The sequence below is a fragment of the Allocatelliglobosispora scoriae genome, assembly GCF_014204945.1.
Lineage (GTDB): Bacteria > Actinomycetota > Actinomycetes > Mycobacteriales > Micromonosporaceae > Allocatelliglobosispora > Allocatelliglobosispora scoriae.
The window spans coordinates 1-115,343 of sequence record NZ_JACHMN010000003.1; the positions used below are offsets into that span (position 1 = coordinate 1).

Below are 115,343 nucleotides of genomic sequence, written 5' to 3' on the forward strand. Positions count from 1 at the left end.
CCGGGAGGCAATGAGCGGCGTAGCTACCTACTCGCCCTGACCTTCCCTCAGTCGGACGTTATGCCCAAATGCATGCGCAGGTCTGAGATCTTGGCTCAGCGTGGCGCTCAGGGCATTTCAGGAGGAAGGAATATCAGATGACTACTCGAACCCGCTTGGTGGTGCCGCTGCGGTGGCGCCATTCGGCCCCGGCGCTACCTGACGATTCCCGAGCTGTGCGAGGACCTCGACATCACACGATCCACGTACTACGACTGGCGCCGCACCGGGAAAGCGCCGCGCAGCCGGCGGCTGCCGAACGGATCGATCCGGATCGACCGCGATGTGTATGAGGCGTGGCTCGACACCCTGATCGAAGAGGACAATTAGATGGACACGACCTATGACGTTCGGCTCTACGCCTGGACATCTACCAGGGCAAGCGTGTAACTACCTATTGGGTCGTGTGGCGCGTTGCGGGTCGCCGCTGGAAGGAGCCGTTCAGGGACGAGCCGATGGCAACCCGCTTCCTCGCCGACCTCACGTCGGCGGTCAGCCGAGGCGAGGCGTTCGATGTGGAGACAGGCCGCCCGGTCTCCATGGCACGCAAGGCCGTGTCTTCGGTGACCTGGTATTCGGCGGCATGCACGTATGCCGACTCGAAGTGGCAGCGGTCGGCGGCGACGACCAGGCGCACACGTGCAGAGGCGCTGTCGGCGCTGACCCTGGCGATGCTCGCCGACAGCCGGGGCCGGCCCGATGAGGCGATGCTGAGGCACACGCTTCAGCGATACGCGTTCAATCCCAGCAGGCGGCACCACCCCGACCGGCCCCCTGAGGTCGCTGCCGCTCTGGCGTGGCTAGAGACACACACGCGGAAGGTGTCAGCGCTGGCCAAGCCTGATGTGTTGCGCTCGGTCCTGGACAGCCTGACGGTTCGGCTCGACGGCACGCCACGCGCGTCAAGCGTCGTCAGCAGATGGCGGAAGATCCTCAACGCATTCTTGGAGAACGCCGTGGAGCGCAAGCTGTTGCCAACCAACCCGCTGCCCGCGCTGAAGTGGAGCGTCCCGAAGACCTCACACACGGTTGACCGTCGATCGGTGGCGAACCCGCTGCAAGCTCGGACGCTGCTGGTTGGCGTCAGCCAGATTCAGCGGAGCGGGCCACGCCTGGTGGCGTTCTTCGCGTGCCTCTACTTCGCGGCACTACGGCCGGAGGAGGCCGCCAATCTGGCCAAGCACCATCTATCCCTACCGGCGGAGGGCTGGGGCGAATTGCACCTCTCGGGGGCCGCGCCTCATGCAGGCAAAGACTGGACCGATACCGGTACTCACCGGGAGCGGCGGCAGCTCAAACAGCGGGCCGTCGGCGAGAGCCGCACGGTTCCGTGCCCCCCGGAGCTGACCGCCTACCTGCACTGGCACATCGAGCAGTTCGGCACAGCACCCGACGGCCGACTGTTCCGGGGCGAGCGTAACGAGGACGAGCTGCCGAAAGGCACCGTGAACCGGTACTGGCGCCTTGCCCGCAAGGCGGTGCTGGCACCTGACGCGTACGCCTCGCCCTTAGCAGCGACGCCGTACGACTTACGGCACGCTGCCGTGTCGACGCAGCTCAACGCGGGCGTACCAGCTACCGAGGTAGCAGAGGCCGCTGGCCACTCCGTGGAGGTGCTGCTGAAGATCTATGCGAAGTGCCTCGACGGTGGGGCCGCCAGCCGGCGCCGCCTGATGGACGGTGTTTACGGGGCCCCGAAAACTTCGGAACGTATTCGGAACAGCTTTCCGGGAATCGTCGCTTTCAACCCGTGACAGTCGGACACATGTACTAAGGCCCTGACCGCGTTCGCGCTGGTCAGGGCCTTAGTTTTTGCAGGTCATTGAGAGATTCCGGATGGTGCCCCCGGCAGGATTCGAACCTGCGCCCCCGCCTCCGGAGGGCGGTGCTCTATCCCCTGAGCTACGGGGGCTCAGCGACCACGAAAGATTAGCAGAGCGTCACCCCGGGCACGAACGGGATACCCCCATCCGCTGCAAGATCGCGCACTATGCCGGAAACATGCCCTACCCGCGACCTGCGTAGGGCATGTTTCCCGGAAGCAACGCGACCATGCGGCAAGCACGAGCACCTCGACCGTGCGGCGAGCACGGGCACAGCGCGATCACGCCGCGCCGACATCCTTCAGCAGCTGCTGGATCACCGTGATCTCGCGCTGCTGCCCGGCCTTCATCGTGCCGGCCAGCCACGTCACCTCGGGGTCCGTCGAGCGCGACTGGATCCCCTCGACCATGTGGATCCCGCCGAGGTGGTGCTTCTGGATCATTTTCAGGAAGAGCACGTCGACGTCACGACCGGTGGCGGCCCGCAGCTTGTCCATCTCGGCCTGCGAGGCCATCCCGGGCATCAGCCCGTCCTTCATCGCCGAGGTGCCCTCGGGCATCCAGGACATCGGCGGCTGCTCCCCGGTCGGAAGCAGCCCCCACTCGCGCAGCCAGGCGGCCATCATGCCGACCTGCCCCTGCTGGGTCAGGGCGATGTCCTCGCCGAGCGTCCGCACATCCGGGTTGGTCGCGTGCTTCGCCGCGATCATCCCCATCTCCACGGCCTGCGCGTGGTGGGTCGACATGTCCCGGGCGAATCCGGCCTCCGGAGAGGAGTCCGAGGGCGTCGACACGGTGGCCACGGGAGTCACGTCGGGCGAGCTGGCGCGGCCGATGGCGTACCCACCCATGAGCACGATGATGAGACCGAGCGCGAGCCCCACGATGATCAACCACCGGGGAGCTCGCGCCCGTTCTTGAACTGATGTCACTAGTTGCCCAGGTTCCTCGGGGTCGTGCCGGTCACGTTGACGCCGCCGGAGCAGACCGCGCCGGCCTCCTGCGTGGCGTTGAGGCGCAGCGCGCGGATGAACGGGTCGATCCGCGGGTCGTTGGCGTTGTCGACCTTGAGCTGGTAGCCCCAGGCCTGCAGCGTGATCGGCTTGTCCAGGCCCTCGTAGGGGCTCATCATCGTGAACTCGCGGCCCTTGACCCGGTCTTCCAGCAGCTTCTTCTGGTCGGCGGGGAGCGACGGGTTGTAGGTGATCCAGACCGCGCCGTGCTCGAGGCTGTGCACCGCGTGCTCGTTGGCGATGGGCGCGTCGTAGACGTTGCCCATGCAGTTCTGCCAGGTCGGGTTGTGGTCGCCGCCCACGGGCGGGGTGGTCTGGAAGGTCAGCACACCCTGCTTGTGGGTGGCGGTGAGCCAGGCCGGCTTCTGGGCGACGTAGTTCACGATGCCCTCGATCTTGGCGGCGCGCTCGGCGAACGGGGTCTTGTTCTCCTCCGCCTCGAGCTTCGCCTCGGCCTCCTGCTTCGCCTTGGCGTCCGAGGTGGCGTTCATGTCCTTAATGATATAGAACGCACCGACTCCGACGATGGCGAGTGCGAGGACGACCACACCGATGACCATGCCGAGCGGGCCCATGCCGGAGCCCTGGTTGACCTTCATGGATGGGGCCGGCTTCTTGCCCTTACCGCCGCCGGCCGGCTTGCCGGCGCCGGGCTTACCCGCGCCTGCCTTGCCCTCACCGGGCTTGGCGGTCGCGGTACGTCCGGTGGTGACGACGTTCGGACGGCGCTCCTGGCCGTCGGAGGAGCTCAAGCTCATGGGGTGCCTCGGGGTGTCGAAGGGGCGTGCACATGGGCGCGAGGGAGCGCGCCCGTGTCAAGGCCGACATTCTAGCGCGATTAGCATGGAGCAGTGACTCCCGAAAATCTCGCCGATCTCGTTCTCGCCGCAGCCCGCACCGTTTTCGACGTGCGCGGCCTCGACCACTCGGTCCTGCCCGAGGCGACGACGGTCGAGCGACCCCGCAATCCGGAGCATGGTGACTACGCGTCGAATATCGCGATGCAGGTCGCGAAGCGGGCGGGCGTCAACCCCCGTGAGCTGGCCCAGGCCATCGCCGACCAGCTCAGCGCCGCCGACGGCGTCGCGGCCGTCGAGGTCGCCGGTCCGGGCTTCCTCAATGTCCGTCTCGACGCGGGCACCGCGGGGCGTCTGGCCGAGTCGGTGGTCCTGGCATCCGGTGGGTACGGGCACAGCAAGGCCCTCGCCGGCGAGCGCCTCAACCTGGAGTTCGTCTCGGCGAACCCGACCGGCCCGATCCACCTCGGCGGCGTGCGCTGGGCCGCCGTCGGCGACGCGCTGGCGAGGCTGCTGCGCGCGACCGGTGCCGAGGTGACGACGGAGTACTACTTCAACGACGCCGGCGCCCAGATCGACCGGTTCGCGATGTCGCTGCTCGCCTCCGCGAAGGGTGAACCCACTCCCGAGGACGGCTACGGAGGCGAGTACATCTCCGACATCGCCTCGACCGTGGTGGCGAAGCGCCCCGACGTGCTCGACGCCCCGGATCCGCAGGAGGTCTTCCGGGTCGAGGGCATCGAGCTGATGTTCGCCCAGATCAAGGAGTCGCTCGCCGAGTTCGGCACCCACTTCGACGTCTTCTTCAACGAGAAGGACCTGCATGACCGGGGCGAGCTCCAGCACGCCCTGACGAAGCTGCGTGAGCAGGGCCACACGTTCGAGGCCGACGGTGCCACCTGGCTGCGGACGACCGACTTCGGCGACGACAAGGACCGGGTGATCGTCCGCAGCAACGGCGTCTTCACCTACTTCGCCGCCGACTGCGCCTACTACCTGGACAAGCGGGAGCGGGGCTTCGACCGGGTGATCATCATGCTCGGTGCCGACCACCACGGGTATGTCGGCCGCATGCGGGCCATGTCGGCCTGCTTCGGCGACGACCCGGACCGCAACCTGGAGATCCTGATCGGCCAGATGGTCAACCTGGTCCGCGACGGCGCCCCGGTACGCATGTCGAAGCGGGCCGGCACGGTTGTGTCGATGGAGGACCTGGTCGAGGCGATCGGCATCGACGCCTCCCGGTACGCCCTGGCCCGCTACAGCAGCGACTCCCCGATCGACATCGATGTCGAGCTGTGGACTCGGGCGACCAGGGAGAACCCGGTCTACTACGTGCAGTATGTAGCCGCCCGCACCGCCGGCGTCTCCCGCAACGCCGCCGATGTCGGCCTCACCCGCGACACGTTCCCCTTCGACCCGGCGCTGCTCGATCACCCGATGGAGCTGGAGCTGCTCAAGGCGCTCGCCGGGTTCCCGGCCGTGGTGCGGTCGGCGGCCGAGCGGCGCGAACCCCACAAGATCTCGCACTACCTGGAGGAGGTGGTCGCGCAGGCGTTCCACCGCTTCTATGACAGCTGCCGGGTCCTGCCCATGGGCGACGAGGAGATCTCGGCGCTGCACGTGGCTCGACTCTGGCTCAACGACGCCACCCGCCAGGTCATCGTCAACGGCCTGACCCTGCTCGGCGTCTCCGCCCCGGAGAGGATGTAAGTTGCGCGCTCACGAAGCTGGTGCACTGCACGGCGACATCGGCCACACCGGCCCGCACTGGCTGCGCGAACCCGCAGACGTCAACGCCCTGATGGAACCGCTGTGGCCCGCCACGGTGCACCGCAGCGACGACGGTGCCCTGCGGGTCGGCGGGATCTCCGTGACCGCTTTGGCGGAAGAGTTCGGCACCCCGGCGTACGTGCTGGATGAGGAGGATTTCCGCGCGCGCTGCCGGACCTTCCTCGCGGCCTTCGGCGCGGTCGGCGCCGATGTCTATTACGCCGGTAAGGCGTTCCTCTGCAAGGCCGTGGTGCGCATCCTCATCGAGGAGGGGCTGCACCTCGATGTCTGCTCCGGTGGCGAGCTGGCGACGGCGCTGGCGGCGGGCATGGACCCGGCCCGGATCGGCCTGCACGGCAACAACAAGTCGCTCGCCGAGCTGACCCGGGCCGTGGACGCGGGCGTCGGCCGCATCATCGTCGACTCCCACGACGAGATCGACCGGCTCACCGAACTCGCCCGCGAGCGGGGTGTCCGGCCGCGGGTCATGGTGCGGGTCACCGTCGGGGTCGAGGCGCACACGCACGAGTTCATCGCCACCGCTCACGAGGACCAGAAGTTCGGCTTCTCGCTCGCGGGCGGGGAGGCGTTCCGGGCGGCGAGCCGCATCCTCGCCGACGACGTGCTGGAGCTGCGCGGCCTGCACACCCACATCGGCTCGCAGATCTTCGACACGACCGGCTTCGAGGTGAGCGCGCGGCGCATCCTCAGCCTGCACGGTCGGATCCGCAACGAGCTCGGCGTCGCGCTGCCCGAGCTCGATCTGGGCGGCGGCTTCGGCATCGCCTACACCTCCCAGGACGACCCCGCGCACCCCGACGACCTCGCCGGGCCGATGTCGAAGATCGTCCAGGACGAGTGCGCCGCGCTGAGCGTCGCCGTGCCGCACCTCTCGGTGGAGCCGGGCCGGGCGATCGCGGGTCCCGCCGCCTTCACCCTCTACGAGGTCGGCACGGTGAAGGAGCTCGTCGGGCTGCGTACCTATGTGAGCGTGGACGGCGGGATGAGCGACAACATCCGCACCGCGCTCTACGACGCGTCCTACTCCGCGACCGTGGCGTCACGTGCGTCACAGGCAGGTCCGATACTTGCCCGCGTGGTGGGAAAACATTGTGAGTCCGGGGACGTGGTGGTGAAGGATGAATTCCTGCCTGCCGACATTCGGCCCGGAGATCTTCTTGCGGTGCCGGGGACCGGTGCCTACTGCAGGAGCATGGCGAGCAACTACAACCACGTCCCGCGGCCACCAGTGATCGCGGTACGTGACGGCCAGGCTCGGGTGATCGTCAAGCGGGAGACCGAGGACGATCTGCTCGCCCTGGACGTGGGCTGAATGGGGACGTTGGAGATGGCTGATCCGGTCAAGGTGGCGCTGCTGGGATGCGGTTCCGTCGGTGCCGAAGTGGTGCGGTTGCTGCATGAGCAGTCGTCCGATCTGACGGCCCGGATCGGAGCGCCGATCGAGCTGGTCGGCATCGCGGTCCGGCGGGCCGGGCGCGACCGGGGCACGCTCCCCGTCGACCCGTCGATCTTCACGACGGACGCGCTCGGGCTGGTCAAGCGCGATGATGTCGATGTCGTGATCGAGGTGGTCGGCGGCATCGAGCCCGCCCGGACCTGGCTCGTCGAGGCGCTGCGCGCGGGCAAGAGCGTCGTCACCGCCAACAAGGCGCTGCTCGCCGAGGACGGCGCCTCGCTGCACGACGCGGCGGTCGAGGGCGGCGCCGACCTCTACTACGAGGCGGCCGTGGCGGGCGCGATCCCGCTGCTCCGCCCGCTGCGCGAGTCCCTGCACGGCGACAAGATCACCCGAGTGACGGGGATCGTCAACGGCACCACCAACTTCATCCTCTCCGCCATGGACGCCAAGGGCTCCGGCTTCAGCGAGGCGCTGGAGGAGGCGACGGCCCTCGGTTATGCCGAGGCCGACCCGACCGCCGACGTGGAGGGCTTCGACGCCGCGGCCAAGGCGGCGATCCTGGCGTCGCTCGCCTTCCATACGCGGGTGGGCGCGGAGAACGTCTATCGCGAGGGCATCACCGAGGTGAGCGCCGCCGACGTGGCGTCGGCCAAGGCGATGGGCTGCACGATCAAGCTGCTCTGCATCGCCACCCGCACCGTGGACGGCGGCATCAGCGTCCGGGTGCACCCGGCGATGATCCCGAGGACCCACCCGCTGGCCGGGGTCAACGACGCGTTCAACGCGGTCTTCGTCGAGGCCGAAGCGGCTGGTCAGCTCATGTTCTACGGCCGCGGCGCCGGTGGTGCCCCGACCGCGAGCGCCGTCCTCGGTGACCTGGTCGCCGTGGCCCGCAACCGCCTCTCCGGCAGCCGTGCAGCCTCCGAGTCCTCCTACGCCAGCCTGCCGTGCCGGCCGATGGGGGAGGTGCGCACCCGCTACCACATCTCGCTCGACGTGGCCGATCGCGCCGGTGTGCTCGCCGCCGTCGCCGGGGTCTTCGCCAAGCACGATGTCTCGATCGCGACCGTCAACCAGTCGGGTCGGGGCGACAAGGCGCTGCTCGTCATCGTCACCCACTCGGCACCTGACGCCGCACTGGCGCAAACGGTGTCCGATCTGCGGAGCCTCGATTTCGTCAAGTCCATCACCAGCGTCCTGCGGGTCGAGGGGGAGTAACCGGCCGGCGGGTGGCCGCCCGGTCACTGGCCGAGATCGCCGCAACTCTTCAAGAGTTGGTCCTTCGGGCGGCCCCGCCATCGTCGGCGCGTCGGCCGTCCCGGAAGATGGAACCGCGTTGTTCTTCCGGTCCTGGCAGGGCAAGGTAGCCGGTGACCCTGCGTAAGGAGGCCCAGTATGTGGCGTGGATTGATCGAGGCATACCGGGATCGGCTGCCGGTCTCCGCCAGCACGCCGGTCGTCACGCTGCATGAGGGCAACACGCCGCTCGTGCCCGCGCCGGTGCTCTCGGCGCGCACGGGCTGCGATGTCTACCTCAAGGTCGAGGGCGCCAACCCGACCGGTTCCTTCAAGGACCGGGGCATGACGATGGCCGTCTCCAAGGCGGTCGAGCACGGTGCCAAGGCGATCATCTGCGCCTCGACGGGCAACACGAGTGCGAGTGCGGCTGCCTACGCGGCCCGCGCCGGGATCACCTGTGCGGTGCTCGTACCCCAGGGAAAGATCGCCCTTGGCAAGCTCGGCCAGGCGCTCGTGCACGGCGCCAAGCTGCTCCAGGTCAACGGCAACTTCGACGACTGCCTGGGGCTCGCCAGCAAGCTCTCGATCGACTTCCCGGTCGCCCTGGTCAACTCGGTCAACCCCGACCGGCTGGAGGGGCAGAAGACCGCCGCCTTCGAGATCGTCGAGGCGCTCGGCGACGCACCCGACATCCACTGCCTGCCGGTGGGCAACGCGGGCAACATCACGGCCTACTGGATGGGTTACCGCGAGGACCACGAGGCGGGCAACTCCACGAAGCGGCCGCGCATGTTCGGCTTCCAGGCCGCCGGTGCCGCGCCCTTGGTGGGCGGGCAGGTCGTCACGGCGCCGTCGACGATCGCGACCGCGATCCGGATCGGCAACCCGGCGAGTTGGACGCAGGCGATCGACGCCCGCGACGCCTCCGGCGGCCTCATCGACTCGGTCACCGACCGGCAGATCCTCGCCGCCTATAAGCTCCTCGCCCGCGAGGTCGGCGTCTTCGTCGAGCTCGGCAGCGCGGCGAGCGTCGCCGGGCTGCTGCAGTCCGCGGAGCAGGGCCTGCTGCCCGCCGGGTCGCAGATCGTCTGCACGGTCACCGGCCACGGCCTCAAGGACCCGGAGTGGGCGATCTCCACCGCGCCCGTGCCGACCACGATCGAGCTCGATGTCATGACCGCTGCCCGCGCGCTGGATCTGGCCTGATTATTAACAGGGTGTAAAGTCCGCTGAGTGCTTGCGGTCCTTACCCGGAACGGCGATTTCCGGCGCCTCTTCTTCGCTCAGCTCATCACCTTCGGCGCCGACTGGTTCCTGATGGTGCCGCTGCTGGTGCTGCTCGCCAAGCTCACCGGCGGCGGCCTCTGGGGTGGGCTGGTGCTCGCCATCGACACCGGTGTGCTGGCGCTGCTGATGCCCTATGCCGGTGCGATCGCCGACCGGGTCGACCGCAAGAAAATCATGATCTTCGGCAATCTCGCGGCCGTCGTGGCGGTCTCCAGCCTCTTCCTGGTACGCGGGTCCGCCGCCGGGCCGATCGCCGTGGTGGCTGTCGGGGCGATCGCGGTCGCGAAGGCCTTCTTCACCCCGGCCGCGAGCTCCGCCCTGCCCAACCTCGTCAAGCCCGAGGAGCTCTCCGGCGCGATGGCGGTCGCCGGGTCGGCGTGGGGCACGATGACCGTTGTCGGCTCGTCGTTGGGCGGGGTTCTGACGAGCATCTTCTCGCCGTACGCCTGCTTCGCCGTCATCGCCGTCAGCCTCCTCGGCTCGGCGGCGCTGACGTGGGGGATCCGCCAGCCCACGCAGGCGTTCTCGGGTGCGCCGGTCACCGGTCGGGGCAGCGCGTGGTCGGCGGTTCGGGAAGGGCTCGCCTATGTGAAGGCCCGGCCCCGGCTGCTGAGCCTGGTCACGGTGAAGTCGGCGGTGGGCGTCGGCAACGGGCTGCTCGTCGTCTTCCCGCTCTTCGTCCTCTCCTTCGGTTATGACGCGGAGGCGGTCGCCCTGCTCTTCCTCGCTCGCGGCCTCGGTGCGCTGGTCGGGCCGTTCCTGATGCGGGTGGTGCTGAAACGGCCCGAGTGGCTGCTGTCGGGGCTGAGCATCTCGATGGCGAGCTACGGCCTCGCCTACCTCGGTGTGGCGGTCGCGCACTGGTTCCCGCTCGCGCTGGTCCTGGTCTTCGTCGCGCACGTCGCGGGCGGTGGCAACTGGATGATGAGCGCTTACGCCATCCAGCGGATCGTCCCCGACGAGCTGCGCGGCCGGGTGGGTGCGACGGACTTCATGGTCGCGATGATCGCGGTCACCAGCTCACAGCTGGTGGTGAGCCTCCTGGTCGACTCCATCGACCCCCGGGCGATCATCGCCGGCTGCGCCCTGACAACCCTCACCTACGCCGTCGGCTGGCGCCTGGTCACCCGCCGGGTAGAGCGCAACACTCCGCTCCCACAGCCGTCGTAACCCCCACAAATTCGCGTTGATCAAGGGAAGACTCACCATGTCGGGGGTCCGATATGCGGCGAGTGTTCCCTTGATCAACGCGAATTTCAGGCGGGGTCCTCGGCGGCGGAGCCGTCGGTGGCGGGGAGGCGGCCGGATTGGCGCAGGGCCAGGCGGAGCGCGTACTCGATCTGCGCGTTGACGCTGCGCAGATCGTCGGCGGCCCACCGGGTCAGGGCGGCGTGGACCGCGGGGTCCAGCCGGACCAGTACGCTCTTGCGCTCGGCCATGGTGTCCTCAGTAGAGAGTGCCGGCGTTGATCACCGGCTGGGTGGCCCGGTCGGAGCAGAGCACGACGAGCAGATTCGACACCATCTGCGCCTTGCGCTCCTCGTCGAGCTCGACCAGTCCCTGCTCGCGCAGCCGGTCGAGCGCCGTGCCGACCATGCTGACGGCGCCCTCCACGATAATGAAGCGGGCGGAGACGATCGCCGCCGCCTGCTGCCTCGCCAGCATCGCCTGAGCGATCTCGGAGGCGTAGGCGAGGTGCGTGATCCGGGCGTCGACGATCTCGACCCCGGCGAGCTCGACCCGCTCGGCGAGCTCGCGGATCAGCTCGCCGCTGACGAGCTCGCCCTGGCGCAGGCTGGCCCGGCCGGTGTCGTGCGCCTCATAGGGGTAGCTCGTGGCGAGGTGGCGCACCGATGACTCGGCCTGGACCTGCACGAAGTTGACGTGGTTGTCGACGGCGAAGGCGGCCTTGGCGGTGTCGGTGACCTGCCAGACGATGACCGCGGCGATCTCGACGGGGTTGCCGTCGGCGTCGGAGACCTTGAGCCGCTCGGTCTCGAAGTTGCGCACCCGCAGCGTGAGGCGCTGCTTGGTGGTGAGGGGCCAGGTCCAGTGCAGACCCGGCGTGCGGATCGTGCCGACGTAATGGCCGAAGAGCTGGATGACCCGGGCGTCACCCGGGTTGACGATGGTCAGCCCGGTGATGACCAGGATGAAGACCGCCGATAACCCGAGCAGCACCCCGACGACCAGTCCGTCCGCCGGGTCGCCGTCGGCCGCCAGGACCGCGAGCCCGCCACCGATGGCGAGCAGGCCCAGCAGCACCATCAGAAAGCCCGACACATGGAACGCGCGACGCTCCATCTCGCCTCCTCATATCAAAGTGATATCACTAAGATATCGGCGAGGTGCGGGGCGGTCAACGGGGTGTCGGTCAGGCGACGGGCGGCGGGGGCGGCGGAGGCGTCAGGGCCGCATCGGCCGGCCGTCGGACCAGCGACGAGGCGATGATGAGACCCAGGCCGACCGTGTGGACCACCGCGGTGACCATGCTGACGAGCATGAACTGCTGCACCCGCCAGTCGCTCGATCCCGTCGACCACAACCCGGCGGTCATGTTGATCACAATGGACCCGATGAGGTCGAGCGCGATCACCGCCATGCCGCCGATGAGCAGGCGCATCGCGAGAGGGCCGAGCCGGTGGCGGGCGTTGATCGCCCAGACGGTGCCGGTGATGAGGACGGCGAGGTTGAGCACGAGGCCGACGATGGTGGTCAGAACGCTGACGAGGGTGATGCTCACGGCGAGGGCTCCCGAGGGGTGGACGTGGGCTACACCGTAGCGGGGCGGTGCGACACCCGCGTACCTATCATGATCGGGTGACGATCTCGTTGAAGGACGGTCCGGTGACCGTCCGCTCGCCGGCGACCAGTGCCAACCTGGGTCCCGGCTTCGACTCCCTCGGCCTCGCGCTCGGCTTCCACGACGAGGTCACGGCCCAGTTGTTGGACGGTGCCACCGTGGTCGATGTGACCGGTGAGGGCGCCGGTGAGCTTGCGACGGACGAGTCCCACCTGATCGTCACGGCCATGCGGGCCACCTTCGCCGAGCTCGACGTGAAGGCGCCCGGCATCCAGCTCGCCTGTCGCAATCGGATCCCGCAGGCCCGGGGGATGGGCTCCAGCTCGGCCGCGATCGTGGCCGGGGTGAAGCTCGCCAACGCGCTCGCCGGTGCGCCGCTTGACGTCGCGGACGAGCTCGTCATCGCCGGGCGGCTGGAGGGGCACCCGGACAATGTGGCTCCCTGCCTACTCGGGGGGTTCACCATCGCCTGGCTGGACGGGGAGCACCTCTCGCATGCGGTGAGCCGCACCGTGGCGGACGGGGTGGTGGCGACTGTCCTCGTACCCGGCGAGCGGGGTTTGACCTCCGTGGCGCGCGCGGCGCTGCCCGCGAGCGTGCCCCACGCGGACGCCTCGTTCAACGCGGCACGAGCCGCACTGCTGGTCCACGCCATCACCGAGGCACCGGAGCTGCTCCTCACGGCGACGGAGGACCGGCTGCACCAGAACTATCGGGCGCCGGGAATGCCCGCCACGGCAGCGCTCGTGGCGGCCCTGCGCGACCTGGGCGTCGCCGCCGTGGTCTCGGGGGCCGGGCCGAGCGTGCTGGCGCTCTCGCCGATTCCGGCAAACTACGAGACACCGGCCGGTTGGCTGCGACACAATCTGACGGTGGATTGCTCAGGAGCGGCGATTATCGAGTAGTCTGGACACGCCGAGCGGGGACCCTATTGCCGCTGGTCTCACGAGTTAGCTAGGCTCTGCATCTAGCACAGCCACGCAGCGGCGCTGACTGGCAGCAATTTCTCCAGCAACAGGCCATGCATTCAGCGAAGGATCGCAATCCAACGGCTCTCGGCGGGAAGGTCATTGCCCCGCCCGGCGGCCGACCTGGAAGATCGTCGCTTGGCTATGCAACCAACTCCCGTTAAGGCTCAATTCGGCAGAGCTGAGCTCGAAGCGGGTGTACCCGAGGCCGCCCGGCCCACCCACGGCGCCCACGCGGGCCGTTGACCATTTCGGCGACGCGCGCAGACGCATCCGGGCAGTCCGGTCTTAACGAGGGAAGGAATCCATTGAGCGACACCACCGACATCTCGTCGGATGTCTCTAACGTCGCTGACGACGCCTCGGCCGGAACAGGCCGCAGGAAGCGCTCGGGCAGCGGACTATCGGCGATGCTGCTCCCGGAGCTGCAGAGCCTCGCTGGTTCGCTCGGCATCTCCGGCACTGCCCGGATGCGCAAGGGCGAGCTGATCGCAGCGATCGTCGAGCATCAGAGCGGTGGTGCGCCGCGGCCCCGTGCCGAGGTGGCAGCCGCCACTTCCGGCGGCCGTGAAGAGGTTCGTGCCGAGGTCCGGGAGGTCGCCCCGCCGGCGGCCGCTCCGGAGAGCACCCCCGAGCGCAAGGCGGCACCGGAGACCCCGGCCGCCACCGAGCGCCCGGCCCCCACGGATCGGCCGTTCGAAGGCGATCGGCAACCGGCCCGTGAGGAAGAGGACACGACGAACGACCGTCCCACCACCACGCGCAGGGCGACTCGGGCGGGTGGACCCCCCGAGCCTCGCGGCGACGGTGACGGCCACTCTCGTGAGTCGCGTCGTGAGCGCCGCGAGCGCTCAGGTGACCGGCCCGAGCGCACCGGGGACCGCCCCGAGCGTGGCGAGCGCACCGGGGACCGCGCCGAGCGGGCTCCGGCCGAGCGCGGCCAGGACCGCAACACGGCCGACCGTGGTGGCGAGCGCACCGACCGGGGCAGCAGTGCACCGGCGGGCGATGGCGACTTCGACGACGACGACAGCCGTCGCGGGCGGCGCAGCCGCTTCCGCGACCGCCGCCGGGGCCGCAACGAGCGCGAGGGTGGCGAAACCACGTCCTCCTCGCCCCGCGAGCCGCAGGTGACCGAGGACGAGGTGCTCATCCCCGTCGCCGGTATCGTCGACGTGCTGGAGAACTACGCCTTCGTCCGCACCAGCGGATATCTCTCCGGCCCCAACGACGTCTATGTCGCGATGTCCCAGGTCAAGAAGTACGGCCTGCGTCGCGGTGACGCCATCACCGGTGCCGTGCGGACCGCCCGCGAGGGCGGCGACGGCCGGCGGGACAAGTACAACCCGCTGGTCCGGCTCGACACGGTCAACGGCATGGAGCTGGACGAGGCGCGCCGGCGCCCCGAGTTCTACAAGCTGACCCCGCTCTACCCGCAGGACCGCCTGCGGTTGGAGACGGAGCCCAACATCCTGACGACCCGTGTCATCGACCTGGTGATGCCGATCGGCAAGGGCCAGCGTGCGCTGATCGTCTCCCCGCCCAAGGCGGGTAAGACCATGGTGCTGCAGGCGATCGCCAACGCGATCACCACCAACAACCCCGAGTGCCACCTGATGGTCGTGCTCGTGGACGAGCGGCCCGAAGAGGTCACCGACATGCAGCGCTCGGTCAAGGGTGAGGTCATCGCCTCCACCTTCGACCGGCCGCCGATGGACCACACCACCGTCGCGGAGCTGGCGATCGAGCGGGCCAAGCGCCTGGTGGAGCTGGGCCACGACGTGGTCGTCCTGCTCGACTCGATCACCCGCCTGGGCCGTGCCTACAACCTGGCGGCACCCGCCAGCGGCCGGATCCTGTCCGGCGGCATCGACTCGACGGCGCTCTACCCGCCGAAGCGGTTCCTCGGCGCGGCGCGCAACATCGAAAACGGTGGCTCGCTGACGATCATCGCCACGGCGCTGGTCGAGACCGGCTCGATGATGGACACGGTCATCTTCGAAGAGTTCAAGGGCACGGGTAACGCCGAGCTCAAGCTCGACCGGAAGATCGCCGACAAGCGCATCTTCCCGGCGATCGATGTGGACCCCTCGGGTACGCGTAAGGAAGAGATCCTGCTCGCCCCGGAGGAGCTGGCCATCGTGCACAAGCTCCGCAAGGTGCTCCACTCGCTGGAGTCTCAGGCGGCGCTCGACCTCCTCCTCGGCAAGCTCAAGGAGACCCGCACCAACATCGAGTTCCTGATGCAGATCGCGAAGACCACGCCGAACGACTGACGTTCACACACCAGGGGCGCACCGTTCACGGTGCGCCCCTGCTGCGTATATTTCGCGTTGATCAAGGGAAGACTCGCCGCAAATGGGGCACCCGAGATGGTGAGTCTTCCCTTGATCAACGCGAAATATCGGGCCTTACCGCGGCTAGAAGTTGCCCTCGGCCACCTGGAAGACCGTCAGGCCTAGGTCGCGCCAGGCGCGGACGACCTGGTTGCGGTCGTCGAAGACGGCGACCACCTGGTAGTGGTCGCGGATGCGCTCGTTGAAGAACTCCGTCTTGACGATCGAGTCCTTGCGGGTGTCGCCGGTGGCCCGCATGTGCAGCGCCTCGTAAGGCACGCCCACGTGCTCGGCCAGCCACTTCTCGGTCACCGCGCGGCTGTCGTCGGTGCGCCCGGAGCAGTAGATGACGACGTGCCCGGCGGCGTGCATCGCCCGGACGGCGGTGATGACCGGGGTGTTGGGCAGGTCGACGTGGGCCCGGTGCGCGTCGTAGGGGCTCCGGTCGCCGATGATCGCGACCGTACCGTCGAGGTCCACCATGATCGCCGACGGCTTCGTGGGGTCTGGCGTGTAGACCGCGACCGCCTGCGGCTCCATCAGCGTCAGCGGCCCGCGCTTGCCCGCGAGGTAGCGCTGGTGCATCCCCCGGATCACCGCTTCGCCGACCGGTTCCGGCCGCCCGGCGTCGCGCTCCACGCACACCTCGACGGGTACGCCGGTGAAGTCCTCCACCACCACGCCCGCCCCCGCCGAGGCGGCGAGTTCGGCGAGCTCGCGGACGACCCGGGCCCGCAGGTTGGTGTCGTCGCAGATCACGTCGGTCCCGGCACGCAGGAGCGCCTCGATGGCGGCCCGGGATGCCCGGGTCACCTGTACCTCAGCCGTCCCCGTCCCGACCCGGCCCCCGTGCAGCATGAGCCGCAGCTCGTCCCGGTTGACCCGGACGGCACCGGGCTGCGCCTTCGCCCAGGTGGTCTTCCCGGACCCCGGGAGTCCCCGGGTGATCGTCAACGTGCTCACGCGCGTGCCTTCCGTCGTGTCCGTGGTGCTCAAGGGACTTCCTTAACACCAACTCTTCAAGAGTTGCGCCGATCTAGGCCTGCCGCGCCTTGATCGTCGCAACTCTTGAAGAGTTGGTGTTATTCGGTGTAGACGCGGCCCGCCGGGGTCCAGTCCGGCGCGGGCCTGATCTGCTGCCACAGGTAGGGCTCGTAGCTGCGTCCGTCCAGCCGCAGGAAGAGCGATCCGCGCTGCTCGTGCTTGCCGACCGCGAGCGCGAACTCCTTGCGTCCCCACCCCTCGGGCAGGCCCGTCACGACCGCCTCGTAGGCCGCCTCGATCTCGACGACCCGCGCGGCGACCTCCTCCCGCAGCGCTGCCGCCACCTCGGCCACCCAGGTGTGGAACTCGTCGGGCAGCTCCTCGATCAGCGAGTCCAGGGGCTCACCGGCGGCGAGCAGCTCCCAGACGACCCGGGCGTTGAGGCCCGTGACGATCCGGTGCATCGCGACGTAGTCCGCGTACTTGATCTTCACTCGCTGATCGGAGTCCGGGAACCAGACGACGAGACCCTCCCTGCCCTGGCGTGGCGGTGCCGCCAGCGCCTCGGCGAAGGTCGCGTAGGCGAAGGTCTCGACGCGGGGGCCGGGCCAGTCGGTGACCGCCGACGCGTCGAGCGAGCGGCCCGTGGCGAGCTCCACCGCGCCGAGCAGCATCAGGTCGTCCATGCCGCCGTAGTCGAGCACGATCCGGTTCGCCGGATAGATGATCTCCACCAGGACCGTGTGGCCGGGCGGGGGCGCCCAGGTGGCGTACCGGCGGCGAAGTAGATCTGTGGCGTGCCGGGCCTGGTCGGAGGCGAAGGAGCCGCGGGTGGCGACCGCGAGGCCCTCGGTCGTGGCGTAGATGATCCCCAGCGAGCCGTCGGCCTTGTCGGTGACCCGCACCGGCGCGCTCAGCTCGGCCACCGGAGCGCCGGGCTCGGAGTGGTTGAAGAACTTCGCGTACGGGCGCGCGAGCACCCGACCCGTCGCCGTCTCCGCGATGAGGCCCCGGCAGCTCAGCGTGATCTCGTCCCAGACCTTCTCGTACTGAGCCTTCTCGGTGTAGTTGTAGATGGTCAGCGGGAGCGTCGGGTGCACCTGGGTACGCACATAGCCGTTCGCGACGTGCGAGGCGAGGCGCGCTGGGTCGAAGAGATCGGTGAGCGTGATCACAGGAGGGGCCAATCGCGGGAATTCTGGAAGGGTCCGCCAGGTTATCCCGCATGCCAGCCTGACTGCAGCTCGATAACGGCGGCATGGCAGACTGGTTAATCGGCTCTGGTACCGGTTCACGCCAGCACAGGACCACGGCGACCCGGCGACCACTAATCGAGAGGACCGAGGCTATGAAGTCCGGAATTCACCCGCAGTATGACGTGACGACCGTCACGTGCTCCTGTGGCAACACCTTCACGACCCGCAGCACGGCCAAGAACGGCCAGATCCACGCCGAGTCGTGCAGCGAGTGCCACCCCTTCTACACGGGCAAGCAGCGTGTCATGGACACCGCCGGCCGCGTGGCGAAGTTCCAGGCGAAGTACGCCAAGGTCGGCAAGAAGTAGCTTGCTTTCCCGCGCCCGTCGCCCCCGTCCAGGGGCGGCGGGCGCGGTCTTTTTGCGCCGGCACGAGGAGTGAGGGAGCGTAGCGACCGAGCCCCGCAGGGCGCGCCAGATCATGTCCAGCTTTCGTCCTCAATAGGGAAGTAGCCATCATGGGCTCGAATGACCGCCTCGCGGCGCTGCTCGCCGAGTACGACGAGCTGGAGAAGACCCTCGCCGACCCCGCCATCCACGCCGACCAGAACGCCGCCCGTCGCGTGGGCCGCCGGTTCGCCGAGCTGACCCCGATCCACAAGACCGCCACCGAGCTCGCCCAGGCCCGCGCGGACCTGATCGCGGCGAAGGAGCTGGTCGAGCTCGACCCGGACTTCGCCGTCGAGGCCGACGCGATCGAGGCACGCATGCCCGAGCTCGAGGAGAACCTCGCCGAGCTGCTGATGCCGCGCGACCCCAACGACGCCAAGGACGTGATCCTGGAGATCAAGGCCGGTGAGGGCGGCGAGGAGTCGGCGCTCTTCGCCGGCGATCTGCTCCGGATGTACATGCGTTACGCCGAGCGCCGCGGCTGGGTCATCGAGCTGCTCGACTCGCAGGAGTCGGACCTCGGCGGCTACAAGGACGTGGCGATCGCGGTCAAGACCAAGGGCGTCCCCGAGGGCGGTTTCGGGATCTGGTCCCGGCTGAAGTGGGAGGGCGGCGTGCACCGCGTGCAGCGGGTGCCCGTCACCGAGTCGCAGGGGCGCATCCACACCAGCGCCGCCGGCGTCATCGTCACGCCGGAGGCCGAGGAGACCGAGATCGAGATCGACATGAGCGATCTGCGGATCGACGTCTATCGGTCGCAGGGCGCGGGCGGCCAGTCCGTCAACACGACCGACTCCGCCGTGCGCATCACGCACATCCCGACCGGCACGGTCGTGACCTGCCAGAACGAGCGGTCCCAGCTCCAGAACAAGGACCGCGCGATGCGCATGCTCCGGGCAAAACTCGCCCAGTACGCCGAGGAGCAGGCCGCTGCCGCCGCCTCCGACGCCCGCAAGGCCCAGATCCGCACGGTGGACCGGTCCGAGCGCATCCGCACCTACAACTACCCGCAGAACCGGATCACCGATCACCGGATCGGCTACACGGCGTACAACCTGGATCTGGCGCTCGGCGGGGACATGGACGGGGTCTTCGACGCGCTCACCGCCGCCGATCGCGCCGCCCGCCTCACCGGCGAGACCGAGCTCACCCGTCAGTAATAGATAGACGGGCGTCATATTTGAGTACTGGCCGTTAGGTTGATCCATCTGCCGGCTCCCGGTGGCTAACCTCCCCTGGCCGGGCGATCACTCGTCCGGCGTTTTGCCGGGGGGAGGCAGACGGTGGATCGGTCATTTTCGCTGTTCAACAACGTCTTGGTTCGGAAAGGTCGACCGGGGCGGAGGCGGAGATGGATCTCTGCCTCGCTCGCCGTGGTGCTCGTCGCCGGACTGTCCATCGTGGAGATGGCGCTGCCGCAGCTCGCTGCTCCGGCCTTCGCCGCCGATCCGGTGCCGCCGCCCGCGGCGGTGAACCCGGCCGACTTCCTCCTGCCGGTCACCACCGCCGGACCGACCGAGGTCACCGGCAACATCAACGTGACCACGGTCTGGGGACCGCTGGGCTCGCCCTACATCATCCGCAGCAGGATCTATGTCAATGCCAGGCTGACGATGCTGCCCGGGACCGTCGTGAAGCTCGCCGGCAACGGCAGCGGCATCACGATCATGGAGGACAGCCAGCTGCTGGTGCTCGGCTCGCGCAGCGCGCGGGTGGTGATCACCTCGCTGAAGGACGACACCGTCATGGGCGACACCAACGGCGACGGTTCGAGCACCTCGCCGTCGCCCGGTGACTGGATGAGCCTGGACATCAACGGCGTCAGTGGTGCCATCGGTTCCGGAACCGACACGGTGCTGACCCCGCCCTCGGTCATCGACCGGGCGGACATCCGCTACGGCGGTTACAACTCCGGGGCCGGATACGGCCAGATCGTTCTCGACAAGCGCCCGCACTTCGTGCTGACCAACTCCTCGCTGACCGACTCGTCGACCTTCGGCCTCTACTCACTTGCCGCGACAGCCTCCAGCGCCATCACGTCCAACGGTGGCGGTTTCTTCGGCGTCTACGGCAACACCTTCGCCCGCAACGGCGGCAACATCATGACGTCGAACGCGCGCGCCGACATCATCGGCAATGTGCTGGGCTCGACCACCAATTCCAGCACCAAATGGTTCGGTGCCGCCGCGTACATCTTCGAACCGAGCAAGATCCGCTTCTGGTTCAACTTCGCCGACGCCTGGGTGACGGTCATCAACGGAAGCTCGCCCGGACCGACTCGGGCGCAGGCGGATGTTCGGTTCAACCAGTTGGCCGGTGGCGCCGGAGACTATGTGCCGGCGAGTTACAACCTCACCGACTGGACCGCCAACTGGTGGGGCTCCAACGTCAACGATCCCGCGCAGCTTCCCGCATGCGCGACGCAGATCGAGGCCAACGCGTACAAGCCGAAGCTCGTCATCGATCTGGCACAGCCGTGCCCGCAGTCCGGCTACTTCAAGGTGACCGGCGTGAAGGGCGGCTTCGGCTCCGCGCTGAGCAGCGCACCGCTGCTGCTGCCCGCGTCGCTCGCCGCTGCCGCCGCGCCCACCTTCGGGCCGGTCAACACCTTCGCCGGTGGCCTGACCTATGCCGCGACCGACATGTCGGTGGAGGACGCGGGCAAGACGATCTCCGCGACGCGGACCTACCGGTCGGACCGGCTCACCGACACCGACGCGGGCATCGGCTGGTCGTCGTCCTACTCGGAGGCGCTCTCGTCCTCGGGCGGCTCCTCGGTGCTGAACCTCTCCGACGGCTCGTCGATCCCCTTCAACGTCGACCCGGCTGCCGGCTACACCCCCGCTCCGGGCGTCTCCGCCGACTTCACGACCGGCTCCGGCGGGTCCACGGTCACCTCCAACAGCCATACCGGCTACGAGTTCGACGCGGGCGGTGAGCTGACCGGTGTCGTCCTCGGCGACGCCGGCCACGAGATCGACATCGACCGCTCGGGTGGCAAGGTCACCAAGGTGACCGGTGTCTCCGGGCGCTACATCACCTTCGGCCGGGGCGCCGGCAACCGCCTCACCGGGTTCACCGACTCCACCTCGCGTACGGTCGGGATGGCTTACACCGGCAGCAAGCTGACCTCGGTGACCGGCGTCGACGGCAAGGCCGAGACATATGAGTACGACTCGGCCGGGCGGCTCACCAAGGTGACGACGCCCCTGGGCAACGTCAAGCTCGCGGTGGCATACGACTCGTCCGGCCGCGTGAGCTGGGTCGAGCAGCCGGGCGTCGGGCGGGCCACGATCGGCTACGACTCCGCCGCGAAGAAGTCCACCATCACCCTCGCCGACAACCGCGTGATCACCCAGGAGTACGACGACCTGGGCCGCCTGGTCAGCGAGAAGCTCGGTGCGAGCACCCGCCGGATCGTCTACGACGGGCTCGGCGGCGTCGTCGCCAGCATCACCGGTATCCCGGACGCCCCGATGACCGGCTACAACCCCTCGGCGAGCCTCACCTTCACCGACGGCAAGGGCAACCCGGCGATGACGATCGACCCGACGGGCATCGTGCAGGTCACGACCTTCAACAGCCGCAACAAGCCGCTCGTGACGACCCGCAACGACGCCACGAAGGTGACCCGGACCTATGACACGGCCGGTCGGCTCGCCACGGTCACCGACCCCTCCGGCGGGGTCTGGCACTACACGTTCAACAGCCGTGGCCAGCTCCTCACGCTGACCGACCCGCTGAGCCGGGTCCGGACCATCACCTACGCCACCAACGGCGACATCGCCAGCGCGACCGACGAGCGGGGTGCGACGACCACCTTCGAGTACGACACGGTGGGTCGGCGCACGGCATCGGTGGATGAGCTGACCCACCGGCGCGAGGCGACCTACACCTCGTGGGGTGAGGTCGCGACCTCGAAGTCGCCGCGGGGCGGGGTCACGACCACCACCTTCGACGACGATCGGCGCAAGACCTCGACGACCGGCCCGACCGGCATCGTCACCACCTTCGAGTACGACACCGCCGGTCGCCTCTACGCCACGGCCGACACCGTCGGCAAGCGCACCGTCACCGAGTTCGACGAGACCGGCCGGGTCAAGAAGGTGACCGACGCGCGCGGCAAGGAGACCCTCCAGACCTACACGCCGGAGGGTTGGGAGGAGACGAGCACCAACCCGTCCGGCGGCACGACCACCACCGTGCGGGAGCCGTCGGGCCGGGCGCATCGGGTGACCGACGCCCTCAACCAGGTCACCCAGGCCCGTTACGACGCGGCCGGCCGGGTCATCCAGACCTGGACACCGGACGGCGCGCACACGGTCTTCGACTACGACATCATGGGCCGCCGTACCTCGGTCGTCACTCCCCGCGGCTGGACCTGGAAGACCACCTATGACGAGGCCGGGCGGCCGATCCTCGTCACCGACCCGCTGACCTACACGCAGGCCACCACCTATGACGAGATCGGCCGGCCGAAGACCGCCACCGATCGCCTCGGCACTGTCACCACCGTCACCTACAACGACACGACGCGGACCGCGACGACCACCGACCCCCTCGGCACGCTCTCGGTGGTGACGCTCGACATCCTGGGCCGGGTCGCGTCCGAGACCGACGCGGCCGGCACGGTCACCACCTACCTCTACGACGCCGACGGCAACACGACCTCGGTGACGACACCGGCAGGCACGACGACGTTCGGCTACGACCTCGCCGGTCGCACCATCTCCGAGGAGGACGTGCTCGGCCGGGAGGTGACCGCGCACTACGACCTGCTCGGCCGGATGGAGGACCGGATCTACCCGGACACCACCACCGAGCTGTTCACCTATGACGAGGTCGGCAACCTCAAGACCCGCACCGACCGCGCCAACGGGGTCTGGACCTACTCCTACACCTCGACCAACCGGGTCGAGGTCGTCAAGGACCCGCTCAACCACGAGACCCACATCGAGTACGACGCGATGGGCCGGCAGAAGAAGGTCACCGACCCCTCCGGAGTGGTGTCCAACAACGCTTACGACGCGGCGGGCCGACCTGCGGTGACCTGGGATGTCACCGGCGCCTCCTGGGTGACCACCTATGACCTCGACGGCAACGTCGCGACCGAGGTGGACCCGAGCGGGGTCACCCGGATCTACACCTACGACAAGAACGGCCGCGCGACCAGTCAGAAGTGGGGCAACTACACCTACAACTACACCTATGACAAGGTCGGCAACCAGCTCACGGCGAGCGATCCCTACCTGAAGACGAGCACCTTCGACATCCGCGGGCGCCTGCTCACGATGAAGGACGCGCTCAACAACACCACCGCCTTCGAGTACGACGCGATGGGCCGGCCGACGAAGCAGACGGCACCCGGGTCGCTGGAGACGAAGTGGACCTATGACGCGCTCGGCCGGATGAAGAAGGCGGAGGACCCGCTCGGCAACATCAGCCAGTACGAGTACTTCGCCGACGGCGCCCTCAAGAAGCTCACCCTGCCTCGCGGCGGCGAGTACACGAACACCTATGACGCGGCCGGTCGCCTCGACACCGAGACCGACCCGCTGGGCGAGCAGACGAGCTACGACTACGACGGCGAGGGCCGCGCCACGGTCATCACCCGCCCGTCCGGTCGGACCGTCACGGCGACCTACGACCTCGCGGGCCGGCAGACGCAGCTCGTCGCCGTGCTCGGCCCCACCACCGTCACCAGGAACTTCGGCTATGACGACGCGGGCCGCCTCACCAGCGCCAACGTCGCGGGGGACACCACTCGCAACCGCAGTTTCAGCTACAGCAACCGGGGGCTGCTGGAGCACAGCGTCGACAGTTTCGGCGACACGGCGTACACCTATAACAGCGGGCGGCGGCTCGCGACCGTGACCCCGGCGGTCGGGCCGGTGACGACCTTCACCTACGGCAACCGCGGCCTGGTGGCGACGGTCCGGGGCGCGACCAACCGGGACTTCGGCTACAACAGCGCGGCTCAGCTCACCGACTGGACCTACGGCAGCGGTACGGCGACCCGCAACAACGCCACTTACACCTACGACACCACCGGGCGCCTCACCTCGGTCGACAACCGGGTCTACGGCGCGAAGCTCACCTACGACACGGCGGGCCGCGTAGCCACCGTCTGCGACTCGAAGGCCTCCACCTGCACCACGACGCCGAAGCTCACCACCTATGGCTACGACGACGCGGGACGCCTCACCTCCAACGTGGTGACGCAGAGCGGATCGACGCTCTCCTCGGAGACCTACACCTGGGACGCCGACGGCAACCGCACCGGCGTCACCACCAACGGCGGCACCCCGGTCACGGCGAGCTACGACCTCGCCGACCGGCTCAACTCCACCTCCGACGGCGTCTCCTACAGCTATGACGACGACGGCAACCAGCTCACCAAGGGGTCCGGCACCTCCTACGACTACAACGGTTTCGGTGAGCTGACATCGGCGACGAACGCGGGCGGCACGGTCACCTACGGCCGCGACGCGCTCGGCCGGGTCGCCACCCGGACCTCCGGCACGGCTGTCGAGGGCTTCTCCTACGACGGCCAGGGCGAGAGCATCTCCAGCTGGCGGCTCAACGGCGGCACGGCGACGACGATCGTGCGTACCCCCGACGGCACCCCGCTGGCGGAGGTGACCGGCACCGCCGTGGCCCAGCAGGTCAGCCAGAACATCCACGGTGACCTGGTCGGGCTCAACGACGACAACTCCACCAGCGCCAGCACCATTCGCTACAAGGCCAGCTTCGACCCGTTCGGCAAGGTCACCTCGACCAGCGGCACCCAGCCGCTGCCGCTCGGCTACCAGTCGATGTATACCGACGCCGCGACCGGCCTGGTCAACATGGGCTTCCGCAGCTATGACCCGAGCAGCGGACGCTTCAGCGCCCGGGACTCCATCGTCGGTTCGCTCTCCGCTCCGGTGACGCTCAACCGCTACCTCTACGCCAACGGCAACCCGGTGAGCTACACCGACCCGGACGGCCACTGGGGCAGCTGGCTCGACAGCCTCGGCGACATGGTCAGCGACGCCTGGGACGCCGTGACCGACTGGGTCTCGGACGCCTGGGACACCGTGACCGGCGCGATCTCGGACGCGTGGGATTCGGTGACGGGTGCCTGGGACAGCGTGAAGGGATGGGCCTCCGACACCTGGGATTCCGCCAAGCACCATGCGTCGGAGGCCTGGAACTTCTACAAACAGGGGGCCAAGGAGGCCGCGTCACAGGTCTCCGACTTCTGGAACGAATACGGCGACCAGATCGTCGCGACCGTGGCGAGTGCCGTCGTCGGTGTCGTGGTCTTCGCCGGCTGCGAGGCGTTGACCGTCGGCGCGGGCAGCGTGCTCTGTGCCGCGCTGGCGGGTGCGGCGGCAGGTGCGCTCTACGGCGGCATGATGTGCCCGGAGGGGCAGGACACCGCACGCTGCGTCGCAGTGGGGGCGGTCGCCGGTGGGCTCGCTGGTGCGACCGGCGGGGCGATGGCCTCGGCCGGAGCCGGGCTCTTCGCGGTGGGTGCGGGCAGCGCGTTCGTCGGGGATGGCGTCGACCAGCTGTTGACGACCGGGTCCATTGATCCGCTGCGGCTGCTCGTCGCAACTGCCACTGGCGGGGCGCTTGGCTGGTTCGGCGGCAAGCTTCCCGGCCTCGGCAAGGGCAATGGGGCCGGTGAGACCGGCGGCAGCGCCCCCGTCGGGGCCGCCGGGGGTGCCAATCGACGGTTCGAGACCCCCGACAGGCCCGTATGGACTAAGCAAATCAATCCGACAGGTAACAATAAGAACTGTGGCTGCGTCGCGCTTGCAGGCGATAGGGCACTTGCGGGCGGCGGTGTAAGAGCAGTGGGCCCTGCAACCAAGGGGCTGACAAGGGGCGAGCTTGAGAAGTTGGCGAATGGACCGCAATTCGGTCCTGCAGGCACTCTTGACGATCTACTTGATACGGTTGGGTCGTGGAAGCCGGGTACTCGTGGAATTGTTGGCGGCTTTCATGATGATCCGGCACTTGGCGCTGGACACTATTTCAATGTCGTGAAGACCAAGAACGGTGTAGCTTTCTACGATTTTCAGGTCGGCGGCGTTAGCGAGCACATCGACACATGGGCCCGATACTATGTGATGAGGATGAACTAGCATGCTTTCTGAAGAAGAAGCAGGTGTTCTAGCTGAAAACTACTTGCAGAAGTATTGCCCCGAGGCCTCGGAAGTAGAAGTTCGAACCGACCCCGAGCACGCTTTTGTTGATGGAATAAATTACATCGTGCCGTTTAATTCCGTTGAACGGCTCGACGGTGGGAACCTGGATGCAGAGCTGACTGGAAACTATCCTATTAGGGTCAATCTTCAGACGGGTGAATGTGACACGCTCACCCTCAATGAGTTGGCTGCCTACGCCAGGCGTCGCCGATCCCACTGATGCTGCTGGAGATGAGATCGACAGGTCTCCGGGGCTGTTCATGAACGCTGGTCTTGCCGGTGATCTTCGTGTGGAGGAGTTTCCCGGCATCGTGAGATTCGGGATCAACGAGGTGCAGCAGCAATAACTGTTAAGAAGGCATACTGTCGGCGCTAGGACCTAACTGACAACTGCCTGTGTCGATGGCCGGGTGGCAGCGTTCCTGCCACCTGGCCTGCTCTTTCTAGAGGCCGGGATCACCCGTCCCGCCGATAGGGAGAAGCCCCCATGTCCCGACGAACACTCCTCGCCGCAGCGACCGGCACAGCCGCCGCAGGCCTGGTCGCGATACTCACCATCACCCCCAACGCCGCAGCAGGCACCGTCCCCGCAGCCGCCCCCGCGGCCGTCATCACCGGCGGCTCCAGCTACCCCGCCGACCTCCTCGCCGCCGTCTCCCGCGACCTGCGCCTGACCCCGGCCCAGGCAACGGCCCGCCTCGACGCCGATTACCGCGCCACCCGCACCGAGGGCGCTCTGCGCCAGGCCATCGGCTCCGGTTACGGCGGCGCCTGGGTCACCACCGCCGGCCGGCTCACGGTCGGTGTGACCAGCGCGACGGCGGCGAAGCTCGCCCAGCAGGCGGGCGCGGACACGAAGCTCGTCGCCCGCAGCGAGGCCCAGCTCGCGATGATCCAGTCCACCCTGGACAGCCGGGCCGCCAAGGCCCCGAAGGCAGTCACCGGCTGGCACGTCGACCTCACCACCAACACCGTCGTCGTCCGGGTCCGCGCTGGTGGCGAGGCCGCAGCCAGGGAGTTCGCGCGTGGTGTCGACACCGCCGCCGTCCGCTTCGAGGCGACCACCGAGCAGCCCCGCCCGACGATCGACGTGATCGGCGGCAACGCCTACTACATCGGCAGCGGCACCCGCTGCTCGGTCGGTTTCTCCGTCACCGGCGGCTTCGTCACCGCCGGGCACTGCGGCACCACCGGCGCGAGCACCACGCAGCCCAGCGGCTCGTTCGGCGGCTCCAGCTTCCCGGGCAACGACTACGCGTGGGTACGCGTAGCCGCCGGCAACACCCCGCGCAGCCTCGTCAACGGCTACGGGAACGCCAACGTCACGATCGCCGGGTCCCAGGAGGCCGCGGTCGGGGCGACCGTCTGCCGCTCCGGTTCCACCACGGGCTGGCACTGCGGCACGATCAGCGCCCGCAACTCGTCGGTGACCTACCCGCAGGGCACCGTGTCGGGCCTGATCCGTACCAACGTCTGCTCCGAACCCGGAGACTCCGGCGGCTCGCTCGTCGCGGGCAGCCAGGCGCAGGGTGTCACCTCCGGTGGCTCCGGCAACTGCTCCAGCGGCGGCACCACCTACTTCCAGCCGGTGGGGGAGATCCTGCAGGCCTTCGGGCTGACGCTCGTCACCAACGGCACCCCGCCCCAGTCGCCGCAGCCGACGGCGTCGACCTCCAACCCGCCGGGCGGCACGACGTGGGCGGCCTACACCGCCTACGCGGCCGGAGCCACCGTCACCTACGCGGGGCTGCGCTACCAGTGCCGCATCGCGCACACCTCGCTCCCGGGCTGGGAGCCGCCGAACGTCCCCGCCCTCTGGCAGCGGATCTGATCCGAATGCAGCAACTCTTCAAGAGTTGGTGCGATCGAAGCACCGACTCTTGAAGAGTTGCGGCGGTCGTGAGGAGGCGCAGCTCCTCGATCGTGCTCTTCGCGCGCTGCTGCGAGCCCAGCCGTCCGGGAGCCGGTAGCCTGGCCAGACGTGACCGAACTCCGCACCGTGCTGCGTGCCGCCACCTCCCGGCTCTCCGAGGCGGGCATCGAGACGCCCCGGGTCGACGCCGAACTGCTCGCCGCCCACGCGCTCGGGGTACGCCGGGGCCGCCTCCCGCTCATCGACACCGTCACCGACGAGGCGGCGACCGTCCTCGACGGACTCGTCGACCGCCGGGCCGCCCGGGAACCGTTGCAGCACATCGTCGGTGAGGCGCCCTTCCTCGACCGGCTCCTCTCCGTCGGGCCCGGCGTCTTCGTGCCGCGCCCCGAGACGGAGCTGCTCGCGGCGTGGGGGATCGAGATGATCGGGCTGCTGGCCCGGCCGGTCGCGGTGGACCTGTGCAGCGGTTCGGGTGCGCTCGCCGTCGCCATCGCCGACGCGAAGGCCGACGCGCACGTCTACGCCGTGGAGCGGTCGAGGGCGGCGCTGCCGTGGCTGCGGCGCAACACCGAGGGCACCTCCGTCCACGTGGTCGAGGGGGACGTGACGGATCCGGCGGTGCTGCACCAGCTCGACGGATCGGTGGACCTGGTGGTCTGCAACCCGCCCTACGTGCCGGCGGCGGTCGGCGTACCCACTGAGGTTTCGCACGACCCGGCGGAGGCGGTCTTCGCCGGACCCGACGGGTTGGACGTCATTCCGGCGATCATCTCGCGGGCGGCGAGCCTGTGCCGCGACGGCGGCCACCTGGGCCTGGAGCACGACGAGTCGCAGGCGAAGGTCGTGGCCGAGCTGCTGCGCGTGGACGGGCGCTACGCGGAGATCGCCGGGATGAGCGACCTCACCGGGCGGCCGAGGTTCACGATCGCGCGCCGGATCGGCTGGCGGGAGAGCCTTCCCACCAGGGGTATGGCGGGATGAAGCGAGCGGTGCTCGCGGTCGTCGTGAGCGGGCCGACGGGCACGACGAGCCGGTCGCCGACGACGATCGCGCACCAGCGTCCGGCCACCGGCACCCCGAAGAGCTCGGCTGGCCGCGCCGGATAGTGGTGCCACTGCGGGTCGTAACGCCCGGCCTGGATCGCGGCGGCGACAGACTCATCGGCGGCGTGCGGCTGGACCCGCATGGCGAGGATCGGCGCCGAGCCCGCCACGGCGTCGGCGGGGTAGATCACGATCTCGCGCTCGCCGGAGTGGACGAAGACACCGGTCACGGGGCTCGGCTCGGCGAAGACCCGGGCCAGGTCCCGGCGCCGCCGCCGGGTGCGCAGCAGCAGCCCGGCCCCGGTCGGCGCCAGCAGGGCGGCGAGCATGAGCCAGCCACCCGCGTCATAGGGCTCCGCCACCGGCTGGAGCAGCCCGTCGTCGTCGACCCGCAGCGCCATGGTCGACCCGACCGGATAGGCGAGCGGGTTGTAGACGTGCACCCGCTCCAGCTCGCCGGACCTCTCGACCATCACGTCGACGCCGACGTGCCCCACGACCGGGGCGCGCACGACCTCGGCCGCGCGCTCCCGCGCCTCGCCGCGCGCCTGCACAACCACGAAAACCGCGATGAGTACGCCGACCAGCCCCACCAGCACAGCCCCGCTGACCAGGGACACCGTCCCGATCCGGGGCACCTGTCCAGGCTCGGGCGGTTTGGCGGACCCGACCCGTTCCGGCCATCCCCCATCCCGCCGCCGACCCTCGACCAGCACGGCCGCCACGACGCAGACCACGACGTAGGACCAGCTCACCGCATAGATCCACGACGGCGGCGGCACCCGGTCGGTGGAGCCGCCGAGGACCAGCTCGCCGATGGAGAGCAGCACGGCCGTCACCGCGGTCGATCTCAGGCTGATCCAGGCGAGGGGGAGCAGCCCGACGAAGAGCCCGGAGACGATCGGATCCAGGGGTTCGGTCCGGCACGGGTTCGCCTCGCTGCAGAGCACCTTCACCACCGTGACGGCGACGCCCATATTGACCGCACCCAGCACGAACAGCACCGGTGCGACGGCCTGGCGCAGCCACGGCGACGGTGCCAGGTCCGCCATCGTCCGGGCGTCGGCGGCGGTCAGCGGAGCCGGCATGGTGAGCATGATGACACGACCGACAACACCATCGACGTCCGTTTCCCCACCGGTAGGGGTGCAGCGCGGCAACCTCCCGGCGCCGGGCATGGCAGGATTGCCCCCGTGAGGCTCTTCGACTGCCGAAATGTGACCGACCGAGACCGGGGCATCGCCACGGCCATCGAGGCCGTGGCCAGCGGCGACCTGGTCGTTCTCCCTACTGACACGGTCTATGGCGTCGGTGCTGACGCGTTCAAGGCGTGGTCGGTGACCGCCCTGCTCAACGCCAAGGGCCGGGGTCGCCACATGCCACCACCGGTGCTCGTCGGTTCCCGGCACACCCTCGACGGCCTGGTGACCCGGTTGCCGCAGCAGGCACGGGACCTCGTCGAGGCGTTCTGGCCCGGTGCCCTGACGATCGTCGTGGAGCAGGCGCCGAGCCTGCAGTGGGACCTCGGCGACACGGGTGGCACGGTCGCCGTGCGGATGCCGCTGCACCCGGTGGCGCTGGAGGTGCTCCGGGCGACCGGCCCGATGGCGGTCTCCTCGGCCAACCTGACCGGCGAGCCCGCCGCGGTCACCGCCGAGCAGGCCCGCGAGCAGCTCGGCTACAAGGTGAGCGTCTACCTGGAGGCGGGTCCCTGCCCGGACCCGGTGCCGTCGACGATCATCGACATGACCCAGGAGATCCCGATCATCCTGCGCGAGGGCGCGATCACGATCGACCAGATCCGGACCGTGATCCCCAATGTTCTTCCGCCGGTAGGGAACTAGTCATATGCCGCCGTTCACCGTGCTGCACGTATGTATGGGCAACATCTGCCGGTCGCCGATGGCGGAGCGGCTGCTGACGCTCGCCGTGACACAGGCCGGCGGCGATCCGGGGTACCTCTACTCGCACAGCGCCGGCACCGGCGGCTGGCACGAGGGCGAGGAGATGAATCCTCCCGCCGCCCGCCTGGTCAAGGCACGCGGCGGCGATCCGCAGGGATTCGCCGCCCGCAAGCTGCGCGCCGACCACATCGACGCCGCCGACCTGATCCTGACGGCCACCGCCGACCAGCAGGAGTACGTGGTGGCGCTGCGCCCCGACGCCGCCGATCGCACCTTCGTGCTCGGCGAGTTCGGCCGGCTGCTCAGCGGTGTCGACGCCGCCGCGCTGCCCGCCGCCAACGGCACGCCGGAGGAGTTCCAGCAGCGTGGCGCGGCTCTCGTCGCCGCGGTCGACGCCCTGCGTGCCGGTCAGGACGCCCGCTCGGGCGACGACCTCGACGACCCCTGGGGCCGTGGCGACTCCGTCTTCGGGCGGGTCGCCGATGAGATCACCGACACACTCGACCCGCTCGTCCGCCTGCTCTTCGCCCGCTGACAGGATTCGTGTTGCTCAGAAAACGCCTGGCCCACCTGCCGACCGCGCTCGCGGCCAGCGGGATCATGCTCGTGCTCGCCGGCATCGTCGGCGCGATCGCCGCCGGGATGACGGGCGCGCTGGGTGCGGCCTTCGGCGTGGTGCTGACGACCGCGACCTACGTGGCGTCGAGCTTCATCATCGCCTGGGTCGACGACCGCCGCCGCGACCTGCTCCTCGTCGCCGGGCTCACGACCTACGTACTGAAACTGATCGTGCTGGTGGCGATCTTGATCACATTCGCCGGTTGGTCGGGCATCGTGCCGATGGCGCTCGGCATCGTCGCCGAGGTCTTCGCCTGGACCTGCTCGCAGGCCTGGTGGACCTGGCACGCGAAGATCCTCTACGTCGACGACCCGGTGGACGGCCCGCCGGTCGGCGGCAGGCCGTCCTCCTGACGCTCTTACTCGTCGAGCAGCTTCTTGCAGGGATCCCGGACCGATCCGGAGATCAGGTTGTCGCCCTCCTTGTCGCCGCGTGACGTGCGGGACCAGTCGACGACGGTGCGGAAGACGCCCTCGCGGCAGGAGATCGTGATCGCCTTCTCGGCGTACTTCAGCTCCGGAGCGACGCTGTCCTTACCTTTCAACGTGAAAGTCTTGGTAGACACGGCGCTCCACAGGGAGTTGCCCCACTTGTCCTCGCCGGTCTCCTTCTCCAGCCGCAGCTTCAACGTCAGCGGCTGGGCGCCGGGGGAGCCGCAGCGGAAGCGGACCCGCGCGGTGATCACGTCGGTCTCCGCGAAGCGTTTCGGCCCGTCGACGACGACTGTGCAGTGCACCGGCTTCGAGCCGTCCGGGTCGCTGCCGCGGGGCTCACATGCCGACACAAGGCCCAGGAGCAGCAGAAACGCGGCCGATGACCGTAGGGTTGCGATGGACCTTGGCATATTGGTGCACCACCTCGAAGGGGTCGGGGATTGCTTCCAATAAACCCTGCCTCAAGGCGTTTAGCAATGTCTATATGCTGCTGGTTTTCCGGTCGAACGGCTGGGTGGCGTGTGTTGCAGGTGACAGCAGCAGGGGGGTCACCACGACACGGGACTGTAACGACTGATAAGGTTCGCGCGTCATGGCCGATGACCAGTCCCCTCAGCAACGTCCCGATCTTCCGTCGGGCGCCAATGATGGCTGGACGGCGGTCGGATACCTGTTGTCGGGGATCTTGGTCTGGGGCGGCGTCGGTTGGTTTGTCGACCGATGGCTGCACACCGGCGGGATCGCCACGGCGGTCGGCTCGATTGTGGGCGTAACGGCGGGGATCTATCTGGTCCTCCGCCGCTTCAGTGCACACGGGCCTTGACGAGTTGACGTAGGAACGGAGAGAGGGGCACGGTGAGCCGAGCAGCGATCGTCCTGAGTGGGGAAAATCCATTCCCGCCGAGCGTCGAGGACTTTTATCTGCCCAGTCTGTTCGGCGGTGCCTGGGGGACCAAGTTCACGCTGATGGTGTGGCTCGCAGTCGCACTGATCATCGTGTTCATGCTCACGGCCTACCGGAACCCGAAGATCGTTCCGACCCGGATGCAGTGGATCGCCGAGTCGATCTACGGCTTCACCCGTAACGGCATCGCCGAAGAGGTGATCGGTCACAAGGGCGTGAAGTTCGCTCCTTACCTGACCTCCCTGCTTCTGTTCATCGCCGTCACCAACATCTTCGCGATCGTGCCCGGGCTGCAGATCTCGCCCAACTCGCACATCGCGTTCCCGATCGTGCTGGCGATCTGCACCTATGTGCTCTACCTGTGGATCGGTGTCCGCAAGCACGGCCTGGGCCACTACCTCAAGATGAGCCTGGTTCCGCCGAACGTGCCGTGGCCGATGCTGTTCCTGCTGGTGCCGCTGGAGTTCGCGCAGACCTTCATCCTGCGCCCCTTCACGCTGGCGCTGCGACTTTTCGCCAACATGTTCGCCGGCCACGTCGTGCTGCTCGTCTTCACGCTCGGCGGCTTCGCGCTGCTCGGTGCCAACAGCTGGGCCATCAAGCCGGTTTCGCTCGTGTCCTGGGCGATGGCGATCGCGCTCACCTTCTTCGAAGCGCTGATCGCACTGCTGCAGGCCTACGTCTTCGTGCTGCTGACCAGCAGCTACCTGGAGAGCTCGCTCGCCGACGAGCACTGATCTTTCGTTAGTCAATTCACCATAGCCTCGCGTGAAAGTCACGCGTAACTACCAGGAGGAATCCCGGACATGGACGTTCTTGCTATCACCGGTGAGATCAACGGCAGCCTCAGCGCTATCGGCTACGGCCTCGCTGCGATCGGCCCCGGCATCGGTGTCGGCCTGGTCTTCGCTTCCTACATCCAGTCGACCGCGCGTCAGCCCGAGACCGCCGGCCTCAACCGCCCGAACCTGTTCCTGGGCTTCGCCGTGATCGAGGCGCTGGCGCTGCTGGGCATCGCCTTCGGCTTCGTCTTCAAGTAAACCGCTGATCGCATCAGGAATCGGAGGCCACAGTGAGCTACCTGGCTGAGGAAGCTGCGGAACACAACCCGATCCTGCCGATCTGGCAGGAGCTGGTTGTCGGGACGATCGCCTTCGCCTTGCTCTGCTTCGTGCTGATGAAGTTCGTCTTCCCCAAGATGGAAGAGACCTTCAAGGCGCGGGTCGAGGCGATCGAGGGCGGCATCCAGAAGGCGGAGCGGGCCCAGGCCGAGGCCAACGGCCTGCTGGAGCAGTACAAGCTCCAGCTCGCCGAGGCACGGACCGAAGCCGCGAAGATTCGCGACGAGGCCCGGGCCGACGCTGAGGGCATCCGTTCCGACGTGCTCGCCAAGGCGCAGGAGGAGCGGGACCGCATCATCGCGGCCGGCCGTGAATCCCTCGCCGCCGAGCGGCAGACGATCATTCGCGAGCTGCGCAGCGAGGTCGGCACGCTCGCCGTCAACCTGGCCGGCAAGATCGTTGGCGAGTCGCTGGAGGACGAGGCCCGCCGCAAGGGCACCGTCGACCGGTTCCTCACCGATCTGCAGACCACCGGAGCGCGCTGATGCAGGCCGCCAGCAGGGAGTCCTACGCCGCCGCGCTGGCTGCGCTGAACGCCTATGCCGGGCGGAGCGACGCGACAGCCGTCGCCGGGACGGCCAAGGAGATCCTCTCGGTCGCCTCGGTCCTGGCGGGTGAGCCTCGGCTGCGCCGGGCGCTCATCGACCCGTCCCGGACCGGCGACGACCGCGGTGAGCTGCTCGGCTCGGTGCTCGGCGGCAAGATCGGCACCGACGCGGTCGACCTGCTCAAGGCCCTCGTGGCCGGGCGCTGGTCGTCGCCGACGGAGCTGCTCACCGCGATCGAGCAACTGGGCGTCGACGGGCTGCTCGCCAGCGCCGAGGCGTCCGGTGACCTCGCCGAGGTGGAGGACGAACTCTTCCGCTTCGGGCAGGTCGTCTCCGGCACCCCGCAGCTCGCGGCGACCATCGGCGACTCGACCCTCGCGGTCGACCGCCGGGTGGCGCTCGCCACCGAGCTGCTGGAGGGCAAGGCGAAGCCGGCCACGGTCACCCTCGCCCAGCAGTCGGTCCGTGGTTTCGGCGGCCGGTCGTTCGCGTCCGCGCTGAGCAAGCTGGTCGAGGCTGCCGCCGAGCGGCGCGAGCGGGACGTGGCTTACGTCACGGTCGCCGAGCCGCTGAGCGAGGCCGAAGAGCAGCGACTCGGCGCGTCGCTGGCACAGCGTTACGGTCGGGAGGTGTCCGTCAAGGTCACCGTCGATCCCGACGTACTTGGTGGGGTGCGGGTCCTGATCGGCTCCGACCTCTACGACGGCACCGTCGCGCGCCGGCTGGCAGACGTCCGCGCGTCACTGGCCTGACCCTAAATTTTGATCGAGAACCACGACACCGATAGGAAGCTGAGGATGGCCGAGCTGACCATCTCGTCCGAGGAGATCCGTGGCGCGCTTGAGCGCTTCGTCTCGTCGTACACGCCGGAGATCTCCCGTGAGGAGGTCGGCATCGTCACCGAGGCCGGTGACGGCATCGCCAGGGTTGAGGGCCTTCCCTCGACCATGGCCAACGAACTGCTGGAGTTCGCCGACGGCACCCTGGGTGTCGCGCTGAACCTGGACGTCCGGGAGATCGGTGTCGTCGTTCTCGGCGGCTTCGAGGGCATCGCGGAGGGGCAGACGGTCAAGCGGACCGGCCGCGTCCTCTCGGTGCCGGTGGGCGACGCCTTCCTCGGCCGCGTGGTGGACCCGCTGGGTGCGCCGATCGACGGGCTCGGCGAGATCGCCAGCGAGGAGCTGCGCGAGCTGGAGCTCCAGGCGCCCAACGTCATGGTGCGCAAGAGCGTGCACGAGCCGATGGAGACCGGTCTCAAGGCCATCGACGCGATGACCCCGATCGGCCGCGGTCAGCGTCAGCTGATCATCGGCGACCGCAAGACCGGCAAGACCGCGGTCGCGCTGGACACGATCATCAACCAGCGGGCCAACTGGCAGTCCGGCGACCCGAAGAAGCAGGTTCGCTGCATCTACGTCGCCATCGGCCAGAAGGCCTCCACCGTCGCCTCGGTCAAGGGCACGCTGGAGGAGGCCGGCGCGATGGAGTACACGACCATCGTCGCCTCGCCCGCCTCCGACCCGGCCGGCTTCAAGTACCTCGCCCCCTACACGGGTTCGGCGATCGGCCAGCACTGGATGTACGCGGGCAAGCACGTTCTGATCGTCTTCGACGACCTGAGCAAGCAGGCCGAGGCGTACCGTGCCGTGTCGCTGCTGCTGCGCCGCCCGCCGGGCCGCGAGGCGTACCCGGGCGATGTCTTCTACCTGCACTCCCGCCTGCTGGAGCGCTGCGCGAAGCTCTCCGACGACCTGGGCGCGGGTTCGATGACCGGCCTGCCGATCATCGAGACGAAGGCCGGCGACATCTCGGCCTTCATCCCGACCAACGTCATCTCGATCACCGACGGCCAGATCTTCCTCGAGTCGGACCTCTTCAACTCGGGTGTCCGGCCTGCGATCAACGTCGGCACCTCGGTCTCCCGGGTCGGTGGTTCGGCGCAGGGCAAGCCGATGAAGAAGGTCTCCGGCCGGCTTCGTCTGGACCTGGCGCAGTACCGCGAGCTGGAGTCGTTCGCCGCCTTCGCGTCGGACCTCGACAAGGCGTCGCGGGCGCAGCTGGAGCGCGGTTCGCGCCTGGTCGAGCTGCTCAAGCAGCGCAACTTCGCGCCGTTCCCGATCCAGGAGCAGACCGTCTCGATCTGGGCCGGCACCGAGGGCAAGCTCGACGACATCCCGGTCAACGAGATCAGCCGCTTCGAGTCGGAGTTCCTGCAGTACCTGCGCCACTCGAACAAGTCCACCCTGGACACGATCGCGGGCGGCACCTGGAACGACGACGTGGCCGAAGCGCTGGACACGGCGATCGTCAAGTTCAAGTCGCTCTTCGTCGGTGCCGACGGCAAGTCGATCCTCAACGAGGCGCCCGCCACGGCGCTGACCGATGAGGGCGCCGAGACGGTTACCAAGGTCGTCCCGACGCCGAAGAAGAAGTAGCCATGGCTGGACAGGTACGGGTTCTCCGTCGGCGGATCAAGACGACCCGCTCGACGAAGAAGATCACCAAGGCGATGGAGCTGGTCGCGACCAGCCGCATCGCCAAGGCTCAGGACCGCGTTGCCGCCTCCCTGCCGTACGCGAAGGCGATCACCGGTGTGCTCACGGCGCTCGCCAGCAACGCCAACGTCAACCACCCGCTGCTCGCGCCGCGGGACCAGGTGCGGCGGGCCGGCGTGCTGGTGATCACCAGTGACCGTGGTCTCTGCGGCGGTTACAACGTCAACGCGATCAAGACGGCTGAGCAGCTCGCTGCGAAGCTGCGCGCCGAGGGCAAGCAGGTCGCCCTCTTCGTGATCGGTCGCAAGGGCGTTGCCTACTACAGGTTCCGCGGTCGTCCGATCGAGGACAGCTGGACCGGCTTCTCCGAGCAGCCGACCTTCGCCGACGCCCGTAAGGTCGGCGAGGCGCTGCTGGCGAAGTTCGTCGCCGGTGCCGACGACGAGGACGGTGTCAACGGCGGTGGCGGTGCCGACGGCATCATCGGCGTCGACGAGCTGCACATCGTCTACACGCGTTTCAAGTCGCTGATGACCCAGACGTCGATGGCGACGTTCCTCGCACCCATGCAGGTCGAGGAGCGCACCACCGAGGCGTCCGGGGTCATCCTCCCGGCGTACGAGTTCGAGCCGGACCCGGAGGCGCTGCTCGACGCGCTGCTGCCGAAGTACATCAACACGCGGATCTACGCGTCGTTGCTGGACTCGGCAGCGAGCGAGTCGGCGTCGCGCCGCCGGGCGATGAAGAGCGCCACGGACAACGCGGACGAAATGATCAAGAGTCTGACGCGCGAGATGAACTCCGCACGTCAGTCGGCGATTACCCAGGAAATCAGCGAGATCGTCGGCGGCGCTAACGCGCTCGCGACGGCGGGGAGTGAATGATGACTACTTCGACAACCGCGGTTGACACCGCGACCGGTGTCGGTCGGGTCGTCCGGGTCATTGGCCCGGTCGTCGACATTGAGTTCCCGCGCGATGCGATGCCGGGAATCTTCAATGCGCTGAAGACCGACGTAACCCTCGCCGGCGGCGAGAAGGAGCTGACGCTCGAGGTGGCCCTCCACCTCGGCGACAACGTCGTACGCGCCATCTCCATGGGCACCACCGACGGCATGATCCGTGGCGCCGAGGTACGCGACACGGGCGCGCCGATCAGCGTTCCCGTGGGCGACGCCACCAAGGGCCACGTCTTCAACGTGATCGGCGAGTGCCTGAACCTCAAGGACGGTGAGCGCCTCGAGGTCAAGGAGCGCTGGCCGATCCACCGCAAGCCCCCGGCCTTCGCCGAGCTGGAGCCGAAGACGGAGATGCTGGAGACCGGCGTCAAGGTCATCGACCTGCTCGCCCCGTACGTCAAGGGTGGCAAGATCGGCCTGTTCGGCGGTGCCGGCGTCGGCAAGACGGTGCTCATCCAGGAGATGATCATCCGTGTTGCGCGTAACTTCGGTGGTACGTCGGTGTTCGCGGGCGTCGGTGAGCGTACGCGTGAGGGCAACGACCTCATCGCGGAGATGACCGAGGCGGGCGTCATCAGCGACACCGCCCTGGTCTTCGGCCAGATGGACGAGCCCCCGGGCACGCGTCTGCGGGTCGCCCTCTCCGCGCTCACCATGGCGGAGTACTTCCGTGACGTGCAGAAGCAGGAGGTGCTGCTCTTCATCGACAACATCTTCCGCTTCACGCAGGCCGGTTCCGAGGTCTCCACGCTGCTCGGCCGCATGCCGAGCGCCGTCGGTTACCAGCCGACCCTCGCCGACGAGATGGGTGAGCTCCAGGAGCGCATCACCTCGGTGCGTGGCCAGGCCATCACCTCGCTCCAGGCGATCTACGTGCCCGCCGACGACTACACCGACCCGGCGCCGGCCACGACCTTCGCGCACCTCGACGCCACCACCAACCTCGAGCGGAAGGTGTCCGACAAGGGCATCTACCCGGCCGTCGACCCGCTGGCCTCGTCCAGCCGGATCCTCGCGCCCGAGTATGTCGGCGCCGAGCACTACGCGGTCGCCTCCGAGGTGAAGCGGATCCTGCAGAAGTACAACGACCTGCAGGACATCATCGCCATCCTCGGCATGGACGAGCTCTCCGAGGAGGACAAGGTCACGGTGGCTCGTGCGCGCCGGATCGAGCGCTTCCTGTCGCAGAACACCTACGCCGCCAAGCAGTTCACCGGCGTCGAAGGCTCGACCGTTCCCGTCAAGGAGACCGTCGAGGCGTTCAAGAAGATCAGCCAGGGCGACTACGACCACGTGCCTGAGCAGGCCTTCTTCATGTGCGGCGGACTCGACGACCTCGAGGCCAACGCCGCGGAGCTGGCGAAGATCAACTAAAGATTCGACGGACCCTGTCCCTTTGGGCGGGGTCCGTCGTTCTTCTTACTAAGTGGGAGGCGAATGTGGCAAAGGAACTGAACGTCGAGGTTGTCGCCGTCGAGGAGAAGGTCTTCAGCGGTCAGGCCGAGATGGTCGTCGCCCGGACCACCGAGGGTGAGCTCGCCGCGCTGCCCGGTCACGCGCCGCTGCTGGGCCAGCTCGCCGAACCCGGCCAGGTACGCATCAAGCTGGTCGGCGGTGGCGAACAGGCCTTCGACGTGTCGGGCGGTTTCCTCTCCATCACCGATGCCGGGGTCACCGTGCTGGCCGAGAGCGTCTCGCCAGCCACCACGACCGTCAAGCGCTAGAAACGCAGGTAGCACAGGCCGATGATGATCCTCAAGGTGATCGCCATCGGCCTGATCCTGTTCTTCGGGGCGCTCGGGCTGCTCTTCGCCCGGCGCGAATACTTCGTCCGCAAGGGCGGCATGTTCGAGCTCTACCTCCGCCTCGGCACGATGGTCGAGGGCCGGGGGTGGGCGCCGGGGTTCGCGCTCTTCATCGGCGACGAGGTCCGCTGGTACCGGATGTTCAGCTTCTCCCCGCGCCCGCGCCGGATCATGCGCCGCAGCGAGCTGATCGTGGCGGCACGGCGCTCACCGAATACGTCGGAGCAGATCGTCGTCCCGGCCGACTGGGTGATCCTGCGCTGCATGAGCAAGCCCACGCGTAACGGGGTCCTGGTCGAGATCGCGATGAATCCTCTCGCGGCGACGGGCTTCCTGAGCTGGATCGAGTCCGCCCCACCCGGCGCATCGGTCATCTAACCGCCGCACTCCCCCCGCGCGCGTCGAGCGACTCACCCACCCATCTCCCTGAATTTTAGTGCTGGACACGCCGCTTCCATTGCAACAAACGTCAGGATCAACTCCGGCGAGGAAGTTGATCCTGACGTTTGTTGCGGGTTTTGCGGCGTGTCCAGCATTAAAATTCAGGGGTTAGCGGGCGGCGGCCTTGCGGTAGCGGGAGATCGACAGCGGGATGAAGATGATCAGGATCGCCGCGATCCAGAGCAGGGACAGCTCGATCGGGTGGTCCGCCGGGAAGCCACTGCCGCGCTCCGCGCCGTCCGGTGCGTTGCCCCACAGGTCGCGCAGGGACAGGACCACCGACGAGATCGGGTTCCACTCGGCGATCGGCTGCAGCCAGCCCGGCAGCGTGCTGGTCGGGACGAACGCGTTCGACAGGAACGTCAGCGGGAACATCCAGATGAAACCGGCACTCTGGGCCACCTCCACGGACTTCACCGACAGGCCGATGACGGCGCTGATCCAGCTCATGGCGTACCCGAAGATGATCAGGAGCAGGTAGCCGGCGACGCCCTTGGCGAAGCCGGTGTGGATGCCCCACCCGACGAGCAGGCCGGTCAGCGACATGACGACGATGACGAAGATGTTGTTGAGCAGGTCGGAGGTCGTACGCCCGATCAGCACGGCGGCGCGGGACATCGGCAGGGTGCGGAACCGGTCGACGATGCCCTTCTGCAGGTCGTCGGCGAGCCCGATCGCGGTGATGGCGGCGCCGAAGGCGACGGTCTGCACGAAGATGCCGGGCATGAGGAAGTCGCGGTAGCTCGTACCCGAGATCGGGATGGCGCCGCCGAAGACGAAGGCGAAGAGCAGTACGAACATGATCGGCTGGATCGTGGAGAAGATCAGCAGATCCGGGATCCGTTTGATCTTGATCAGGTTGCGTTTGGTGACGACCCAGCCGTCGGTGAGTGCCCCGGCGAGCGCGGTCATGACGCCACCTCCTCATCGGTCTCGGCGACGGCGGTGCCGGTCAGCTTCATGAAGACGTCGTCCAGGCTGGCGCGGTGGATGCCGATGTCGACCGGTTCGATCCCGGCGGCGTCGAGTCGGCGTACCACCTCGATGAGCGCGGCGGGCCCCCTCGTGACCGGTGCGTGCACCTCGTGCCCCTCCTCGGCGATGACCGGCTCGCCGGAGCAGACCGCCGCGAGGATCTCGGCGGTGGTCTGGGTCTCCGCCCGGCTGCCGAGGACGACGCTCAGGCGCTCGCCGCCGACCTCCTTCTTGAGGTCCTCGGGGGTGCCGTGGGCGATCGCGAGGCCCTTGTCGATGACGATGATGTCGTCGCAGAGCTGGTCGGCCTCCTCCAGGTACTGCGTGGTGAGCAGCAGGGTCGTGCCGGCCCGGACCCGCTCGGAGATCACGTCCCACATGCCGAGGCGGCTGCGCGGGTCCAGGCCGGTCGTCGGCTCGTCGAGCACGATGATCGGCGGGGACACGATGAGCGCTCCCGCCAGGTCCAGCCGCCTGCGCATACCCCCGGAGTAGGTCTTGACCGGGCGATCGGCCGCCTCGTCGAGCCGGAAGCGCTCCAGCAGCTCCCCGGCACGCTCCCGGGCCTGGCGCTTGCCCAGGTGGTAGAGGCGTCCGATCATCTCCAGGTTCTCGTAGCCGGTGAGGTACTCGTCGACCGCGGCGTACTGCCCGCTCACGCCGATGATCTTCCGTACGTCGCCGGGGCGGGTGAGCACGTCGATCCCGCCGACCGTGCACGATCCGGCGTCCGGCCGCAGCAGGGTCGTGATGATCCGCACCGTGGTCGTCTTGCCGGCTCCGTTCGGCCCGAGCAGGCCCAGGACGGTCCCCTCGGGAACGCGGAGGTCCAGACCGTCCAGGGCATGCACGTCGCCGTAGCGCTTGATCAGCCCCTGCGCGATGATCGCGTCCGCCATGAGCCCCACGCTAGCCGTACTAATGGAGGTCTTTTGGGGTTTTGGACAGCTAACGTCGGGTAAGAGTGCGATCGTGTATCAGCGCTCGCCTCCCGGCACCCACTTCACATCCGTCGTCCCGTCGTTGTTCGCCACGCGGGACAGGATGAAGAGCAGATCCGAGAGTCGATTGAGATACTGGGCAGGCAGCGTGCTTGTCCGGTCCGGGTCGGCCTCGAGTAGAGCGAAGACCATTCGCTCCGCCCGACGAGTCACCGTTCGGGCCACGTGCAGCAGCGCTGCGCCTGGCGACCCCCCGGGCAGAATAAATGAATCCAATTTGGATAGCCGTGCGTTGTACTCATCGCACCAGCCCTCCAGGCGGGTGACGTAATCAGCCGAGACGCGCAGCGGCGGATATTGGGGATCGGGGGCGATCGGGTTGCACAAGTCGGCACCCACATCGAATAGGTCGTTCTGCACTATGGTGAGCACGCCGCGAACATCGTCGGCGAGCGCGCCCATTGTGATCGCCACGCCGATAGCGGCGTTGCACTCGTCGACGTCGGCATACGCGGCTATCCGCGGATCCGTCTTGGAGACGCGCTCGAAGTTGCCCAGTGCGGTCGTGCCGGCATCGCCGGTCTTTGTGTAGATGCGGGTGAGGTGGACAGCCATGCTTGGCAGCGTACTTACTCTTCCCGGCCCTGTGGCCGGGGTAGCCGTCGACTCTACGATGGCGGACGTGGATGTGATCCAGGTTCAGGGACCGGCCCGGCTCGCCGGTGAGGTCGCCGTCGTCGGCGCGAAGAACTCGGCGCTCAAACTCATGGCGGCGGCACTGCTCGCCACCGGTGAGAGCGTCATCACCAATATCCCGCGCATCACCGATATCGCCCTCATGGGCGAGGTGCTGCGCAGGCTCGGCTGCGAGGTCTCCTTCACCGAGCGGAGCAAGACCCTCGCCGACGTCCGGATCAATGTCCCCGAGACGCTCAATCCCGAGGCGGACTACGACTTGGTACGCCGCCTGCGCGCCTCGATCTGCGTCCTGGGCCCGCTGCTCGCGCGGTGCGGCCGGGTTCGCGTAGCCCACCCCGGCGGCGACGCCATCGGCTCACGCGGGCTGGACATGCACGTCGCGGGCCTCGCGAGGATGGGCGCGGAGATCTCCGGCGAGCACGGCTTCGTCATCGCCGAAGCGCCCTCGGGCCTCAAGGGCGCGGCGATCTGGCTCGACTTCCCCAGCGTCGGCGCCACGGAGAACCTGCTGATGGCGGCCGTCCTCGCCAAGGGCGAGACGGAGATCGACAACGCCGCCCGCGAGCCCGAGATCGTCGACATCTGCACGATGCTCAGCTCGATGGGCGCCGACATCGAGGGCGCCGGCAGCTCCAAGCTCGTCGTCCGGGGCGTCGCGGCACTCTCGCCGACCACGCACGCCACCATCGGCGACCGCATCGTCGCCGGCACGTGGGCCTTCGGCGCCGCCATGACCCAGGGGGACGTGACGGTCACCGGCATCGACCCGGCGTACCTGGAGATCGCCCTCGACAAGATCGTCCAGGCGGGCGGCATGGTCGAAACCAGGCCCGACTCGTTCCGGGTCCGCATGGACAACCGCCCCCGGGCGGTCGACGTCGTCACCCTCCCGTTCCCGGGCTTCGCCACCGACCTCCTGCCGATGGCGATCGGCCTGGCAGCTGTGGCCGACGGCGTCTCCCTGGTCACCGAGAACATCTTCGACGGCCGCTTCATGTTCGTCCAGGAGATGATCCGGCTCGGCGCCGACATCAAGACCGACGGCCACCACGCGGTGGTCCGCGGGCGCGAGCGCCTGAGCAGCGCGGAGGTCCGGGCGACGGACATCCGTGCGGGCGCCGGCCTGGTGATCGCGGGCCTGCTCACCGACGGCACCACGGTGGTCCGCCACGCGCACCACATCGATCGCGGATATCCGGATTTCGTGAGCGACCTGCGCGGCCTCGGGGTCGTCGCGGATCGGGTCGAGGCTCCGGCTGATCCGGAATACATCATCTGAGTCCAGTGGTTGCGGTGGGTGTTCGGGGCGGGACCGACCGCCCCGAACACCCGCAACCGCTAGTAGCTGTAGAAACCCCGCCCCGACTTCCGACCGAGGTCTCCCGCCGCGACCATGCGCTGGAGGAGCTCCGGGGGGAAGAACTTGGGGTCGGCGGTGTCGGTGTAGATGTTGTGGGCGGCGTGGGCGAGGATGTCGACGCCGGTGAGGTCCGTGGTGGCGAGGGGGCCCATGGCGTGGCCGAAGCCGAGCTTGCAGGCCGTGTCGAGGTCCTCGGGGCTGACGACGCCGGACTCGACCAGCTTGACCGCCTCGACGACCAGGGCCGCGATGAGCCTGGTGGTGACGAAGCCGGCGATGTCGCGGTTGACGACGATGCAGGTCTTGCCGATGTTCTCGGCGAAATCCCGGGCGGTCTGGAGGGTCTCGTCGGTGGTCTTGAGACCCCGGACGAGCTCACAGAGCTTCATCATGGGTACGGGAGAGAAGAAGTGCGTGCCGACGACCGACTCGGGGCGCTGGGTGACCGCCGCGATCGTGGTGATCGGGATGGCGCTGGTGTTGGTGGCGAGGATCGTGCCGTCCTTGCAGACGCCGTCGAGCTGGCGGAAGAGCTCCTGCTTGATGTCGAGACGCTCGAAGATCGCCTCGATGACGATGTCGGCCTCCGCGACGGCGTCGAGGTCGGTCGTGGGGGAGATGCGGGCCAGGGCGGCCGCCGCGTCCTCCTGGGTGATGGTGCCCTTGCTCGCGAACTTGGCGAGGGACGCCTCGATGCCCCGCACGCCTCGGGACGTCGCGGCGTCGTCGACGTCGCGGAGCGTCACCTGCCAACCGGCCTGAGCTGCCACTTGAGCGATGCCGGAGCCCATCAGTCCCGCGCCGACTACCGCCAACCGTCCCGTCATCGTTCCTCCTGAAAATATCGCGGTCGTCGCCGCGAGCCTCACCTGCACCTTAACGACTCTTCAGTACGCTGGCTCGGCCGGAGGTAGCCCGATTCGGTGAAGGTCAGCGCAGGGCGTTCGGGCGGTGGCACACTGTGGCCATGCCCCTCATTGATGGTGCATTAGTGATTGCTCCGCTCTTCGCGCTGCTCGCGACGGGTGCGCTGGTGCTGATCATGCGCCGCGCCATGCAGGGCGAGCGGGTGGCTCGGCTCAAAGATGCAGAAATAGACGATTACGGCCTATTGTGCCCGGCGGCAGTGACCCGGGACCTGGTCGACGCCGAGCTGGTGAAGACCCACCTGGCGACCGGCGGCATCCGCTCGACGCTGGCCACGGATCTGGACGGCCGAATACGCGTCCTGGTCTTCGCCGACGAACTCGACCGGGCCCGCCGCCTGGTCGGCTGACCGCAGCCTCGTCGCACAGCACCGCACTGAGGTGCCGCTGTGCGGCCGTGGCGCTGCGCCGCCGTGCGGCCGTGCGGCCGTGCGGCCGTGCCGCTGCGCGGCGGCGTGCGGTCAAGATCGCCGCAACTCTTGAAGAGTTGGTGTTAAGGCTGGGTTTCAGGACCAACTCTTCAAGAGTTGCGACGATCTTGCGTCCGCTTCCCCGCAGGGGACCGGATCTGGAAGGTCAGCCGTCGCGCTTGGTGGTCCAGCGGAACGTCGTGATGCAGAGGATCAGCCCGATGACGCACCACGCGCCCAGGACCAGCGCGGTCTTGCCGAGCTCGTAGGAGCCGGCCACCTCGGTCTGCCCGAAGCTCTCCGGCAGGAACACCGAGCGCAGCCCCTGTGCCATCCACTTCAGCGGGAAGATCGCCGCGACCTGCTGCATGACGTGGGGGAGTGCCGCGTAGACGAAGTAGACGCCGGAGATGAACTGGAGCACCAGGGCTACCGGGGTCACCACGGCGGGGGCGCTGCGACCGGTGCGGGCGACCGACGAGAACGCGATGCCGAGCAGCGTGCAGGCGGTGAGGCCGAGGAAGGTCACCCAGGCGAAGGTGAACCACTTCTGTCCGGTCTGCGGCAGGTCGACGTCGAACATCAGCGTCGCCAGGATGAGCAGCAGGATGATCTCCACGACGGCGATCGCCGCGACCATGAAGATCTTGCCGGCGAAGTACGCCCACTTCGGCATCGGCGTGCCCTGGAGCCGCTTGAGTACGCCGCGGTCCCGCTCGATCGGGATCTGGATCGCGAGGCTCTGGAAGCTCACGCTGATGATGCCGGAGGCGATCATGCCGGTGACGAAGTACTGCGTCATCTTCACATCGGTGCCGTCGATCGTGAAAGTGAAGATCGACCCGAAGATGACCATCATCATCAGCGGGAAGGCGAGCGAGAAGACGACCGATTCGCGGCTGCGGAGGAACTGCTTGATCTCCAGCTTGCCGCGCTGGAGGGCGAGCGACGTCGAGCTCACTGGTTGGCTCCGATCATGGTCAGGTAGATGTCCTCGAGCGTCGGCCGGTGGATCGTGAGCTCCGGCACCTCGCCGCCGCCGAAGTCCGAGGCCGAGAGCGACGCCACGACCGCGGTCGGCGTATCCGTCTCGGTGGTGCGGGTCTCGCCCTGCGCGTTGCGCCAGCTCACCTTCGCCGTGGCGAAGTTGCGGCCGCCCAGTTCGGAGGGGGTGCCTACCTCGATCATCTTGCCGTTGGCGATGACGCCGACACGGCTCGCGAGCGCCTCGGCCTCGTCCAGGTAGTGGGTGGTGAGCAGGATCGTGGTCCCGATCGCGGAGAGGTCGCGGATCAGGTCCCAGAACTCGCGCCGCGCCTGCGGGTCGAAGCCGGTCGTCGGCTCGTCGAGAAAGAGCAGCTCGGGATTGCCCACGATGCCGAGTGCCACGTCCAGGCGCCGCTTCTGGCCGCCGGAGAGCTTGTGGGTACGCCAGTTGGTCTTCTCGGTCAGCCCCACCCGCTCGATCACCTCGCCGGGATCGGCGCCCTTGGTGTAGAAGGTCGAGAAGTGGCTCACCACCTCGCCGACCGTGAGGTCGTCGAACTCGCCGGTGGTCTGCAGCACGATGCCGACCCGCTGCCGCCACTCCATGCCGGCCTTGCTCGGGTCGACGCCGAGGACGCTGACCTCGCCGGCGTCGCGCTTGCGATAACCCTCGAGAATCTCGACGGTGGTGGACTTCCCCGCCCCGTTGGGGCCCAGCAGCGCGAAGCACTCGCCTCGGTGGATCGAGAGGTCGACGCCGTCAACCGCTGCCTTGTCGTCGTAGGTTTTGCGCAGTCCCACAACGGAGATCGCGAGATCGTCAGACATGCGAGCCACTATGCCTCATGCCGTCATGGGCGGCGTCATACGGTGGACGGGGCGAGGGTGGGCCGCGTCACCAGGGGTGTCGTGAAGTATTTCACCGGGACAGGTTACTTAACGGTCACTTAGAATCCGGGAATGACGGACTTCCGGCTCGGCCACCCCGATCGTCCCTGGGTGATGCGCACCTACGCCGGGCACTCCAGCGCTGCGGCCACCAACGCGCTCTTCCGCCGCAACCTGGGCAAGGGGCAGACCGGGCTGAGCGTCGCCTTCGACCTGCCGACCCAGACGGGCTACGACCCCGATCACGAGCTCGCGGCGGGCGAGGTGGGGCGGGTGGGCGTACCCGTCTCGCACATCGGCGACATGCGCGCGCTCTTCGACGGCATCGACCTCGGTGCGGCCAATACCTCCATGACGATCAACGCGACGGCGATGTGGCTGCTGGCGCTCTATGTCGAGGTCGCGCACGAGCAGGGCGTCGACACGACCAGGCTGATGGGTACGACGCAGAACGACCTGATCAAGGAGTACCTGTCGCGGGGGACCTACATCTTCGCGCCGGCACCGTCGCTGCGGCTCACCACCGACATGATCGCCTGGTCGGTGCGGCATACGCCGCAGTGGAACCCGGTCAACATCTGCTCCTATCACCTGCAGGAGGCCGGCGCGACGCCCGTGCAGGAGGTCGGCTTCGCGCTCGCCACCGCCGTCGCGGTGCTCGACGCCGTTCGCGACGCCGGGCAGGTGGCGCCGGACGCGATGGGCGAGGTGGTCCAGCGGATCTCGTTCTTCGTCAACGCCGGGGTGCGCTTCGTCGAGGAGATGGCGAAGATGCGGGCATTCGCACAGCTCTGGGACGAGATCACCCGGGATCGGTACGGCGTGACGGACGCTCGGCAGCGAAGGTTCCGTTATGGCGTACAGGTGAATTCGTTGGGGTTGACCGAGGCGCAACCGGAGAACAACATCCAGCGGATCGTGCTGGAGATGCTCGGCGTGACCCTCTCGCGCGGCGCCCGCGCGCGGGCCGTGCAGTTGCCCGCGTGGAACGAGGCGCTCGGCCTGCCGCGCCCCTGGGACCAGCAGTGGAGCCTGCGGATGCAGCAGGTGCTGGCGTTCGAGTCGGACCTGCTGGAGTACCCGGACCTCTTCGACGGGTCCCATGTGGTCGAAGGGCTCGTCGGCTCCATCGTGGATGGTGCGAAGGCCGAGCTCGACAAGATCAGCGAGCTGGGCGGCGCCGTGGCGGCGGTCGAGTCCGGCTATCTCAAGAGCGCGCTCGTCGGGTCGCTCGCCGACAAGCGGCGCCGGATCGAGTCCGGCGACGACGTCGTGGTCGGCGTCAACCGCTTCACCGAGACCGAGTCCTCGCCGCTCACCGCCGCCGGAGCGCAGGCGATCATGCAGGTCGACTCCACCGTCGAGGCCGCCGCATCCGACGCGGTCAAGGCGTGGCGCTCGGCCCGGGACAGCGCACTGGTCGACGCGGCGCTGGCCGAGCTGCGGCGGGTCGCAGCGACGACCGAGAACCTGATGGACGCCACGATCGCGTGCGTGCGAGCGGGCGTCACGACCGGCGAGTGGGCGTCGACGCTGCGCGGGGTCTTCGGGGAGTACAGGGCTCCGACCGGCTTGGCGGGTGCGTCTCTCGCGGGTGACGCACCATCGCTGCGGGGGGTACGGGCCCGGGTCGCACAGACCGCCGACGAGCTGGGACGCGGGCGGCTGCGGATTCTGATCGGCAAGCCGGGGCTCGACGGGCACTCCAACGGCGCCGAGCAGATCGCGGTGCGGGCTCGGGACGCCGGATTCGAGGTCATCTATCAGGGGATCCGGCTGACGGCTGCGCAGATCATCGCTGCCGCCGTCGCGGAGGACGTGGACATCGTCGGGCTCAGCGTGCTGTCGGGGTCGCACCTGAGCGCGGTGCCTGCGGTGATCACGGGACTGCGGGCGGCCGGGGCGGACATCCCGGTGGTGGTCGGCGGGATCATCCCGGACGACGACGCGGTGACGCTGCTGGCGGCGGGCGCGGCGAAGGTGTTCACGCCGAAGGATTTCGCGCTGACGGACATCATGGACGACCTGGTGACGGTGATCCGGCACGCCAACGGCCTACCCTGACCACGGCGCCGCGCGCCCGCTGTCGGCGTTGATCGCGTTGTTTCCGGGAAACAGTCCCTATGTCTGCGCTGGTTAGGGCTACTTTCCGGGAAACAGCGCGATCTCCCTAGTGCGTGGTGCGGCAGCGATGCGATGCGGCGCGTGCTGCCTCGCTGCGCGTTGATCACGTCTGGTTCGGGGAAGCAGACGTGATCACGCAGCGTGATCACGTCTGCTTCCCCGAACCAGACGTGATCACTTCACGCTTGTGGGCGGCGGGCCGGCCGATCAAGCGACGCGGATGTGGGGGCAACTGCGGCACGCTCGGCATCTCGCCGCGGGCCACCCGGATGATCGCGCTATTTCCCGGAAAGTAGCCCTAACCAGCGCAGAGGTAGGGACTATTTCCCGGAAACAACGCCAACGCCAACGCCGCGAGCGGGTGAGCGGCTCAGCGCAAGTAGAGCGCGCTGCCCAGTGCCGCCAGCATTCCGCCCAGCACCGTCAGGCCCACCGCACCCGTGTCCAGGCGGGTCCCCTCGCGGTGGTCCACCCAACGCGAAGCCAGCGGCAGCCCGGCGAACGGCGCCAGGATGAAGAACAGCCACGCCAGCGGCAGTCCCAGCCAGAACAGCCCGGACGCCACCAGCGCCACGATCGTCGCGCACACCCCGCCGAGCAGGGGCAGCACGACCAGCACCCCACCGGGGATCGAATCACCGCGCTTGGCCCGCACGATCCGGTTGGCCGCCGACTGCAGCAGCTCAGCGGCATCGGCATCGCCGTGGGTCGAGAACGCGGGCGCGGGCAGGTCGCCCACACGTCGACCCCGCAGCAGCCGCAGGTCTCCCCAGACCCGCTCGGCCTGCTGATCGACCTTGACCAGGGCAAGCTCACGAGTGGCCACGGCCGCCGAGGCAGCCTCGACGGCCTCGGCCGCAGCGGCGACATCGCGCTCCACCGCAGCCCGACCATCCATGTAGGACTGTCCAGCCGCAGCGGCGGCCGCGTCCCGGCGCCGTGCGGCGGCGACGAGGTCGGCGACGAGGCTGCGATATTCGGCGACCGTCACAGCGTCACCTCGTAGGGGATGATGATCTCCGGGCTGCGGTGCACCGCCCGGTCGAAGAAGAGCGCCCGCTGCTCGCGCGGGAACCACACCGGCCCGCCCGGCTGCGGCGTCAGCGGCGCGAGCTCATTGCCGTGCACGTCCAGCGCCACCCACGCGCCGATCGCATCGAGCCGCGCTCCGATCCCCCCGAGGTCGTCGCGCAGCCGCGCGACCGTCCGCCACCAGGCCAGCATGTGGGTACGCCGTTCCGGCCCCCGGGACAGCACGGTCCGCAGCAGCTCGTGCCCGGTCGGCTCGCCGGGTCCCCGCCGTGCGGCGAGCTGTGCCGAGGCGGCATCGAGGGCGTAGGCGAGGACGTAGTGCGGGCGGTCGTTCTCGGCCGACTCGGCGAGGTCGAGCAGCGCCGGGTAGAGGCTGTCCACTCCGTGGAACTCCGAGACCGGCAGCGCCGCGTGCAGCGCCTTGGCGGCGTGTTCGGCGTCGGAGTCGAGGCAGAGGATGGTGAAGTCGGCGCTGCCCGGCTCGTGCTGGCGGGCCAGGGCGAGCCCGGCTGACGCGAGTACGGCACAGGCTTCGTCGATGCGGTTGCCGAGGACGGCGAGGTTGCGGCCGGGTGCCCGGTTGAGGCGTACGGTCGCGGGCCGCCCGGTGACGTCGATCGTCTCGCCGATGAGCGCCACCGCGCCCTGGTTGGCGAGCGGCGAGGGCCCGCCGGGCAGGATCGGGTAGGCGGGCCGGGCGTCGCCGTCGAAGAGCCGGGGCTCGTCGGCATCGGCGGCGCGCTGGAGCCAGAGGCTGCGCTGCAGCTCCTGCCACTCGACCCGGTTGCCGCAGTTGGGGAGGCGGACGATCTGGTTGGCGGTGGGGGAGCCGGAGTCGGCGTTGATCACCGCGTGGTGCCGGGGGATCAGGTCGGCGGCGAGGTTGGTCTCGGCGAGTACCCGGCGCGCCTTGGGCAGGGCGATCCGCAGGGTGAACTGCCCGACGAGGCCGGAGCGCCCCCAAAGGGCCTCGATGCCGGTGACGTCCTGGGAGGCGAGCACGAGGTGGATGCCCTGCGAGCGCCCGCGCCGGGCGAGGTCCTCCAGCAGGGCGACGGCCTCGCTCGTCACCGCGTCGCGGCCGGTGAGCAGCACCTGGAACTCGTCGATCACGGCGATGATCCGGGGCCAGTGGCCGCCGGGGTCCTCGCTGCGCAGCTCGGCCAGCTTCGTCGCGCCGTGCTTCTTGGCGGCGGCGGCCCGTCGGCGCAGCTCGTCGGCGAGGTGGCGCAGCAGGGCCAGGCCGAACTCGCGGTCGGCGTTGACGTTGATGCCGACGAGGCGCAGATGCGGCAGCCAGGTCTCGTCGCGGTGCGACGGTGCGAAGCGGGCGAACGAGACGCCCTCCTTGAAGTCGAGCAGGTGCAGCTCGAGCTCGCTGGGGGCGTACCGGCTGGTGAGACCGGCGAGGAACGCGTAGATCAGGTTGGTCTTCCCGGAGCCGGACGGGCCGGCGATGAGCGCGTGCGGCGGGTCGTCGCCGAGGACGAGTTCGGCGAGCTCGCCGTCGGTGCCCTCACCGATCGGCGCCCGGAGGCACTCGGCGGAGGACTCGGTCCACAGCTCCTCGGGGAGCAGATAGTCGAGTGTCGCCGGGGGCGGCCCGGCGGCGAGCTCCTTGCAGACGGCGGTGACGAGTTCGGCGGGCGGGGCCTGGTCGAGCGCGATCGACAGCTCCCCGGTGAGCCCCGGTGCCACACCGAGTCCGGCCGCGATCGTCATCGAGAGCACCGTCGGGTGCTCCACGAGCGTGATTCCCCTGGTCACGATATGTACGCCGGCCGCGACCCCGGTACGCGTGATCCGGTCCAGCTGTGCCCGCTGCGCGGTGCTGAGCTCGACGGTGTCGTCGCCGAGCAGGACGGCGATCCGCCACGGTTCGGGGCGGCGCCCGGAGACGGCAGCCGCTTCGGCGAGTCCGGCGTGCTCCCCGGCGAGGACCTGCTCGTTGATCCGCTGGATCTCCTCGACCAGCCCGTCGAGCATGCCGGTGAGCCCGCCCGGCCCGACGAAGGTGAGCTGCCCGCTCGTGGCGAGGGGCGCGAAACCGGCGAGCGCCCCGCCGAGCTGCCCGGGATCGAAGATCCAGAGTTTGACCTGGCCGCTGGGCGTGGAGCGGAGCGTACGCAGGAGCAACCCGGCGATCACACCGTCCGAGAGGGGTCGGTCGTCGGTGGTGAGCCAGAGATGGGTCGCGTCGAGCAGCGGCAGCAGCGCCGGTACGCCCACCTCGGCAAGCTCCCCGATCCGCAACAGCCCCGGTGCCATAGGACCAACTCTTGAAGAGTTGCGGCGATCTTGCCGGTCGCCTCGGTCGCTGCGGTCGGCTCGATCGGCTCGGTCGGCTTGGGACTCGGTGAGGGACGGCCAGGTTGACCAGGGTGCTCCGCAGGCGTCGGGGGCTGCTGCGGCGGCGAGTTCGCGCAGGGCCTTCGTCAGGGCTGCGGTCTGGCGTACCAGCCGGTCGGCGGCTGCGGAGACCTCCGCGTCGCGCTGGCGCGCCAGGGTGGCGAAGCGCTCGGCCGAGCTGGCCTTCGCGGCACTGAGCTGCGCGTGCGCCTCCCGCTGGCGGGCCAGCCCGTCGTCGAGGCAGCGCCGGACCGCAGCGCGGGCAGCGGCGAGTTCCCGGCGTACGGAGGCGACGAGGGGACCCCGCCGGACCCTGTTAGACACCGCTTCGGTCGACAGCGCGCGGCTCGCCCAGCGCGTCGATGGCGGAGCGGCGGCGGGTCGGATCGGTCACCCGCAGCGCCGCCCGGTGAGTGGCGGCCGACTGTGCGGCACCGCGCTCGGCCTCGATCACCTTCGCGAGGTCCGCCGCGGAGCGCCCGGTCGCCGCGAGCAGCCCCGCGACGAGCACGGTCGCGGCGGCGGCTGCGTCCACGGGGTGGATCGGCGTCGAGTCGCTGCGGCGCTGGGGCTGCACGTGGCAGACCCGGGCCAGCGCCTCCTCGGCTGCGGCTGCCGGGAGCTTGGGCAGGAGCGCGGCGATCTTCGGGAGCGCCGCTCGGCGTACCCGTGCAAGATCTTCCAACCGTGCGGGGTGGCCGCAGAGCTCGCCCGCCAGGTGCCGGAGCAGCGGCGGCGCGATCGCGGCGACGCCGAGGCCGACCGCCGGGCCGGCGGCGGCGAGCTCGCGCCGCAGCCGCACCGGGTTCTCGTCGAGGGCCGCAGCCGTGCAGCGGCGCAGCAGCTCGGCGCTGGTCGCGGCTGCCTCGGCGCGAGTCGACCGGCTCACCGTGTCGGGACCGCCACCGGCGATCTCGCTGACCCGCGCCGCCCACCAGTCGGTGAGCTGCGCGACGTCGCTGCGCGAGTTCTGCGCGGGCACGCTCGGCACGAGGGCGGCGGTCCACTCCTCGCGCGCGCCGTCGGTCGAGATGCCCAGAGCAGCCGTGTACGCATCGAGCGCGTCCTGAGCACCGCGCATCAGCGCCACGGCGTTCTCCAGGCGCTCCACGGCGCCGCTGAGCTGTGGAATCCGCGCGGGGTCGCTCGTGGACTGCATGACCCACGCGAGCAGGTCACCCGCCGAGCGCAGCCGCTCGGCAGCCGCGGTCACCTGTGCCACCGGAAGATCGTCACGGGCGACCCGGATGTGGTCGGCCAGATCCTGAACGAGACTCATGCCCTCACCTACAGCGCCGCGACATAGCTCTGAGCCTGCTCCACCGCGCTGAGCGTGGCGGTGAGGCAGTCCTCGAGTTCGGTGGTGGCCTGGGCCAGGGCGGCCTGCGCCGCGGTCACAGACTCGTGACCGGAGCCCTCCACCGCGACGGCGAGGCTGAGCTGTGCGTCGCCGAGCCTCTCGTTGGCGGAGCGCACGGCGTCCTGGCTCTCCTGGACGTGCAGCATCGCGGCATCGATGGCTGCCTTGACCTCGGCGACACTCGCCACGGCCACCTCCACGGAAGACTGACGGGGTGATACCCGCCGATTATCGCGGAGATTACTTTAAAACGGACAAAACGCGCGCGAATCGCACGAACTATCTGTACTGGTTGGCGTACGCCTGCCGTGCCAACTTCATCCGCTTCCGCCTGCGCAGCATCCACCAGACGAAGAAGACGAATCCGATCAGGAAAAGGATGATCAGGATCGGGATGATGATCGCGGTGACCGAGAGCCCGGCACTCGCCGTGTCCTCGACCGTCGATGCGACCGGCGCGCCCACGCCCAGCGTCATCGTGTTGATCACCGGCCGGGCGGTCGCCTTGGTGATGTGGACGCCGAGTGCCATGACGATGCCGATCAGGATCGGCACCCACTGTTTGGACTCGAAGAAGCTCGCCGGGTCCGAGACCGTGACCGTCTCCGAACTCGACCCGGCGCCGAAGGCGAGACCACCGGCGGTCGGCCGGACCACCGTCTGCACGATGTCGTTGACGGAGTCGACCGCCGGGATCTTGTCGGCGACGAACTCGATCGCGAGCAGCACGCAGAGGATGACCAGGACCCAGCCGTTGGAGATCCAACTCCACGTCTTGGGTAACTCGATCAGGTCGGTGTACCTGGCGAGCAGACCGATCGCGAGGAGCGGAATGTAGGCATTGAGTCCCGCCGCGGAGGCGAGACCGGCACCGGTGAGCGCTTCAAGCACTCAGACAGCATGGCACCCTTACGCCATTCGGGCAGCCTGACGTGCGAGTTGCCTGGTAGGGGGCTGTTCGTTCGGTTTCGACCGCATCGGGCACCGGGTCGATTACGTAGAGCGACCGCAATCCGTAGGGTCGCCCAGCATGAACGCCTATGAGACCCCGCCTGCGCCGAAGAAGGCACTGACCCCGCTCAAGATTTTCGGCATCGCCGGAGCGGCGCTGCTCGCGGTCATCATCGGCTGCTGCGGCGTGGGTGCTGCGACGATGCTCGGTGGTGGCGACACCAAGAGCGCGTCGCCGCAGCAGTCGGCGAACGGACTGCCTCAGCCCGCCCCGGCCGTGACGACGGCCGCAGCCGAGCCGACCGTCTCGCCGACACCGGCCGTGCAACCGACCACTCTCGCTCCGACGAAGTCGCCGAGCACTAAGCCGAGCGCCAAGCCGACGCCGAAGCCCCCGACACCCCCGAAGCCGTCCACCAAGCCCAAGCCCAAGCCGAGCCCCACACCGGAGCCTGAGCACACCGTAGGCACTGCCGTCCATGCCGGAGCCTTCTGCTCGCAGCACTGGTGGTTCGGCCACACCTCGACCGGCAAGCTCATGCAGTGCAAGCCGAGTGCAACGGATTCCAGGTTCCGGTGGCGTGCGGCCTGACGGAGCGCCCGGATCAGGAGGGGATAGGCTCGCGCGGTGCGTTTGGTGATAGCTCGATGCTCGGTGGATTACGTCGGACGGCTCGCGGCGCACCTGCCGACCGCTAACCGACTGATCATGGTCAAGGCCGACGGTTCGGTCCTCGTGCACTCCGACGGCGGCTCCTACAAGCCGCTGAACTGGATGTCGCCGCCCTGCAAGATCGAGGAAGCGCCCGGCGTGTGGCGCGTCGTCAACAAGGCGGGCGAGGAGCTGCGGATCACCCTGGAGGAGGTCTTCAGCGACTCCGCGCACGAGCTGGGGCAGGATCCCGGGCTGCGCAAGGACGGCGTCGAGGCGCACCTGCAGGAGCTGCTCGCGGCTCTGCCGGAGACGTTCGGCGAGGGCTTCTCCCTGGTCCGCCGCGAATACATGACGGCGATCGGACCGGTCGACCTGCTCTGCCGCGACAAGGCGGGCGCCCACGTGGCGATCGAGGTCAAGCGGCGCGGTGACATCGACGGGGTCGAGCAGCTGACCCGGTACCTGGAGCTGCTCAACCGGGACACGCTGCTGGCTCCGGTCGCCGGGATCTTCGTGGCGCAGGAGATCAAGCCGCAGGCTCGCGTACTCGCCGCGGACCGGGGCATCCGCTGCGTCGTCGTCGACTACGACCGCCTGCGCGGCATGGAACGCAACGAGCTCACCCTCTTCTAGCGCGAGTCCTTCCAGCGCGATCAAGCCGCGCACGTACTGCCGAGCCCTCGCGATAGCACCAACTCTTGAAGAGTTGCGGCGATCTTGGCGCGCGGGTTTGGCCGTTCGGGGCCTGCCGTGGGGTCGACCGGTGTCTCTATGGTGCGTCCGTGAGGGTTGGGATCGCGCTGAGAGTCGCCGTCGCCGCTGCGGTGGGGATGCTGGTCGTGCTGGCCGGGGCTCCGGCCCAGGCGAAGACCACGATCACCGTCACGCTGACGCTGGCGCGCTCGCAGTACGCCGACGGCGAGGAGATCCGCCCGACCGCCAAGCTCAACGGGCTGGTCGCCAACCCGGCGATCACCGGTCAGCTGCGCTTCGAGCGTTACGCATCGCCGGGCTGCAATGGCAGCAGGTCCACTCTCTCCACGCCCAACGCGGGCGGGGGCACGATCACCGGACCCAACTACAGCAGCGGTGATCTGGGCCGGCACAGCATGAAGGTGACCTACCCGGGCGACACCAACTACAACCCGGCGGCGAGTTCCTGCGTGGACTACGCCCAGCAGCGGCAGTCGCAGGTCGGCACGGATCTGCCGAAGCAGACCTTCACCACCTCCGAGCAGATCCGGCCCTCGGTCACGCTGAACAATGTGCAGGCCAACGCCGGTGGGTCGGTGGAGTACCAGCGCTGGGTCGGCTCCAACGGCTGCACCGGCCCGGCCGCGACGCTCGGCTCCAGCCCGGTCGTCAACAGGGTGGTCCAGCAGTCCTTCGACCACCAGGACGGCAAGCTGGGCGTGCACGAATACCGGGCCCGTTACTCCGGCGACGACGACAACCGCGCGGCCGATTCGTCCTGCGAGGCCTATCTGGTGGGTACGCACATCCGGGGCCGCCTGTTCGTCGACACCGACGCGGACGGCGTCCTCGACGGCGGCGAGCCGGGGCTGGGCAACGTGCAGATCGCCCTGCGCAAGGGTGCCGCGAGCGTCGCGATGACCGACACGGCCGCCGACGGCGCATACGAGTTCTTCGTGACCGAGGCGGCGACCTTCACCGTGGCGCCCAACCGTCTGGGCGACTATCGCGCCACCACGCCGGAGAAGCTGGACGTGCCGGTCAGCGGCCCGCCCGTGACCGGTCGCAACTTCGGCATCGCGAAGATCGTGGCGTCACCGTCGGCCTCGTCGAGCACATCGGAGTCGCCGAGCCCGTCGCCCAGCCAGTCGGAGAGCCCGAGCGCGGAGCCGAGCCCCACCGAGGAGCCGGTGCCGTCGGAGGAGGCGGTCTCGGAGCCCGTCGACCTCCCGTCGCCCGCCGGTCCGCCCGGCGGCCTCAGCGACATCGGCATCTACGGCCTCTTCTGCGGCGGAGCCGTGGTGATCATCGGCTCGGCACTGCTGGTCCTGACCCTGCGCCGACGCCCCGACCGCCTGGGCGATCTTTAGCCGACGAGCCCGTCCTCCAGGTGGGCGAGGCACTCGTCGAGCAGGTCGGGCAGGGACGCGGCGCCGTCGGAGTCCATCCAGGCGAGAATCGCCGCGAGCGTCGCACCGACGAAAGCCCCCGCGAAGGTACGCACACCGAGGTCGCTCGCCGCCCGCCCGCTGCGCCGGGCCAGCCCCTGCGAGAACATCTCCAGCGTTTCGAGCTGCTGCTCCATCATCCGGGCCCGCAGCGCCGGGACCTCCATCTGCAGTTTGGTGCGGCGGTAGACCTCGTCGCCGATCTGCGGATAGAGATCGGCCAGCACCTCCCGCATCGCCGCCCGCAGCGCCGGGACCGGCCGCACATCCAGCGGCTGCCGCAGGAACGCCTCGACGAGGAGCGGGTCGTACTCGTCGCGCAGGACGACGTCCTCCTTGGTGGGGAAGTAGCGGAAGAAGGTGCTCGGCGACACCTCGGCCGCCTCGGCGATCTGCTCCACCGTGGTGCCCTCGTAGCCCTGCTCGGCGAACAATCGCAGGGCCTGCTCCTGGATCGTCCGCCGAGTCTTCGCCTTCTTGCGCTCGCGCAGTCCCGGCGTCGGTTCAGGGGGTCCGGCTGAGTTCATGCGTGCCATTCTCGCTCGCCGCCGGGGTGGGCGCAGGGCGGCCCGGCATGAAGACGGCGATGAGGATCGCGCCGAGCACCGCACCGATCGCGCTGGCGACCAGGACGACGTTCATGCCGTGGATGAAGGCCGCCTGCGCGGAGGAGAGCAGTGCCTGATCACCGAGGCGCTGAGCCACGGCGACCGCGCCGGTGATCGAGTCCTCGGCGGCCGTCGCAGCCTGCGCGGGCAGCCCGGAGGTGTCGAGGTCCCGGGCGTAGGCGAAGGAGAGCAGGCTGCCCAGGGTGGCGACGCCGAGGGCTCCGCCGACCTGGCGGAGTGCCTGCAGCAGCCCTGAACCGGCTCCGGCCTGCTCCTCGGGGACGGCGGCGAGGACGGCGTCCATGATGGGCGGCAGGGTCAGTCCGATGCCGAGACCGACCACGGTGAGCCAGCGCGCTGCTTCGGCGTACCCACCGGTGGTGGTGGTTTGGGCGCCGAGGGCGAAGCCCGCGGCGAGGACGAGCATGCCCGCGCTGACGACGGTCCGGACGCCGAGCCGCTTGGTCAGGCGCTCGGAGGCGAGGCCGCCGACGAGCAGACCGCCGATGAGCGGGACGAGGCGCAGGCCGGTGCCGAAAGCGCCGTTGCCGAGCACGACCTGGAGGTACTGCGGGGTGACGAAGAGCAGGCCGACGAGGGTGAGCGAGACGAAGGCCGCGCTGACGGTGCCCCAGACGAAGATCGGCTGGCGGAAGAGGCGGAGCTCGACCATGGGCTGCCGCGAGCGGAGCTGCAGGGTGACGAAGCCGCCGAGGGCGAGCGCGCCCCCGATGAGCGTGGCGAGCACGGTCGGGTCGGCCCAGCCGTCGGCGGGTGCCTGGATCACGCCGAAGACGATGCCGCCGAGCCCGGCGACGGCGAGTGCGACGCCGAGCGGGTCGAGGCGGCGGCCCTGCGGGTCCTTCGACTCGGGCAGCAGCATCGTGGCCATGACCAGCGCGAGGCCGATCACCGGCACGTTGATCAGGAAGACCGAGCCCCACCAGAAGTGCTCCAGCAGCCAGCCGCCGAGGATCGGGCCGAGCGGTAGTCCGAGGGCGGTGCCGCCGGTCCAGATCGCGATGGCCCGGCCCCGCTCGTCGGGCGGGAAGATGCTCGGCAGGATCGCCATCGAGACCGGCAGGATGATCGCCGCGCCGATGCCCATCGCCGCGCGAGCCGCGATCAGTGCTGCGGTGCCGCCCGCGAACGCCGCCGCGAGCGAGGCACCGAGGAAGAGGGCAAGCCCGGTGAGCAGGAGTTTCTTGCGGCCCAGTCGATCGCCGAGGAGGCCGGCGGGCAGCATCAGGGCGGCGAGCACCACGAGGTAGGCATCGATGATCCATTGAAGGTCGTCGGTTCCCGCGCCGAGATCGCGGGCGAGCGTCGGCAGGGCGACGTTGAGCACGGTGCCGTCGAGGCCGACGACGAGGACGGAGAGGGCGAGCGCTGCGAGCGCCCACCAGCGGCGCGGCGAGGAAGTGGAAGTCTGCATAATTTGAGAGTAGCTCTCAAATCAAAGCTGATGTCACATTGTCCCGGACGCGACAGCGGGCCGCGCCGGACGGCGTCAGGAGGGGCACGCCGGTCGGCGTACCCCTCCTGATTGTGTTTGAACTTGTTTTAGTAGCCGAGCAGGTGCTTCAGCGACCGCTTGACGAAGCTGTTGCGCTCCGCCGGGCTGAAGCCCTCGATGCCGAAGCCGGTGTAGACCGTGTCGGGCGTGACCACGGTCGACGCCTCGGTGAAGGCGGTCTGGGTACGCTTGAAGTCGGTCGCCGTCGGGCCGCTGCCCGCCGGGGGACCGGCCACCGTCCAGCCACCGAGGTCGGCCTCGAACGAGGTGGTGCCACCGGCGGTGATCGTCGCGTCGTCGATGAAGACGCCGAGCCCCTGTGTGCTCCAGTCGGAGACGTAGGAGATCGAGACCTCGACCTTCTTGCCGGCGTATGCCGACAGGTCGTAGGCGAGCTCGGTCCAGCCGCCGGAGGAGCCGGTGAGGGCGTTCCACGTGCCGGTCGTGCCGGTCGGCGTGCAGTCCGGCGTCTGGTAGTGGGTGATGAACGGGTGCAGGTCCGACCAGCCGGAGGCGCAGCTCTGGCCGGCCTCGGTGACCGTGTTGCCACCGACATCGGGCAGGGTCGTCCAGTTGTCGGTGCCCACCTCGTGAGCCTCGACGACGAGGAAGTCCCAGTCCTCCTCCACGTCATAGGACGACCAGAACCGCAGCTCGCCCGTGGCGGACGCGGTGAGGTCGACCGTCTTGCTCAGCCGCTTGTACGCCGCGTCGGACTGCCCGCTGTAGACGTAGTAGGCACCCGTGTGCGGATCGAACGGCGAACCGCCCGGGCGGGTCCAGCCCGTCCCGGCAACGCTCGGGAACTGCGGGAACTGCGACGGCGCCAGGAAGCTCGAGGTCGTCAGGAAGGACGCCGAGTGGCCCTGGTTGCCGGCCGAGCCCGCACCGTTGAGCGTGCCGTTGAAGCCGGTGAAGGCACCGGTCTTGCCGCCGACCGGGTAGATGCTCCCGTCGTCGAGCGTGCCCGCGTCGTCGACGTAGACATAGGCACCGAGGTAGTACTGCTGGAAGTCGTTGAAGACCGCCAGGCACGGTGCCGCGTTGGGGGTGGTGCACTCCGGCGGCGCGTACGGGTTGTAGAAGTAGGCACCGTTGGCACTGGGCGCGTACTGGCTGTACTGGCCCGTGGCGAGGAGCTTGCCGCCCTCGTTGAGATAGTCGCGGACGGCGAGCTCGGTGTCGAGCGCCGCCTTCGCGGTGGTGCCGCCGACCTGGCCCTGGTTGCGCAGGATGATGTCGTCGCCGGTCTCCCAGACGATGGCCTTGTAGTGCGAGAGCACGCCCAGCGGGTGGGGTGCCTTGCGGCCCGACGTGTCGAAGTCGTAGATGTCGGTGGAGTAACCGGCGGCGTTGACGGAGGCGGCGATGGTCGCGGCGTACTTGGCGCTCGTGCCGGTCTGCGCCGGGCTGAGACCCGTCACGTCCTCGGTCGCGAGGATCAGCACCTTGCCGCCGATGTCACCTGCCACCCGGTAGGTGAAGTGCTCGCTGGTGACGAGCCCGCGGTGCCCCGGTCGTACGGAGATGCCGCTGAACCAGACCTCGACGCTGTCGCCGGCCTTCGTCCCGGTCACCTTGCCCCGGTACTCCGCGTAGTAGTCGGTGCCGTCGTCGCCGTAGCGCTCGCCGCCCTTCCACTCCTTGACACCGGCGGTCTTGGTCCGGCCGCCGTTGACCTTCCAGTGCACGGTCTTCGCGCGGAGCGACTTGCGCGCGTCCGTGGCGACGAGCTGCTCCTTGCCGTAAGACGTGTCGAACGCGTCGACGACGAAGTCCGGCGTGGTGCGGCCGAGCGCCGAGATCGGGCTGTCCGGCGTCGCCGCCGACTTGGCGAGCGAGAGCGCGAACGGGATGTTCTTGAGGAACTCCGCCTGGATCAGGGCCTCGTCGTCGGGGAAGTTGAAGTCGCTCTGGCAGTCCTCGGCGAGCCATTCGTCGTCGGGGAACAGGTTGGAGACGGTGGTGCAGGTCGACATCTCGGGGGTGAAGCCGAGGGTGCCGTATTTCGCGCCGAGGTGGCTGTCGGTGTCGCCGTTGGTGGTGTAGAGCTCGGCGGAGAGGTCGGGGTCGTAGCCCGGGATGGCCGAGACGGTGTCGTCGCCGGCGAGCGCGATGTTGATGACATCGTCCGGGCTCGGGGTGCTGACCTGCCAGCCCACGCCGTAGAGCAGCAGCTCGGCGGCGGAGTGGTAATTGATCATGTATTCGAAGCGGATGCGCTTGCCGAGCGCGTCGATCGCCTTCGTCTCCGGCTCGGAGTTGGGGCCGCGGCCGCGGAAGGTCTCGTTCGCCGGGTCCGCCGACGAGCCCTCCTCGTCATATCCCCACTTGTAGGCGTAGTTGCGGTTCGGGTCGACGCCGTCGCCGGGGACGATCGTGCCGTCGCCGTCGTTGTCGCGCAGGTTCTTGCGCCACAGCCGGTTGCCGTCGGTGAAGGTGAAGTCGTAGCCGTCCGGGTTGGCGACCGGCACGAACCACAGCTCCCGGGTGTTGACGAGCTGAGTGAGCTCCGCGTCGGTGCCGTAACCGTCGAGGAAGCGGTGCATCAGCCGCCGCGTCATCTCGGGCGTGATCCACTCACGGGCGTGCTGGCCGCCCATGTAGAGCACGGCCGGCCGCGTGCCGTCGGGGGTGTACCGCGCGTTCTTCGTGACCTTCAGCGCGCGGATCGGCTTGCCCTGGATCGTCGTGCCGATCGTCTCCAGCTTGGCGATGCCCGGGTGCGCCGCGGCAGCCGCCGAGAGCTCGTCCCGGATGCCGCCGGGCGCGCTGTAGGTGCGGAACACGCCCTCGGCGGCGGCGAGCGACCGCTTCGTGTTGACGACCTTTTCGGTCAGCTTGAGCCCGCGTGACGCCAGCTTCGCGGCCTCGCGCCCGCTGAGGACCGCCTCCACCGCCACCTTGCCGTTGACGACCCGGCTGCTGTTGACGTCCTCGTGGTCGAGTCCGAGCTTGCGGAACTCCGCGAGCTGCTCGGACGTGACCTCTCCGACGTAGACGGACAGCCGGTCGGCCGTAGCGCTCGCCGGGTTCGCCGGGGTCGCCTTGGGTTCGGCCGACGCCGGGATCTGCCCCGGCACTACGAGTGCGATCGCGCCGATGAGCGCGACCGTGCACACCCTTGCCCTACGTGCTCTGATCCTCATTCGCCCCTCCTGCATGTGGACTTGCAGGACGAGCGTTGTCGGCCCAGCGCACGTATGTCAATGGGTCAACGTGAACGGCCGTGCAAGAGCTTTACTATGCGTACGCCAAGGGCAACGCTACGTGGTGTGTGGTCGAAAGTGATGAGCGGAACGAGACTCGGCAGTCGGCGTTTCGCGGTGGATTTCGCCCGGGCGAACTCGCGGAGCCCGTCCGCACCGTGGATCCGGCCGAAGCCGGACTGCCCGACACCGCCGAAGGGCAGCGACGGCAGCACCGCGAAGGCGAAGGTGGAGTTGATCGAGACCATGCCCGAGCGCAGCTCCCGAGCGATCCGCGCGCCGTTCCGCTTGCTGAAGACGCTGCCCGCGAGACCGTAGGCGGTGGCGTTGGCGAGCGTGATCGCCTCGTCCATGCTCGCCACCTTGGCGACGGTGATCGTCGGGCCGAAGGTCTCCTCGCAGACCGCGGCGGAGGTCTCCGGCACGTCGACGAGGATCGTCGGCTTGACGAACGAGCCCCGGGCCGAGTCCGGTCCACCGAGGACGGCCCGGCCGCCGCTGGCGAGGGCGTCGTCGATGTGGCGCTTGATGATGTCGCGCTGGCCGGGCATCGTGATGGGGCCGATGTCGCTGCCCGGGTCGGTGCCGACCGTCAGCTTCTCCGCCTTGGCGACGAGCTTCGCCAGGAACAGGTCGTAGACCTTGGCGTGGGCGTAGACGCGCTCGATGCCGACGCAGGACTGCCCGGCGTTGGTCATCGCGCCCCAGAGCGCGGCGTCGGCGGCCGCCTCGATGTCGGCGTCCGCGTCGATGATCATCGCGTCCTTGCCGCCGCACTCGACCAGCACCGGCGTGAGGCTCTCGGCGCAGGCCGCCATGACCTTCTTGCCGGTCGCGGTGGAGCCGGTGAAGGCGAGCTTGTCGATCCCGGCGCGGCAGAGCGCGGCGCCGACATCGCCCATGCCGTGCACGATCTGCAGGACTGGCTGCTCCGGCACGATCTCCGCGAAGGCGTTGACGAACCACTGCCCGACGGCCGGGGTGTATTCGCTCGGCTTGAAGACGACCGCGTTCCCGGCGGCGAGGGCGTAAGCGATGGATCCCATCGGCGTGAAGACCGGGTAGTTCCACGGTCCGATGACGCCGATCACGCCGTAGGGCTGGTATTCGAGCCGCCCCGAATACTCCGGCTGCAACAACGACCCGCTGACCCGGCGGGATCCCAGCACCTTGTGGGAGTGCTTCGCCGCCCAGGCGATGTGGTCGATGGTGACCATGACCTCCAGCACCGAGTCCATCGAGGGCTTGCCGCCCTCCTCGGTCATCACCGCGGCGAGCTCATGGATGCGTCGCGCCAGCAGGCTGCGGAAACGCAGCAGCCGGCTGCGCCGCTCCTGCCACGGCAGCCTGGCCCACCACGCCGCGGCGACCCGTCCACGCGCCACCGCGCTGGTGACGTCGGCGGCGGAGGACACGGGGAACCGGGCCACCTCGGCCCCCGTCGCCGGGTTCGTGGAGACGAGCACACCGGCTTCGATGCTGCTCGCGCCGGGCACGTCTGCTCGGTTACTGGAGAGTTGGGTCACGGCCGAAGTGTAAGTCGAGGAAGTTTCACTATGGAAGGCCGACGGCTGTGAGGCGCTCATATCGTCATGGTGCCCGACCTCACACCCGCTACGCGTCGATTGCGACAGATGTTGTCCGGTCGGCCGGTACCGGTATGGCTTTGGGGCGATTCAAATGGTTCGGGTTGGTGGGGAAGTACCAAAGCATGTGCGAGGGGCGAAATGGTGTACTCAGGACAATCTGCACGTCGGCGGATTGGCCGGACTCTGCTCGTGGCGATTCTGGGGCTCGGAGTGCTGTGCCCGCTGCAGACCGCGACCGCGGACGCCGCACCGGAGCAGCCGCGCTTTCAGGAGCAGATCGTCTTCCAGGGTCTCACCAAGCCGACGAACTTCGAGTTCGCGCCGGCCGCCGGTGACTCCCGGATCTTCGTCACGGAGAAGGCCGGACTCGTCAAGGAGTTCGACAACCTCGCCGATGCGACGCCGACGATCGTCGCCGACCTGCGGTCCGACACACACGACCAGTGGGACCGTGGAATGACCGGCCTCGCGATAGCGCCGAACTTCCCGGCCGACCCCTACATCTATGTGGCCTATACCTACGGCGTGCCGCTCGGCGGCGGCCCGGTCCGTGACGACCTCTGTACCGGTCTCACCCCGTCGGCCGGCAAGTGCACCGTGAGCGCGCGGCTTTCCCGCCTGAAGATCAACCCGGCGACGAACGTGATGGTCGGCGCGCAGGAAGTGCTGATCAACGACTGGTGCACCCAGTTCCCCAGCCACTCCATCGGCGACCTGAAGTTCGGGCCGGACGGCTACCTCTACGTCTCCGCGGGCGAGGGCGGCAGCTTCACCGGCAGCGACTGGGGCCAGCTCACCCCCGGCGGCCCGGTCAACCCGTGTGGCGACCCGGTCAACGAGGGCGGCTCGCTGCGGTCGCAGGACATGATGACCCCCGGTGACCCGACGACGCTCGACGGAGCGGTGCTCCGGCTCAACCCGGTGCCCGGTGCACCGGCAGCGCCGGGCAACCCGGTCACCACCGGTGACGCCAATGCCAAGCGCATCATCGCGTATGGGTTCCGCAACCCCTACCACTTCACCTTCCGTCCCGGCACCAGCGAACTCTGGGTGGGCGATGTCGGCTACGCCACGTGGGAGGAGATCAACCGGATTCCCGATCCGACCGCCTCGCCCGGCAACTTCGGCTGGCCGTGCTACGAGGGCAACGACGTCAACTACGGCTTCGCCAACGCCGACCTGGGCATCTGCCGGACGCTCTATGACGTGGGCAACCCGCTGCGGCCCTACTACACCTACAACCACAATCAGGACATCGACGGGTCTGACGCGAAGTGCCGCGTCGGTGGTGACTCGATCTCCGGTCTCGCCTTCGCGCCGAAGACCGGCGGCAGCTACCCCGTCCAGTACAAGGGCGCGCTCTTCTTCGCCGACTATGCGCGGAGCTGCATCTTCGCCATGCTGCCGGACACGGCCGGGGGTCTGCCGTCCCCGGGCAACGTCGAGCTCTTCACCACCGGCATCTTCGCGACCGACCTCAATTTCGGTCCGGACGGCGAGCTGTACATCGCCGACTACTTCGGCGGGGCGATCCGCCGCTACCGCTACTTCGAGCACAACGCGCCGCCGGAGGCCGTGCTCAACGCCTCCATCACCAGCGGCGGTGCGCCGCTCGTCGTCGACTTCGACGCCACTCGGTCCACCGACATCGATCCGGCCGACGCGGGCGGCCTGAAGTACGCCTGGGACTTTGACAGCAACGGCACCGTTGACGCCACCACGCCGACCGCGCGTTACACCTACACGGCGACCGGGAACTACACGGCGAAGCTGACGGTGACCGACACGCTCCAGGTGACCGACGCGGAGACCGTCGCGATCCATGTCGGCAACGATCTGCCCACGGCCTACATCGACAGTCCAGCGCCCGGATTCACCTGGGCGGTGGGACAGCCGATCACCTTCACCGGTCACGCCGTCGATCAGGGCGTCGTCGGGAACCTGCCGGGAACGTCGCTGTCCTGGGAGCTCAACCTGGAGCACTGCGTGACGATCGAGGAGTGCCATACGCACACGCTCGTCCACAGCCGTGCCGACGGCGAGGCGGAGGAGGGGACCTGGCCGCGTGCCGCCAGCGTCACGCTGGAGGCGGCACCCGATCATGCCTACCCGTCCTATCTGGAGATAGTCCTGGACGCGGTGGACGCATCCGGCAACCACAGCATCGTCAAGCGGCGCCTGTTCCCGAAGACCGTCACGATGACCTTCGTCAGCTCGCGATCCGGCATACCGCTCACGGTCGCGGGGGTGACCCAGGTCGCGCCGTTCATGCGTACCTTCATCCAGGGTTCCCAGCTCACGGTCAGCGCGCCCGGTTCGTATACCTACATCACCTCGCGGCGCCTGCTCGAACTGACCTTCGTGCGGTGGTCCAACGGCATGGAGCGGACGTCGGTCATCACCGCACCGGCAACGGCGATGAAGTCCTATGTGGCCACATACAGCTCCACCCAGGGGCGGCGGACGACGGCATGGAGTCCGGGCTCCGCAGTGCAGCCGGGGCTGCGTGGCCGGATCCCCGCCAGGCTGGGCATCAACTAATCGTCTTCTGACAGCACGGATTGAAGAGCGCCCGCCACGTCGGCGGGCGCTCTTATCATCGCGGTCCAGTGGTCGGCCCGGCCGGACGGATAGAACCGCTGTCGGCTTGCAGACGTTTCCAGATGGCCACATCTGTCCCTCGTTAGCGTGAACCACCCGGCTGGGCGCGCCAGCCCCGCGACGCCGGAATTCAGTGCTTGTCGCGCGGGAACGCCTGCCCGCGCCCTGGGAGGACAGTGATGGCAAAAACCCCTCAAAAATGGCGAATAGCCCTGGTCGGCGCGTTGGTAGCGAGTGCGTTGGTGCCGATACAGGCGGCACCGGCCGCAGCGGTCACCCTCCCCGCCGGGTTCCAGGAGCAGATCGTCTTCAGTGGACTGACGAACCCCACCAACGTCGAGTTCGCCCCCGACGGCCGGATCTTCGTCGTGGAGCAGCGCGGCACGATCAAGGTCTTCGACGACCTCGCCGACACCACGCCGACGCTCTTCGCGGACCTCTCCGGCGACGTGCAGGGCCACTGGGACCGGGGCCTGCTCGGCCTCGCCCTGCCGCCCAACTTCCCGACCAGCCCGTATGTCTACGTCACCTACGCCTACAAGGCCCCGCTCGGCGGCGGCCCGGTGATGAACGACGCCTGCTCGGGCGCGTCCGGCGGGGAGAACGGCGGCAACTGCGTCGTCAGCGCGCGCCTGTCCCGCCTGCAGGCGGCCGGCAACGTGATGACCGGCACCGAGCAGGTGCTCATCAACGACTGGTGCCAGCAGTTCCCCAGCCACTCCATCGGCGACCTGAAGTTCGGCCAGGACGGCATGCTCTACCTGAGCGCCGGTGACGGTGCCAGCTTCAGCGCCACCGACTACGGCCAGTTCGGCAGCCCGGCCAACCCCTGCAACGACGCACCCGGCGGCACGGCGCTCACCCCGCCGACGGCGGAGGGCGGCGCGCTGCGTTCGCAGGACGTGCGCTCCACCGGCGATCCGACCGCGCTCAACGGTGCCGTGCTGCGGCTCGACCCGGCCACCGGCCTCGCCGCGCCGGGCAACCCGCTGATCGCCTCGGCCGACCTCAACGCTCGCCGGATCGTCGCGCACGGACTGCGCAACCCCTACCGCTTCACGATCCGGCCCGGCACCAACGAGCTGTGGATCGGCGATGTCGGCTGGAACACCTGGGAGGAGGTGAACCGCGTCGTCAACCCGACGGCGGCGGTCACCAACTTCGGCTGGCCCTGCTACGAGGGCGTCAACCGGATGGGCAGCTACGACAACGCCAACCTCAACCTCTGCGAGTCGCTCTACACCGAGGGATCGACGACGGCGCCCTACTACGCATACGATCACAACTCCGACATCGTCCCGGGTGAGGCGTGCGCGGCCGGTGGCGACGCCATCGCGGGCCTGACCTTCTACCCGGGCAGCGGCGGCACCTACCCGGCGCAGTACGCCGGTGCGCTCTTCTTCACCGACAGCACCCGCCAGTGCATCTGGGCGATGAAGCCGACCACCGCAGGCGGCCTGCCGTCCCCGTCGAACATCGAGCGCTTCGCCCTCGCGGCGGCCCGCCCGGTGGACCTCGCGGTCGGCCCCGGCAGCGAGCTCTACTACGTCGACTACAACGGCGGCACGGTGCGGCGGATCCGCTACTTCCCGGGCAACCAGCCGCCGACCTCGGTGATCAGCGCCGTGCCGACGAACGGCGCGACACCGCTGACGGTCACCTTCAACGGTGCGGGCTCCACCGACCCGGACCCGGCCGACGCGGGCCGCCTCACCTACGCGTGGGACTTCACCGACAACGGGAGCACCGACGCGACCACGGCGGCGACGAGCTTCATCTACACGACCGCCGGGACCTATACGGCGCGGCTGACCGTCACGGACACGCTGGGAGTGGTCGGGTCGTCGACCGTCTCGATCAGTGTCGGCAACGACGCTCCCACGGCCTTCGTTGACACGCCCGCGGTCGGACTGACCTGGTCGGTCGGCAACGTCGTCAGCTTCACCGGGCACGCCACCGATCCGCAGCAGGGCACGCTGCCCGCGTCGGCGCTCACCTGGAACCTGCGCATCCAGCACTGCGCGAGCGTCGGCAACTGCCACAACCACAACATGCAGACCTTCACCGGGGTGGCGAGCGGCTCGTTCGTCGCGCCGGATCACGAGTATCCGTCCTATCTGGAGCTGGAGCTCGTCGCCACGGACGCGCAGGGGTTGACGAGCACGGTGGTGCGGCGGCTGGACCCGAACACCGTGGACCTGACGTTCAACAGCACCCCGCCGGGGCTGCAGCTGACGGTGGGTTCGACGACGCAGGTGGCGCCCTTCACGCGTACCGTCATCAGGGGCTCGGCCAACACGGTGAGCGCGCCCACCCCGCAGGTTCTGGGCTCGACCGGCTACAGCTTCGGCTCCTGGTCCGACGCCGGGGCGCAGACCCACGTCATCACCGCGCCGACCAATGCCGCGAGCTACACGGCAACCTATTCGGGTACGCCACCGGCGTGCTCGGACTCGTTCGGCTATGTCTGCACCGAGTCGGCGTTCACCTGGACCCCGGCCTCGACGCTGTGGTTCCTCAACGGCGACGACAACTACCACTGGCTCGACCTGCCCTTCAGCATGCCGTTCTACGGCGGCAACTACAGCCGGATCTGGGTCGACACCAACGGCGCGCTGTCGTTCCAGGCGTTCACCGACTCGGCCTATGACAACTCGGCGATCCCGTCGGCGGCGACGCCGAACCGGCCCAACCTGGCGCTCTACCCGCTGTGGCAGGACCTGATCGTCGACTCGTCGGCGGGGATCTACACCTCCTCGGCCGGGACCGCACCGAACCGGACCTTCACCGTCGAGTTCCGCAACGTCCGGTTCTTCGACGACGCGGCGGCCCGGGTCAGCTTCGAGGTGGTGCTCGCCGAGAACGGTGTGATCACCTACGGCTACACCGGAATCGACCCGGCGGTGCCGATGGAGCGCGGCTCGACCTCGACGATCGGCATCGAGAACGGCGCGGGAACGGTCGCCGTGCAGTATTCGCTCAACCAGCCGAAGCTGACGAGCGGGCGCGGCGTCGTCTTCACCCCGCCCGGCGCGACCCCGCCCCCGCCGCCCCCGCCGCCGCCCGCGCCGGGTTCGGTCAGCGGCACGGTGACCAACGCGGGTACGCCGGTCGCCGGTGCCGCGGTGCAGCTCGTCGGCACCGCGCTCACCACGACGACGGCGGCCAACGGCACCTACTCCTTCGCCTCGGTGCCGGTCGGGACCTACACGGTCTCGGCGAGCTCGGCCGGTGGACGGTGTGCCGGTCTGGGCGCCAGCGCACCGGTGACGGTGGCGAGCAACGCCAACAGCACGGTCAACCTGGCGCTCGTCTCGGCGGCCGGTGGTGCCGGCTACACCTGCGTCGAGGGGCCGTTCACCTTCGTCCCGGCGAGCACCGTGCTCGCGCTCGCGGGTGACGACAGCGCCAACACGGCGAACATCCCGTTCTCGGTGCCGTTCTACGGCGGCAGCTACAACAAGGTCTGGGTCGACACCAACGGTGTCGTCTCCTTCCAGGCCCCCAACGGCTCGTCGTGGGACCACTCGGCGATCCCGTCGGCTGCCGCACCCAACCGCCCCAACCTGAGCCTCTACCCGTTCTGGGTGGACCTCATCGTGGACGGGTCGGCGTCGGTGCGGACGCAGACGATCGGGACGGCACCGAACCGGCAGTTCGTCATCGAGTGGCGCAACGCGAAGTTCTTCACCGACCAGACCAGGCGGGTCGACTTCGAGGTGCTGCTCGGCGAGAACGGGGTGATCACCTTCGCGTACGCCAACATCGACGCGACGGTCCCCCTGGAGCAGGGCTCGACGGCGACGGTCGGCATCGAGAACGGCGCCGGCACCGTGGCACTCCAGTACGCCTTCCGCGAGGCGATCCTCGCATCGGGCCGGGGGATCACCTTCACCCCCGGCGCGTGAGAATTTTGTCACCGTGACAACGGCGGAGCTGCGCTTATGCAGCTCCGCCGAAGTCACTCCCTCGGCGGTTACCCACCCGTATGGCAGACTCCTCTGAACGGTCGTTAGGCCGGCGTCGCGCCGCTATATTCGCGTTGATCAAGGGAAGACTCGCCGCATATCGGGCACCTGAGATGGCGAGTCTTCCCTTGATCAACGCGATTTAGGGCGACTTACTGGGCAGCGAGGAGGCTGTGGTGGCGCGTGAGATCAATACCGTGGGCGTGGTCGGGCTGGGGACCATGGGGGCGGGCATCGTCGAGGTGTTCGCGCGTAATGGGATCAGCGTCGTCGCCGTTGAGATCAGCGAGGCCGCGCTGGAGCGGGGGCGGGCCAATCTGGCCGGCTCCACCGACCGGGCCGTCGCCAAGGGCAAGCTCGACCCGGCCGACCGGGACGCGCTCGTCGCCCGGGTCGACTTCCAGGTCGGGCTCGGTGCGCTGCACGATGTCGACTTCGTCATCGAGGCGGTCCCCGAGCATCTCGACCTGAAGCAGAAGATCTTCGCCGAGCTGGACCGGGTCTGCAAGCCCGACGCGATCCTCGCCACCAACACCTCGTCGCTGAGCGTCACCGAGATCTCCGTCGCGACCCACCGCCCGCACCAGGTCATCGGCGTGCACTTCTTCAACCCCGCCCCGGTGATGAAGCTGGTCGAGGTGATCAAGACCGTGGTCACCGCCGACGACGTGGTCGCCGACGTCGAGGCCCTCTGCGCCCGGCTCGGCAAGGTCGACGTCACGATCAACGACCGGGCCGGTTTCATCGCCAACGCCCTGCTCTTCGGCTATCTCAACAACGCCGTCTCGATGCTGGAGGCGCACTTCGCCACCCGCGAGGACATCGACGCCGCGATGCGCCTGGGCTGCGGGCTGCCGATGGGGCCGCTCGCGCTGATGGACCTCATCGGGCTCGACACGGCGTACGAGATCCTCGACACGATGTACCGCCGCGGCGGGCGCGATCGCCGCCACGCACCGGCGCCGCTGCTCAAGCAGATGGTCACGGCCGGACTGCTGGGCCGCAAGTCGGGCCGGGGCTTCTACAGCTATGAGAAGCCGGGCGGTCCCGTCGTTGTCGCCGACGAGCAGACCCCGATCGCGAGCGACTCGATCCCCGGTGCCAAGGCGGTCGGCTCGGTCGGCGTCGTCGGCTCCGGCACGATGGCGATCGGCATCATCGAGGTCTTCGCCAAGGCCGGGTTCGAGGTCACCTCGATCACCCGGGGCGGCGAGAAGTCGGCGAAGCTCTGCGAGGACTACAAGGTCTCGCTCAACAAGAGCGTCGTACGCGGGCGGCTCACCGAGGCCGAGCGCGACACCGCACTGGGCCGGGTCACCTGGTCCACCAACCTGGAGCACCTCGCCGACGTGGACCTCGTGGTCGAGGCGGTGGTCGAGGAGCTCAGCGTCAAGAAGGCCCTCTTCGCCAGCCTCGACGAGATCTGCAAGCCCGGCGTCGTCCTCGCCACCACGACCTCCAGCCTGCCGGTCGTCGAGTGCGCCATGGCGACCCAGCGCCCCGCCGATGTCATCGGCCTGCACTTCTTCAATCCGGCACCGGTGATGAAGCTCGTCGAGGTCGTCAACACCATCCGGACCAGTTCAACAACAACAGCAACAGCCCTCGATGTGGTACGCCGCCTCGGCAAGCACGCCGTCACCTGCGCCGACCGGTCCGGCTTCATCGTCAACGCGCTGCTGTTCCCGTACCTGAACGACGCGGTGAAGATGCTGGAGGCGTCCTACTCCACGGCGGACGACATCGACTACGCCATGAAGCTGGGCTGCGGCTACCCCATGGGTCCCTTCGAGCTTCTCGACGTGGTCGGCCTGGATGTCTCGTTGGCGATCCAGCGCGAGCTCTACCTGGAACTCCGCGAGCCGGGCTTCTCCCCGGCCCCGTTGCTGGAGCACCTGGTAACGGCGGGTTACCTGGGCCGCAAGTCGGGCAGAGGCTTCCGGGACCACACCCACCGCTAACGCGGTAACGCCCCAATATTCGCGTTGATCAAGGGAAGACTCACCATCGGGGGTGCCCGATATGCGGCGAGTCTTCCCTTGATCAACGCGAATATTGGGGCGGTCGAGGGACGGTGGAGGAGTGGTCGAGGGCGCGCCGGTACGCTGGTGCCGGTGAGCCCGCGTCGAAACAGCCGGCGCCGCGACGATAAGGGCCTGGACGAGAACCGGGCCCGCGGCGGCGTCGAGTTCGTGCACGCCGACTCCGATGGCGAGTGGTCCGTTCGCCACGTGAGCGTCGACGCAGCCGTCAAGATCTATCGATGCCCCGGCTGCGATCAGGAGATCCGGGTGGGCGTTCCACACGTCGTCGCCTGGCCCGCCGACGGTCGCGGCGATGCCAGTGATCGACGTCACTGGCATACGGGCTGCTGGCAGGCTCGGGGGCGGCGCAATCCGACGCGTAGGATCGGCCGGTGAGCGCACCGATCAGGTCCAACTCGATCCTGCCCGCCCGCCGCGAGGAGATCGAACTCCTCACGGCCGACGGCGTCACCCTCGTCGGCGAGCTGGCCCTCCCGGCCGAGCGGGAGCCGACCGCGACGATCATCTGCCTGCACCCGCTGCCCACCCATGGCGGCATGATGGACAGCCACGTCTTCCGCAAGGCCGCCTGGCGCCTGCCGGAGCTGGCCGGGCTGGGTGTGCTGCGCTTCAACACCCGGGGCACGTCGAGCGTGCGCGGCACGAGCGGCGGCAGCTTCGACGGGGGAGTCGCCGAGCGTTTCGACGTCGCTGCGGCCCTGGAGTGGGCCGAGTTCGCCAACCTCGCCAACCTGTGGCTGCTCGGCTGGTCCTTCGGCACGGATCTGGTGCTGCGCTACGGTGCGGACCCGTCGGTCGCCGGTGCGGTGCTGCTCTCGCCGCCGCTGCGGTCGGCGACCGAGGAGGACCTGGCCCGCTGGGCGGAGTTCGGACGGCCGCTGACCGCGCTGGTCCCCGAGTTCGACGACTACCTGCGCCCCGCCGAGGCGGCCGAGCGGTTCGCCGCGATCCCGCAGGCCGAGGTGATCGGTTTCCCCGGTGCCAAGCACCTCTGGGTCGGCCAGGCGGAGAAGGTGCTGGACGAGATCGTCCGGCGGGTCGCACCGGAGGTCCCCACCCCGCTGCCGGACGAGTACGACGGGGTCATGGGCCAGGGCGACGCCAGCGCCTACGCCGACCGCACCGTGGCAGCCTTCGAACCGCTAGCCGATTGACGTTTCCATCGCATTAATTGGCCACCGGCCGGGAGTAATTCATACGACAGGATGACTCCGGGCGGTCATGCCCATCCATATTCTCTGCGCAGATTCGCGGAGAACAGGGGAGATGGCCGTGGCCGGACCAGCACGTAGCGCGGCCTCGCTGTTCCGGATCAATCCGGCCGGGAGAGTGACACCGCTGGTCGTCTCGCTCACGCTAGTGCTCGCCGCCCTGATCAGCCTTTTACGCATCGGTCGCGACGGCTGGTCGGTGCTGCTGTCGACCGGGGACGTGATCGTCCTCGACGACGCCCGGCGCCGCTCCATCGCCGACGGTGTCCGGCATCCCCTCGCCGGCGGCTCCGACCTGCTCTCCCGATTCGTGGCGGAGCTCGCGCTGCAGGCGCCCCCGACCTGGGTCGACGGCACGTTCGTCCTGCTCTCGGGTGTCTTCACCGCCGCGTTGGTCCTCGTCGTCTACGCCGCCAGCGCCGGAGTGCTGCCCCGGACCCTGCAGCGACTGCTCGTCAGCGTCCCACTGCTGATGATGCCGCTGGCCCAAGACCGGTGGTACGGCATCCCGGCGGTGCTGGGGTGGCAGCTGCTCTATGCCGCGTTCTGGGCGATCCTGTGGATGCCGCCGAGCCGGATCGGCCGGATCATCGCTCCGATCGTCGTCGGCCTCGCCGCGTTCTGCCTCGACATGGCCTGGGTGCTGCTGCCGCTGCTGCTGCTACGGCTGCTCCTGCGTCGGGATGCGAGTGGCTATGCCGCCGCGTCCCTGCTCCTGGCAGGCACCGCCTGGCAGCGACTCGCCGACAGGGATGATGCTCCGTCGAGCTTGATCCCCGGTTTCGAGCGGTCGGTCCAGGCCCGCTGGATCGCCGAGGCGCTGCCGGTGACCGTGGCCGCTGTCGCGGTGCTGGTGATCGTGGTGCTCGCCGCAGCGCGAGTGACGAGCCCCCGCTGGCTCCTCGCCGCAGTCGCAGCAGGTCATGCGATGGTGCTTCTCGCCGTGACCTCGACGGCGGCGGCCTACTCGGGAACCGTCGAGATCGCCGTCTCGATGCTGCTCATCGTGGCGCTCGTGGCTCTCACCAATCCGAGCGGTGATCTGCGAGTGCCCAAGGGCGCGGGGATCCGTGAGGTGGGAACGTGGCTGCCCGTGGCGGGCCTGACGCTCCTGCTGGCGGTCGCCTGGACGAGGGACCTGTCGTTCGAGCGGACCGTTGTCGAAGACGCCGCCGTCCAGACCGTCTCCGCGGCCACCAGGTAAGCCACACGCCACCCCTGCCACGTTTTGCAGCAAAGCGTGGCTTTCCCGAGCGACAAGGCCACGCTTTGCTGCAAAACGTGGCACGGCACGGGGCGGGGCGGCCAGGGGCGAGACGCGCGGAGACGCTGGTCAGCGGCCGGCGAGGCGGGCGACGATGGGGGCCGCCGCGTCGAGGTTGCCGCCGAGGTGGATGTAGCTGAGACCGAAGCGCTCGCGCCGCTCCAGCAGCGTGTCCACGCACTCCTCGACATCGCCGTGCAGCACCGCCACCGAGGTCGCCAGCACCTCGGGGGAGGCCTTCTGCGCGTGGCTGGAGGTGGAGCGGTGCTCGGTGCCCTGGTGGCGTACGCGGACGTCGAACATCCGGAGCATGAACTCCAGCCGGGTGTCGTCCCGGCCTGCCGCCACGGCAGCCGCCCTGGTCCAGCCGATCTTCGTCTCGATGTTGGCCGGGCTCATCTCCGCCACCGCGGCGAGCGGATCCGCGTCAGGGGAGAGGCGCGGGTTGATGCCGATGATGTCGGCATGCTGCCCGGCCAGCTCCAGCACCTTGCGCCCGCCGCCGCCGATCAGGATCGGTGGTGCGGTGCCGACCGGCTTGGGCAGCCCGTCCACGGCGCTGAGCTGGTAATGCTTGCCCTGGTAGGAGACCGGATCCGGCCCGAAGAGCAGCCGCATGATCTCGGCCGCCTCGGCGAGCCGGTCGATCCGCACACCCGCGCCGTCGAAGGGGATGCCGATCGCGTCGTTGTCGTCGCGCAGCCAGCCCGCGCCGAGGCCGATCTCGACCCGGCCGCCCGAGAAGGCGTCCAGGTTGGCCATGGAGCGATGCAGCAGCACCGGGTGGCGCAGGTCGTTGCAGAAGACCGCCGAGAGCACCCGGAGCTCCGTGGTCGCCTCCGCCGCGACCGTCATCGCGACGATCGGATCCATCGACCAGCCGCCGACGAGGTGATCGGAGACGGAGACCGAGCTGAAGCCGAGATGCTCGATGCGGCGGATCTTGTCCCGCCAGACACGCTGCGACTGCCCCGGCGCGTCGAGGCCCGGCATGCTGGCGGTGAAGCGGAACGGGTGCGCGGTCACGAAGTGGTTTCCCAGGGCGAGGTCGGCATCGGTGTCCTGGTCAGCTGTCGGCGCCAGCGTCCGAGCGCGATGCGGCTGCGTCGGACCGCCCACACGCTCTGGAAAGCGAGCATGCCGGGGATGCGTACCGACCAGGGTAGATCTTCGGCCTTTATCAGTGACCCGGCGATGCCGCGAGCCAGGCGGTTGTAGTCGCTGCCGGCGCGCGGCTCCTTGCGCTTCGCCGGAGCCTTGGTCTCGGCGTGCCAGCCCGCGACATCGTCCTTGCTGCGCTCGGCGCCGAAGGTGCTCTTGGCGTGGATCCGGCGGAAGAAGAGCGGCTCGTCGATGCGCACGAACGGGCCCCGGGCCACCAGCTCGATCATCGTGGCGATGTCCGAGGAGAGGTAGGGCGAGCGGGGGTCGGTGCGCCGCAGCACCTCCGTTCGCACCATTCCCATCACCTCGTTGGCGAGGCGCCAGCGACCGGCGATCGTGACCAGTCGCCTGGTCGGGCTCGGGTCGGTGAGGTCGATGTCGCCGTCCCAGTAGGTCGTCTCGTTGCCGTCACCGTCGATGACGACGGTGCCGGGGTAGGCGAGCACCGCCTCGGGGTGCGCGTCGAGCGCCTCGACGCTGCGGCCGATCAGCGTGGGCGCCATCAGGTCGTCGTGGGCCGCGAGCCGGAAGAACTCGCCGCGGGCCAGGCCGAGGATCTTGTTGAAGTTGCCGTTGATGCCGACGTTGACCGGGTTGCGCTCGATGCGCCAGCGCGGGTCGAGCTCGGCGTATTTCTCGCAGATCGCCCAGCTCCCGTCCGAGGAGCCGTTGTCGCAGACCACGACCTCGAAGTCGGTGAACTCCTGCGCCCGCAGCGAATCGAAGGCGAGCGGCAGGTAGTGGTGATCGTTGAAGACGGGGAACCCGATGGTCACCCGGGGTGCCGACATCAGGCCACCACCATCTCCGCCTCGACCCCGAGTGCGGCGAGCTGCCCGGCGATCTCCGTGCGGTAGGCCGGGTTGGTGATGATGACGACCTCGGGCTTGAGCGCCGCGAGCGACTCCGGCGCGTCCACCCGGTGGGCGGTGACGGGCAGGTAGCGGCCCCACTTGCGCGGGCTCACGTCGACGACGCCCGCGAGCCGGTGCTCGGCGTCGGCGAGGGTGAGGAACTGCACGCCCCGCGACCCCGCGCCCCACAGGACCGGCTTGCGGCCCGCGTCGGCCCACTCCGCGAGGCGGCCCGCCCAGAGCTCGCGCTCGGCGTGGTGGCGCTGCGCGAAGCCGGCGATCGCGGCGAGCTGCCGGTCGCGGTCGGCGAGGCCCGGCAGGGGAGCGGTGCCGAGCCGCGGCGCCTCCTCCGGCCGGTTGATGGAGATCTCGGCATATCTGAGTACGCCATGAAAGATCGTCTCGGTCTCCTCGACCCGCCAGCCGGCCCGCTCGATGAGCCGCAGCATGGAGTAGCCGTCGAAGTAGGAGACGTGCGGATAGATGATCTCCCAGCCTGCCGTGGACATGTCGTAGGCCGCGTCGGGGATCTCGATGAACCCGTGCACCTCCCGACCGCCCGCATTTTCCCGCAGGTCGACGAGGAAGCCGAGCGGGTCGACGACGTGCTCCAGCCAGTGCCGGCTCACCACGAAGTCATAGACCGGCAGGTCCGCGCCGCCCGGGGGCAGGGTCTGGTGGAAGGAGGCGCCGGAGCCGTCGGGGCCTTCGACCCCGGCGTACATGGCGTCGTAGCCGTCGCCCGTCGCGCCGGTCGCCTTGCAGAGGCTGCGCAGGAAGTCGCCCTGCATGCAGGCGAGCTCCACGATGTGCTTGCCCGCGAGGTCGTGCCGCTCGGCGAACTTGGCGATGAACGCCTCCGAGAACGCCTGGAACGCGGGCGAGTGGTGCAGGTTCGTGTCGACGGTCGTGTCGTAGATGACCTTGTCCCACTCGAACGCCACGTTGCGGACGAATCCGCACTGGTCGCAGTAGGCGAGGACGACACTCCCGCTGCCGCTCTCGGCGGCCTCGGCGGGATCGGCCCAGTGGGCCCCGCAGCGGACCGGGAAGTCCCCGAGGTCCGCGAAGACCGTCAGCGGGCCCGCGCCGCAGGCGTCACAGATGTGCTGCGTCTCTGGAGTGCCCTGCGAGGCGCCCTCGCCGCGCTCGGTCACGCCGTCCACCGCAGGTTGCTGTCGAGCTTGCCGTCGGCGTGCAGCGACGAGATGCGCTTGAGGCGCTGGTGGTTGGTGCCGGTGAGGTTGGCGAAGGTGAGCCCGTGCCGCTGGTATGCCTCGGCGAGCTGCTCGATGCCCTTCGGCACGGTCCACTGCGGCTTGAACTCGGGGACCACGTCGGCGATGAGGTCGCCGGAGACCCGGTAGTTGCGCAGGTCGGTGCCGCTGCCGGGGGCGAAGGTCAGCTCTCCGCCGACGATCTCCTGCACGGCGGTCGCGACATCACGGATCTTGTAGTTTTCCGCCGTCTGCGCGACGTTGAAGGCCCGGTTGTGTACCCGGTCGCGGTCGGCGCCGAGCAGCGCGATGAAGGCGGCGCAGATGTCCTCGGCGTGGATCAGCGGGCGCCAGGCCGAGCCGTCGCTCATCAGCCGGACCTCGCCGGTGAGCAGGGCGTGGCCGACGAGGTCGTTGACGACGATGTCGCCGCGCAGCCGGGGCGAGAAGCCGTAGGCCGTGGCGTTGCGCAGGTAGGTCGGCGAGAAGTCGTCGTCGGCGAGCTCGGCGATGCCCTGCTCGGCGAGGATCTTGGATTCGCCGTAGGGGGTGACCGGCAGGAAGTCGGCCGACTCGGTCAGCGGGGTGTCGTCGGCACCGGCGCCGTAGAGGGAGCACGAGCTGGAGAAGAGGAAGCGCGAGACCCCGGCGGCCTTCGCCGCGGCGGCGAGGGCGACCGACGACCGGTGGTTGATGTCGTAGGTCAGGCCGGGGTTGAGGTTGCCGAGCGGGTCGTTGCAGAGCGCGGCGAGGTGCATCACGGCGTCGACCCGGGCGTCGGCCACGGTCTCGGTCGTCACGTCGCGCAGGTCGACCTTGATCGTCTCGATCTCCGCCGGGGCGGGGCCCAGGAGGCAGTCGTCGAACCAGCCGACGTCCAATCCGACCGGCTGGTGGCCGGCTTCGGTGAGCATTCCGCTGAGAATGCTCCCCAGGTAGCCCTGGTGGCCGGTGACGAGGACGCGCACGGAGATCTCCCTAGAGCTGCTGACGTTCGAACGGCGCGATGCTAGTTGATCGGCTCGTTGACCGGAGGATTCTGTCCTGTCAACGACACATCGGCCCGGGGCTGCGGAATCGTCCGCGACACCGGCGCAAGACGCTGCCAGACGCTGATGTATTTACGGGCCTGATGCTCCCAGGCGAGATCGGCGGCGAAGAGCCGCAGACCGGCCTCGCGCATCGAGAGCAGGGCCCGCTCGTCATCGAGCATCTCATCGAGAGCCTTGGCGAACTCGTCCGGAGAGGCGCTCGTCACATAGCGCGCGGCACCCTCGGTGATCCGGACCGTCTCCAGCAGGTCGGTCGCGACGACCGGAACGCCACGGGCGACATACTCCACCGTCTTCGCCATGGTGGAGAGCTCCGCCATCCGGGTCCGCGGGTCGGGCTGGATGCCGATCGTCGCGCTCGCGAGCAGCGCGTCGACCTCGGCGCCGCCGAGCCAGCCGGTGAAGCTGACCACGTCGTCGAGCTTGCCGTCGCTCACCATCGAGCGCAGGGCGGGCAGGCACTCGCCGTCCCCGGCGATGACGAGCTCCCAGCCCTCCCGGCCGCGCATCTCGGCGAGCCGGGCGGCGGCGTTGACCGCGATGTCGACCCGGTCCTGCTCGTTGATGACGCCGAGATAGACGATGCGCTTGCGGGGCCCGACGGGGGCCGTCGCCGAGCCGGTGACCTCCGTGGCGGACGGGCCGTTGCGCACGACGGTCACCCGGTCGGGCCGGCAGCCGCCGCGCTCGATCGCGATCTGGCGATAGGACTCGTTGGTCGAGACCACCCACGAGGCGCAGCGCATCGAGAGCTTCTCGTTGACCCGCAGCAGCCAGCTGACCAGGCCCTTGGGCTGGTCGGTCTTGATCTCGTAGAGCTCGGGGCTCAGGTCGTGGTGATCGAAGACGAACGGCTTGCGCAGCGCCCGCATCAGCAGGGCGAGCGGCCAGAAGACGTCCGGCGGGTTGCAGGCCTGCACCGCGCGGACCCGCTGGCGCAGCACGAGGCCCATCAGCCGCCACGAGACGGCGAGGAAGGCCCAGATGAACTCGACCGCGAACGAGATGACCCCCTGGCCGCCGAACGGCTGGCGGAAGGATCGGATCGCCGTGTCCCGGGAGCCGGGAAGGTGCTTCAGCTTCTCCTCACCCGATGGGCAGATCACCGAAACCCGGTATCCGGCCTGTTCAAGGGCGAGGCATTCGCGGATCACCCGCCGGTCACGCTCGACCGGGAGATTGACGACGATTATGACTATGTGCGGACGATAAGTCACTCAGCGACCCTCCCTCATCGGCTCCACCTGCGGCAATGGCTGTTCGGCTGACCACCGATGTCGGGGATGTGACACAGGCCGGTGGTGTGTCCCCTGCGTGGGGCAGGCAAACTCGTGCCGTGACAAGCGTCGTGATTCCCGCCCATAACGAGGCGGCCGTGATCGACCGGTGCCTGCGGCGGCTGCCCGGCGACGCCGAGGTGATCGTCATCCCCAACGGCTGCACCGACAACACGGCCGAGATCGCGCGTGGTCACGTCGGCGTGAACGTGATCGAGCTAGCACAACCGGGCAAATCGGGTGCGTTGCGCGCCGGTGACGCGGTGGCGAAGTCCTTCCCGCGGATCTACCTGGACGCCGACATCGAGCTGTCACCCGGCGCCATCGACGCCCTCGTCGCCGCGATCGAGGCGGGCGCGCTCGCCGCCGTGCCGCGCCGCGAGCTGGTGCTCCGCGGCCGCCCCTGGACCGTCCGCGCTTACTACGCCATTCACGGCAGACTGCCCGCGGTCCGCGACGGGCTCTACGGCCGGGGCGCGATCGTGCTCGCCGAGGCCGCGCGGGCGAGGTTCGACGAGTTCCCCGAGGCGATCGCCGACGACCTCTTCCTCGACTCGGTCGTGAGCCAGGACGAGCGGGTCGCCGTCGCCGACGCCGTCGCCTCGGTGGAGGCCCCGGCGAAGCTGAACGACCTGGTCCGGCGCTTGATCCGGGTGCGCGCGGGCAACTCCGCGCTGCGCGGTGCGGCGACCGGGGTCCGGCAGTCCGACCGCTGGTCCTGGCTGCGCGATGTCGTCGCGCAGCGGCCGTGGCTGCTACCGGCCGGTGTCTGGTACGCGGGGGTCACGCTCTATGCCGCATGGCAAGCCGGCCGTAAATCCGAGATCGCGTGGGGGCGCGACGATTCGAGGAGTGTCTCCGCATGAACCCGATGGTCTCCGTGATCGTCGTCTCCTACAACAGTGCCGACCTGATCGGCGCCAGCCTGAGCGGGCTGAAGAACAGCTCGATCAGCCACGAGCTGATCGTGGTCGACAACGCCTCCCAGGACGGCTCAGCCGACCGGGTCGAGGCGGACTTCCCCTCGGCCGATGTCGTGCGCCTGCCGGAGAATGTCGGCTTCGCCCGCGCGATCAACGCCGGTGCGCAGCGGGCCGCCGGTGACTGGATCCTGATGCTCAATCCGGACGCCGAGCCCGTCGGCGACCTGCTGGAGGCCTTCGTCTCGCACGCCCTCGACCGGGGCGGGCGGATCCTCGCCGGTCGCACCCTGCACGCCGACGGCACCGACGACGGCCGCTCGGTCTTCGCGATGCCGACGATCTGGGGGCTGGTCTGCTTCGCCACCGGCCTCTCCACGGCGTTCCGGCGATCGCGCCTGTTCAACCCCGATGAGCTGCCCGGACTCGACCGGACCCGGGCCACCACGGTCCCGGCCGCCTCGGGCTGCGTGCTCCTGGTCGAACGGGCGCTCTTCACGAAGCTGGGCGGGTTCACCCCGACCTACTTCATGTACGGCGAGGACATCGACCTCTGCATGCGCGCCGCCGACCTGGGCGAGCGGGTGTCGCTCGTGCCCGAGGCGAAGGTCGTGCACGTGGGCGGCGCCTCATCGACGAGCGCGGGCAAGCTGGCGCTGCTGATGCGGGGCAAGGCGACCGTCTTCCACCTGCGCTGGCCCGGTGCCCGGGGTGCGGTGGCGCGAGGCCTGCTGAGCTTCGGTGTCGGTGTCCGCGCCCTGGGGTCGGCGGTCACCGGTCACGCGGTCATGTGGCGGGTGGTGTGGCGGGACCGGAAGACCTGGCTCGCCGGTTGGTGATCACCGTGACCACCTTCTGGCGTACCACCGAGTCGAGCAGGACCAGCGCGGTGCCGGCGGTGACCGCGGCGGCCGAGCCGACGATGACCAGGCGGAGGAAGCTGTTGATCCCGCCCGGCAGCAGCTCCTCGAAGGCGTAGCCGACACCGTAGGTGATGCCGCCAACGAGCACGACCGGGATCAGCGGCACCAGCAGCGTGCGCACCGGCACCCGCAGCACCCGGCGGTAGGTCACCCAGATCATCGCCACCGTGATGGCGAACTCGCCGAGGAAGGCCGCGACGGCGATCGCGACGAGCCGGGTGATGCCGGCGTCGTCGCGGGTGAGCCACACCGCGAGCAGCATGCCCGCGAGATTGAGCCCGGCGGCGATCCAGGTGAAGAGCGCGGGCAGGCCGGGACGCTGCGCGGCCTGCAGGCCGGGCGCGAGCAGGTTGCCGATGACGCTGATGGCGAAGAAGGCGCAGAGGATGCGCAGCGGCGTCGTGGCGTCGGCCCACTGCGGCCCGATGAAGTTGGCGAAGGATTCCGCGCTCGCGGCGAGGATCGCCAGCACCGGCGTGCTGAAGAGCATGCCGAGGTGGACCAGGCGGCGCAGGTTGGCCGCGAGCAGCCGGTTGTCGGCGTTGTGCCGGGCGAGCTCGGGCAGGGAGACCTGCTGCAGGCCGCGGGCGGAGATGTCGAGCGCCATCTGGGAGAAGCGCTGCGCGAAGCGGTACTGGCCGATCGCGGTCGGGCCGAGGAACTGGCCCATGATGATCGCGTCGGAGCGGGTGGCGATGAAGTTGCCGATCGAGCCCGAGATGGTCTGCAGCGACGTGGTCCGGATGTCGATCAGCGCCGGTTTCAACACCGCCCAGCGCGGCCGCCGGGGGCGCCACGGCGTGATCCGCCAGAGCAGGAAGGCCGCCACGACCGGGGTGACGAGCTGCTGGGTCACGAGGGCCCACACGCCCGCGCCGGCCAGTGCGGCGCCGAGTCCCGCCAGGCCTCCGGCCAACCCCGCGGCGAGTACGCGCACCGCGATCGTCTTCATGGCGAGCTTGCGGTTGAGTACGGCGTCGGGGATGACGTTGATCGCCGAGAGCAGGATCACCGGGGCGAGCGCGAGACAGACCGGGATCATCTCGGGCAGGCCGTTGGCGGCGGCCCAGAGCGGCGTGATCGCGATGAAGAGGAGCGTGAAGACGACGGCACCGCCGACGGTGCTCCAGAACGCCGCGTCGAGGTGGTCCTCGGTGATGTCGTTGTGCTGGATGACGGCCATGGTCGGGCCGTGTTCGAGCAGCACGAGCGCGAGCGTCACCCACAGCATCGCCAGCGTCATCACGCCGAACTGGCGGGGCGTGAGCACGGCGGCGAGGCCGAGCTGGAGCAGCGCGGTGATCAGGTAACCACCGGCGGTGTAGACGTAGGACCAGGCCAGGGTGCGGGAGAGCCTGCCGCCGCCACGTTCGACGGTGGCGGCGGCAGCGGGCGTGCTCTCCTCGATCGCGGTCACGGCGCGGGCACAGCCTTCCCGTTGCTGAACTTGTTGCCGGACCACTCGTTGCCGGAGTTGTACTCCCAGTGCGCGGCGGGCCCGTAGGCACCGCACTGCGGCTGGAAGTCGGTGCCGAAGGTGTTGTTGCGGACCTTGATGTTGATCGCGGACTTCTCCGTCGCACCGGCGTAGAGGCAGTAGGCGCCGCCGGAGAAGTGGTTGCCCTCGACCAGCACGTCGTGGACCGGCAACCCCTCGGAGTAGAACGACACCGAGGAGGAGCAGTAGCCGATGCTGTGGCACTCCAGCCAGTTGTGGATCAGCTGCACGTCGTAGTCGCCGTGACCCGCGACCGCGGCGTTGTGGCTGCCCTCGCCGGTGTTGGAGTCGTGGATGTAGGAGTCGATGATGAGCACGCGGTCGCCGAGCCGGGCTCCCGTACCGCCGCCGTGCACGTTGCAGCGGCGGCAGGTGAAGCCGTCGTAGGCGATGACGGGGAAGTCGAAGGACTTCCGGTTGCCGTCGACCTCGGTGTCCTCGATCACGACGTTGTCACGCGGGTACTTCTTGTTGAGCGGCGTGCCGATCGTGCCGCGGGCGCAGGACCCGACGATCCGGCTGCGCTTGATCGTGACGTTGCGCGCCTCGATCTGGATGCACCCGCGTACGTCCAGCGAATCGATGACCGTGTTGTCCTTGGTCACCAGGATCGAGCCGGAGGGCTTGAGCACGGTGCCCTTCGGCACGCCGGTGTTGTCGGGGCCGGGCCAGCCGGGCAGGGTCGACTTCGGCGGCGGTGACGACGTCACCGGAACCTTGGTCGAGGAGAGGCCGGTCGGCTCGGCCGACGGGGACGCAGCTGCGCTGCTCGTCGCGCCGGCCGAGGAGGGTGCGGTCGCGTCGACGGACGGCGTCGGGCCCTCGGTCTCGGTGGTCTTGTGCGCCACCGGTTCGGCGAGCACGCTCTTGGTCACCAGGAATCCACCGGCGACGACGGCGACGACGCTGACGGTGACGATGATCCAGCGCCGCAGCATGATGGTCTGCCGCCGCGTTCTTCCCGGGCGGCCGGGCGGCGGCGGTGACACGGTCTCGACGGGCATGTGCAGTCGTCTCCTCAGGCCTTGCCGAGCAAGGGTCGGTAGAAGGCAGTCAGGTCCTGTTCCAGACCCCGGGCCGTATAACGGGCCAGCACCCGCTCCGACGCGAGCCGGCCCGCTTTGGCGATCGCCTCCGGATCGCGCACGTGCCGCAGCATCGCGTCCTCGGCCGTGACGGCGAACGCGAGCAGGTCGCCGTCGTCGATGGGCGCGCAGAACGACGGGTCGAAGAGCTCCCGGCCGCCCATGCCGGTGTAGCCGATCACGTAGCAGCCGCTCGCCATCGCCTCGGCGGGTGGCAGACCGAAGCCCTCACGCTCGGCGAAGCTGAAGAAGAGCGAGCAGGAGCGCAGCGCCTCGGCCGCTTGCGCCTCGGTGAAGCCCTCGATCGGCACGAGCTCCCAGCCCGCGAGCACACCGCGAGCACGCAGCGTGTGCAGGAGCTGCTCGCGCTCGGCGGGGCGGCGCCGGACGGTGTAGGCGATCCGCTTCCCGGCCGGGGTCAGCGGCGGATGGAAGAGGTGGCTCTCCACGACGTTGCGGGCCCGGTGCACCGGGATCTCCGGGAACGTGTGCTGCAGCAGCGCCTCGCTGTCCGCCGAGACGGCGAGCAGGGCGACGATGTTGGCGATCCCGGCATAGGGGGCGCCGGCCTCGCTGGCGGCGAAGGGGGTGTGGTCGAAGGTGTGATAGGCGCCCTGGTTGAAGATGACTTTCCGCAGCTCAGGGGGGAAGGCGTCGAGGGCCGGTCCGTACCACTCGGGGATGACGAGGATGTCGTTCGGCCCGAAGGTCGCCTCCGGGAAGGAGGTCACGACGGTGTCGTTGACGAACCAATCGCAGTGGAAACCCCGCTTGGTGTGCAGCACCGCGGCCGTGATCCCGATCCCGTTGAGGATGTCGACGTGGCGGTAGATCGTGCGCACGCCGCCGGAGTGGTGCGCGCGATCCGGGCACACGTAGTAGACCGTCGGCGCCGCGTCCGGCTCGCCGACGATCTCGATCCGCGGCGGGCGACGCGATCGCAGGTCTCTTGCGAGGCCCGCATTGCGCACCAGGTCACGTATTCCTCCCACGATCACCCTGCGACAATAGTGCGGGCGCCGACCTCGCTACTGTCGCCATCGCGACACCCACCCGGTACGTTCGCGCTGGGTACCCCCTTCGTTCCGGGCTGTAGCGTGTCGTCGACACAGCGTCGGCGCGGGCTCGCGGGGCCGCCCGCGGACACGCCATCAGCTACACCAGGAGGAGCCATGGCGACCCTCGCCATCGGGATGCCGGTCTACAACCGGGCGGCTTATCTGGAGCGCACGCTGGCCTGCCTGCGCGACCAGGAGTACGCGGACATCGAGGTGCTGATCGCGGACAACGCCTCCACCGATGACACGTTCGAGGTGGCGAAGGCTGCGGCGAAGGAGGATCCGCGCATCCGCGTGATCCAGCACGCCGAGAACATGGGTGCGATCCCCAACTTCAACTACGTCTTCCACCACACCACCGCGCCGTACTTCGCCTGGCTGGCCTCGGACGACATGTTCGACCCGCGCTTCTTCGCCCGGATGGTGGCGATGCTCGACGCGCGTCCGGACGCGGTCTGCGCCATGTCGCAGGTGCAGCTCATCGACGGTGACGACCAGCCGATCGACGGTGTCGACGAGAATGTGCGTTCGGACGATCCGGATCCGGCCGTCAGGTTCGCCGACTTTGCCGGTTGGGGGCACTTCTGCCAGTTCACCTTCGGTGTCACCCGACGATCGGCGATGCTGCAGACCGGATTGATGCCGAAATTCTGGACGGGTGACCGGCTCTACTGCGCCGAGCTCGCGCTGACCGGGCCGATGCTGCGTGACCAGGAGCGGCTCTACTTCATCCGGCAGCACCTCGACCGCGCGACCCGGGCGATGGGGCGCAAGGACAACTCCGCCGTCAACGCCTACCTGACCCCCAACGGCTCCCGCGCCTTCGTGCTGCACTACGCCAAGGAGCTGCGGGCCTCCATCGAGCGGGCGCCGATCACCGAGGCGCAGAAGCGGGACTGCCGCAAGGCCCTCAACGTCTGGGCCCTGCGCAACTGGTCCAAGCTCGGCCGCAGCACCGGCCGCCGCGTCCTGGAAGTGATGACCCGCAAATAGCCAAGATCGCCGCAACTCTTCAAGAGTTGTGCTTAAGGCCTGGCGGCCTGAAGCAACAACTCTTGAAGAGTTGCGGCGATCTTGGGTCAGAACGACAGGCGGGCCTTCGTGGTCCAGAAGGCCTCGGCGTAACGGGAGCGGCACTCCATGCCGCGCAGCCTCGCCAGCCCCAGGAAGACCTCGTCGTCCCACCAGTCCCGGGCCTTCTGCGACGGGAAGTGCTCGTGCAGCAGGGCGACCTTATGCCGGGCCACCTCGTTGTCGAGGGCGACATACAGATGCGGGCGGCCGAGGTCGCCGTCCCACTTGGGGATCTCGTAGTGCAGGGCCAGCGCGTCCCGGAACGACGTCGGCACCAGCTCGGCGAGGAGCCGGTGGTCCTGGTGGGCGTCGTGCCGGGCCGGGCAGAGGACCAGGTCGGGCTCGCCCGCCACCGAGACGACCTCGCCGAGGAACTCCTTCACCGCGTTCCAGTGCGCCGGCAGGCGGCTGTCGGGCAGCTCGTGCTGGACGAAGGTGAGCTCCGCACCAGGCAGGAACGCCCTGGCCGCCGAGTGTGCCTCGGCGACCCGGTCCGGTGATCCGGTGGCGAGCGCGTAGGTCACGCGTACCCCCGGATTGGTCTTGGCGAGGGTGAGCAGCGTGCCGCCGACGGCGATCTCGATGTCGTCGGGGTGCGCGCCGATCGCGACCAGGTTGCGGATGCCGGGGAGGGCGAGTGAGCGCACGCCTACCCCTGCGGACCGGCGTTGCGGTGAGTGCTGCCGCCCCGCTGTGCGTCCCACACCATCCAGGGGGAATGTCCGGTATGGAACATCTCCTCCAGTTCGGCACGGTCCTTGAAGGTGTCGGCGGCCCGCCAGAAGCCCTCGTGCCGCTGCGCCATCAGCTGGCCCTTGTCGGCGAGGCGGGTGAAGGCGTGCGGCACCATGTCCTCGCCGTCGCGCAGGGCGTCGAAGATGCCCGGGCGCATGACGAAGTAGCCGCCGTTCTCCCACTTGTTGGCGTCGCGCAGCTCGCGCACCTCGGTCACGATGCCGTCGTCGCCGAACTCCACCACGTGGTGCGTGGAGGCCACCGGTACGGCGAGCATGCTCGCGGTCGCGTCGGAGGCCCGGAATCGGGAGATCAGGTCGGGCAGGTGCACGTCGGTGAGCGTGTCGGCGTAGTTGGCGAGGAAGATCTCGTCGTCACCGATGTAGGGGCGCACCTTCGACAGCCGCTCGCCGATGGTGGCGCGCAGACCGGTGTCGATGAAGGTGATCTTCCATTCGGTGATGTCCGTCGAGTGCAGCAGCAGGTCGCGTCCGCCCGAGGTGAGGGTGAAGTCGTTGCTCAGCGTCTCGTCGTAGTGCAGGAAGTAGTCCTTGACGGCGGCGGCGCCGTACCCGAGGCACAGGATGAATTCGGTATGTCCGTAAAAGGCGTAGTAACGCATGATGTGCCAGAGCAGCGGGCGGTCGCCGATCATCGACATCGGCTTCGGCGCGCTGCCCTGGCCCTCCCGCATGCGCAGGCCGAAACCGCCGCAGAACAGGACTACCTTCACGGTGAGACCACCTCAAGGCTCGGGATCGGGAAGACCAGCCGGCCGCCCCACTCGCCGACGTAGGCGAGCTGCGCCGTCAGCTCCTCGCGGAGGTTCCACGGCAGGATCAGCACGTAATCCGGCCTGGTCTCCGCGATGCGCTCCGGCGCGTAGATCGGGATGTGGGTGCCGGGCAGGAACATGTCGTGCTTGTGCGGCGACCGGTCGACCGTGTAGCTGAGCAGGTCCGACCGGATGCCACAGTGGTTGAGCAGGGTGTTTCCCTTGCCAGGTGCACCATAGCCGACGACGGTCTTGCCCTCGGCCCGCGCTGTGAGGAGAAACTCCACGAGGTCCTGCTTGATCCGGAAGACCGACTCGGCGAAGCCCCGGTGGCCCTCGACCGTGTGCAGCCCGGCCTCGGCCTCGGCGGCCAGGACCTCCTTGACCGCGGCGCTCGGGCTGTGGCCGTCGCCGGTGTGGCGCGCGTGCACCCGCAGCGAACCGCCGTGCGTGCTCAGCTCCTCGACGTCCACCACCGTCAGGCCGGCCGTGGCGAGCGCGCGCTGGGCCGTCAGCAGCGACAGGTAGTGGTAGTGCTCGTGGTAGATCGTGTCGAACTGGTTGCGCTCGATCAGCCGCAGCAGGTGCGGGAACTCCAGCGTGACCAGGCCCTCCGGCTTGACCAGGTTGGCGAGGCCCTGCGAGAACCCGATCAGGTCCGGGATGTGTGCGTAGACGTTGTTGCCCGCGACCAGGTCGGCCCGGCCGTGCTTGGCGGCGAGCGCGGCACCGGTCTCGGCACCGAGGAACTCGACCTCGGTGCGGATGCCCTTGCCGCGGGCCACCTCGGCGACGTTGCCGGCGGGCTCGACGCCCAGCACCGGTACGCCGGCCGCGACGAAGTGCTGGAGCAGGTAACCGTCGTTGCTCGCCACCTCTGTGACAAGGCTCTCAGCGCCCAGGCCGAGCTTGTCGATCATGGTGCTGGCGTACCGGCCGGCGTGCGCGACCCACGACGTGGAGTAGGAGGAGAAGTAGGCGTAATCGGAGAAGATCTCCTCGCCGGGCACGTAGGCGGGCAGCTGAACCAGCAGGCACTCGTGGCAGATCCGGACATTCAACGGGTAGAACGACTCCCGGTCGTCCAATTGATCCCCCCGAAGGAAGCTTTCACACAACGGCGACATGCCAAGGTCGACGAAAGTCTCCGTCAACGTGGTCCCGCACAGCCGACAGTCGGCCATCACACCTCCAGCGAACGAGCCTCGATCGGGCGCCTCCGCCCTGCTCAGGCAGGCACGGTATCCAATCAGCCAACAGGCACGATGGCAGAGTCGACAATCCGTCACAGGAGGCCGGGATGCTGGCTGTCCGGCCTAGAGTAATTGATCATGCATGGCGGTACTCTGTGGCGATACTCTGGGCGTCGCACGCGGACGGACGCCTCGGCGCCCTGACTCGCAGGTGCCAGATCTGTTGCCCCCCGGAACCGAGGACGAGACGAACATGGATATCTGGGAGATCGCCAAGGTTGTGGCTCGGCGGTGGTTGGTCACCGTGCCGCTGCTGCTGCTTACCTTCGGCGCGATGGCCTACATCGCGGTGAGCATCAAGCCCGACTACACGGCGACGGGCAATCTGAGCCTGCTCGATCCGAGCGTGGTCGTGGACCCGACGACCGGCGGCGGCACCACCCGCAAAGTCAATCCATGGACCACCAGCTCGCTCACGGACGCCGCGATCGTGCGTCTGCGCAACAAGGCGGTGCACGACCAGGTCGCCGACGACGGTTACGTCGGCGAGTGGGAGGCCGACACCGACCTGCGCTTCGGATCGGTCATCACCATCAAGACCACCGCTCCCACCAAGGAGCAGGCACAGCTCACCACCCGTTACATCATGGACATCATCGCCGCCGACGTGAAGTCCCGCCAGGCGCAGTACCGGCTGCAGTCGGGCGAAGAGGTCACGACCATCGCCTTCGACAACGGCGACAGCATCACGACCGAGACCGGCAAGATGAAGCGCACGCTCATCGCCGTCTTCGGCATCGGCCTCATCATCAGCGCCACCGCCGCCATCGGCTACGACAGCCTGCACCGCCGCCGCAACCCGGGCCTCGCGGTGCCGACCCACGCCCAGCAGCGGGCGATCTCGCTCGCCGGTGGCGGGGTGAAGACGGCGAAGGCCGCCGCTGCCGCGCCGGTCCAGTCGCGGTCGTCGGAGGAGAAGCCGCCGCCGTCGATCAACGTGAAGTACATGGGTGCTGACGGCTCGTCCGACCAGACGACGATCGGTCTGATCCCGCCGCCGCAGCAGGACGACTCGACGATCATCATGCCCATCGTCAGTGCCGGCCTCGGCCCGTCGGCACCGGTGGCGGGCGGCAAGGACAAGCAGAAGAAATGACCGCGACCGGCATCGGCGCCTATGCGGACTTCGATCCGAGCGAGGTGTCCGAGGGGACGTACGCGTCGCGGATGCGCCGCCACGTCATCGATGTGGCATCGGTCCTGAATCTGCTGATCATCCTGCTGATGCTGCTGCCGTCGCGGCTCATCGTGCCCCAGATGTCCAACTTCGGCCGCCCGGCGCTGGTGCTCGGCATGCTGCTGATGGCGATCTGGGTGGTGGCCCGGGTGCACCCCGGGCTCACCGTCCGGGGCCACCAACCGATGCGCTGGGTCTCGCTCATCTTCGTGCTATCGCTGCTCGCCTCCTATGTCGCGGGCGGGATGCGCGGGTTGCCACCGCTGGAGTCGAGCGGCGCGGACCGCGAGCTCATCCTGTGGATGATCTTCCTGGGAGTGGTGCTCGCGGCGGCGGACGGCATCGCGACGATGGTCCGCTTCGAGGACCTCGTCCGCATGCTGGTCTGGTGCGGCGGCCTGATGGGCCTCATCGGCAACCTGCAGTTCGCCCTGAATTTCGATGTCACGCAGTACATGAAGTTCCCCGGCCTGCAGCTCATCGCCGAGCTCGAGGGTCTGGAGGCGCGCAGCGGTTTCTACCGGGTCGCGAGCACCGCGACGCACTACATCGAGTTCTCCGTCGTCATGGCGATGCTGCTGCCGCTCGGCATCCACCTGGTGCGCTTCGGCAAGACCCGGCCGCTGCGGCAGGCCGCCGGAGCCGCATCGCTCCTGATGGCGTCGGCGGTGCCGATCACCCTGTCCCGCTCCGGCATGCTCGCGGCCCTGGCGGCTGCGGTGATCCTCTTCCCGTTCTGGCCCAACCGCACCCGCTTCAACATCGGCGTCGTCTCGCTCGGGATGATCGCGGGCATGGCGCTCGTCCGGCCGGGCTTCATCGGCACCCTGCTCGGACTCTTCTCCAACATGTCCGACGACCCGAGCATCGAGGGCCGCACCAGCGACTACGACATCGTCTTCTCCTATGTCCGCGAGGCGCCCTGGTTCGGCCGCGGCTATGGCACCTTCATTCCGAAGCTCTACATCATCCTGGACAACCAGTGGCTCGGGCAGCTCGTCAGCGGCGGCTACGTCGGCCTCTTCGCGCTGGCCCTGCTGCACATCACCGCGATCGTGCTGGCGATCTTCATCTACCGCCGGTCGACGACCCCCGAGGGCAAGCACCTCGCGCTCTGCTTCGTCGCCGTGCAGGTCATCGCGATGCTCGCCGGTGCGACCTTCGACTCGTTCGGCTTCACCACGTTCAGCACGACGTTTGCCCTGCTCACCGGCATGACCGGTGCGCTGTGGCGGCTGACCCACCCGGACAGGAAGATCAGACACACGGTGCACGGCGGGTTGGGGTAGCGCTCCTCCCCGGCCTTGATCGCGTTGTTTCACGGAAACAGCCCCCTCCGAGTCATCGGGAGGGGGCTGTTTCCGTGAAACAACGCGATCAAGCGCTGCCCGGCGGAGCGTCAGCGCGGCGCGGTGGTGCTCGCCGCGACCACGTTGATGAGGAACGCCATCGTCGTCGGCTCGGCGGTGTGCTCGCCCTTGAGCAGGCCGTCCACCCACTGCTGACGCAGCATCGGCGCCGACCGCAGCGCCTCCACCGTGCCCGGGGCCTGCCGCCAGTGCGCCAGGACGAGGCCGGACATGGTCGACGCACCGAACTGGGCCCGCCGCGACCGGGTCAGCCGCTGCTGGATCTTGCGGACCGCCTTGCGCGCCGTCAGCCGCCCCGTGGCGAGCCGGGTCGCAGCAGTTCGCCGGCCCAGCTTCGCCGGGATCAGCCCCGAGTCGAGCGGCGTCAACGCCAGCTCCCGATCGAGGTGGGTCATGAGGCGGCCCAGCAGCAGCGAATCCCGCTTCTCCGCGGGTGCCACTGCCAGCGCCAGCTCGATGAAACGCCGGTCGAACATCGGGTTGATGAAGTGCCGTCGCACCGCGGCGACCGTACCGTGCGCGGCCGCCCAGCGGTGCATCCGGTGGAAGAGGTAGAACTCGTCGGTCGCGCGCAGCCAGTCGCCCGAGCCGATGACGGTGTTCAGCTTTGCCAGCGTCGACGAGCGCGCCTCGTCGAGCCAGCCGGGCTCCAGCGCGTCGGCGGTGACCGCCTCGTTGCTGAAGAGCCGCCACTTGGCGAGCCGCTCCACCAGCTGCGGTGATGTCGCCGCGCCGGCGGGCTGGCCGGCGTAGTAGAAGCCGCGGGCGACCTCGCCGCCGAGCCCGGAGAGGCGGTGTCCCTGGTCGAGGTGCGACTCGGCGAGCAGCAGCGGCGCCAGCGCCAGCGGGCTCGCCATGCACTCCAGCGCCTCGGCCGACGCGATGGCGAGGCGGTGCGCCTCGGCCGGGGTCGGCAGCGGCTGCGAGTCGAGCAGGTGCACGTGGTGGCGGATGCCGTAGCGGGCGGAGAGCTTCGCCGCGATCGTCGCGTCGGGCCCGCCGCCGGAGTCCAGGGTCAGCGCCCGCAGCCCGTTGCGCCGGGCCACCGGGATGGCGCCGAGCAGGATGCGCGAGTCGTGACCGCCCGTGAGCTGCAGCACCGTGTCGGGGTGATCGTCCAGGTAGGCGGTCTGGAACCCGGTCAGGATCTCCGCCATCTCGGCGACCGCGTCGTCCAGCGCCGGCACCACGCCGTCACTCGCGGGCGGCTCGGCATAGGTGCGGAACTCCAGCTGCCCGGCCCGCAGCGTCGCGATCGTGGCCGGCGGCAGCACCCGGACACCCGCGAAGATCGTCGTATCGGAGACCTGCCAGCCCACCAGCGCCTGCGTACCGAGGCCGCCGTCGTCGAACGCCGCTCCGGCCAGGGCCGCCAGCGCGCGGGCGCTCGTCGAGACCGCGGCGATCCCGTCGCCCCGCCACCAGTAGAGCTGGCGGAACCCGAGCCAGTCGGTCGCGACCACCGTGGGTCCGCCGGCCGCGGCGCGGTGCGCCACCGCGAAGGGCGGCAGCACGTCGGTCAGGCCACGCGGGTCGCCGCCGGGCGCCAGCATCGCCGCCAGGTCCGCGGTGGAGACGTCTCCCCGTCGAGTACGCCCAGCACGGCTCAACAGCACGGTGAATGCCGCACCGGCGTCCGCGCCGAGATCGTCACCCGCGTCGGCACCGGCGAAGGCGATCCAGCCGTCCGGATCGGTGCGCACGTGATCGACGGTGGTGTCATCGTCACTGAGCTGGGCCAGAACGGACGGCGTGGGGGTCGTGGCGTCGTGCCGGGGCGCGACGGAGACCGCTAGGAATGCCCTCATCGGGCCGCAACCTACCGGGTCGACGGGTCGATCACCAACAGGTCAGTCGGCTACCCGACCGACGGCGCGTCGGCGGTCTCCGGCTTGTCCCCGTCCGTGGCCGCCTGCTCGGGTTCGGGCGAAGCCGCTGCCTGCTGCTTCGGCTGGGGCTGAGCGGACGGGGTCCTCGGCGTGGCGGCCTTGGATCCGCCGTCGGCGGCGGTCGCCGCGGAATCGGCGGTCGCGACGGCGTCAGCGGAGACAACCTGGTCGGCATCGCCGGCGGCCGTGGCGTCGGCTGCCGTGTCGGCAGTGCCGGTGCTCGCGGCCGACACACCGGCGGCACTCGCGGTCCCGGTGGCCGTGGCCGTGGCGGTGGCGCGCTGGTCGGCGGCCTTCTGCTCGGCGGCGGCGCGCAGGGCGTCCTCGGTCGCCTTCTGCGCCTCCGCGAGGCGGGCCCGCTCGGCGGCGAGCTGCCCACGCAGCTCGCCGAGCCGGTGCTGGATCTGTTCGGACTCGGCCTTGGCGGCGGTGAGGCGCTCGGTCAGCTCGGCGATCGTCGCCTGGATGGTGACCACGGTGCGCTGCTCGGCGGCCGTGAGCTCCTTGACCTTGGCGAGCTCCTGCTCGGACGAGGTCCGCCGGGAGGACGCCTCAGCGGTGATCTTGTCGGCGGCCGCCTTCGCCTCGGCCCGGACCTTGTCGGCCTCGGCCTTCGCGGCTGCCGCGATCTTCGCTGCTTCGGCCTGGGTGTCGGCGGTGAGCTTCGCAGCGGCGGCCTGCGTCTCGGCGGTGAGCTTCGTGGCGGCGGCCTGTGCGTCGGCGGCGAGCTTCTGCGCGTCGGCCTGTGCCTTGGCGCGCAGTGCGGTGACCTCGCGGTTGGCCACGTCGATCGTGTTGCGCGCGTCGGAGTTGGCCTTGTGGATCGCCATCTGCGTGTCCTGGCGGCGTTGCTCGTCGGAGAGCTGCTCGTCGTTGCGGCGGGCGGCGAGGGCGATCTCGAAGTCGCGGATCGCGGCGGCGGCCCGCTCACGCGCGTCGCTCAGGGTCCGCTCGGCCTCGGCGCGATCGTCGATGGCCTGCTGGCGCGCCTCGACGAGGATCGCCTCGGCCTGATCCTCGGCGAGCCCGAGGATCTGCTCGACGCGCTGGCCGAGGTGGCGGAAGGAGACCTTGGCGGGCAGCTGTCCGCGCCGGGCGGCGTCGGTCGCCTCGACCTGCAACCGTTGCACGTGCCCGGCGAGCGCCTCGATCTGATTGAAGGCCTGTTCTCGCTCGGCGGCGAGGGTGGCGACTTCGGCCTCCACCTGATTGACATAGCGGTCCACCTGCTTCTTGTCGTAGCCCCGGAGGACGACATCGAAGCTTGGTTCGGTGGCAACGCCTTCACCGAGTGTGAACAGATCTCCGCCTTGCGACATTGCCTCATCCTCACACGCATCGCCCCGTCCCGCACGGCTACACACCGGCGGAACGAGGCGATGGTTGTTGCTGTGGTTCTGTTTTGCCCCGGATCAGGAAATGCTAACCAAGAGTGGGATCAGGCGGACGCCTTGTCGTCGTCGCCCTTGGCCTTGGCGGCCGGCTTCTCCGCCGCAGGCGGAGCGACCGGCACGATGCCGGCGAGACCGGAGAGCATCTGGCCCAGCTGCGAGGTGACCGCGTCCTTCTGGCGAGTGAGGTCCTCGACCTCGCGGCGAGCGGCGCTCGTGGTGAGCTCGGCCTCGGTGCGAGCCTCGCTGACCGCGCGGTGCGCCTCGGCCTTGGCGTCGCCGATCGTCTTGTCCGCGATCGCCTTGGCCTTCTCGATCGTCTCGGTCGCGTTGCGCTCCGACTCGACCCGACGGGTCTCGGCGCGCTGCTCGATCTCCTTGGCGCGGTCCTCGGCGGCGCGTGCGCGCTCCTCGGCCTCGTTGACCATCTTCTGCGTCGACTGGACCTGCGACGCGTGGCGTGCGGCCTCCTCGCGCTCGGTCTTCTCGCGGCGCTCGGCCAGCTCCAGCTGCAGCGCCTGGAGGTCCTTGTCGCGCTTGTCGCGAGCGTCCGCCAGCATCTTCGACGCCTCGGCGCGCTTCTCCTCGGCCTCGCGGGAGGCCTTGGCGCGAAGCTGGGTGATCTCCCGCTCGGCGGTGGCACGCAGCGTGGCGACCTCCCGCTCGACGGTCGCCTTCAGCTCGGCCACCTCGTGCGCGGTCGCCGTGCGCAGCGCCTTGGTGTCGCGGTCGGCGTCGGCACGCAGGGTGTCGGCCTCGCGGCGAGCCTGGACGCGCACCTCGGCGGCCTCGCGCTCGACACCGGTGCGCAGCGCGGCTGCCTCCCGCTCGGCGGTCGCCTTCATGGCGGCGGCCTCGGCGCGAGCCTTGTCGGTGATCTCGCGGGCTTCGAGGCGGGCGGCCGAGAGGATGCCCTCCGACTCGCGCTTGGACTCGCCGCGGTGGTCGTTGGCCTGCTCCTCCGCGAGGCGCAGGATCTGCTCGACCCGCGTGCCGAGACCCGAGAGCGTCGGTCGGCTGTTCTCCTCGAGCTGCTTGCTCGTGTCGGTGAGCTTCTGCTCGACCGAGTTGAGGCGCTGCTCGGCCTGGCGAAGGCGGCGCTGCGCGTCGTTCATGCGCTGCTCGGACTCGACGCGGGCCTGCTCGGTCTGGCCGAGCTGGGCGTTCAGCCGGCCGACGAAGTCATTGACCTGCTCGCGGTCATAGCCACGCAAGACGACAGTGAAGTCATGTTGGGTGTTCGCGCCATCAAAGAAGGCGACGTTGGATTGCTGCTGGGGCATTGCCACATACTGGCAGACGTACCGGGGGGCTTCGCAAGAGCGTGGGGCAGGTTTCGGCTCCAAAGATATGGTCAACTCATGAAGTTTGCATGATGTGACCATTTTGACCCGTTTTGAACACTAGATCGTGCTCACAACGCAGAGCGGTGGGAGCGCGCCGTTGCGCCCCCACCGGGTTCCGGAAGATCAGCAGGTCATCTAGCAGTTGCGGAACCTGTTGATCGCGGTCTCGAAGCGCGCGCGCTTGTCTCCATCCCGGACACCCAGGCCCTCGGTCGGAGACAGGCACAGCACGCCCACTTTGCCCTGATGTGCGTTGCGGTGCACCTCGTACGCGGCCTGCCCCGTCTGCTCCAGCGGGAAGCTCTTGGAGAGAGTGGGATGGATCTGACCCAGGTCGATAAGTCGATTCGCCTCCCACGCCTCGCGATAATTGGCGAAGTGGCTGCCGACGATCCGCTTGAGGTGCATCCACAGATAGCGGTTATCGAATTGATGCATGAAGCCCGAGGTCGAGGCGCAGGTCACAATCGTGCCGCCGCGCTTGGTGACATAGACGCTCGCACCGAAAGTCTCCCGGCCCGGGTGCTCGAAGACGATGTCCGGGTCCTCGCCGCCGGTGAGTTCGCGGATCTTCTCGCCGAATCGGCGCCACTCGGCCGGATCCTGGGTGTTCTCGTCCGACCAGAAGCGGAAATCCTCGGCCGTTCGGTCGATCACCAGGTCGGCGCCCATCCGGCGGCAGAGCTCGGCCTTCTCCGGGCTGGAGACGACGCAGACCGGGATCGCGCCGCCGTTGAGCGCCATCTGCGTGGCATAGCTGCCGAGCCCGCCGCTCGCGCCCCAGATCAGCACGACGTCGCCCTGCTTCATGTTGGCGCCGTGGTGTGACACGAGCTGCCGGTACGCAGTGGAGTTGACCAGGCCCGGTGACGCGGCCTCCTCCCAGCTCAGATGCCGTGGCTTCGGCATCAGCTGGTTGGACTTGACGATGCACAGCTCGGCGAGGCCGCCGAAGTTGGTCTCGAAGCCCCAGATCCGCTGCTGTGGATCGAGCATCGTGTCGTCGTGGCCCGCCGCCTCCTCCAACTCCACGTTGAGGCAGTGCGCCACCACCTCGTCGCCCGGGTTCCACCGGGTGACACCCGGTCCGACCCGGAGCACGACGCCGGCCGCGTCCGACCCGACCACGTGATAGGGCAGGTCGTGCCGTTTGGTCTGCTCGGAGAGCCGGCCGTACCGGCGCAGGAAGCCGAAGGTGTCCATCGGCTCGAAGATCGAGGTCCAGACGGTGTTGTAGTTGATCGCGCTCGCCATCACCGCGATCAGGGCCTCACCGGGTGCCAGCTCCGGCGTCGGGACCTCCTGCACATGCAGTGACCTGCGGGGGTCCTTGTCCCTGCTGTCGAGCCCCTCGAAGAGGGAGGTCTCCTCGGCGCGCACCACGACGCCCCGATAGCTCTCCGGTACGGGCAGCTTGGCGATCGCCGCCAGCTCGGCCTCGGGATCGGCGGCATTCTCCGCCGCCATGATCGCGTCAAGGATTTTCTGCACAGCATGACCTCAATCCGGGAAACAATGCCAGCTCATCGTGGTGTTACTCGCACGCCGCCCGCCATGTCGGTTCGCGACATAGTCGGCAGCCCGCGTGTTGAGGGGCGTATCCGGACGCTACTTAACGGTAATTAGGTTGGGGAACCTCATTGTGAAAAAGTCCACCGGCGTGTTGGGGTTTTCGGCACGCTTGGAGGCCGGAAGGTCGGCGAAATAAAGTCGGGTGGACGACAGCGCACGAGGTTGACTAGGGGAAGAGTGGTCGACATGACCGTGGTCTACGTCGACGCCAAGCTCACCGACGACGAGCGCCGGGAGAAGCTATTCGCCGGCGACATCTTCGTCTTCACACCTACCGCCGGGACGCTTGAGCTGATCAACTTCGCTCGGCGCATGGCGGAGGAGGCGTTCGCGCCGCACTTCCCGCCGGACGCGCAGCACCACATGGAGGCCCAGGCCTACGTGGACGTGCTCGCCGACCTGAAGCCGTCCTTCATCAACCACCCCTACGCCAAGGATCTGCTGCGCCAGATCTTCGGCGAGCTCGGTTGCGCGGTGGAGGAGACATACCTGGACGTCCCGCGGCTGCGCACGATGACCAGCGACTACCTCAACGCGGGGCTGACCTACCAGTTCCACGTGCACCGCGACACCTGGTTCTCGGCGCCGATGTGCCAGATCAACTGGTGGATGCCGGTCTACGAGGTGACCGAGTCCAACATCATGGCGTTCCACCCGCGCTACTTCTCGGAGAAGGTCCCCAACAGCTCCGACGGCTACGCCTACGACACGTGGGTGGCGACGGGGCGCACCTCGGCGGCGAAGCAGGTCACGATGGAGACCCGCTGGCAGCCCGAGGCGACCGAGCCGGTGGAGAAGCACCCCGAGATCCGCGTGGTGACGCCCCCCGGCGGCATCCTGATGTTCTCCGGCGCACAGCTCCACTCGACGGTGCCCAACACCTCGGGCAAGACCCGCTTCTCGATCGACTTCCGCACGGTCAACCGCCAGGACGTGGCGACCCTGGCCGGCGCCCAAAATGTCGACTCGGCTGCAACGGGCACCACCCTGGGCGACTTCCTCCGCTCGACGGACCTCGAGCAGCTCCCCGCGGACCTCATCGCCGCCTACTCCGCCCCCCGCTGAAATTCCCGTTGATCAAGGGAAGACTCGCCGCGAATCGGACACCCGACATGGCGAGTCTTCCCTTGATCAACGCGAATTAGGGGGCCGGCTCGACCAGCTCGACCAGGACGCCGCCGGCGTCCTTGGGGTGGACGAAGTTCACGCGGGAGTTGGACGTGCCCCGCTTGGGGGAGTCGTAGAGGAGCCGGACTCCGCGGCTGCGCAGTTCGGCGCTCGTCGCCTCGATGTCCTCGACCGTGTATGCCAGCTGTTGCAGGCCGGGGCCCTTGCGGTCGAGGAACTTCGCGATCGTGGACTCCGCGTTCAAGGGAGCCAGGAGCTGGAGCCGGCCGCTGTCGGGGGTGGGCCCCACCTGGAGCATCGCCTCGCGGACGCCCTGCTCCTCGTTGGTCTCGGTGTGGACGCAGACCATCCCGAAGACCCGGCCGTAGAACTCGATCGCCTCGTCGAGATCGGCCACGGCGACGCCGACGTGATCGATCCGGAGCAGGCCGATGGCCGTCGGAGTAGCCTGTGACGAGGTCGACAAGTCATGGTGCTCAGTCATGGCATTAGTCTTACCGAACCAACGTTAAGGCGCCGTGTCGGGTGCCACAGCTGAGGAGCTACGGATGAGTTCGGTGATCGTGGCCGGTGCGCGTACCCCCATGGGTCGTCTGCTCGGCAACCTGAAGGATTTCCCCGCGACCGCGCTGGGCGGCGTGGCTATCGCCGCGGCGCTGGAGCGAGCCGGTGTCGCGCCGGAGCAGGTGCAGTACGTCATCATGGGCCAGGTGCTCCAGGCCGGAGCCGGGCAGATCCCGGCCCGCCAGGCTGCCGTGGCGGGTGGCATCCCGCTCTCCGTCCCCGCGTTGACGATCAACAAGGTCTGCCTCTCCGGCCTCGACGCGATCGCCCTCGCCGACCAGCTCATTCGTGCCGGTGAGGTCGAGATCGTGGTCGCGGGCGGCATGGAGTCGATGACGAACGCCCCGCACCTGCTCGTCGGCCAGCGGGCGGGCTACAAGTACGGCGACGTGGTCGTCAAGGACCACATGGCGCTCGACGGGCTCACCGATGCCTGGGAGGGCATCCCGATGGGCGAGGCGACCGAGCGGCAGGGCCGCAAGTGGGAGATCACCCGTGAGGAGCAGGACGCCTTCGCGGCCGACTCGCACCAGCGAGCCGCCGCCGCGCAGAAGAACGGCGTCTTCGCCGAGGAGATCACGCCGCTGACGATCCCGCAGCGCAAGGGCGATCCGATCGTGCTCGGTGAGGACGAGGGCGTTCGCCCGGACACCACCGTCGAGACCCTCTCGAAGCTGCGCCCGGCATTCAGCAAGGACGGCACCATCACCGCCGGGACGGCCTCGCCGATCTCCGACGGTGCCTGCGCGGTCGTCGTGATGAGCAAGGCGAAGGCCGAGGAGCTGGGTCTGGCCTGGCTCGCCGAGATCGGTGCTCACGGCAACGTGGCCGGTCCGGACACCTCGCTGCACGCCCAGCCGTCCAACGCGATCAAGCAGGCGCTGGCGAAGGAGGGCATCACCGCAGCCGACCTCGACCTGATCGAGATCAACGAGGCCTTCGCCGCGGTCGGCATCGCCTCCACCCGCGAGCTCGGCGTCGACCCGTCGATCGTCAACGTTAACGGCGGCGCGATCGCGCTCGGCCACCCCATCGGCATGTCCGGTGCCCGGCTCGCCCTCACCCTCGCGCTGGAGCTCAAGCGGCGCGGCGGTGGCATCGGCGCGGCTGCGCTCTGCGGCGGCGGCGGCCAAGGCGATGCGTTGATCTTGAAGGTGCCTGCGGCGTGAGTCCTACGGTCGACGAGCTGATCAGCGCCGCGCGTGCGGGTGATGCTCGCAGCGTGGCGAAGCTGATCAGCCTCGTCGAGCGGGGCGCCCCCGAGCTGCCCCGGATCGCCGGGGCGCTGGGCGAGCACGCCCAGCGCGCCCACATCATCGGCCTCACCGGCTCGCCCGGCGTCGGCAAGTCCACCACCACCAACGAGCTGGTGGCGGCCTTCCGGCGTGCGGGCAAGCGGGTGGGCGTCCTCGCCATCGACCCGTCCAGCCCGTTCACCGGCGGTGCGATTCTCGGCGACCGGGTGCGGATGCAGGACCACGCCACCGATCCGGGCGTCTACATCCGGTCGATGTCGAGCCGGGGCCACCTCGGCGGCCTCGCGTCGGCGACCCCGGCCGCGGCCCGGGTGCTCGCGGGGATCGGCTGCGACATCGTCGTGGTCGAGACCGTCGGCGTCGGCCAGGCCGAGGTGGAGATCGCCAGTCTCGCCGACACGACCCTGGTGCTGCTCGCGCCGGGGATGGGCGACGCGATCCAGGCCGTCAAGGCGGGCATCCTGGAGATCGCCGACATCTTCGTGATCAACAAGGCGGACCGGGACGGCGCGGACAACACATACCGGGACATCCAGGGCATGATCGCCCTCGGCGAGCGGCCGCCCGGCCAGTGGCGTCCGCGAGTGCTGCGGACCGTGGCGTCCCGGGGTGAGGGGATCGCCGAGGTGGTCTCGACCCTGGACGAGCATTTGTCCTATCTGGAGGAGTCCGGCGAGCTGGCGAAGCGGCGGACGGAGCGGGCCGCCGCCGAGATCGAGGCGGTGGCGCTCGCCACCCTGCGCGCCCGGATCGGTTCCCTGCGCGGCGGCGACGGCATGCAGCTCGACGAGCTGGCGGGCAAGGTGGCGGTCGGCGCGCTGGATCCTTACGCCGCGGCCGAACGGCTCCTGGCAGCCCTGGAGTCCTGACCGCTCCCACCGTCACGTTGTGCAGCAAAGCGTGCCCATTCGTCTGTGAATGGGCACGCTTTGCTGCACAACGTGACGAGAGGCGGTGCCGGGCGCGAGGCGGCGGGCTGGACGGGTACGGCGAGTGGGGCACGGTGACGCGGGCGGCGTGATCGCGGTGGTAAGGGCCGCTCAGGCTGCGAGGGGGTAACGGACGCTGCCACGATCACCTTGTGGCGGCTATGGTGTTGGCCGACCACGAGATCTGGAGGAACGACCGTGACAGGTTGGACCGTGCTGTTGCGGGGTGCGAGACATCGGGCCGGGCGATCCCTGGTCGTGCTCGTGCTGGCCGTGATCGCGACGGCGGCGGCTGTGCTGACCCCCGCTTACACGAGGGCTGCGCAGCAATCCGTGCTGACGGACACGCTGCGGTCGGCGCCGGCCACCGGCACCTCCCTTCTGGTCAGCGCGGACGGCACCGGTGACGGACCCGAGTCCGGTCCGGCCGGCGACTCGCAGCAGGTCGTGGATGCCTTCATCGCCTCGCACCCGCTGCTGAAGAGCCTCGTCGGAAAGCCCGTGACCGCCGTCGAGACCGAGAGCCAGATCCTCTCGGCGGGCGCGTCCGGCAAGCCGGGCGGTCCGGGCGAGAAGGTCGTCGGCCGGTACGTCTACCGCGACCGCCTCTGCGCCCAGATGAAGATCGTCGGAGACTGCCCGATCGACTCGGACCAGATCATCGTCAGCACCCGGGCAGCCGAATCCCGTGGCTGGGAGGTCGGCGAGTTCCTCACGATCACCCTGGGCAAGGCGCCGGTCCGGCGGGAGATCGTCGGCACCTACACGCCGAACGACCCCAACGCCGACTTCTGGGGCGTCAACAGCTACTTCTCCGAGACGGGCTACGTCAACCCCGAGACGGGCGTCTCGCGTACGGACTCGATCTTCGCCGGGAGCGAGGAGGACATCCGGGCCTGGCCGGGTTTCCACGGAACCCCGCTCACCAGCGCTCCGCCCCGGATCAGCATGTCCCTGCGCTACTCGATGAACGTGGACAAGGTGCGGCTCGACGACATCGAGCCCCTGCGCCGCGACATCGGCAACCTCTCGCTCACCCTCGCCGGGGCCGACCTCAAGCTCAACACCTCGCTCAACCGGCTCCTCGACGAGGTCGCCGTCGACCAGGAGGCGATCTCCACGACCGTGCCGCTCGTCGCGGTGCCGCTGGTCCTGCTCGCCTTCTTCGTGCTGATGCTGCTCGTCGCGTCCCTCGCCGAGGAGCGCGGGCCGGAGATCGCGCTCGCCAAGCTGCGCGGCTACTCGGCCGGGCGCGCGTCCCGCTTCGGGCAGGGCGAGGTGCTGGCGCTGATAGTCCTGGCGACACCGCTCGGCATCGCCGCGGGCCTGGGCATCGCCGCGGGCGCCGCGAAGTGGTTCCTCGCCGAGGGGACCACCGTCGAGCTGCGCTGGGAACCCTTCGCCGCCGGTGCCGCCGCGCTGGTCGTGTCGTTCCTCGCCGTGTGGGCGGCGTCGCGGCGTACCGTGCGATCGAATGTTCTCGGCCTGTTGCGGCGCGTGCCGCAGCGGACCAGCTGGCGCACCGGCGCGCTGGAGGGTGTCGCCGTCGCGCTCGCCGCAGCGGCGCTCTTCGCCGCGCTGCGCGAGCGGGGCTCGCTGCTGGCGCTGCTCGCGGCACCGCTGCTCGCCGTGGTCGCGGGCATCGTCATCGCCCGGCTGCTGCGGATCGTCGCGGGTGCCCGGCTGGCGATGGCCCGGCGCACCGGCAATGTCGCGACGCTGCTCGCCAACGCTCAGCTGGCCCGGCGGCCGGGGCGGCACCGCGTCGTCATCGTGATGACGGTCGCCGTGGCGCTGCTCGGCTTCGCCGCCACCGCCTGGGACGTCGCGTCGCAGGCCCGGCAGGCGTACGCGGAGAATGTCGTCGGCGCGGCCCGGGTCTACTCCGTGACCGCCCCCAACCCGGAAGTCCTCGTCGCCGCGGTGAAGACGGTGGCGCCGGACGGGACGGCGATGCCGGTGGTCCGCCGCTCCGAGCAGTACGCCGACAGCCGCATCCAGGTCATCGGCGTGCCCGCGGCCCAGTTCCCCGATGTCGCGCAGTGGGCCGGGCACAGCCGGGACGAGCTGGTCGCCCTGGCGGCGAAGCTGCACCCGCCGGCGCCCGATCCGGTGCCGGTGAGCGGCGTGCTGACCGTCCGGGCCAACGTCACCGAGCTCGGCGCGGTGCCGCTGCGGCTCGGCGGCGTGGTGCTGGAACCGGGCAAGGCGCCGCGCTCGATCTCGCTGGGCACCCTGCGCAAGGGCGTGCACGACTACAGCGCATCGGTTCCGGCGGGCCGCTTCGCCGGGCTGGAGGTGCTGCGCCCGGCCGGTGGCTCGGCGACCGCGACAGTGTCGATCAAGGTGACCGCCCTCAGCTCGGGTGCCGGTCCCGGCGCGGTGCGCTTCGACGAGGAGACCGCCTGGCGCTTCGTGCAGGAGCGCAGCAACGGCTGGACCCTCAAGCTCAGCCACGACAACGGGCTGGTCTTGGACGCCACCTCCAACAGCTTCGCCGACCTGCACGTCGACTACCTGGACACGCCTGCCGCGCTGCCGATGGTGATGGCGGGCCGGGTCCCGGCCGAGCGCCCCGGCGACACGCTGCTCAGCTTCCCGGCCTTCGCCGAGCTGCCGCAGCGGTTCGAGGTGGTCGGCACGGCGCCGACGATCCCGCGCGCCGGTGACCACGCGATCCTCGTCGATCTCGACTACGGGCTCCAGCTCGCCGCCAACGGCTCGGGCTACGCCGACGAAACGACGCTCTTCTACGAGATCTGGACCACGTCGGGCGCGGCCGATCTGCGGGGACCGCTCGCCGCGGCGGGGGTGCGGGTGATCCGTACCGAGACCGTCGGCGACTACACCGATCAGCTCGCCCGCCGCGCGCCCGCGCTGAGCCTGCGGCTCTACCTGCTGGCCGGTGCGGTGGCGGTGCTGCTGGCACTCGGCGTGGTGCTGCTGGTGACCCGGATCGGTGCCGACGGCCGCCGGATGGAGATGGCCGCGCTGCGGGTCGCCGGTGTGCGCCCCAAGGTGCTGCGCCGAGGGCTGCGCCGCGAGTACCTCTCCCTGCTCGGCCTGCCGGTGCTGCTCGGCTTCGCCGTCGGCGTCGGCAGCGCGTGGCTGATGCTGCCGGGGATAGCGATGGTCACGGTGGGGGAGTTCGCCGATCCGAGCTGGCACCCCGCCCTGGGCGCGATCGCCGTGGCGGCCGGTGCCAGCCTGCTCGCACTGCTGCTCGCGCTCTTCGTCGCCGTCCGCCTGCTGCGCCGATCCACCCCAGACCTGCTGCGAGGTGAGCTCTGATGAGCCTGACCATGACCGACATGAGCGTGGCCGGTGCCGCGCGCCCGCCGATCCGGGGCATCGGGCTCACCTGCCGCGGCCTGGTCTCGATCTACAAACTCGAGGGGTACGACGTCGTCGCCCTCGCCGGTGTCGACCTCGACATCGAGCCGGGCGAGTCGGTGGCGCTGCTCGGACCGTCGGGTTCGGGCAAGTCCACCCTGCTCAGCGTGCTCGCCGGGCTGCTGCGCCCCTCGGCCGGCCGGGCCACGGTCGGTGAGCTCGACCTGGCGAAGGCGACCGAGGTGGAGCTGCACCGGATGCGGGCCACCGATGTCGGCGTGGTGCTGCAGGGCGCCTCCCGCAACCTGCTGCCCTACCTGAGCGCGGAGCAGAACGTGCGCTTCGCCCAGCGGGGAGTGCCGGCCGAGCGGCGCCGCGACAGCCCGCCCCCGCGCGAGATCCTGTCGCTGGTGGGCCTGACCCGGGGCCGGGTGCGGCTGCGGCCGAGCGGACTGGCACCGGGGGAGCGGCAGCGGCTCGCCATCGCCGTGGCGCTCGCCAACCGGCCGGGGCTGCTCCTCGCCGACGAGCCGACGAGCCAGCTCGACCTGCAGGCCCGCGACGAGGTGATCGGGGCTCTGGAATCGGTACGCCGCTCCGGCACGACGGTCGTCATCGTGACCCACGATCCGGATGTCGGCGGCCGGATGGGGCGTACCGTCACGATCCGCGACGGCCGGGTCGGTGCGGAGGGCCACCGGGGCGAGGAGTTCGCCCGGGTCGCCCGCGACGGTTCGGTGCACCTGCCCGCCGAGGTGCTCGACTACATGCCGCCGGGCACGCTTTTGCGCATTGTGCCCCGGACTGACGGCACTGCCTGGTTGGTGCCCGCCAACGGTCCGATGCCCGCTTCGGGACACGGCAGCGTACCCGCGCCGGTGACCGATCCGATGGCTCCGACCAGCAACAACCAGACGGGAATCTCACCCCTATGGACGGGGCCCACAGCCGGGTCCGGCGCCGCTAGGATCGACAAGCCGATCGTGGGCGACGGTGTCCATCGTGGACGGACGCCCGCCGAATACTTTGGGGAGGGGCGATGACCTCGACTGTGCAGGTGGACCGCATCACCGTGGCCTATGGCAAGGATCGCCCGGTCCTGCGCGATGTGTCCGCGATGGCCGTGCCGGGCCGCGTGCTCGCCGTCACCGGTCCGTCCGGTGCCGGCAAGACCACGCTGCTCTGGGCGATGGCCGGGCTGATCAAGCCGCAGGAGGGTTCGGTCACCGTCGACGGGCACCCGATCAGCGAGCGGGACCAGGCGGTCGCCGACGGCGTCGTGCTCGTCCCCCAGGAGAACGGCCTCGCCGCCATTCTCACCGCCAGCGAGAACGTGCAGGTGGCCCTGATCGCCAACGGTGCGGCTCCCGCCGACGCCCGTCGGCGCACGGCTGAGGCGCTCGACCAGGTCGGCCTCGCCGGTCAGGCCGACCAGCTCGTCGAGGAGCTCTCCGGCGGCCAGCAGCAGCGCACCGCGATCGCACGGGGTCTCGCCCTGCGCGGCAACGTGCTCCTCGCCGACGAGGTCACCAGCGAGCTCGACGCCGCCAACCGGCAGAAGGTCCTCGACCTGCTGCACGCCGAGGCCCGGCGCGGTGCTGCCGTCGTCTTCGCGACACACGACCCCCAGGCCGCAGCCGCCTGCGACGCCGAGATCCACCTCGTCGACGGGTGCGCGACGATCGTCCGTTCATAAAGGTTGATCGATTTGCTGAGCCTGGCTGCCGTGTGACGGTGGCCAGGCTTCCTGGTGTACGCCGATTTCCGGACGGCTTACGGGGAAAACGGCGGGTGTCGGCACTGGCCCGGCGGTTGTAGGCTGCGCGTGCCCGCAGAAGTGGGTGGCGGCGGCCGTCGCGAGAACACTCCGCAGAGTGCGCCGACGCAGACACAGACTTGGGGAGTTCTCATGAGCGAGACAGTTGAGGCGGTGCCGGCTCCGGCGACTCCGTCCCCGGCGGCGCCGTCCACGTTGGACAGCGTTCGTTCGCAGTTCGACGAGGTCAAGGCCGACGCCGGTGTAGCTTTCGGCAAGGCCGGCGACGTGGTCATCGAGGCGGCGGACAACGCCGTCGACGCGGCGAAGACCGCCGCCACCAACCTGGGCCGCCGCCTGCGCAACAACGCGGAGCTGCCCGCCGATCGCGGTCGCACCACGATCCGCCACGAGGTGGTCGAGAAGATCGCCGGCATCGCGGCTCGCGAGGTGCCCGGCGTCCACGACCTCGGCGGCGACGTCGCCCGGATCTTCAGCTCGGTGAAGGAGCGGATCGGCCTCGGCGAGGGCGAGTCCGACCAGGGCGTCACCGTGACGCTGGAGGGCCGCACCGCGGCGATCGAGGTCGTCATCGTCATCGAGTTCGGCTACGTGGTCCACTCGGTCACCGACACCGTGCGCGTGAAGGTCATCAACTCGGTGGAGAACCTGCTGGGCCTTGAGGTCACGGGTGTCGATGTCATCGTCGACGACGTGCACGTGCCGGAGAAGGCGCCCGCGGGCGACGACCAGGCACGCGCGGCCGACTACGTCGCCTGATCGATCGCCCCGGCCGGGGCGGTTGATCCGCTCCGGCCGAACTGCCTCTCCCGAACGACCGTTTTCCCAGCTACGATCTGCCTTTCCGTTAGAACCATGGCACCTGACACCCCCTCGGAGCCACCATGTCCTACCCCGACTATGGATCGCCGGATCAACCGTCGGGTTATCCCCAGCGTGAGCCCTACTACCCCCCGGCGCAGCCACCCCAGCAGGGCGGATACCCGCCGCAGGGCGGTTACCCACCGCCCCCGCCGCAGCACGGAGGGTACCCGCCTCAGGGCAACTATCCGCCGGATCAGACCTGGAGCGGTTACCCGCAGCGTGGTTACCCGCCGCAGCACGGTGACTACCCGCAGGAGCCGACATGGGGCTACCCCGCCCAGGGCGGTTACCCGCCCCAGCAGGGTGGCTACCCGCCGCAGCAGGGCGGGGGCTACGGCCAGCCGACATACCCGCCGCAGCAGGGCGGTTATCCGCCGCAGCAGGGCGGCTACCCCCCGCAGCAGGATCCGCGCCAGGGTGGCTACATCGAGCAGGAGCCGGTCCAGACCGGCCAGTACGGGCAGCGTACGCAGGGTCGCCGCTATGAGCCGCCGAAGAAGTCGCGCAAGGGTCTGTGGATCTTCCTGACCCTGGTCCTGGTCATCTGCGGCGGTGGCGGTGTCGCCACCTATGTCTTCGCGGGTGACAAGTTCACCGACAAGGAGCCGGCCAGCGCTGAGCCGAAGACCGTGGTGATGGAGCCGGCGACGCTCGGCGAGCGGCCGCAGAACACCACGGCCGAGCTGGCCAAGGCGGCCGATGAGACGCGGACCTCCTTCAAGAAGGAGATGCCGAAGGCGACCGGGTCGGCCTCGGCCTACTACGGCACCCGGGACAAGAAGAACCTCGTCGTGGTCTTCGCGATGGCGGTGCCGGACCTCGACGAGGCGAACGCGCAGAAGGAGATCACCGACGGGCTCGCCAAGGAGCTCGGCACGGTCGATTTCGCCGCCGTCGAGCCGGGCCCGCTCGGTGGCACCGCGAAGTGCACCGACGGCAAGGCCGGGACGGCGGTCATCGCCGCCTGCTACTGGACCGACAAGGCGAGCTTCGGCATGATCACCTATTTCGACAAGACCGTCGCCGAGATCAAGGCGGAGTTCGTCGCCAACCGGAACCAGATCGAGAAGAAGATGTAACTCGCCCCTGCTGGAACAATTGTTCCAGCAGGCTTAGCGATCGTTCAGGCCGACACCGTAGGATCGGCCCATGAACGCTGACGAGATCGCCGCCGGCCGCGACCGCTGGCAGCACCGCTTCGACTCCGCTCACCAGCGGCAAGCGGACTTTACGACCCTATCCGGCGTCGAGGTCGATCCTGTCTACGGTCCGGCCGAGGGCGACACCGTCGCCGGATTCGAGCGCATCGGCTGGCCCGGAGAATTCCCCTTCACCCGAGGCCTCTACCCCACCGGATATCGCGGCCGAACCTGGACGATCCGGCAGTTCGCGGGCTATGGCAACGCCCACCAGACCAACGAGCGCTATCACCAGATCCTCGGCGCGGGCGGTGGCGGGCTCAGCGTCGCCTTCGACATGCCGACGCTGATGGGGCGCGACTCCGACGACCCCCGCTCGCTCGGCGAGGTCGGCCACTGCGGTGTCGCCGTCGACTCGGCCGCCGACATGGAGATCCTCTTCAACGGCATCGACCTGGCCAAGGTCACCACGAGCATGACGATCAGCGGGCCGGCCGTACCCGTCTTCTGCATGTATCTCGTCGCGGCGGAGCGCCAGGGCGCGACGCTGCGCGACCTCGACGGCACCCTGCAGACCGACATCTTCAAGGAGTACATCGCGCAGAAGGAGTGGCTCTTCGAGCCCGAGCCGCACCTGCGCCTCATCGGCGACCTCATGGAATATTGCAACGCCGAGATCCCGCGCTACAAGCCGCTGTCGGTCTCGGGTTACCACATCCGCGAGGCCGGTGCGACCGCCGCGCAGGAGCTCGCCTACACGCTCGCCGACGGCTTCGGCTACGTCGAGCTGGGGCTGTCGCGCGGGCTCGACGTCAACTCCTTCGCACCCGGGCTCAGCTTCTTCTTCGACGCGCACGTCGACTTCTTCGAGGAGATCGCGAAGTTCCGGGCCGCGCGCCGCATCTGGGCCCGCTACCTGCGCGATGTCTACGGCGCCACGAGCGAGAAGGCGCAGTGGCTCCGCTTCCACACCCAGACCGCCGGCGTCTCGCTCACCGCGCAGCAACCGGTCAACAACGTCGTGCGTACGGCGATCGAAGCGCTCTCGGCGATCCTCGGCGGCACCAACTCGCTGCACACCAACGCCCTCGACGAGACGCTGGCGCTGCCGACCGACGAGTCCGCGGAGATCGCGCTGCGGACCCAGCAGGTGCTGATGCACGAGATCGGCGTGGTCAACGTGGCCGACCCCCTCGGCGGCTCGTGGTATGTCGAGGCCCTCACCGACAAGATCGAGGCCGAGACCGAGGAGATCTTCACCCGGATCAAGGCGCTCGGGCCGGACGGCACCTTCACCCAGGGCATCCTGCGCGGCATCGAGAACGGCTGGTTCACTGCGGCGATCGCGGACTCGGCTTACGCCTATCAGCGGGCGCTGGAGACCGGGGTCAAGGACATCGTCGGCGTCACGAAGCACACGCACACGCTGACCAAGTCGCTGGAGATCCTGCGGGTGTCGCACGAGGTCGAGAGCGAGCAGGTCAAGGTGCTGACGGCGCGCCGCGGTGACCGGGACCAGGCGGTGGTCGACGCCGCGCTGGCACGGATGGTGGCGGTGTCGCGGACGGACGAGAACATGGTCCCGGCGATGCTGGACGCCTGCCGGGTGGAGGCGACGCTGGGCGAGATCTGCGACGCGCTCCGCGCCGAGTGGGGCGTCTACCGGGAGCCGGCCCGCTTCTAGAATCACCCCAAGATCGGCGCAACTCTTCAAGAGTTGCGCCGATCTTGCATGCTGCGGCGCTCCAGTGGGCGAGATTTTGCGCGGTAGTGATCTTAGAGTGTGAGAAGAGCGCTCTCCACGCCAACCGATTGTCAGGGACAGGTGCTCCTATACGGCGTGATCGGATTGGTGTGGGGTGCGATCTGGGCCCGGCGGGCGCAGACGGCGACCGTCCTGGCGTTGACGCTGCTGGCGGTCGGCGCTGCCGCCGCGGCTCCGTGGTATGTCTTCGCCACCAGCGAGGCGGTCTCGGCGCGGCACGTCGCAGCCGCCCCGCCGGCCGAGTTGCTGCTGCGGGCCAGCGCCGTCCGCCGGGAGGGCCCCACCGGGCCGGTCGATCCCGCCGAGGTGGTGGCGCAGATCGACGAGTCGCTCGGTGCTCCGCACCTGCCGCCGATCACCGGCTTGACGATCAACTCCACGCTGAAGCTGGGCTCGACCACGGTCCGCCCGGTGCTCGCCGCGCGGGACCGGATCTGCGACTTCGCCATCGTCGAGGGTGCGTGCGCCACCGCGCCCGGCGAGGTGATGATCGGCCTGAGCGCCACCGACCGGTTCGGGCTGCAGATCGGCGACACCATCGAGGTCGCCGCCGAGGGTCAGCGCAACAACGCCACCACGCCGCTGCGGATCGTCGGGCGCTATCAGGCGACCGACCCGCTCGAGGGTTACTGGCTGGGCTTCTTCGGCTCCGCCGTCACCGATCTGGAGCCCTTCGTCGTGGCCGCACCGACGATCGCGGGCATCGCCAACACGCGACCGACCACCAATGTCGACCTGGAGCTGACGCCCGAGGCCTACACGCCGGAGCTGGCGAGCCGGATCCTGATCACGGTCGAGCGGCTGTCCCGGCTCGGCTTCTCCATCCGCACCTCCGCCGACGTGCTCGCCAAGCGGGTCGACAGCGACAAGCAGAACCTCTCCACCGGCGTCTCGGTCTCGGCGGGTCGGCTGATCCTGCTCTGCTGGTTCACCCTGCTCCTCGTCGTCCGGCAGACCTCCACCTCCCGCCGCGGCGACCTCGGTCTGGTGAAGCTGCGCGGCGTACGCCGCCGTCGCCTGTGGCCGATGACGCTGGGGCAGCTCATCGCACCGATGACGGTCGGTGCCCTGCTGGGGGTCGGCGCCGGTTACCTCACCGCCCGTCTGCTCGCCGGGCCGGTCGTCGACGCCGCCGATCAGGCCGAGGCGCTGCGGATGAGCGCGTTCGCGGTCGGCGCCGTCTTCTTCGGGGCAATGGTCGTCGCGTGGATCTCGGAGGGCCGCGAGCTCGGCTCGAAGGTGGCCGAGCTGCTGCGCGACGTGCCCGCGCGGGTCGGCGGCCGGATCGCCGCCCTCGCCGAGGCGATCATCATGCTGCTCGCCGTCGTCGGCATCTGGCAACTGCTCGCCGTCGAGTCGAGCCGCACCGGGACCGCCGCCCCGGCGGTCGTCCCCGCCCTGATCGCGCTCGCCGTCGGCCTGCTCGCCACCAGGGCGATGCTCTGGCTCGCCGGTCGGATCGGCGAGTGGGGCATGCGCAACGGCCGGCTCACCCTGGCCCTGGCCGGGATCGCGGCGCAGCGCCGACCCGCACTGCGCTGGGTGGTCACGCTGCTCGTCATCGCCGTCGCCGGGCTCGCCACCGCGATCGGGGAGAATCTGCGCTCCGCTCCCGTCGTCGTCGACCGCGCGGTCCAGGAGATCGGCGTCGACCAGGTTCTCACCGTCGCGGCACCGAGCCGGCTCGCCCTGCGCGACGCCGTCCGCACGGCCGACCCGGCCGGGACCGAGGCGATGGCGGTCTCCTACTTCCCCGGCATGATCGGCTTCACGACCGGGCTGCTCGCCGTCGACAGTGCCCGCCTCGGCGCGGTGGTGCCGTGGCGGCCGGAGTACGGTCCCTTCCCGGTCGCCGCCGCCGAGGTGAAACTGCTGCCCACCGTGGTCAACGGGAAGCTGTCGATCACCGTCTCGGAGGCCTCGGCCCTGTCGCCGTCCGGATGGAGCGAGAACACCAAGCGCCCCGACGGTGAGCCGGTCGCCGGCAACGTCCTCGGTGTCGCCCGGCTCACCACCGCGCAGGGCCGGGCCGTGAACGTCTACTGGGGACCGCTCGTGCCCGGCCGGCACACCTACTCCGCCGAGGTGGACCGCTGCGTCGACGGCTGCCGGCTCGGATCGATCGGGATCACCACCAGGGCGCCGGACGATCCCAACCGGGAGGTCTCGGCGGGCTGGGGGACCCGGGTCCGGCTGCACTCCCTCGTTCAGCAGGAGCGTGAGCTGATCTCAGCGGCGCAGTTCGGTGCCCGGATGAGCTGGCGTACCGCGCCCTATGACGAGCAGATCGGGCCGGAGCTGATGGGGGAGAGCGACGGGTTGGCGCTGACCGTCCCGCCGGGCTGCCCCGGCACCGCCCGCGGCCGCTGCGTCATGGAGATCTTCCCGGCGGGCCTGGCTGCGCCGCTCGCGATCCGCCAGGCCGGTCAGACCTTCTTCGGCAACGAGATCGATCAGCCGCAGCTCGCACTGGTCGGGGCACCGAAGGTACCGGTCCGGGCGACCACGCGCGCCGAGGTGCTGCCCCGCCTGGGCCGGGAGGGCGCGATCGTCGACCTCAGCCAGCTCGACGCGCTCTACGGCGCGGCGCTCACCGGTGAGCAGCTGCAGGTCTGGCTCGCCGCCGACGCGCCGGAGTCCATCGTGGACGCTCTGGGCAAGGCCGGTGTGCGGGTG

At 69.2% G+C, this 115,343-nt stretch carries 95 protein-coding genes and 1 tRNA gene (1 of these 96 running past the window's edge); 55 read left to right on the forward strand and 41 right to left on the reverse strand.

What is annotated here, in order from left to right; translation table 11 throughout:
* The first annotated feature begins 204 nt into the window (after positions 1-204).
* Together F4553_RS26755 and F4553_RS26760 are read left to right on the forward strand one after the other, a co-directional pair.
* Positions 205-369, forward strand: coding sequence for a helix-turn-helix transcriptional regulator (locus F4553_RS26755; protein ID WP_312875562.1), 165 nt, complete (start codon positions 205-207; stop codon positions 367-369).
* 125 nt (positions 370-494) lie between these two features.
* Positions 495-1,793: a tyrosine-type recombinase/integrase gene (locus tag F4553_RS26760; RefSeq protein ID WP_246467486.1), complete on the forward strand. Its 1,299-nt coding sequence runs from the start codon at positions 495-497 to the stop codon at positions 1,791-1,793.
* Positions 1,794-1,876: 83 nt separating this feature from the next.
* Here F4553_RS26760 and F4553_RS26765 read toward each other — a convergent pair.
* The 3 genes from F4553_RS26765 to F4553_RS26775 form a co-directional block, all read right to left on the reverse strand.
* Positions 1,877-1,951, reverse strand: a tRNA-Arg gene (locus tag F4553_RS26765).
* A gap of 192 nt (positions 1,952-2,143) precedes the next feature.
* Positions 2,144-2,746: a DUF305 domain-containing protein gene (locus tag F4553_RS26770; RefSeq protein WP_312875399.1), complete on the reverse strand. Its 603-nt coding sequence runs from the start codon at positions 2,744-2,746 to the stop codon at positions 2,144-2,146.
* A 47-nt stretch (positions 2,747-2,793) separates the two neighbouring features.
* Positions 2,794-3,633: a thioredoxin-like domain-containing protein gene (locus F4553_RS26775; protein WP_184841304.1), complete on the reverse strand. Its 840-nt coding sequence runs from the start codon at positions 3,631-3,633 to the stop codon at positions 2,794-2,796.
* 93 nt (positions 3,634-3,726) lie between these two features.
* Between F4553_RS26775 and argS the strand changes: the two genes are divergently transcribed.
* The 5 genes from argS (at position 3,727) to F4553_RS26800 (ending at position 10,561) form a co-directional block, all read left to right on the forward strand.
* Positions 3,727-5,385, forward strand: coding sequence for an arginine--tRNA ligase (gene argS, locus F4553_RS26780; protein WP_184841306.1), 1,659 nt, complete (start codon positions 3,727-3,729; stop codon positions 5,383-5,385).
* Position 5,386: 1 nt separating this feature from the next.
* On the forward strand, positions 5,387-6,778 hold the full coding sequence (gene lysA / locus F4553_RS26785; protein ID WP_184841308.1) for a diaminopimelate decarboxylase: 1,392 nt from the start codon (positions 5,387-5,389) through the stop codon (positions 6,776-6,778).
* Positions 6,779-6,793: 15 nt separating this feature from the next.
* Entirely contained in the window at positions 6,794-8,083 is a 1,290-nt protein-coding gene (locus F4553_RS26790; RefSeq protein ID WP_184841309.1) for a homoserine dehydrogenase, read from the forward strand.
* 177 nt (positions 8,084-8,260) lie between these two features.
* Positions 8,261-9,310 carry a threonine synthase gene (thrC, locus tag F4553_RS26795; RefSeq protein WP_184841311.1) on the forward strand — a complete coding sequence of 350 codons (1,050 nt, stop codon included), beginning with the start codon at positions 8,261-8,263 and terminating at the stop codon, positions 9,308-9,310.
* Between the two features lie 27 nt (positions 9,311-9,337).
* Positions 9,338-10,561 (forward strand): MFS transporter, encoded by a 1,224-nt coding sequence (locus tag F4553_RS26800; protein WP_184841313.1) that lies wholly within the window; start codon positions 9,338-9,340, stop codon positions 10,559-10,561.
* A gap of 86 nt (positions 10,562-10,647) precedes the next feature.
* Here F4553_RS26800 and F4553_RS26805 read toward each other — a convergent pair whose 3' ends face one another.
* From F4553_RS26805 to F4553_RS26815, 3 genes are all read right to left on the reverse strand, one after another.
* On the reverse strand, positions 10,648-10,830 hold the full coding sequence (locus tag F4553_RS26805) for a type II toxin-antitoxin system antitoxin (RefSeq protein ID WP_184841315.1): 183 nt from the start codon (positions 10,828-10,830) through the stop codon (positions 10,648-10,650).
* A 7-nt stretch (positions 10,831-10,837) separates the two neighbouring features.
* Positions 10,838-11,695, reverse strand: coding sequence for an SPFH domain-containing protein (locus F4553_RS26810; protein WP_184841317.1), 858 nt, complete (start codon positions 11,693-11,695; stop codon positions 10,838-10,840).
* A 70-nt stretch (positions 11,696-11,765) separates the two neighbouring features.
* Complete coding sequence (locus F4553_RS26815; RefSeq protein ID WP_184841319.1) at positions 11,766-12,134, reverse strand: hypothetical protein; 369 nt, start codon at positions 12,132-12,134, stop codon at positions 11,766-11,768.
* Positions 12,135-12,211: 77 nt separating this feature from the next.
* Between F4553_RS26815 and thrB the strand changes: the two genes are divergently transcribed.
* Together thrB and rho are read left to right on the forward strand one after the other, a co-directional pair.
* The gene (gene thrB / locus F4553_RS26820) at positions 12,212-13,099 is read left to right on the forward strand and encodes a homoserine kinase (RefSeq protein ID WP_184841321.1); all 888 of its coding nucleotides are present in this window, start codon (positions 12,212-12,214) and stop codon (positions 13,097-13,099) included.
* Positions 13,100-13,470: 371 nt separating this feature from the next.
* Positions 13,471-15,438: a transcription termination factor Rho gene (gene rho / locus F4553_RS26825; protein ID WP_184841323.1), complete on the forward strand. Its 1,968-nt coding sequence runs from the start codon at positions 13,471-13,473 to the stop codon at positions 15,436-15,438.
* A gap of 144 nt (positions 15,439-15,582) precedes the next feature.
* On the opposite strand, the gene F4553_RS26830 is transcribed toward rho, so the two are convergent.
* Entirely contained in the window at positions 15,583-16,461 is an 879-nt protein-coding gene (locus F4553_RS26830) for a phosphatase domain-containing protein (protein WP_184841325.1), read from the reverse strand.
* Between the two features lie 119 nt (positions 16,462-16,580).
* Positions 16,581-17,669, reverse strand: a complete 1,089-nt coding sequence (locus F4553_RS26835) for an RNA ligase (RefSeq protein ID WP_221470504.1) — start codon at positions 17,667-17,669, stop codon at positions 16,581-16,583.
* Positions 17,670-17,830: 161 nt separating this feature from the next.
* On the opposite strand from F4553_RS26835, the gene rpmE reads away from it, so the two are divergent.
* The 6 genes from rpmE to prmC all read left to right on the forward strand — a co-directional run bounded on the left by rpmE (position 17,831) and on the right by prmC (position 29,182).
* Complete coding sequence (gene rpmE, locus F4553_RS26840; RefSeq protein WP_184841327.1) at positions 17,831-18,046, forward strand: 50S ribosomal protein L31; 216 nt, start codon at positions 17,831-17,833, stop codon at positions 18,044-18,046.
* Between the two features lie 149 nt (positions 18,047-18,195).
* On the forward strand, positions 18,196-19,287 hold the full coding sequence (gene prfA / locus F4553_RS26845; RefSeq protein WP_184841329.1) for a peptide chain release factor 1: 1,092 nt from the start codon (positions 18,196-18,198) through the stop codon (positions 19,285-19,287).
* 213 nt (positions 19,288-19,500) lie between these two features.
* A complete protein-coding gene (locus F4553_RS26850; RefSeq protein WP_184841331.1) occupies positions 19,501-26,262 on the forward strand; it encodes an RHS repeat-associated core domain-containing protein in 6,762 nt (2,253 codons plus the stop codon).
* A 1-nt stretch (position 26,263) separates the two neighbouring features.
* Positions 26,264-26,545 carry a hypothetical protein gene (locus tag F4553_RS26855; RefSeq protein ID WP_184841333.1) on the forward strand — a complete coding sequence of 94 codons (282 nt, stop codon included), beginning with the start codon at positions 26,264-26,266 and terminating at the stop codon, positions 26,543-26,545.
* A gap of 267 nt (positions 26,546-26,812) precedes the next feature.
* On the forward strand, positions 26,813-28,156 hold the full coding sequence (locus tag F4553_RS26860) for a carbohydrate-binding protein (protein ID WP_184841335.1): 1,344 nt from the start codon (positions 26,813-26,815) through the stop codon (positions 28,154-28,156).
* A 150-nt stretch (positions 28,157-28,306) separates the two neighbouring features.
* A complete protein-coding gene (gene prmC, locus F4553_RS26865; protein WP_184841337.1) occupies positions 28,307-29,182 on the forward strand; it encodes a peptide chain release factor N(5)-glutamine methyltransferase in 876 nt (291 codons plus the stop codon).
* Here the strand turns inward: prmC and F4553_RS26870 are convergent.
* Positions 29,121-30,332, reverse strand: a complete 1,212-nt coding sequence (locus tag F4553_RS26870) for a hypothetical protein (RefSeq protein WP_184847527.1) — start codon at positions 30,330-30,332, stop codon at positions 29,121-29,123. The two genes, prmC and F4553_RS26870, sit on opposite strands and share 62 nt — an antisense overlap.
* A gap of 96 nt (positions 30,333-30,428) precedes the next feature.
* On the opposite strand from F4553_RS26870, the gene F4553_RS26875 reads away from it, so the two are divergent.
* From F4553_RS26875 to F4553_RS26885, 3 genes are read left to right on the forward strand one after another with little or no spacing between them, the layout of a single operon-like run.
* Positions 30,429-31,088 carry an L-threonylcarbamoyladenylate synthase gene (locus F4553_RS26875; protein ID WP_376776347.1) on the forward strand — a complete coding sequence of 220 codons (660 nt, stop codon included), beginning with the start codon at positions 30,429-30,431 and terminating at the stop codon, positions 31,086-31,088.
* 4 nt (positions 31,089-31,092) lie between these two features.
* Positions 31,093-31,683 carry an arsenate reductase/protein-tyrosine-phosphatase family protein gene (locus F4553_RS26880; RefSeq protein ID WP_184841339.1) on the forward strand — a complete coding sequence of 197 codons (591 nt, stop codon included), beginning with the start codon at positions 31,093-31,095 and terminating at the stop codon, positions 31,681-31,683.
* Between the two features lie 8 nt (positions 31,684-31,691).
* Positions 31,692-32,120 (forward strand): hypothetical protein, encoded by a 429-nt coding sequence (locus tag F4553_RS26885; RefSeq protein ID WP_184841341.1) that lies wholly within the window; start codon positions 31,692-31,694, stop codon positions 32,118-32,120.
* A gap of 5 nt (positions 32,121-32,125) precedes the next feature.
* Here F4553_RS26885 and F4553_RS26890 read toward each other — a convergent pair whose 3' ends face one another.
* On the reverse strand, positions 32,126-32,551 hold the full coding sequence (locus tag F4553_RS26890) for a hypothetical protein (protein WP_184841343.1): 426 nt from the start codon (positions 32,549-32,551) through the stop codon (positions 32,126-32,128).
* A gap of 242 nt (positions 32,552-32,793) precedes the next feature.
* Here F4553_RS26890 and F4553_RS26895 point away from each other — a divergent pair, with 242 nt between their 5' ends.
* From F4553_RS26895 to F4553_RS26940, 10 genes are all read left to right on the forward strand, one after another.
* Complete coding sequence (locus F4553_RS26895; RefSeq protein WP_184841345.1) at positions 32,794-33,024, forward strand: AtpZ/AtpI family protein; 231 nt, start codon at positions 32,794-32,796, stop codon at positions 33,022-33,024.
* 32 nt (positions 33,025-33,056) lie between these two features.
* Positions 33,057-33,842, forward strand: coding sequence for a F0F1 ATP synthase subunit A (atpB, locus tag F4553_RS26900; RefSeq protein WP_184841347.1), 786 nt, complete (start codon positions 33,057-33,059; stop codon positions 33,840-33,842).
* Between the two features lie 69 nt (positions 33,843-33,911).
* On the forward strand, positions 33,912-34,145 hold the full coding sequence (gene atpE, locus F4553_RS26905; protein ID WP_184841349.1) for an ATP synthase F0 subunit C: 234 nt from the start codon (positions 33,912-33,914) through the stop codon (positions 34,143-34,145).
* A 32-nt stretch (positions 34,146-34,177) separates the two neighbouring features.
* Entirely contained in the window at positions 34,178-34,711 is a 534-nt protein-coding gene (locus F4553_RS26910) for a F0F1 ATP synthase subunit B (RefSeq protein ID WP_184841351.1), read from the forward strand.
* Positions 34,711-35,526, forward strand: a complete 816-nt coding sequence (locus F4553_RS26915) for a F0F1 ATP synthase subunit delta (RefSeq protein WP_184841353.1) — start codon at positions 34,711-34,713, stop codon at positions 35,524-35,526. Before F4553_RS26910 ends, F4553_RS26915 begins: the two co-directional genes overlap by 1 nt.
* Before the next feature lie 45 nt (positions 35,527-35,571).
* On the forward strand, positions 35,572-37,209 hold the full coding sequence (gene atpA / locus F4553_RS26920) for a F0F1 ATP synthase subunit alpha (RefSeq protein ID WP_184841355.1): 1,638 nt from the start codon (positions 35,572-35,574) through the stop codon (positions 37,207-37,209).
* 2 nt (positions 37,210-37,211) lie between these two features.
* Positions 37,212-38,153, forward strand: a complete 942-nt coding sequence (locus F4553_RS26925) for a F0F1 ATP synthase subunit gamma (protein WP_184841357.1) — start codon at positions 37,212-37,214, stop codon at positions 38,151-38,153.
* Positions 38,150-39,601, forward strand: a complete 1,452-nt coding sequence (atpD, locus tag F4553_RS26930) for a F0F1 ATP synthase subunit beta (RefSeq protein ID WP_376776299.1) — start codon at positions 38,150-38,152, stop codon at positions 39,599-39,601. Before F4553_RS26925 ends, atpD begins: the two co-directional genes overlap by 4 nt.
* A gap of 65 nt (positions 39,602-39,666) precedes the next feature.
* Positions 39,667-39,951 (forward strand): F0F1 ATP synthase subunit epsilon, encoded by a 285-nt coding sequence (locus F4553_RS26935; protein WP_184841360.1) that lies wholly within the window; start codon positions 39,667-39,669, stop codon positions 39,949-39,951.
* Positions 39,952-39,972: 21 nt separating this feature from the next.
* Positions 39,973-40,410 carry a DUF2550 domain-containing protein gene (locus F4553_RS26940; RefSeq protein WP_184841362.1) on the forward strand — a complete coding sequence of 146 codons (438 nt, stop codon included), beginning with the start codon at positions 39,973-39,975 and terminating at the stop codon, positions 40,408-40,410.
* A 171-nt stretch (positions 40,411-40,581) separates the two neighbouring features.
* Here F4553_RS26940 and F4553_RS26945 read toward each other — a convergent pair whose 3' ends face one another.
* The 3 genes from F4553_RS26945 to F4553_RS26955 all read right to left on the reverse strand — a co-directional run bounded on the left by F4553_RS26945 (position 40,582) and on the right by F4553_RS26955 (position 43,004).
* Positions 40,582-41,385 (reverse strand): ABC transporter permease, encoded by an 804-nt coding sequence (locus F4553_RS26945; RefSeq protein ID WP_184841364.1) that lies wholly within the window; start codon positions 41,383-41,385, stop codon positions 40,582-40,584.
* Positions 41,382-42,347 carry an ATP-binding cassette domain-containing protein gene (locus F4553_RS26950; protein ID WP_184841366.1) on the reverse strand — a complete coding sequence of 322 codons (966 nt, stop codon included), beginning with the start codon at positions 42,345-42,347 and terminating at the stop codon, positions 41,382-41,384. Before F4553_RS26950 ends, F4553_RS26945 begins: the two co-directional genes overlap by 4 nt.
* Before the next feature lie 78 nt (positions 42,348-42,425).
* A complete protein-coding gene (locus tag F4553_RS26955) occupies positions 42,426-43,004 on the reverse strand; it encodes a cob(I)yrinic acid a,c-diamide adenosyltransferase (RefSeq protein ID WP_184841368.1) in 579 nt (192 codons plus the stop codon).
* On the opposite strand from F4553_RS26955, the gene murA reads away from it, so the two are divergent.
* Positions 42,982-44,367: a UDP-N-acetylglucosamine 1-carboxyvinyltransferase gene (gene murA / locus F4553_RS26960; RefSeq protein ID WP_184841370.1), complete on the forward strand. Its 1,386-nt coding sequence runs from the start codon at positions 42,982-42,984 to the stop codon at positions 44,365-44,367. The two genes, F4553_RS26955 and murA, sit on opposite strands and share 23 nt — an antisense overlap.
* Positions 44,368-44,426: 59 nt before the next feature.
* On the opposite strand, the gene F4553_RS26965 is transcribed toward murA, so the two are convergent.
* Positions 44,427-45,275 carry a 3-hydroxyacyl-CoA dehydrogenase family protein gene (locus F4553_RS26965; protein ID WP_184841372.1) on the reverse strand — a complete coding sequence of 283 codons (849 nt, stop codon included), beginning with the start codon at positions 45,273-45,275 and terminating at the stop codon, positions 44,427-44,429.
* Positions 45,276-45,439: 164 nt separating this feature from the next.
* Between F4553_RS26965 and F4553_RS26970 the strand changes: the two genes are divergently transcribed.
* A complete protein-coding gene (locus F4553_RS26970) occupies positions 45,440-45,724 on the forward strand; it encodes a putative signal transducing protein (protein ID WP_184841374.1) in 285 nt (94 codons plus the stop codon).
* A gap of 226 nt (positions 45,725-45,950) precedes the next feature.
* Here the strand turns inward: F4553_RS26970 and F4553_RS26975 are convergent, their stop codons facing one another.
* Together F4553_RS26975 and F4553_RS26980 are read right to left on the reverse strand one after the other, a co-directional pair.
* A complete protein-coding gene (locus F4553_RS26975; protein WP_184841376.1) occupies positions 45,951-46,745 on the reverse strand; it encodes an ABC transporter permease in 795 nt (264 codons plus the stop codon).
* The gene (locus F4553_RS26980) at positions 46,742-47,599 is read right to left on the reverse strand and encodes an ABC transporter ATP-binding protein (RefSeq protein WP_184841378.1); all 858 of its coding nucleotides are present in this window, start codon (positions 47,597-47,599) and stop codon (positions 46,742-46,744) included. The genes F4553_RS26975 and F4553_RS26980 overlap by 4 nt, the downstream gene beginning before the upstream one ends.
* Before the next feature lie 132 nt (positions 47,600-47,731).
* On the opposite strand from F4553_RS26980, the gene F4553_RS26985 reads away from it, so the two are divergent.
* Positions 47,732-49,723: a methylmalonyl-CoA mutase family protein gene (locus F4553_RS26985; protein ID WP_184841379.1), complete on the forward strand. Its 1,992-nt coding sequence runs from the start codon at positions 47,732-47,734 to the stop codon at positions 49,721-49,723.
* Between the two features lie 430 nt (positions 49,724-50,153).
* On the opposite strand, the gene F4553_RS26990 is transcribed toward F4553_RS26985, so the two are convergent.
* From F4553_RS26990 to F4553_RS27010, 5 genes are all read right to left on the reverse strand, one after another.
* Positions 50,154-50,774, reverse strand: coding sequence for a hypothetical protein (locus F4553_RS26990; RefSeq protein ID WP_184841381.1), 621 nt, complete (start codon positions 50,772-50,774; stop codon positions 50,154-50,156).
* Entirely contained in the window at positions 50,771-53,488 is a 2,718-nt protein-coding gene (locus F4553_RS26995) for an FtsK/SpoIIIE domain-containing protein (RefSeq protein ID WP_312875401.1), read from the reverse strand. The genes F4553_RS26990 and F4553_RS26995 overlap by 4 nt, the downstream gene beginning before the upstream one ends.
* Positions 53,481-54,443 (reverse strand): hypothetical protein, encoded by a 963-nt coding sequence (locus F4553_RS27000; protein ID WP_184841383.1) that lies wholly within the window; start codon positions 54,441-54,443, stop codon positions 53,481-53,483. The genes F4553_RS26995 and F4553_RS27000 overlap by 8 nt, the downstream gene beginning before the upstream one ends.
* Positions 54,444-54,451: 8 nt before the next feature.
* Positions 54,452-54,712, reverse strand: a complete 261-nt coding sequence (locus F4553_RS27005; protein WP_184841385.1) for a hypothetical protein — start codon at positions 54,710-54,712, stop codon at positions 54,452-54,454.
* 91 nt (positions 54,713-54,803) lie between these two features.
* On the reverse strand, positions 54,804-55,415 hold the full coding sequence (locus F4553_RS27010; protein ID WP_184841387.1) for a DUF4126 domain-containing protein: 612 nt from the start codon (positions 55,413-55,415) through the stop codon (positions 54,804-54,806).
* A gap of 139 nt (positions 55,416-55,554) precedes the next feature.
* Between F4553_RS27010 and F4553_RS27015 the strand changes: the two genes are divergently transcribed.
* The 3 genes from F4553_RS27015 (at position 55,555) to F4553_RS27025 (ending at position 58,193) form a co-directional block, all read left to right on the forward strand.
* Complete coding sequence (locus tag F4553_RS27015; RefSeq protein ID WP_184841389.1) at positions 55,555-56,067, forward strand: hypothetical protein; 513 nt, start codon at positions 55,555-55,557, stop codon at positions 56,065-56,067.
* A 36-nt stretch (positions 56,068-56,103) separates the two neighbouring features.
* A complete protein-coding gene (gene nucS / locus F4553_RS27020) occupies positions 56,104-56,763 on the forward strand; it encodes an endonuclease NucS (RefSeq protein ID WP_184841391.1) in 660 nt (219 codons plus the stop codon).
* Positions 56,764-56,912: 149 nt separating this feature from the next.
* Positions 56,913-58,193: an SdrD B-like domain-containing protein gene (locus F4553_RS27025; protein ID WP_184841393.1), complete on the forward strand. Its 1,281-nt coding sequence runs from the start codon at positions 56,913-56,915 to the stop codon at positions 58,191-58,193.
* Here the strand turns inward: F4553_RS27025 and F4553_RS27030 are convergent.
* The 4 genes from F4553_RS27030 to F4553_RS27045 all read right to left on the reverse strand — a co-directional run bounded on the left by F4553_RS27030 (position 58,190) and on the right by F4553_RS27045 (position 65,130).
* The gene (locus F4553_RS27030) at positions 58,190-58,798 is read right to left on the reverse strand and encodes an acyl-CoA-like ligand-binding transcription factor (protein ID WP_184841394.1); all 609 of its coding nucleotides are present in this window, start codon (positions 58,796-58,798) and stop codon (positions 58,190-58,192) included. The two genes, F4553_RS27025 and F4553_RS27030, sit on opposite strands and share 4 nt — an antisense overlap.
* Positions 58,776-60,314, reverse strand: a complete 1,539-nt coding sequence (locus tag F4553_RS27035) for a DHA2 family efflux MFS transporter permease subunit (RefSeq protein ID WP_184841396.1) — start codon at positions 60,312-60,314, stop codon at positions 58,776-58,778. Before F4553_RS27035 ends, F4553_RS27030 begins: the two co-directional genes overlap by 23 nt.
* Before the next feature lie 128 nt (positions 60,315-60,442).
* Positions 60,443-63,544 carry a M14 family metallopeptidase gene (locus tag F4553_RS27040; protein WP_184841398.1) on the reverse strand — a complete coding sequence of 1,034 codons (3,102 nt, stop codon included), beginning with the start codon at positions 63,542-63,544 and terminating at the stop codon, positions 60,443-60,445.
* Positions 63,545-63,609: 65 nt separating this feature from the next.
* Complete coding sequence (locus tag F4553_RS27045) at positions 63,610-65,130, reverse strand: aldehyde dehydrogenase family protein (protein ID WP_312875402.1); 1,521 nt, start codon at positions 65,128-65,130, stop codon at positions 63,610-63,612.
* 252 nt (positions 65,131-65,382) lie between these two features.
* On the opposite strand from F4553_RS27045, the gene F4553_RS27050 reads away from it, so the two are divergent.
* The 6 genes from F4553_RS27050 to F4553_RS27075 all read left to right on the forward strand — a co-directional run bounded on the left by F4553_RS27050 (position 65,383) and on the right by F4553_RS27075 (position 76,222).
* Positions 65,383-67,734 (forward strand): PQQ-dependent sugar dehydrogenase, encoded by a 2,352-nt coding sequence (locus F4553_RS27050; RefSeq protein WP_184841401.1) that lies wholly within the window; start codon positions 65,383-65,385, stop codon positions 67,732-67,734.
* A gap of 302 nt (positions 67,735-68,036) precedes the next feature.
* Positions 68,037-71,702 (forward strand): NIDO-like domain-containing protein, encoded by a 3,666-nt coding sequence (locus F4553_RS27055; RefSeq protein WP_312875403.1) that lies wholly within the window; start codon positions 68,037-68,039, stop codon positions 71,700-71,702.
* Between the two features lie 236 nt (positions 71,703-71,938).
* A complete protein-coding gene (locus F4553_RS27060) occupies positions 71,939-73,723 on the forward strand; it encodes a 3-hydroxyacyl-CoA dehydrogenase family protein (RefSeq protein WP_184841405.1) in 1,785 nt (594 codons plus the stop codon).
* A 153-nt stretch (positions 73,724-73,876) separates the two neighbouring features.
* A complete protein-coding gene (locus F4553_RS27065) occupies positions 73,877-74,182 on the forward strand; it encodes an Rv1322 family protein (RefSeq protein WP_376776300.1) in 306 nt (101 codons plus the stop codon).
* Positions 74,179-74,961 (forward strand): alpha/beta hydrolase, encoded by a 783-nt coding sequence (locus tag F4553_RS27070; RefSeq protein WP_184841407.1) that lies wholly within the window; start codon positions 74,179-74,181, stop codon positions 74,959-74,961. The genes F4553_RS27065 and F4553_RS27070 overlap by 4 nt, the downstream gene beginning before the upstream one ends.
* A gap of 118 nt (positions 74,962-75,079) precedes the next feature.
* Complete coding sequence (locus F4553_RS27075) at positions 75,080-76,222, forward strand: hypothetical protein (protein WP_184841409.1); 1,143 nt, start codon at positions 75,080-75,082, stop codon at positions 76,220-76,222.
* A gap of 129 nt (positions 76,223-76,351) precedes the next feature.
* Here the strand turns inward: F4553_RS27075 and F4553_RS27080 are convergent, their stop codons facing one another.
* From F4553_RS27080 to F4553_RS27100, 5 genes are read right to left on the reverse strand one after another with little or no spacing between them, the layout of a single operon-like run.
* Positions 76,352-77,308: a TIGR03621 family F420-dependent LLM class oxidoreductase gene (locus F4553_RS27080; RefSeq protein WP_184841411.1), complete on the reverse strand. Its 957-nt coding sequence runs from the start codon at positions 77,306-77,308 to the stop codon at positions 76,352-76,354.
* The gene (locus F4553_RS27085; protein WP_184841413.1) at positions 77,305-78,237 is read right to left on the reverse strand and encodes a glycosyltransferase family 2 protein; all 933 of its coding nucleotides are present in this window, start codon (positions 78,235-78,237) and stop codon (positions 77,305-77,307) included. Before F4553_RS27085 ends, F4553_RS27080 begins: the two co-directional genes overlap by 4 nt.
* Entirely contained in the window at positions 78,237-79,457 is a 1,221-nt protein-coding gene (locus F4553_RS27090) for a methyltransferase domain-containing protein (protein ID WP_184841415.1), read from the reverse strand. The genes F4553_RS27085 and F4553_RS27090 overlap by 1 nt, the downstream gene beginning before the upstream one ends.
* Complete coding sequence (locus tag F4553_RS27095) at positions 79,454-80,485, reverse strand: NAD-dependent epimerase/dehydratase family protein (protein ID WP_184841417.1); 1,032 nt, start codon at positions 80,483-80,485, stop codon at positions 79,454-79,456. The genes F4553_RS27090 and F4553_RS27095 overlap by 4 nt, the downstream gene beginning before the upstream one ends.
* A gap of 41 nt (positions 80,486-80,526) precedes the next feature.
* Positions 80,527-81,786 carry a glycosyltransferase family 4 protein gene (locus F4553_RS27100; protein ID WP_184841419.1) on the reverse strand — a complete coding sequence of 420 codons (1,260 nt, stop codon included), beginning with the start codon at positions 81,784-81,786 and terminating at the stop codon, positions 80,527-80,529.
* A 119-nt stretch (positions 81,787-81,905) separates the two neighbouring features.
* Here F4553_RS27100 and F4553_RS27105 point away from each other — a divergent pair, with 119 nt between their 5' ends.
* Positions 81,906-82,712, forward strand: coding sequence for a glycosyltransferase family 2 protein (locus F4553_RS27105; protein WP_184841421.1), 807 nt, complete (start codon positions 81,906-81,908; stop codon positions 82,710-82,712).
* Positions 82,709-83,605 carry a glycosyltransferase family 2 protein gene (locus F4553_RS27110; protein WP_184841423.1) on the forward strand — a complete coding sequence of 299 codons (897 nt, stop codon included), beginning with the start codon at positions 82,709-82,711 and terminating at the stop codon, positions 83,603-83,605. The genes F4553_RS27105 and F4553_RS27110 overlap by 4 nt, the downstream gene beginning before the upstream one ends.
* Here F4553_RS27110 and F4553_RS27115 read toward each other — a convergent pair.
* From F4553_RS27115 to F4553_RS27125, 3 genes are read right to left on the reverse strand one after another with little or no spacing between them, the layout of a single operon-like run.
* On the reverse strand, positions 83,553-85,106 hold the full coding sequence (locus F4553_RS27115) for an oligosaccharide flippase family protein (protein ID WP_184841425.1): 1,554 nt from the start codon (positions 85,104-85,106) through the stop codon (positions 83,553-83,555). The genes F4553_RS27110 and F4553_RS27115 overlap by 53 nt on opposite strands.
* Positions 85,103-86,191 carry a right-handed parallel beta-helix repeat-containing protein gene (locus F4553_RS27120; RefSeq protein WP_184841427.1) on the reverse strand — a complete coding sequence of 363 codons (1,089 nt, stop codon included), beginning with the start codon at positions 86,189-86,191 and terminating at the stop codon, positions 85,103-85,105. Before F4553_RS27120 ends, F4553_RS27115 begins: the two co-directional genes overlap by 4 nt.
* A gap of 14 nt (positions 86,192-86,205) precedes the next feature.
* Complete coding sequence (locus F4553_RS27125; protein WP_184841429.1) at positions 86,206-87,270, reverse strand: glycosyltransferase; 1,065 nt, start codon at positions 87,268-87,270, stop codon at positions 86,206-86,208.
* A gap of 174 nt (positions 87,271-87,444) precedes the next feature.
* Here F4553_RS27125 and F4553_RS27130 point away from each other — a divergent pair, with 174 nt between their 5' ends.
* Entirely contained in the window at positions 87,445-88,323 is an 879-nt protein-coding gene (locus F4553_RS27130) for a glycosyltransferase family 2 protein (RefSeq protein WP_184841431.1), read from the forward strand.
* An 86-nt stretch (positions 88,324-88,409) separates the two neighbouring features.
* On the opposite strand, the gene F4553_RS27135 is transcribed toward F4553_RS27130, so the two are convergent.
* The 3 genes from F4553_RS27135 to F4553_RS27145 are packed head-to-tail and all read right to left on the reverse strand — an operon-like array spanning position 88,410 to position 91,098.
* Positions 88,410-89,051 carry a PIG-L deacetylase family protein gene (locus F4553_RS27135; protein ID WP_184841433.1) on the reverse strand — a complete coding sequence of 214 codons (642 nt, stop codon included), beginning with the start codon at positions 89,049-89,051 and terminating at the stop codon, positions 88,410-88,412.
* Positions 89,052-89,053: 2 nt separating this feature from the next.
* The gene (locus tag F4553_RS27140) at positions 89,054-89,872 is read right to left on the reverse strand and encodes a glycosyltransferase family protein (RefSeq protein WP_184841434.1); all 819 of its coding nucleotides are present in this window, start codon (positions 89,870-89,872) and stop codon (positions 89,054-89,056) included.
* Entirely contained in the window at positions 89,869-91,098 is a 1,230-nt protein-coding gene (locus F4553_RS27145) for a class I SAM-dependent methyltransferase (protein ID WP_184841436.1), read from the reverse strand. The genes F4553_RS27140 and F4553_RS27145 overlap by 4 nt, the downstream gene beginning before the upstream one ends.
* Before the next feature lie 262 nt (positions 91,099-91,360).
* Between F4553_RS27145 and F4553_RS27150 the strand changes: the two genes are divergently transcribed.
* Both F4553_RS27150 and F4553_RS27155 read left to right on the forward strand, forming a co-directional pair.
* Complete coding sequence (locus F4553_RS27150; protein ID WP_184841438.1) at positions 91,361-92,263, forward strand: hypothetical protein; 903 nt, start codon at positions 91,361-91,363, stop codon at positions 92,261-92,263.
* A complete protein-coding gene (locus tag F4553_RS27155) occupies positions 92,260-93,633 on the forward strand; it encodes an O-antigen ligase family protein (RefSeq protein ID WP_184841440.1) in 1,374 nt (457 codons plus the stop codon). Before F4553_RS27150 ends, F4553_RS27155 begins: the two co-directional genes overlap by 4 nt.
* A 110-nt stretch (positions 93,634-93,743) precedes the next feature.
* Here the strand turns inward: F4553_RS27155 and F4553_RS27160 are convergent, their stop codons facing one another.
* From F4553_RS27160 to ccrA, 4 genes are all read right to left on the reverse strand, one after another.
* Positions 93,744-95,522, reverse strand: a complete 1,779-nt coding sequence (locus F4553_RS27160; protein ID WP_184841442.1) for an asparagine synthetase B family protein — start codon at positions 95,520-95,522, stop codon at positions 93,744-93,746.
* A 50-nt stretch (positions 95,523-95,572) separates the two neighbouring features.
* Positions 95,573-96,922 carry a DivIVA domain-containing protein gene (locus tag F4553_RS27165; RefSeq protein ID WP_184841444.1) on the reverse strand — a complete coding sequence of 450 codons (1,350 nt, stop codon included), beginning with the start codon at positions 96,920-96,922 and terminating at the stop codon, positions 95,573-95,575.
* 119 nt (positions 96,923-97,041) lie between these two features.
* The gene (locus tag F4553_RS27170) at positions 97,042-98,277 is read right to left on the reverse strand and encodes a DivIVA domain-containing protein (protein ID WP_184841446.1); all 1,236 of its coding nucleotides are present in this window, start codon (positions 98,275-98,277) and stop codon (positions 97,042-97,044) included.
* A gap of 198 nt (positions 98,278-98,475) precedes the next feature.
* The gene (ccrA, locus tag F4553_RS27175; protein WP_184841448.1) at positions 98,476-99,831 is read right to left on the reverse strand and encodes a crotonyl-CoA carboxylase/reductase; all 1,356 of its coding nucleotides are present in this window, start codon (positions 99,829-99,831) and stop codon (positions 98,476-98,478) included.
* A gap of 267 nt (positions 99,832-100,098) precedes the next feature.
* Here ccrA and F4553_RS27180 point away from each other — a divergent pair, with 267 nt between their 5' ends.
* Positions 100,099-100,977 (forward strand): phytanoyl-CoA dioxygenase family protein, encoded by an 879-nt coding sequence (locus tag F4553_RS27180; protein WP_184841450.1) that lies wholly within the window; start codon positions 100,099-100,101, stop codon positions 100,975-100,977.
* A gap of 76 nt (positions 100,978-101,053) precedes the next feature.
* On the opposite strand, the gene mce is transcribed toward F4553_RS27180, so the two are convergent.
* Positions 101,054-101,524 (reverse strand): methylmalonyl-CoA epimerase, encoded by a 471-nt coding sequence (gene mce / locus F4553_RS27185; protein ID WP_184841452.1) that lies wholly within the window; start codon positions 101,522-101,524, stop codon positions 101,054-101,056.
* Positions 101,525-101,588: 64 nt separating this feature from the next.
* Here mce and F4553_RS27190 point away from each other — a divergent pair, with 64 nt between their 5' ends.
* From F4553_RS27190 to F4553_RS27230, 9 genes are all read left to right on the forward strand, one after another.
* Entirely contained in the window at positions 101,589-102,773 is a 1,185-nt protein-coding gene (locus tag F4553_RS27190; RefSeq protein ID WP_184841454.1) for an acetyl-CoA C-acetyltransferase, read from the forward strand.
* Positions 102,770-103,729, forward strand: a complete 960-nt coding sequence (gene meaB, locus F4553_RS27195) for a methylmalonyl Co-A mutase-associated GTPase MeaB (RefSeq protein ID WP_184841456.1) — start codon at positions 102,770-102,772, stop codon at positions 103,727-103,729. The genes F4553_RS27190 and meaB overlap by 4 nt, the downstream gene beginning before the upstream one ends.
* 258 nt (positions 103,730-103,987) lie before the next feature.
* Positions 103,988-107,080, forward strand: coding sequence for an FtsX-like permease family protein (locus tag F4553_RS27200; RefSeq protein WP_184841458.1), 3,093 nt, complete (start codon positions 103,988-103,990; stop codon positions 107,078-107,080).
* Positions 107,080-108,165 carry an ABC transporter ATP-binding protein gene (locus F4553_RS27205; RefSeq protein WP_246467488.1) on the forward strand — a complete coding sequence of 362 codons (1,086 nt, stop codon included), beginning with the start codon at positions 107,080-107,082 and terminating at the stop codon, positions 108,163-108,165. The genes F4553_RS27200 and F4553_RS27205 overlap by 1 nt, the downstream gene beginning before the upstream one ends.
* The gene (locus F4553_RS27210; RefSeq protein ID WP_184841460.1) at positions 108,162-108,818 is read left to right on the forward strand and encodes an ABC transporter ATP-binding protein; all 657 of its coding nucleotides are present in this window, start codon (positions 108,162-108,164) and stop codon (positions 108,816-108,818) included. Before F4553_RS27205 ends, F4553_RS27210 begins: the two co-directional genes overlap by 4 nt.
* A 213-nt stretch (positions 108,819-109,031) precedes the next feature.
* On the forward strand, positions 109,032-109,658 hold the full coding sequence (locus F4553_RS27215; protein ID WP_184841463.1) for an Asp23/Gls24 family envelope stress response protein: 627 nt from the start codon (positions 109,032-109,034) through the stop codon (positions 109,656-109,658).
* 125 nt (positions 109,659-109,783) lie between these two features.
* Positions 109,784-110,842 (forward strand): flagellar basal body-associated FliL family protein, encoded by a 1,059-nt coding sequence (locus tag F4553_RS41960; protein ID WP_184841465.1) that lies wholly within the window; start codon positions 109,784-109,786, stop codon positions 110,840-110,842.
* Between the two features lie 70 nt (positions 110,843-110,912).
* Entirely contained in the window at positions 110,913-112,586 is a 1,674-nt protein-coding gene (gene icmA, locus F4553_RS27225) for a coenzyme B12-dependent isobutyryl-CoA mutase large subunit (RefSeq protein WP_184841467.1), read from the forward strand.
* Positions 112,587-112,742: 156 nt separating this feature from the next.
* Positions 112,743-115,343, forward strand: partial view of an FtsX-like permease family protein gene (locus F4553_RS27230; protein ID WP_184841469.1) — the 5' portion only. It continues 474 nt past the right edge of the window; the window shows 2,601 of its 3,075 coding nt (coding positions 1-2,601); the start codon lies at positions 112,743-112,745; the stop codon falls past the right edge of the window.

Excerpts from the sequence above, each read along its gene's own strand:
- F4553_RS26760 (WP_246467486.1), top strand. The coding sequence starts at position 495 with ATGGCAACCCGCTTCCTCGCCGACCTCACGTCGGCGGTCAGCCGAGGC.
- F4553_RS26775 (WP_184841304.1), bottom strand. The coding sequence starts at position 3,633 with ATGAGCTTGAGCTCCTCCGACGGCCAGGAGCGCCGTCCGAACGTCGTC.
- F4553_RS26790 (WP_184841309.1), top strand. The coding sequence starts at position 6,794 with ATGGCTGATCCGGTCAAGGTGGCGCTGCTGGGATGCGGTTCCGTCGGT.
- thrC (WP_184841311.1), top strand. The coding sequence starts at position 8,261 with ATGTGGCGTGGATTGATCGAGGCATACCGGGATCGGCTGCCGGTCTCC.
- F4553_RS26805 (WP_184841315.1), bottom strand. The coding sequence starts at position 10,830 with ATGGCCGAGCGCAAGAGCGTACTGGTCCGGCTGGACCCCGCGGTCCAC.
- F4553_RS26810 (WP_184841317.1), bottom strand. The coding sequence starts at position 11,695 with ATGGAGCGTCGCGCGTTCCATGTGTCGGGCTTTCTGATGGTGCTGCTG.
- rpmE (WP_184841327.1), top strand. The coding sequence starts at position 17,831 with ATGAAGTCCGGAATTCACCCGCAGTATGACGTGACGACCGTCACGTGC.
- prfA (WP_184841329.1), top strand. The coding sequence starts at position 18,196 with ATGGGCTCGAATGACCGCCTCGCGGCGCTGCTCGCCGAGTACGACGAG.
- F4553_RS26855 (WP_184841333.1), top strand. The coding sequence starts at position 26,264 with ATGCTTTCTGAAGAAGAAGCAGGTGTTCTAGCTGAAAACTACTTGCAG.
- F4553_RS26860 (WP_184841335.1), top strand. The coding sequence starts at position 26,813 with ATGTCCCGACGAACACTCCTCGCCGCAGCGACCGGCACAGCCGCCGCA.
- F4553_RS26870 (WP_184847527.1), bottom strand. The coding sequence starts at position 30,332 with ATGCCGGCTCCGCTGACCGCCGCCGACGCCCGGACGATGGCGGACCTG.
- F4553_RS26880 (WP_184841339.1), top strand. The coding sequence starts at position 31,093 with ATGCCGCCGTTCACCGTGCTGCACGTATGTATGGGCAACATCTGCCGG.
- F4553_RS26895 (WP_184841345.1), top strand. The coding sequence starts at position 32,794 with ATGGCCGATGACCAGTCCCCTCAGCAACGTCCCGATCTTCCGTCGGGC.
- atpE (WP_184841349.1), top strand. The coding sequence starts at position 33,912 with ATGGACGTTCTTGCTATCACCGGTGAGATCAACGGCAGCCTCAGCGCT.
- F4553_RS26915 (WP_184841353.1), top strand. The coding sequence starts at position 34,711 with ATGCAGGCCGCCAGCAGGGAGTCCTACGCCGCCGCGCTGGCTGCGCTG.
- atpA (WP_184841355.1), top strand. The coding sequence starts at position 35,572 with ATGGCCGAGCTGACCATCTCGTCCGAGGAGATCCGTGGCGCGCTTGAG.
- F4553_RS26925 (WP_184841357.1), top strand. The coding sequence starts at position 37,212 with ATGGCTGGACAGGTACGGGTTCTCCGTCGGCGGATCAAGACGACCCGC.
- atpD (WP_376776299.1), top strand. The coding sequence starts at position 38,150 with ATGATGACTACTTCGACAACCGCGGTTGACACCGCGACCGGTGTCGGT.
- F4553_RS26940 (WP_184841362.1), top strand. The coding sequence starts at position 39,973 with ATGATGATCCTCAAGGTGATCGCCATCGGCCTGATCCTGTTCTTCGGG.
- F4553_RS26945 (WP_184841364.1), bottom strand. The coding sequence starts at position 41,385 with ATGACCGCGCTCGCCGGGGCACTCACCGACGGCTGGGTCGTCACCAAA.
- F4553_RS26950 (WP_184841366.1), bottom strand. The coding sequence starts at position 42,347 with ATGGCGGACGCGATCATCGCGCAGGGGCTGATCAAGCGCTACGGCGAC.
- murA (WP_184841370.1), top strand. The coding sequence starts at position 42,982 with ATGCGGGTGAGGTGGACAGCCATGCTTGGCAGCGTACTTACTCTTCCC.
- F4553_RS26955 (WP_184841368.1), bottom strand. The coding sequence starts at position 43,004 with ATGGCTGTCCACCTCACCCGCATCTACACAAAGACCGGCGATGCCGGC.
- F4553_RS26965 (WP_184841372.1), bottom strand. The coding sequence starts at position 45,275 with ATGACGGGACGGTTGGCGGTAGTCGGCGCGGGACTGATGGGCTCCGGC.
- F4553_RS26980 (WP_184841378.1), bottom strand. The coding sequence starts at position 47,599 with ATGTCTGACGATCTCGCGATCTCCGTTGTGGGACTGCGCAAAACCTAC.
- F4553_RS26985 (WP_184841379.1), top strand. The coding sequence starts at position 47,732 with ATGACGGACTTCCGGCTCGGCCACCCCGATCGTCCCTGGGTGATGCGC.
- F4553_RS27000 (WP_184841383.1), bottom strand. The coding sequence starts at position 54,443 with ATGAGTCTCGTTCAGGATCTGGCCGACCACATCCGGGTCGCCCGTGAC.
- F4553_RS27015 (WP_184841389.1), top strand. The coding sequence starts at position 55,555 with ATGAACGCCTATGAGACCCCGCCTGCGCCGAAGAAGGCACTGACCCCG.
- F4553_RS27030 (WP_184841394.1), bottom strand. The coding sequence starts at position 58,798 with ATGAACTCAGCCGGACCCCCTGAACCGACGCCGGGACTGCGCGAGCGC.
- F4553_RS27035 (WP_184841396.1), bottom strand. The coding sequence starts at position 60,314 with ATGCAGACTTCCACTTCCTCGCCGCGCCGCTGGTGGGCGCTCGCAGCG.
- F4553_RS27040 (WP_184841398.1), bottom strand. The coding sequence starts at position 63,544 with ATGAGGATCAGAGCACGTAGGGCAAGGGTGTGCACGGTCGCGCTCATC.
- F4553_RS27085 (WP_184841413.1), bottom strand. The coding sequence starts at position 78,237 with ATGTCGGCACCCCGGGTGACCATCGGGTTCCCCGTCTTCAACGATCAC.
- F4553_RS27110 (WP_184841423.1), top strand. The coding sequence starts at position 82,709 with ATGAACCCGATGGTCTCCGTGATCGTCGTCTCCTACAACAGTGCCGAC.
- F4553_RS27120 (WP_184841427.1), bottom strand. The coding sequence starts at position 86,191 with ATGCCCGTCGAGACCGTGTCACCGCCGCCGCCCGGCCGCCCGGGAAGA.
- F4553_RS27130 (WP_184841431.1), top strand. The coding sequence starts at position 87,445 with ATGGCGACCCTCGCCATCGGGATGCCGGTCTACAACCGGGCGGCTTAT.
- F4553_RS27145 (WP_184841436.1), bottom strand. The coding sequence starts at position 91,098 with ATGGCCGACTGTCGGCTGTGCGGGACCACGTTGACGGAGACTTTCGTC.
- F4553_RS27150 (WP_184841438.1), top strand. The coding sequence starts at position 91,361 with ATGGATATCTGGGAGATCGCCAAGGTTGTGGCTCGGCGGTGGTTGGTC.
- F4553_RS27155 (WP_184841440.1), top strand. The coding sequence starts at position 92,260 with ATGACCGCGACCGGCATCGGCGCCTATGCGGACTTCGATCCGAGCGAG.
- F4553_RS27160 (WP_184841442.1), bottom strand. The coding sequence starts at position 95,522 with ATGAGGGCATTCCTAGCGGTCTCCGTCGCGCCCCGGCACGACGCCACG.
- F4553_RS27165 (WP_184841444.1), bottom strand. The coding sequence starts at position 96,922 with ATGTCGCAAGGCGGAGATCTGTTCACACTCGGTGAAGGCGTTGCCACC.
- F4553_RS27170 (WP_184841446.1), bottom strand. The coding sequence starts at position 98,277 with ATGCCCCAGCAGCAATCCAACGTCGCCTTCTTTGATGGCGCGAACACC.
- F4553_RS27180 (WP_184841450.1), top strand. The coding sequence starts at position 100,099 with ATGACCGTGGTCTACGTCGACGCCAAGCTCACCGACGACGAGCGCCGG.
- mce (WP_184841452.1), bottom strand. The coding sequence starts at position 101,524 with ATGACTGAGCACCATGACTTGTCGACCTCGTCACAGGCTACTCCGACG.
- F4553_RS27190 (WP_184841454.1), top strand. The coding sequence starts at position 101,589 with ATGAGTTCGGTGATCGTGGCCGGTGCGCGTACCCCCATGGGTCGTCTG.
- F4553_RS27205 (WP_246467488.1), top strand. The coding sequence starts at position 107,080 with ATGAGCCTGACCATGACCGACATGAGCGTGGCCGGTGCCGCGCGCCCG.
- F4553_RS27210 (WP_184841460.1), top strand. The coding sequence starts at position 108,162 with ATGACCTCGACTGTGCAGGTGGACCGCATCACCGTGGCCTATGGCAAG.
- F4553_RS27215 (WP_184841463.1), top strand. The coding sequence starts at position 109,032 with ATGAGCGAGACAGTTGAGGCGGTGCCGGCTCCGGCGACTCCGTCCCCG.
- F4553_RS41960 (WP_184841465.1), top strand. The coding sequence starts at position 109,784 with ATGTCCTACCCCGACTATGGATCGCCGGATCAACCGTCGGGTTATCCC.
- icmA (WP_184841467.1), top strand. The coding sequence starts at position 110,913 with ATGAACGCTGACGAGATCGCCGCCGGCCGCGACCGCTGGCAGCACCGC.